This is a genomic window from Sphingomonas zeicaulis (assembly GCF_050433225.1).
Lineage (GTDB): Bacteria > Pseudomonadota > Alphaproteobacteria > Sphingomonadales > Sphingomonadaceae > Sphingomonas_D > Sphingomonas_D zeicaulis.
In genome coordinates, this window is record NZ_JBNPXQ010000013.1 from 1 (window position 1) to 91,328 (window position 91,328).

A 91,328-nucleotide genomic window follows, 5' to 3' on the forward strand; every position below is an offset into this window, starting at 1 on the left:
GCGCTCGCCCATCATCGCTTGGCGTCCTTCTGCATCTCGATGCTGAATCAGACACTCACCCCGAGTGCAAGGCCGACTTTTTCAACGGCATCGACAGAAACCCGCCGTTCGACATATCGCTGGCGAACGGCAGAAATGTCCCACGATAAGACGGCCCTTTCCGGCGGCAGTCGGACCAGGATGCGCCGTTCAAACACAACTGGTTTAACGGCCGCCCATGCCAAAACCTGGCGTTCACCTAAAGCCCGCTCCGCCCAACAAACCCGGGGGCGCCTCTAGAACCGGTGAAGCCCTTCATCCGTCTGGCGCCGGAGATGTTCACCTTACATCTGAACGATGGCTGCTATGGTTGCCTTAGCGCTTCGCATCGGCCAGCACCGGGGCATGGATCGAGCTTACTTATCTCTTCCCGCTTCGGCGGTTCGCAGCGCCTCAGATGCCGAACTGTTCGGTCAGTTGGCCAAAAAATTGCCCTTCGCCCTCGAGCCAACGCAGTCAGCAGCCTGGGAATACCAGATCATGCATCTTCGTTCGCTCGCCACGGCGCTGTCCAACGCTCACTTCTGTATGGAATTCCTAATCCCGCGCATGGGTCGACGCGCCGACTTGATAGTTCTCAACGCCGGGATCGTCTTCGTGGTGGAGTATAAGGTAGGCGCTCGCCAGTTCGACAGATCAAGCTTGGACCAGGTTTATGGCTACGGCCTCGACCTCAAGCATTTCCACGAGGAGAGTCACAACGCGCCGATTGTGCCGATCTTGATCGCCACCCACGCCGGAATCGCCATCGACGCGCCGCAGTGGGATCATGATCGTCTGGCCCGACCGATGAAGAGCTCAACTGATGGTCTTGCCACCCTTATTCAGCAGGTATCAGATCGCTATGCGTCCACGGAGATTGCCCCCGCTGATTGGCTGGCAGGCCGCTATCGGCCCACACCTACCATCGTGGAAGCCGCTCAGGCACTTTATCGCGGCCATAATGTCGAAGAAATCTCGCGCTCCGAGGCCGGCGCACAGAACCTAACGCGCACAGCCGATTACGTTGCTCAGGCGATCGAGACCGCCAAGCACGATCATCAGAAGATCATCTGCTTCATCACCGGCGTGCCGGGATCAGGCAAAACGCTCGCTGGCCTCAATCTCGCCACCGCCCGCCAGCGTGCGCACTCCGACGAACATGCGGTTTTTCTCTCAGGCAACGGTCCGTTGGTGGAGGTCTTGCGCGAGGCGCTGACTCTCGATGCGATCGCCAAGAAAAAGGATACGGGCAACCGCGCCGCTCGCGCCGAGGAATACCGGCAAGCCTGCGCGTTCATCCAAAACATCCATCACTTCCGCGACGATGCGCTGGCAACGACCCGCGCCCCCATCGAAAAGGTCGCGGTGTTCGATGAAGCCCAGCGCGCTTGGAACCATGAGCAGACCTCAAAGTTCATGCAGCAGAAAAAGGGCCAGATCGGCTTTTCGATGTCCGAGCCCGAATTTCTGCTCAGCGCGATGGACCGGCATGCGGACTGGTGCGCCATCGTGTGCTTGGTCGGCGGAGGCCAGGAAATCAATACCGGCGAGGCAGGTATCGAGGAATGGCTACGCGCGCTCGAAAAATCCTTTCCGCATTGGCAGGCACACGTCCCGGAGACGCTACAGCATACATGCCAGCTTGCCGATGAGGTCCTTGCGCCCGACCTGCATCTCGCAACCTCCATCCGCTCGTTCCGCGCCGAAAAGCTCTCCGATTTCATTGGACATGTGATCGACGGCAACGTTGAAGCCGCCAAGCAGATCACAGCGGACCTTCCAAGCTATCCGCTTCTCATTACCCGCGACCTGGCGGCGGCACGCGGTTGGCTGCGCTCACAACGCCGAGGGGCGGAAAGCGCGGGTCTTCTCGCATCGTCCAACGCTGCGCGGCTCAAACCGCATGGCGTGTTCGTGAAGGCCAAGATCGAGCCCGCCAGATGGTTTCTCGCGCCGCCTGATGATGTCCGGTCCGCCGATGCCCTTGAGGATGTTGCTACCGAATTCGACGTGCAGGGTTTGGAGCTCGATTGGGCATGCGTGTGCTGGGATGGCAACCTGCGCCGCGGTGATGGATGGGAAAAGCTGCGTTTTCGGGGCACGCGCTGGGAATCGGTGAGCGACCCGACCAGCCAAGCGTATCTGGCGAACGCTTATCGTGTGCTGCTGACGCGAGCGCGGCAAGGGCTCGTTATCTTTGTCCCAGATGGCGACGTGACCGACGCAACACGCCCTCCCGCCGTATACGACGCGATCTATGCGTTCTTGCGCTCCTGCGGGTTCTCAGAGCTGCCTACCGTCTAGCAGCTAAAGGGGGCGTAACGCGGGATGGCATGGCCACCTTCGACCTGTGCGCAAGACAGATCGACCTCGCCAACCGAACACCGCGCCACAGTCCGTCCGTAACGGTCAGTATCGGTCTTGCGGCAGTTCACCTTGCTCCATCGCACAAGCCGACGCAGGTTGGCGGTGCTTGCGCATGGGTCGCTAGGAGCGGAATCCCGCCCGGGACGCCTCCGCGCTTGGCTGCAGTTCGTCTCTTATGCCTTGGTCGCCTTTGGAATTTGCGCACGGTGCCCATGAGCCACTTCATTTCACGGACACGACTGCGAAAAAAGTCGGGTGCCGCGTTCCTTACCCTTTCCCCTTGTTGTGCCTCCGCCCGCTGTCGGGCAATCCGGCATGACCATGATCGCGTTTCACGCCCCAGCCGCCGACGCTCCGGAATTGGCACTGTCGCCTTTGCATCGCGCCGCCATGCTGGACGCTGCCGGTGGCCGCAGGTGCTCCGTCCGGTTTCGGGCAGCGCCTCGGGCCGTCGAGAGGACTGGATTTGGCGCAAAGCGGACGCGAGGCGTGTGCCGAACGGCTCTCCAGCGCCGGAGTGAGGTCACCACCCACGCAGTGGTGATTTTTACCGTTCTACAGACCGGGGAAGTCTGCGCGTATTGGCACGATGATGTTTTCCATCAGATCGAATATCGTTGCACCGGGTCGCTATTTTTACGCTCCGATCTTCATCAGCGATGAATGGGATTAGCCTTGCCAATTCACTGGCCGCCTTATCGGCCGTCACAACGATCTCAAAAGCAATCGCCCTGTCCATCAGTTCACCCCCACAAGACAGCTACATTTATAATCAACCGCGCACTATTACGACGGTGGTGCGCGGGCCATAGCGCTCGGGCAAATCGCGCGTCGGCGCTCCCGACCAAAGCACCAAAAGATGCCGTCAGCACGCGGCGATCATCAACGCGTGGCACGCCTCTTGGTTTGTTGGGCAAGAGCAGTTCGATCACGCGACATTCGAGGTCGGTCAGGCATATCGGCTCATGTGCAGCGTCACCCATAAATTGACGCCGGAGCGAAACTGTCAACTGCTGTGCATACGCAAAGCCACTTGCCATTGGCGTGGGCCCTTCAACGTCCTACAAGGTCAATAGACCGAGTTCCGCGATCATCTAGGACCGCGTGACCGATAGAAAGCGAGGGTGGAGCGCTTGCGATTCCCGATGACTATGAAAATCATGGCTGCGGTCCTTGTTCTGACCGTCACTTCCATGAGTTTATACGAGACATATAATGTTTCCCAAGTGTTTGATGCCATGCCGCTTTTGAGCGGTGCGCGATTGACTGTCGAAGCGAGAATTTACCAAGGGATCTGCGGCCTGCTTGCCGCGGCGTCGGCAATCTATCTGATGCGGGCCATCTTAGGCATTTGGCGTAGCCACCGCTTGTGACGTTGGCCTAGCATTGGGCCAATGGTGAAGTTTCACCCTATCTCAACCGTGCCGAATTATGAGGTAACAACCTCGTCGGATGTGAACCGCCCCGGGATTGCCGGAGGCCATTCGGCTTAAATTATGCGGCCATGGAGGTATCGTCCAGCATAGCGTAATAGCGCTCCTCCGCTTCGGCAGGTGGAATATTGCCAATGGGCGCGAGGAGCCGGCGGTTGTTGAACCAGTTCACCCATTCGAGCGTGGCGTATTCAACGGCCTCGACGGATCGCCACGGACCTCGCCGGTGGATCACCTCGGCCTTGTAAAGGCCGTTTATCGTCTCAGCCAAAGCGTTATCATAGCTGTCGCCTACGCTGCCCACCGATGGCTCGATCCCAGCTTCGGCAAGGCGCTCGGTATACTTGATCGAGACGTATTGGCTGCCACGATCGCTGTGGTGGATCAGGCCGCCGCGATGAGCAGGACGCCGATCATGGATCGCCTGCTCGAGGGCATCGAGCACGAAGCTGGCATGCGCCGTCCTGCTTACCCGCCAGCCCACGATATAGCGGGCATAGACGTCGATCACGAAGGCCACGTAGACGAACCCCGACCACGTCGCGACGTAGGTGAAGTCCGATACCCACAGCATGTTCGGCGCCGGCGCATGGAACTGCCCGTTCACCTGGTCGAGCGGGCAAGGCGCGGCCTTGTCGCTCATCGTCGTACGCACCGGCTTACCGCGGATCACGCCCTGCAAGCCAAGATCGCGCATCAGCCGTTCCACAGTGCACCGAGCTATATCAAAGCCTTCGCGCCGCATCTGTCGCCACACCTTTCGCACGCCATAGACGCCGAAGTTCTCGGCGAAGACGCGTACCACCTCCGGCTTCAACATCTGATCACGCTGAGCACGCGACGATAATCGCGAGGGATCGCGCCGCTGCCCCAGCTGCTCATGGTAGGTGGATGGGGCGATCGGCAGAACCCGGCAGATCGGCTCGACCCCATAGTATCCGCGATGCTCGTCGATAAACGCGATCATCGCTTGAACGGGCGGTCGAGCTCCGCCTGGGCAAAATATGCCGACGCCTTGCGCAGGATCTCGTTGGCCTGGCGCAGCTCGCGGTTCTCGCGCTCCAGCGCCTTGAGCTTGTCAGCCACATCGGTGGGCACGCCGGCTCGTTTGCCGCTGTTCACCTCGGCCTTCTTCACCCACTCCAGCAGCGTGTGCCCCGAACAGCCGATCTTCTCGGCAATGGATGTGATCGCCGCCCAGCGAGACGGATGGTCACCTTCGTGGTCCAGCACCATGCGGACCGCCCGCTCACGAACCTCCGGTGCAAACTTGTTCGTCGTCTTGCTCATCGTAGACCCTCACTCTCAGGAGTTAGGGCCTCCGACAATCCCGGGGCGGTTCAGTGATCCGGAATGGCGTGCCTTCGAGGCAGCGCTTCGGATACTCCGCAAATCGATCGGATTTCAGATTGCAGCACCGGCCACATCCTATAGCCTTCCCATTCAGGATGAATTTGCCGAATATCAGCCGATGATCCAGGATAACGCGGGACCTTTCGCCGTCTTGCCGCAGGAGTTCGGCGCTGGCGACGCCTCGGCGTACGCTAAGGATCGACAGACCATCGGCTTTCCACCTGAAATGCTCGATAGGCACATTATTGGTCGATAGGTCGTCCGGTGGGAGTGGTGAATGGGCACGTTCGCGCCACCCGCCTCATTGTAGCGTCACCACAACATGTGGCGCAGGAGTTCCTTCGTTTTTGGGAGTTGCTCTTGGGTCTGGAGATTGACGTCGTAAGCCGCGCTCACAAGAGCTGAGAGAAATTCGACAAGGACGATTTCGAAGGCGCCAGCACGCTCATCGCCCGGGGGCATGGCGGCCGGAGCACCGTCGTTACAGAAAGCCGTGATGCGGGGTGGCCCCTCTTCCCGATGGCCGAAGCCCACAAAGGTGACGGCTCGGTCTTGGAGATGAGGCTGGACAGTCGCCAATAGGCTTGGGCCTACCGAAGAAAGGCTGGTCGTCATTACGTCGAAGGCGGCCGGATTTCTCGCATAGGGCGCAATGAAATCACGGCTTACCCGCTCATCGCAGCCGGCAAGAAACGCGCTGAGGCAGAGCGCAACGTAGGTGGCTTCGACGCTTTCGTCGGCGGCTGAAATCGTGAACAGGAACATCTGTCCCGATCCAATTTCGAGCACCAACTGAACACCGAGGGTGGGTATCTCGCGGAGCCGGATTTGCTGGTCGCCCTCAAGACATAGCGTCGCGATCGTCAACATCTCGGCGCGCGTCAGTTCATAGGGGGCTGTGAAGGCCAAGAGGTTGAGCAGGAAAAGGGCACGGTTCTGGTGGCCTGCCGCAATCTTGCGGTCGGCAACGATGCGAAGGCAGCGATCAAGCGCTGCGCTGAGATAGGCCTTGGGGATCGCAGCGATCAGATGTCGGACCAGGATTGACGAGGTCGCCGCGGCAACGTCGGGCACTGCCTGTTCGAGCATCGCAGCAGCAGCTTCCGCCCACAAAGCCAATGGCGGAGATTGGCGGTCGACCGCTTTCCCCCGAGCGACGAGCATCACCCGCATGGCAAGGTCGAAGGGCAGCTCGAACGCACCATGGGCCAATTGCCGTTCGAGCTTGTGCGCGTTGTCGAGATCGCCGGCTGCCCGGAATAGCGCCACGCCTCGTGCTCGTGTCTCCCAGCCTTCACCTTCGCGTCCGAGGCTGATCAACGCCGTGCCGAGCTCGTCATAGGCGTCGGCATGGTCGTGCGACCCGAGGCTGTTTTCGAATATTGCGATGGCGCGGCGAGCCAGTTGGACGGCCTGCTCGGCATGTCCCTGAGCTTCGACACCTGTCGCGCTTTCGGCAAGCGAATTATGGCAAGCTGCGGCAAGGCGCGCAGCGCGCCCGTCGATTTCCGGTCGTGAGACCGCACGCCCCTCAACGCCTGCCGCCTCGTAGGCAATGAGGGCATCGACATATCGGCCGTCATCTCGAAGCGTGTTGCCGAGCGCCATCTGATTGATGGCGACAAGACGACGATCTCCGAGTGTCTCACCAATGGCGATGGCTTCCCGGGAAACCTCTTCCGCTTCCTTGTAGCGCCCTTCGTCGCGATAACGGCGATTGAGAATATTGCACATCCAGGCACGTTCTCGCGCCTGGCCTCGCTGGGGCCGAAGGGTAGCGAGAAGCTGCTCGCCTTCCGCAGCGGTTGCAGTGCTGGCGAGAAGCACACCGGCGAGATTGCGAATCGCAAGCTCCTGGCCATAGGCGTCTTCATGCGCCTCGAAGATTTCGAGGGCACGGCGAAAGCGGGGTTCGGCCTCATCTTGTCGGTTGACCGCTTGAAACGCGACGCCTTCTTCGACCAGCAACCGGGCTACGCTGTGCAGGTCGCCAGCCTCTTCGTGACGATTGCGAATGCGCTCCACTTCACCGAGAGTCTCGGGAGACATGGCAGTCTGAAGGGCATAGGTCGCGGCAAACTCCGCAACGAAGTCGATGAGAACCTCATCGCCAATCGTCTCGGCAACCGCCCGGGCTTCGGCCAAGAGAGGAGCGCAGTGCGCGGTATCATGAGAACTGCTCGCTATCTGCGCCAGCGATACGAGGGTTTGCACAAGCGAGGTCCGGTCTCCCGACGTCCGATAATGGTCGGCGAGGAACTGCTGCGCAGTTACAAAATGCGTGATCGAGCCCGAGTACAGGATTTCGCGCAGCGACCGCTCCGCCTGGATGACAGCAAGTTCGTCATTCGCGAGGTGTGCCATCTGAAACGCCAGCCATCCCCGGCCGGTCGAATCGAACAACCTGACGAGCTTGCGCGCGACTGCATCGAAGAACTGCGCTCGCTCCTGCGCGACGACCACCAATTCGGCAGCCCAAGCGTCGTGCAACAAGGAATAGCCGGATGCGTCCTCCACAACGAGGTCATCGAGAGATGCCATCTCATCGCTAAGCGAGGTTAGGTCCGTCGCACTGTCGGCAAGGAACGAGATGTCAGTCAGGGACAAAGGCGCACCGCTGAGCGCCAGACAGGCAATGATCTCTCGGCGCCGACCCTTGAGCGCCAGATACCGTTCCCTGAGCGTAACCGCGTTTCCAGCCTCGTCGCGGAGCGGTCGGATGGCAGAGCGCACCGCGAGTGGCAGCGTCGTCGTCGCAGCGGGCAGTTCCGCTATATGACGCTGGGCGTCCGCATCGACCACGGTCTCGAGCAGGGCAAGCTCCTCCTGGGTAAAGCCCTCGACTTGAAGGGAGCCGCCACGAAATCCCGCCGGCTGTTCACGCGATCCGATGACAACGACGCCCGAAGCCGTTTCCTGCATCATGGTAGCCAGTTCGGACCATAGCAGATCGCCGTCACTGGGGTCATCGATCACCAGGGGCCATGTGGTTGCGCCGCGCCACGCCTGGGCAAATGTATCTCGCGCTTCTTCGAACGTCTCAGGATTCGACGGATTGGCCGTATTGCCGATGAGAGCGTCTGCGGCTTTCGCGAGGAGAGCACGTGGATCAAGCCCGCGCCCGTTCACATAGGGCAAGCCAACATCCGCAGCATATTGAGCGAGTGCCACGGACTTTCCGACGCCTGCAACACCGGACACACTGACCGCGCGGTAGTGGGTGACGAGCCCTCGCAGTGCGGCGTCCAGTCCTGCACGCCGGATGTAGTAAGGAGCGGTCTTGAAGATGGCGTCCAGCGTGGCCTGCGGGGCGATGGCGCGCTGATCGGCAGCGATCCGGCGAAGGGTGAAGGTCTGCGCAAGCAGGGTCACGATATCGGCGTGAATGACGGAGGTAAGATCCTCATCCGCATCGAAGAAGTAGGCAGTTTGTTGACCGAGGATGTCATCAACGATCGCCGTCAGCCGCGGATCACGGTCGGCGCGCTTCTCGATATAGGCGAGCAACCCGAGGTTCAGCCGCCGAATTTCGACATATTCATCCTCAAGGCCCGAAAGCGTCTGCCCATTTGCCTCATCGACCCAGCCATAGCTCGCGCGATAGATGCCGATCGCAAGCTGGCTTCGCCGCAGACGTCCCAGATAGAGCGCTTGCGGGCGATAGGTCCGCGCGCCTTCGCGCTCGAATACGAATGGGTCGAAACCAAGGGACTGAATCGCCGCCCTGGCCTCGCGACGTTGCTTCGCGCACTCCTCGATCGTGGAGGAAACGAAGATCGAGAGTCGTTCCATCTGTCCCGCAAGGGCGTCGTCGCCGCGATCAGGCATAGCCTGCCTCCCGGATGGCGGCCTGGCCCGCCGCAAGCGCTTCCGTTACGGGGCAGCGACCAATCCGCCTCAACAGAAAGCGCGTGTCGCGCCGGATTTGGTCGAGAATGTCGTCGATGGTCATTGCTCCCAGATGGACGGTTTGGTCCGCAAGCTCGATATACCCGAGGCGCAGCGAATGCGTCTCCATCCAATGGGAATGCGGCGGCGCTTCACCGACCTCGGCAAGCGCCGCCAGGCGAAGGTTGGCTATCGCTTGCTCGACCTGCCAACGCGCGACACCGTCCGCCGTCAAGCGATCGACAAGCTGGCGACCGGATTCCGTGTGGCGAAGGACATGGATCGTCTTCGGCATGATGGAGGGCAGGCGCCAAGCGCGCTGCGCCGCGATCAAGGCCGGATCGACGCCCGACGGGATGGTGTCGTCCCCAGCGTCGCCACCAGCCAGGAACGATCCCGCAGGAATGTCTTCGGGCCGACGGTGGATCTGAATCGACGGCAGCAAGAGGCGCGGTACATCGTCCAGGTCACAAGCAAAGGGCTGGCCGTTGCTATCAGTCTGCGCAATTGCCGCGCCCAGGTAGACCGGCGCAAATGGGCTACGGCCATAGTCGGCGAGCGAATCCAGGAAATCGCTACGGGTGTCGATCGCCTTGACCCAAGCGAGATTGAACGTGTTGGGGCGCGACACATTACCAAATCCGCAGCATCTCCATCGCAGTGAGCGGGCGTCCGGAAGCACGGCAATGCGGAACCCCGGACCGTCGAAGGCGATTTCGATTTGGATGGCGCCGGGACCGCTCAGCAACTGCCAGCGCGCGAATAGGTCGAAAACCTCGCGTAGTGGTTCTTCATGCGCACCCGTCAGAAGTAGCATTGGCGTCGTGCCGCCATCCGGGCCGCGAACCAGCGCATACCCGATGGCTTTCACGTCCGCGCGCATCAGCAAATCGCTAAACAGAGGATCGGCGAGCGCGACATTCGCGTCGGACCAGCCATAGTCGAAGCCGCCTTCATCGTCGGCGATGTCTTCGGCGGTCATCTGGCTCGCGACACGCGGCGTGACCGAACCGGCTGCGGGTGCATCGCTGGTCATCGCATCAGGCACGGGACTAGAGGGATTTTGACAGCCATCCGTGCATAATGGACAAGCTCGGTATCGCACTCAAGTGACCGGCGATCTGGCGATTTCATGTTGGTGAAACTTTGGCAAAAGTGGCGGCCGAACCGTCATTGAATCCCGGGCATCAAAAGCGAAAGAGATGCCCGTCTTCCGAAGCCAGGAGCCTTTGGAGAATCTCTGCCCATTCGCCTGATATCGGCACATCCAGGCGAGCGGCTTCTCGCTCCTCATAGCGTGTATGAATTTCGAAATGCTGGCCGAACAGCGCGTCGCAATGGAAGCACCCGTTGCTCATATAAGCTTGTGCGAGCGCCTTGCTGAACCGTGGTTTGACCGCGCCAACATTTTTCTGGTCGGAGACGGCGCGGTTCACGACGTTGATCAGTAACGGATACTCTGAGAAATCCCCGACCGCGCATTCGGCGTCATCCTCCGCGCCTGTCAGAAGCAGGGACGAGACAATCGTTGTTTCGGCTCCGCATGACCAGCAGGTCGTTGGCGCGGTCCGGATGATGACAGTCAGATCGCTCATATCGGCTCAAATATTGCGCGAGCTTTGTCGAATTGCGAAGCAATAATCGGGTAGAGGGGTCGCGCTAGAGGAGGGCACGCAATGCTGTTGATGGTGGAAGATACGAGCGAGAAGCGGGCCGTGCAGAAGGCGTTGGAGGCATCTGTTCGCGAGCATCTGACGGATCAAGGCGTGCGGAATATCGGTTTTCCGAGCGGGAATGTCGATGAACGCCTCTATGCCAATGGCCTCGGTGAGTTATGGGCAGCCTTCGGAAAGGTGGATGATGCCGCTATTCCCCGGCGGTGGAATGCCTTTGGCGTCTTCGATCCTAAGCGGCACGCGCAAATCATCACAGTTGAAGTCAATATCCCGACGACCTCCAATTCCGAGCGGGTGGCCGGTTTCTTCGCGCGGGAACCGGCCACCGGCGACGTCTATCTCATGCACGACGGCAGCATCGGCGGCGGCAAAGCCGGGGTCGGGCGCAGCGCCTTTCTTTCATGGTCGAAGGCAACGCTTGAGGATGTCGGCCGCGAGGATGGTAACGATAGGGCGGGCATCATCATCGGCCGGGTCAACTCGGACGATATTGCTGGCCGCCTCTGGCGTTTTGTCCAACTCGTCAAAGGCTTCAAGGACGCCGTCGCCCGAGGGGAACTGGATGACCCCGACGTACGGCGGGCGATCGCGGAATGGGAGACGTTCAACAGCGAAAGCTCCGGCCGCCGACGGGGGCAACGAAGCTCCGAGATCGATTACATCTCCTATCATGGCGATGTCGTCCAACGGCTGTTCGAGGAACGGCAAGCTCGCTGTGTCAGTGACGAGCGCGTCCTGAACAACAAGCTGATCGACCTCTATGTCCGCAAGGGGGCGTCGATGACGGAAATCTACGAAATCAAGACAAGCGTTGATCGGCAGTCGATCTACACCGCTATTGGCCAGCTTATCAGCCATTCCGCCGATGCGTCTTCGCAGGTCAAGCGAACGCTGGTTCTGCCGGAAGGGCCGATGCCGCCGGATCTCGAAAAATCCCTGGCATCGCTGTCCATCGCAGTGCGCCGTTTTTCGATTTCTTCGGGCAAAACGCCGAAGATTACCCTCTCCTGAGCGCGAGTGGCAGGCCCGATGACCGACGGTGAGCAGCCGACGAAGGCGAATCTGGATCGCTCCGCAAAGGCGTTACTGGCCTTTTTGGCACGAAATCTCCAGGAACCGCTATTCGACTATCCTTTTGCGAGCTTGTACCCAAAGAATAGTTGTGAGAGCGTATCGCTCATCCTCACCTACCTGCTGGAAGAAAAATATCGGCTCGGAAACGTCAGGATCATCAAGGACACCAATCGCCGGCATGAACATCATCTGTGGGTCATGGCAGGCGATCTGATTTATGATCTGACCGCCCATCAGTTTCCAGGCCGCGAGCCTGTCGTTGGCGCGCTAGCCGACGAATTCCTGCTCGATGAATATCCTGATTGGTCGGTCTACACCAGACGGGATTTCGTGGACCGCGCTGAAGTGATCGCACTCTACAGGGCCGGCGTTATTCCATTCTGACCGGGCAGTTTGAGCTGACAGCGATAGCGACTGATCGTTCCCAGAGGCGCTCGAAGCAATCCAGGCCTTCGCCATGGCGTGAGAGGATATCGGGCGACCAATAAGCTCACTTAATCCAATCCTCTTTTGGCTTGGAAAGGGCGTCGCCCCGCGACCCAGGAACCGTACTGATGAGAAGCGTGCACCGGCCGCTTTTGGCGAACCCTGCCGCTGCGCGGATGACCTGGGAACGGCAGAAAAGTCCCACAAAGGGCCGGCATCAGTCGACCAAAATGCGCCGCTTGCGGATCGGGCTTCGAACGGCAGTTCCGACCAATTGCGGACGCTCAGGACCAGATGCGTGCTTCCTGGACGCGGAAACCTGAATGGGCATCCATCAAACCTGACGGTAGAGGCTCAACTGAGCGATGGTGACGGGAAAATGTTTGCATGTCGATACGATCTGGATAGTATTTATACCTTAAGATGGTTGTTACGGGGGCGAGGATGACAAGAATGTTCATCATTCTTTGTGCACTGGTCACTTCGGCTTGCACAAGTACGCTAAAGCCAATTGGTGCGGCTGGAAATTACAGCGCATTTGCGCCCGAGGCGACGGTTGATGGAGATGGCAAACGCAAAGGCATAAACTCTGGACCAATCACTGCCTGCACGACAAGCCCGATGTCTTTGAATACTCTGATCTCGCCCGACACAAGCGGAACGACCACCCGGCTAGAATGGCTTAATTGCGAAATGCTGGCCAAGTCGATGAGTAACATGGAGCAGGCGGGTTGGACACGGAACCGCAACGAGTGGCGAGACGTACCGATCTTTGGTTCAGCTATTACCGCGGCCGCGTTAGTTTTATTTGGTAATCGTGGTAGCGATGGAAGCCTTACGGCCGGCGAAGTAGATGTTCTGGAAGGACTTGCGCTCGGCACAGCGGCATTCATCACTCTCGCCGACTATCTCTCCCCGGAGGAGGCTGCACAGCTGCTTTACGTGTCTGCCCAGGGTCATCGATGTATCGCTGAGCATGGGCAAACTATCGCAGCTTATGCCAACCTGGTGGAGAATAAGAATAACGACTACGACGATGTCGTGAACGGCCGCAATGCGCTCATTGGCCTGATGGATACGAAGGTTACTGACGCGCAGAAGCAAAGTGCCCGTGCCGAAGTCGAGCGTGCGGATCGTACGATCGCGTTCTACCTCAAGCAGAAGACCGCGCTGGAGATGGCGCCGGCGCGTAGCTATCTCACCGCCTATGATTTCGGGCTCGAGCTCTCCAAACGCGCGAGGAGGCAGCCGCAATCCCTAGGGGACATCCAGAAGGCGATCGAAGAGCATGTGCGCCTGCAGCAGCAGGCCTCCGGAATTACCGCACGGGAGGTCCCAGTATCTGCCGCTGCCGCCTTTGCTCCAGGAGGAATCGTGGACACCACGCAGAAACTGGCGGTAAGCACGAACAAGTTAGCGGCAACCCTGCCCAACATCGCGCTGCTAGTGAGCGGCTTTACGCTTTGCAAGACAAACGCGCTTGCCGGTGCGCCGTTGCCGGTCCCTGTCGTAGACTATGTCGGGATAGACGATAAGGATTGATTTCATCTCCCGATGCGGTTGCACGCCACCATTTGGGCACTTTAAACCGGGCGGGCACACCGGACGGCGGGTTCGGGATCGGTGTGCCACCAGTCGGACGATCGAGATGAGGCCGCGTAGCTGACAATGCGGACCGCATAAATAACGTCCGCTTGTGCGAGTCTAGGTGCGCGAAAGCGGACCGATTCATGGACCGTCGCTCCTAGGAGCTCCCAGCCGAGTAGGCGCTCGCCACGAGCACGGCCAACAAGTTTCACCCGGTAAGACAGAACCGCCGCCCCCTGCGTCGGCATTATGGGTGCCCTTTGCCCCCGTGGCCTACTACGTTACCCGGACGCAGACTGTTCGATCGCAAAGCCGACCAGCACGCCATCGTCGTCAAACGGCTCCCTAAGCTCGTTGGTATGCTCGTCGTGGAGGGACACCACTTCTTCTCGCGCAAGCCCGACGCTCTCCGGCGCACGCAGGAAATATTCGGTCGCGGTCTTGGCGCTGCTCATCCTGCCGGCCTTCTTTCCACTTGCGGTGCGATGGTGACGCTTCCCTTCGACTTGGTTGTCGGCGATCAGCATCAGATCGCGGTTGATTCGTTCGACGACCAGGTAGACGTGATCAGCTCCTGGGCGGCTCGGGTCTTTGTCGAAGGTGACACCAACGTCCCCCGCACGCTGATCGCCGACTTCGACGCGCTCCCAATCGCGCTTCGTCTTAAGTCGGCGGGCCAACTCACCAGCACCAACCGTCTTAGCGATCGGGATTCCGGCTTCGTTCATGAAGCAGCTGAGCGTAGCGGCGCAAGCAAGCCGCAAGGTGTAGCCGTTGCCCGTCTCTTTCATCAGCTCGCGTGCTAAGGTCTGGACGCGTGCGATGCTCCCAGGGTTCGTTCCGAGCGCGATGAGTTCGTCAGCCTGATCCTTGTCCATCTTTTATATCCCCTTACAGGTGCGGCAAGCTAACAGGACGGAGCCTTCTCTTATACACCGTGCGGGTCTGTTGAGAAAGGCAGAAGGCTATTCCGGCGCGCCGCCGGACAATAGCTCAGCATCGCGCCGCTCACTGCCGCGGGTCGGCACCACGGTCAAGCTCGGCCTCGCCATCCGCGCGCTGCTCGACACCAAGACGCGCTGGTACGCGCTGACCTGCCGTTCGGCACATAGCTTTGGAACGCATTAAAGTCCCGCAGGCCCGAGATCGGCACCTCGCCTAACTAGGACCCGATTACATCAAAATTGCGGTGTAATCGGTTTGAGTGAGAGAAACTATGCCAGATCCTTCCAACCGATCTGCGATCGACCTCCTTCCAAACCGACTCTGCTCACACTCGCAGTTGAGCGATGAAGAATGGTCGGAAATACTTCAGTTGCGATCACGCCTGCCTGGTTCGGAAGGGTTGATCGGCTGATTTGGACAGACCGAGGACGGAGCCCGGCAGTTCGTCTCAGTGCATGTTCCCGGCGAGATGGTCGATCTTCCCTCCCTCATGATGCCTCAGTCGGTAATGGCGCTGCATGCGCTGCCTTCGCCAACAGGGTAGCGCAGTCGGTGAACTCGGCATCGACGCGATGGAGCTGCCCATCAACGTCGATGATGTGGCAAAGATCGTTGTCCTAGAATGCCATCTGCGTTCTCCTCGATTATTGCCAGGGAATATCTCATGCACGGGTGGCAGAACCTGTCACCCATGTTCGGGCACGAGGGGGAACGTCTTCAGGCCGCCTTCCATATGATCAGCAGAGAGCCGCCCATCAGAGCAGGAATGACCTTTTCAACGTCGTCCATCTCGATAGCCGGGCAGCCGAGGCTTCGACCGATGCGGCCGCTCTTCGCGATCATACTCTGCGACACGTACTCGGCCCCGTGAATGACAATGTGCCTGCGGCGGGCGTTCGAGTTCGTCGCTTCGAGGCCGTCGAGGTAGAGCGACTTTCCGTGGCCGCCGAAGTAGGTCACGTCGCAGTTGTAGATGCCAAGCGACGAGCAGTTCGAGCCGTCGACGTTCGAGAAGACCTCCGCGTAGCCGTCGTCAGCCGGTCCTTCCGACCCGCGTCCATGGGCGCAGAGGTGCGCCGATATGACGCCGGCCACGCAGTCGAACAGACACAGCCTCGGCTTGGCCGAATGCAGATCGAAGTTGGCGATTGCCCAGTAGCGCGGATTGCTGGTGGGTCGATAGCGGTCTCGGTAGGAAATGAGCCGTTCCGCCGCCGCCTGCACGCCTGCCTCGGCGGCAAGCCGCCTTAGGGTCTCGGTGCGGTCGGTGGCCGGTCCATCCCCAAGCGCGGCGAGGAACTTGTGCGTGAAGTCCGCGTCGTGGCCGCTGGCGCCGGGTAGAGGCAGATCGTCAAAATCAGCCAGGAAGGGGACGGATGCGTCGAGTTCCCTGGCCGGGATGTCCTTCACCTTCGGGTTCGGCTTCGCCGAGCGATCGTCGACCGGCGTGCCGTTGGCGTCGATCGGCAGAACAGCCAAGTCCCAGTTGCCGCTCCGTACTTCCCGCAGGAGATCCTTCGTTCGGTATGCCGACGCGCGAACGTCGGGATTTCCGTGACCCCTGAGCCACTTGTCCCGAACCTCGACGTAACGCTCGATCCAGACCTTCTCCGAGCCGTGGTTGGCTGGCGTAGGCTCACGGAAGCGCGAGCGCAGTTCGTCGCGGATCCGCCCGCTGTGGATGAAGGAGTCGTAGATCACCAGCATGGAGAGCGGGAGTGTGAAGCCGTTGGCGTCGGCCCACTTTGTAGCCGGCTGGAAGTAGGCGAGGTCGAAGAATTTGTCCTGCGTGGCCCACATGACGGGGTCTGTGTCCCCCGCCTTGCGCAGCAGCGCCTTGAAGTTCTCGTCGTCGACGAGCGGAACGTTGCCGACGAGCTTCACGTAAGGCTTCAGATCGTCCGAGAGAGTGCCACCGGCCTCGGCGTACATCTTAATCAGCCGACCCAGGTTCCCATATTCGGTGGTCTGCGACCGACCGTAGGTGATCTGACGTATCCGGTGCGGCCCGTCGTTGTAGATGCTGATCGCGCCGTACTTGCCCTTTATCGTTCCGGTCTCGAACACGTTGATCACGCGCTCGCAGACCAGGCGCTGCCCATCGGTTAGCTTCATGCTGACGCCCCCTTGCTATGAAATCCGCTCGTCTCCCGCTGGCCCGGGTCTGGCCCGGTCCAGCTTCCATCCGTTGCGACGCGCTGCAGGCGACTCCTCACATCCTGCCGGGCGTAGACCCAGCCTTGCACTGCCGCTCACCCGCTGGAACGGCCGGGCCCCGCGGCGGCACGTTCACTTGGACCTCGTAAGGACCTCCGTTCTTTACCCCGTCCTGCAGGAGAAGGAGATCAACCGTGTTGCGGTCCTCTCGAAGAACGACAAGGCCCTCCTGCTTCTGCGCGGGATCGTGCTGCCGCAGGGTAGCTATTGCGACGGCCGTTCCGTTTCGCGGGTCAAAGACGTAAATTGCGTAGTCGATGCCGCCGCCGATCCTCGGCCCGGCGAGGATCAGGATGCGCCCATCGCCAAGTGCCGCGAGGTCTCGCACACCGCGCTCAGGCCCCAGCCCGACCGAGTACAGTCGCGCCTGTAGGGGCTTGTCGACGATGAACGGCGCGTCTGCGTCCAAAGAGATAATGAACGCCTCGTCGCTCGGGGAACCTTCGCGTCGCAGCACCGGTCCCCTCAGGCCGATCCACATCCTGCCGCCTGTTATTGCGAGCCCCTCGATGTTCAGCCCGTTGTCATCAGCGCGTGGCTTGCCGTCCTTGCCCGTGAAGTCCTGCAGCCACTTCCCGTAGCGTCCGCCTATGTCCGGGCACCCCTGCAGGGCCTCGGAAACTCGGTAGGTGACCGCAGGAGTTCCAACCAAGGGGATGCGCGCCAGCAGGAACGAGGAGCTTCGAAAGGCTCCCTTGTTCCGCCCGCAACCATGGGAGCCGATCACGTAGAAGGATCCCTCCGACTCTGCGACAGCCTCGCCATCCAGGTCGTTGGGCTTCTTAACGTCGTCGCATGGGATCACCGGCGCCGTTCCAACCGGTGTCGACGCGGTCACGAGTTCAATTGGGGCGTCCGGTTCAATTTTGCGACCGCGTACATTGACGCGTTCAGCAAACGTGAGCTCATCGTCAATAATTACGCAAATGCGCGAAGATTTGTCGCTCAAACTGCATGCCATGCCGCTGACATTGTATTCTGGGATGCTGTTGTCGACTTTGAATTTGAGGTCCTTGGTTACCTCCCACTGCGCCCCGATCACTGCCACGGGCGGGGGTGATTCCGCATGACAAGGCGATATACCCTGAAACGACGCAGATAGAACGACCGCAATGGCGCCATTCATAAAGGTCTGCATGATGAGGCCCCGCTATTCTCGGTATCAATTTACGACTATACTTGACGATTCGCCAGAGGTTATTTCAGTTGACCTGGCGCTTGAGCTCTTTTCCGATCACCTGAAATATCGCCTCCGTGCTGACCGGTCGATGACCCGGGACTCGTCGGAGGAATGAGGCGATCCAGGCCGCCATCAGTCGATGCTCCTGCGGCGGGAAGCCTGCCCGCCAGGTTGGTGACGATCTGAAGGGACTCGTCCGGTTCAACTTCGGAGGCCGCCGTCGCCTAATCGCCTCTGCCGGAAGGGCGGCAGCACCATCACCGCCGGGATACACCCTCTAACTGCTATGTCTGCCTCAGCGGCATTGCCATCCGTCAATGCGGATGACCATCCGACTTGAATTGCGCAACAAAGTAGGACGGTACGCAGACACCACTGGTGTCACCATGACCTCCGTTTTGTTCTGCCTAGGCCTGTTCCGGTTTCATCTGGCCCCAAGTGCCCTCGGTCTTGTATCGCTTGTCGCGGTAGGTCAAGCGCTTGCGATACCCGCCCTCCCACTGCTGCTCGTTAAATTCTACCGGGCAAAGCACCAGGGTCGGCGGAGCGCTGAATCGGTCGCCCAGCTTGCTCCACCTCTGAACATCGGTGGGTATGCAGGTATAGGAACTGCCTACGCCATTGTCGATGTCGTAGAATCTGCTGAAAAGCGGACGCTACCCAGATAGCCAGCGGCGATGTCTGCTTCTTCCAAGACTGGTCGTTCACGACCGCGTCGGCAAATGGCAGAAAAGTCCCAACAATCGCCACAGGCTCAAGAGGCGGTACCTGAGCGAAAAAAGCTCGGCGGGCCGGCCGACCAGCCCGCCTCTACTCAGGTAGTTCAAGCGACCCGGCTAATTCAAACGATTGCCGCGCAAGGGCAATGGCTCCCAAAGGTCCGGACCGGTCGCCCAGTGCCGGGTTGACCAAATAATCGGACGGCGGGATCGCGATATAGGCGTTGAGACTGGCCGCCAACGCCCCGGCCACTCGCGGCAGCAAGTGCGGCTGGCGCTCGATCACGCCGCCGCCGATCGCAATGCGACGCGGCGCGGTTCCGCAGACAAGTGCATGGCAGAGCATGGCGAGCGCGTGCGTCACGCGCTCCCAAAGCGGATCGTCGGCCGCGACCGTGCCGATCTCCCTGCCGCGGAGTGCAGCGGCGATGCCGACACCGGCGGCAAGCCCTTCGACGCAATCGGGATGAAATGGGCAACCGCTGGGGGCGGTATCGGTCACGAGACGGGGCACGCGTAGATGCCCCATTTCGCTGTGACCGAGCCCCCGCGTCGGGCGGCCATGCACGATCAGCCCGACCCCGACGCCCGTGCCCACCGTGACATAGGCGAAATCGTCGAGCCCCCGGCCAGCCCCCCACGCACATTCGGCGAGTGCGGCGCCGTTGACGTCGGTATCGAAGCCGACGGACACGGCGAAGGGCGCTGCCAGCCGGCCGGCGACATCGGTCATCGCCCAGCCCGGTTTGGTCGTCGCCAGGATATGACCATAGACGGGCGATGCGGGATCGAGGTCGAGTGGGCCGAAGCTGGCGATGCCGAGCGCGGCGAAGCGCCGCGACTGCCACCAGCGCCCAAGGATCGCGGCGATCGCCGACAGCGTCTCGTCCGGCGTGGTGGTGGCGACCATTTCCTGCGCGAGGATCGCCCCTGGGCCGTGGCCGAGCGTGCAGATGCATTTGGTGCCGCCGAGCTCGACCCCGGCCAGCGGCCATGCGCCATCGACATCGCTCACCTCAATGATCGGCCAGCTTCAGCAGTTCGGAACTCGCGAGCAAGAAGCCACCGACGCCATAATCATGCGTATCGTCATAGGTGACCGCGGCGGGGCGATCGCTGATCGACTGCACCCATCCCAGCCGCCCGTTGGGATGGACCGAGCGCACCAGCGCCGCCCACCCGCGGCGAATATTGGGTTCATAGGCGGCGCGATCGAGCAGGCCGTGGTTCACGCCCCAGGCGAGACCATAGACGTAGAAAGCGGTGCCGCTGGATTCCGCGACTGATGCACCGGGATCGTCGAGCAGGGAGGGCGACCAGTAGCCATCGAGCTTCTGCAACCCCTGCAGCCGCCCCGCCATCTTCTTGTAGAGCGCGACCAGCTTCGCGCGATCCGGATCCCGCTCGTCAAGCAGCGGGATCATCCGGGTTAGGCCCGCGAACACCCAGCCATTGCCGCGGCTCCAGAATAGCTTGCGGCCGGCGGCGTTGCGCTCCGCGAAGAAGGAGCTGTCGCGGAAATAGAGGCTCTCGCTCTCGTCGAACAGATAGGCAGTCGCCGCCCAGAATTCCTTCATCGCGAAATCGCGATAGCGGCGGTCGCCGGTCACCCGGCTCATCTCCAGCCACGCCGCGGGCGCCATGAACAGCGCGTCACACCAGCACCAGCGATCAACACAGCGCGGCGCATCCCGCTCAAATTTGAGGTCGACGCGTGAGGGGTTGGCGAGGATGCGATCGAAGCGGGCGCGCATGTCGGCGATAGCGGCATCGCCCATGCCGTGGCTGCGCGTCCAGAAATAGGTCTGGCCGATCATATGGTCGTCGGCATGATAGAGCCGGTCCCCCAGCGTCCAGTCATTGGCGGCGCCGCGCTCGAGGATCATCTGGCGATAACGCGGCGCGCCCGAGGCATCGGCAAAGGTGGCGAGGCCGATCAGGAAGGCGCCCTGTTCCCACCCCTTCGGATCGATCGGATTGCGATTGCCGATCGGCACCTTGGGATAGGCGCTGCCGCCGGCGAGCTGCGCGACGTGATAGTCGGCGACGCGTTCGCCGATCGCGAGGATTTCGGCGCGGCCGGGCGTGGCGACGAGGCGTTCGGCGGGGGCCTGTGCCGGCAGCGGCGCGCGCAGCCCCGCCGATCCCGCCATGATCGCCAACGCCAAGCCTCCGGACCGCAGCCACCCCGATCTCATCGCCTCTCCCTTTCGACTTCCAATGATCATTCGCTTGGCCGCGCATCGATCGCGGCGAGATAGGGGTTGGGCGGCGCGGTAAAGCGGTTCGCCCAGTCGCCCGGCTTTTCGGCCATGCGCAGTTCGAGCAGCCCGCCTGCGGCGACCTCTTCATGCGTCAGCCAGGCGCGGTCGATCGGCTTGCCGTTGAGCATTGCCCCGACGACATAGCGCGCGGCGGCGCTGGCGCCGGGCGCGCGGACTTTGAAGCGGCGGCCCTTTTCAAGCTGGATGGTGCTGCCGGAGAAGATCGGCGTGCCAATATAGTAGAAAGGCTGGCCGGCGTTCGGGAACAGCCCGATCGCGCTCCAGACATACCAGGACGACATCGCGCCGGCATCGTCATTGCCCGGCAGCCCGTCGCGCGCCGGCCGGTAATGGCTGGCCATGATGTGGCGCACACGCTCCGCCGCGCGGTCGGGCCGGCCGGCATGGATATAGAGATAGGCGGCGAGGAAATCGGGCTCATTGCCCTGATCGTAACCGCCACTGTCGAATAGCCGGTCTAGCCAGGAGACGAACCCCGCCTCCCCGCCCAGCTTGCCGATCAGGCCGGCGACATCGTGCGGCACATAGGTGGAATATTGCGCGCTCGACCCTTCGTAGAAGGGCGCATCCCACCAGGCGGTGCGATTGTCCGGATAGAGATGGTCGCAATCGAAATTGTCGATCCAGCCGCCATCGGCATAGCGCGGCCGGATACATTTCAGCCCATCATCCCAGAGGTTGCGCCAGTTGCGCGAGCGCTTAAGATAGCGCGCCGCCTCGGGCGTGCGGCCGAGCGCCGAGGCGACCTCGGCGATCGCGAAGTCGTTATAGGCATATTCCAATGTGCGGGAGGCCGAGCGCGTCTCATTGAGCGACATATAGCCAAGCGCGAGATAATCCTTGAGCGCGCGACCCTGGTTGATCGGATCATCGGACTCCGCATCGCCATTCTTCAGCAGCGCCTCGAGGGCGAGCGCGCTGTCGAAGCCGCCCAGTTTCTTGACCACCGCATCGGCGATCAGCACGTCCGCATTGCTGCCGCCCTGCGTCATGCCGTTGGCGCCTGCGATGCGCGCATCGGGCAGCCAGCCGGTGTGGCGATAGGTTTCGAGCAGCGAGACGATCATGTCGCGCTGCCGCTGCGGCTGGATCAGGGTCATCAGCGGATGCAGCGTGCGGAACGTATCCCACAGGGTGTAATAATCCTCATAATGCGGCGCGGGCGATGACCACCACACATTCTCGCCGCTCACGTCGTGCGGCATGGTGTGGCTGCGGTAGAGCGCGCTGTAGAAATTGCGCCGCTCGTCCGTGCTGCCACCGCGCACCTCGATCTTCGCCAGCGCATCGCGCCACGCCGTTTCCGCGCGCCCCCGCGCCGCGCCGAAATCCCAATCCGGCAGTTCCTCCACCAGCGTGCGGCGTGCCTGTTCGGCGCTGACGAAGGAGACCGCAAGCTTCATCTGCACGATGCGCTCGCCGCCGCTCGTATCGAAGGTCGCGTAACCGCCAAGCTGGACGGAAGCGTCGGTGCGCTGGTCGCCACCCTCGCTGCGTACCGGGCCCGGCTGCAGCGCGAGCGTGCCGCGCGTCGCCTTGAAGGTGCCGAAGCCGGTGGGCGCGCGATCGAAGGTGGCAGCGAAATAGAGCGTCAGCGGTGCCTCGTTCCAGCCGCCGGTGAAGCTGGCGCGGCCGAGCAAGGTGCGATCGTCGACGAACCAGGCCTCCGCCCCGGTCGCATGCGGGCCATTGCCCATCAACTGGACCGCGGAGGTCACATCGATCAGCAGATTGGCGTCGCGCGCCGCCGGAAAGGTGAAGCGTGCCAGCGCTGCGCGGCGCGTGGCGGTGAGCTCGGTGCGGATCGGCCCCGCCTGCCCCTTGAGATCGACCGCATAGAAGCCGGGACTGCCCTGCTCGTTCGATCGCGCGAAGACGAGGTTGCGCGGATCGACGGCACCGACGGTGGGCGTGACGCGGAAATTGCCATATTTGCTGTTGCCGCCAGTGCCGCTGACATGGGTGAAACTGAAGCCGGTGATCGGCGTCTTGCCATCATAGCCGTTGGTCGAGCCGCCGGTGGTGTCCGGGCTGGCGTTGACGAAGCCGAACGGCACCGCTGCCCCCGGTACGGTGTTGCCGCCATCATCGCTGCCGACGAACACATCGACCGCGGCGACCGGAGCGGCGGGGGCAGGCTGCTCAGCCCCCGCCCGCCCCGCCAGCGCCAGCGCCAGCGCCAGCGCCAGCGCCAGCATCAGCACCAATCCCGCTGTTCGCACCATTCGCATCCTCGCCCCCGCCCTGTTCTTTCCTATCGCTCAGTAACGATAGGCCACGCCGAGCGTGTAGGTCCGCCCGAAATGCGAGTCATAGAGCGTGTCGCGCCGGACGGAGTCGACATAAAGCACCTGATGCTCGTCGGTCAGGTTGGTCGCCTCCAGCGAGATGCGGAAGCGATCGTTGATCGCATAGGAGGCCGAGAAATCGACATAGAGCGTCGACTTGCCGAGATCGATGTCGCTGCCCGTACCGATCGAAGGCACCGCGCGGACGAATTTGGAGCGATAATTCGCCGAGCCGCGGACGCTGAACTTGTCATCCTCATAGTAGAGCGTCGCATTGACCTGGTTCTTCGACATGCCGACCAGCGGTTCGCGCGTCGTCACCCCAGTCGTCGCGTTGAGGATATATTCGATCTCCGAGGTGACATGGGTGTAGTTCAGCAGCACGCCGGTGTTGGCGAGGAAGCTCGGCAGGAAGCGGAACTGCTGCTGGAAATTGACCTCGACGCCCTTGATCGGCCCGCCCCTGGTGTTGGACAGGTTGGTGACGGTGAACAGATCCTGCGGCGTCGCCTGCGAGCCGGCGAGCAACTCCACCGGAAGCCCGGTTTCAGTGAACGGGATGATCCGCTGCAGGCTCTGGATGTAGGTCTTTATGTCCTTGTAGAAATAGCCGACCGACAACAGGCTTCCCTGCCCAAAATACCATTCTGCCGAGAGATCGAGCGTGTTGGCGCGGATCGGATCGAGCAGCGCGTTGCCTACCGAGATCGTGCGGATCGTGGGGTTGAAGCCGCCGCTGGGTGAGAGCTGGCCGAGATCGGGGCGTGCCATGACCTTGGCGGCCGATACGCGCAACAGCAATTTTTCAGTGACATCGGCGGTGAGGTTCAGCGAGGGCAGCCAGTCATCATAGCTGCGCTCGACCGTCACCGGCGTGAACCCCTGGCCGTTGACCGGGCTCGCCAACGTCACATAGCCGAACGAGCGCTGCCTAGTGTGGACATAGCGCAGGCCGATATTGCCGCGCACGCGGAACGGCAGCGCGTCGCTATCGAATTCGGCCTGGCCATAGGCGCCCTTCACCTCCTCGCGGATTGCATAATTGCCGCCCAGCGAGGTGCCGGTGTCCGCGCCGCTGAATGTAAAGCCCCCCGTATTGCTGTCGAAATCGAACAGATTGTTGAATTTGTCGTAGTCGGGCTTCACCCAGCCATTGGGCAGATCCCCCGGCATACCCTTGCCGAAGCCGCCGACCACCGTGGTGAGGCTGGCAAGCGTGGTGCCCGCGGGCAGCGCCGGCACGAAGGCGGAGATCGGGCCGGCCCGCCCCAGTTCGGTGCTGTCGAACGCGCTGCGGCGATACTCGCCGCCCAGCCGGATGCGAAGCGCCTCGAGCGGCTTGAACAACAGGTTGAGCGCGAACTGCCGGTTGTCGAACTGGGTGAAAACCTTGCGGCCACTGAACGATCCCTGGACGGTGCCGTCGGCCAGCGCCGGGCCGAACACGAAATTGCCGGGATCGGTGATGTCGATGCCATAGTTGATCAGCGGGATGTTGCCCCGATCGCGGAAGTCAAACGAGAAGCCATTCACATTGTTGGCATCCATGCGGACGTCGTTGCGAGTCGGTTCCTTGAAGTCAGTTCGGCCGAAGCCGATCAGCGTATCCGCCTCGAACCATTCGTTGAACTCATGCTTGGCGGTGAGCGTCGCCTGCTTGAACGTCGTGGTATAGATGTCCTGCGTGGTCACCGAGGCGATATCGACACCATTGAACAGGCCATATTGCACCGTGCCGTCGTCCGACACTTCGGCGTCGAGGATCGAGGTGTGCGGCTTGCCGTTGTTGCCGACGCCGCGCCCGAACGACAGCCCCATGAAGAAATCGTCGACCCGGTTGACCTTGTAGCGGGCGTAGAGGCCGTCGAGCGAGATCAGCGTGCGGTCGCTCGGCTGCCATTGCAGCGATCCGGTGAGGCCCAGCCGCTTGTAATTCTGGTCGCTGCGGAAATAGCGCGGCAGGCGCGGCATATGCGCGTCAGCGCCGACGACCGCGTCATAGGCATCGGGATCGGAAGTGCGCGGGATACCGGTCGCGCAATTGAGCGCATCGGTGCCCTTCACCGCATTGCTCGCCGGGTTCTGCGGCACATAGCCGATCGGGCTGCAGAAGCCGCCATCGGAGGCAGCGTTCAGCACATTGGCGGGAGAATAGCCTTCCTCGCGCGTGCGCCGCTGCGTGTAGGCCGCGGAAAACAGGATGCCGATCGTGCCGTCGGCCAGCTTGGTGGAAACGAGGCCGGCGAGCCGCGGGCCGGCATCCTCGTTGAGATCGTTATAGCTGACCTTCGCCGATCCCACTAGGACGAAGTCGTCCTTATAGTCGAGCGGATGCGGCGCGTTGAGATCGACCGTCGCGCCCAGCGACCCTTCCTGCGTGTCCGCAGAATAGGTCTTGCGGACGGTGAGGTTCTGGAAAATCTCGGACGCGAACACGTTGAAGTCGAAGCCGCGGCTGCGGCCACTGGTGCCCTGCACGTCGCTGCCGCCGACGCCGCTGTTCGCCTCCATGCCGTTGACGCGGGTGCGGGTGAAGATCGGGCCGAGACCACGCACGGTGATCGCGCGCCCCTCACCGCCATCGCCGCGCTGGAGCGCGACGCCGGGTACGCGTTGCATCGATTCCGCGAGATTGGCGTCGGGGAATTTGCCGATATCCTCGGCGACGATCGTGTCGGTGACGCCGCTTTGCTCGCGCTTGAGGCGCAGCGACTCAGCAAGGCTGCTGCGGAAGCCGGTGACGACGATCGCTTCCATCTCGTCCACGGCTGGCGCAGACGCGGCCCCGGCATCGTCTGGCGTTACCTGCGTCTGGCCAAATGCCGGCGCGGCGCCGATCCCGCAGATCATCGCCCATGCCGATACGGATGCTGCAAAGCTGTTGCGCATGTCCACGCTCCCCTCCCTCATGGCGATGCCAGCCAGGAGCCGCGCGCGTCGCGACCGCCTCGTACCGACATCCCTCCCACAAACTGACAGTTCTTTCGTCCCGCGAGCACGAGACGAAGCGCCTTCGGATGTTGAGTAACGCACCTCAAAGCGACTTGCAATGGATATGATAAATTTATTTTATTTAATCGGGCGGAGGAATTTCGCCATCGCCCGACGCTCTCGACAAATGGAAGATCACGAAGGGATATATGGGGTTTTCGAGGCTCTATGCTTCTCCGATGAGGCGATCGACAAGGAGCCTTGCTTGTCATACAGAATGAAACGGTCGTTATGATGTCCCCTGCCTCACCGCGTTTCACTCGCGCTGGCGACGGATGACATGGGCTTGCCGCCGGCGCCTTCACGCCGATTGATCGCCGGGTCGCGCATGCCCGGCATTCCCACTCCGTCTCATCGCGCCGTTTGGGCGGCGGCGCGGCACGGATCGCAGGAGACCCACGCATGCCGCCATCATTGACCGACCGCCTGTTCAGCATGCTCGAAGCGCGCATCCGATCAGGCGAGATCCAGCCGGGCTCGCGCCTGCCGACACAGCGCGAACTGTGCGTGCACGAGCGGGTGAGCCGCACCGTCGTGCGTGAGGCATTCGCGCGCCTCACCGCGCAGGGCCTGACCACCTCGCGACAGGGATCGGGTGTATTCGTCGCACGCCAGTTGCCGCTACAGGCCTTCCAGGTGACCGCGGACGAGCTTTGCGACATCGAAGATGTCATCAAGCTGATCGAGATCCGCCTCGCAATCGAGAGCGAGATGGCCGCCCTGGCCGCGGCGCGACGCAGCTTCGCCGATATCGCCGCACTGCGCGATGCGCTCGAGCGCATGTCGGGGGCGGGTGACGACACGGCGGAATCGGCGCGTGCCGACACGGCGTTTCATCTCGCCATCGCGCGGGCGACGCAGAATGAGCATTATGTGCAGATGATCGGGTTTCTGGGCGAGCGCCTGGTTCCGCCCCGCGCGCTCTACCTCCGCGACCAGTCCCTGCAGACGCGAGAGGACTATGCCACGCTGATCGACCATGAGCATGATATGATCCTCGATGCGATCATCCGGATGGAACCCGACCGGGCGCGTGAAGCGGCGCGGGAGCACATGCAAGAGAGCCTCAGCCGCCACTCGCGCCTCGGCACCAGCGGCAGGCATGGCGATTGACCCCACTATCGCGCGACGTTCATCAGGATCGCGTCGGAGGGGAGCAACTGGTCCGCGAACGGCAGCAATGCCGCGCCCACCGCAGGCGCGATCGACGGGGTGACCGCACGCGCGATCGGCGGCACCGACGGGATCTCGCCGGCATAGGGCGCGAGGGCCGCCGAGAGGCGGGTCGCGAGCGCGTCGATCAGGGTGGCCGGCAGCCGGCCGCCGATCAACACGGCCTGTGGGTCGATCAGGCAACTCATCGCAATCATCGGATCGACGAGCAGGCTCGCGGCCTCGTCGAGCCAGTCGTCGATCGTTGAGCGTGCGATGGGATCCCCGCCCTGAAGCGCCGACAGCGTATCCGAGGCACAGCCCGCCTCGATCAGCCGTTCGTAGAGCGCCGACAGCGACACGCGCGTCTCGATCGACCGTCCGGCCGCCTTTCCGGTTCGACCGACAATATATCCCAGTTCGCCGCTGCGCCCCGTCGCACCGCGATAGAAACTGCCATCGAGGACGAGGCCTCCGCCGAGACCTATGCTGATCAGCAGGTAGAAGAAGCTGGCGGACTGCCTGCCTGCGCCGAAATGAAGCTCGCACAGCGCCGCGGCCGCCGCGTCATTGTCCCGGTGGATCGGCCAGGGCAGAAGGTCTGCAAGCAGCACGGCCGGGTCGATATCGGTCCAAAGCGAGAAGTCGTCCGGCCGTCCGCGCAACGCGCGTTCCGCCATGCGATCGGGCATCGCCAGCCCGACCCCGATCACCCTGTCGCGGGGTATGGACGCCGATGCAGACATTTCGGCGAGGCCCTCCTTGACGAAGGCGCGCACCGCCTTGGGTGACGGATAGAGGATCTCCTGCGTCACACTGGCGCGCACGCTGCCGGCCAGGTCGAGGCAAGCAAGGCTGAGATGATCCCGGTCGATGTTGAGGCCGATCGCGAAGGCGCCGTCTGGATCGATCGCAATCCGCAGCGCCGGCTGCCCGCGGCCAAGCTGGATCTTGCCAGCCTTGCGGATCAGCCCGTCTTCTTCCAGCCGACGGGTGATGTTGGCGATCGTCGGCCCGGTCAGCCCTGTCAGGGCCGCCAGTTCGGTCCGGGTCGTAAATGTCCGCCCGCGGATCGCCTGAAGCACCACCCGCTGATTATAGTCGCCCGCGCGCTCCAGATTGGTGCCCGACAGGCTGATCGCCAGGCGCGTGGCGCGCGCGTCGGACGGGGAAGCTGGGATATCGGACATGGAAGCACACCAGAGTCTGGCGGCCGCGCCCGTAATGGCGTGACCGGAGCCACACAAGTAGATGCTCAAGCGGTTTTTGTCGAAGGCCGTCAGGCCGCGGGGCAAACCGGCCTTTTGCCCGACGCGCGCGCCGTTGCCGTGGACGATCGGTGCCAAGCGGGATCACATGAAGCAGCCCGACGGGACATCGCAAAACGACCTTGATCGGATTAGCCTGACTGGGATCAAGGACAGCAGTCACCTGCACCTGCAGGCTCGCCCAAGCAGCGCGCCCCCCGCCTGCCGCCTGCGCCTTTTTCGTCGAGGCGGCGCGCCGTTCGATCGTCATTCAACTGAAGCAGCCCGATCGCCATCGCGCGAAGCTCCTCTTCGGCCTAACGCCCGAATCCGGCTTCGTCGCGCGCTCAGGTGGAATTGCGCCGATCCAGAAGCATAGCCACTAGCCGAACTGACATGGAAGGCAGTCGTCGGCAGACTTGCTAGGCCCAGATGTCTTTTACGACTTTGCCACTCGGGGGTAGGTCCTCGAACGTGTTCAGGCCGTCAAAATGATCGATGGCGAGGTTGGCAACTTTATCTAAGGGTGCAAGGCGAATATTTACCGCCATGCAGGTCCGACCATCACTTTCCGTTCGCAGGCCGCGCCAAGCGAGTACCACGGCGCAGCATGGGCAAAACAGGATTTCCAAGGCCGGATCCTCCTTTCCCAACCTGCGATAGGCCCGGGTTTCGCCGCTGACCGCGACCCCCTCGCCCTCGAAGTCATAGGCCCAGAGAGCGCCGTAACGACGGCAAAGCGCGCAGTTGCAAGCAGTGACAGGTCCTGGGTCACCGGTGAGGGTCCAACTTGCACCGCCGCAATGACACGAACCTGTCAGCACTGAGCCATCCAACCACTCCTCGCCACCAAGCTGTCATGAACCTTCGATGGCTGCAACGGCGTCGTTCCCTGCGCGACTTTAAAGGTGAGCTTAAGCCTGCCATCTCGCTCACCGCTTGTTTTCTATCATCCGACCGCGCGGGGGAACACTTGACGTCTGCTCTCGGCGAAATCCGGCGGCCGACATGAGACTTGGTCGTTCATCGAGGCGAGAGGCCGCACGTTCCGCTCTGTTCCAGCTATATGCCGGTCCATTCGCTAATGGCGAATATTCAGAGGGATAAGCACTTGCTCCCCTGCAGCTGCACTGCATAATGACCGCTCAGCGAACACATGTGCGCATCGTGAACGATCTGACAGGGAGGGTATATGCTGATCTCATTGCTGGCTGCGACGCTTGCCGCCGGCACGCCGGTTGCGTCTTCGCGACCCGCCGAGCTTGCCATGCCGGCAATCCTGCCGCTCGAGCGTCGTGCCGAAACGGAAGACCGGTGGCTGAAGCTTAGACTGGAACAGCTGCTGCCGACGCTGATGCGGCGCGACAAGGTGCAGATGTGGGTGCTCGTTGCCGGTGAGTATAACGAGGATCCGGTAATGGAGACGATGCTGCCGGCGACCTGGCTGCATGCCCGTCGCCGGACCATCCTGGTCTTCTTCGATCCCGGCGATGGCAAGCCCATCGAGAAGCTTGCTTTGGCGCGCTATCCGGTCGGTGATTTTGCGCCGGCGTGGAACCCGGACGAGCAGCCGGACCAATGGGCGGAACTTGCGAAGATCATCGCCGCGCGCAATCCCGCGACGATCGCGCTCAATCGGTCCGAAGGCTTTCCGCTCGCCGACGGACTCAGCTCGACCCACTATGAGGCGATCGTCCGCGCCATCGGGCCGGATTATGCCAAGCGGCTCGTCAGCCACGAGCGTCTGGCGCTGGGCTGGCTCGAGACGCGCATCCCCGAGGAAATGGCGACCTATCCGACCATTGCACGCATCTCGCACGCCATCATCGAGGAGGGTTTTTCCGAGCGCGTCATCACGCCCGGCGTCACGACATCCGATGATGTGGTGTGGTGGTTCCGCAATCGGATCAAGGAGCTGAAACTCGATACCTGGTTCCAGCCAAGTGTCGCTATCCAGCGTGCCGACGGCGGAAAGTTCAGCGTCCAGGAAATGGGGTACCGGGGCGACACGATCATCATGCCCGGCGATATGCTCCACGTCGATTTCGGGATCAGCTATCTTGGTCTCAACACCGATATCCAGCGCCTTGCCTATGTTCTGAAACCAGGGGAGACCCAGGCGCCCCGCGGGCTGAGGGACGGCATGGCGGCGATGAACCGGGTGCGTGCGGCAACGATCGCGGCCTTGAAGCCGGGACGCAGCGGCAATCAGGTGCTCGCCGCCGCGCGCCGCCAGATCGAGGCGGAAAAGATCGATGGCACGATCTACTCGCATCCGATCGGCCATCATGGTCATGGTGCCGGCACATGGATCGGCGCGTGGGAAAACCAGAAGCCCGCGCCCGGTCGCGGCGATTATCGCATCGACCCCAACACCGCCTGGTCGATCGAACTCAATGCCCAGCACGACGTTCCGGAATGGGGCGGGCAGAAGGTTCGCTTCATGCATGAAGAGAACGGTTTTCTCTCAGCCGATGGCGGCTTCCGGTTCCTCGATGGCGGCCAGGAAGAGTTCATCCTCCTGCCGCGCCCGTGAACGGGGAGGCTCGGCAGACCCTCTGCCGAGCCTCGCTCAGCGTGCTCCGATCAGGTGGAACCGGGTTTGCCGGCCATCGATGTAGCGGACGGTCTTGCCGTCGAAGAAGGCGTCTTCCTCGCTTTTGAAGTCGACCATCTGGCCGTCCCATTCGGGTACCTGGCGGGAAGCCATGAGTTCGATCGACCAGGCGATATTGGGGCGCAGCTTGTACTCGCCGGTCGGCACGAAGCTCTGCTCTTCAGAGAGACCGATCGAACTGCCGGCGCCATGCCCGTGATAACCGATCGGGTGCGAGTAGATGCGCGGCTTCAGCCCTGCCGCAATCGCGGCAGCACGCGCGCGATTGAGCACCTGATTGCCGGTGACGCCGATGCCGAATTCGCGGGTGACGGCATCCTGCACCAGGTTGTTGTCCCGCATTCCCGCCTTCAGCCCGGCAGGCGCATCGCGCTCGCCGTCACGCAGCACATAGGCCATGTGCTGGGTGTCGGTGCTGAAGCCGAGATAATGGATCCCGAAATCGACCCGCAGCATGTCGCCCTTCTGAATGACGCTGGCCTGCTCGCGCAGGACACCGGGCGTTCCTCGGCGCGTCACTTCTACCGACGGATGGAACCAGGATGCCAGTCCAAGGTCGGCGACGCGCTGGCGATACCACCAGACGAGATCCTCGTTGGTCGTCACGTCGGGCTTTACGACTGCGGTCGAGAAGCCTTCGCCGATAATGGCGTGGGCGACGCGGACGATTTCGGGATAGACCTGCATTTCTTCAGGCGTGCGGGTCTCCAACCAGCCGATCGCCAGCGGATAGCCCGGAACGATGCGGCTCCGCATCTCCGGCGTGAGCGCTGCGGTCAGGTCCGTATATTGGCTGTGCGTGAGACCATCGGCGAAGGCGGTGAGCGAGGAGATGTTGAGCGCGATCTTTTTCGGACTGCGTTCGGCGATCAGTTCGCGAACCCGCGCAAACTGATCGGGCTGCTTCTCCATGTCCCAGACCGGCTGGTAGAGCGTGCCCATGCCATGCTTGCTGACCACCAGCCGTTCGATCGGCTTGCCGTCGCCAGGATCGAAGAAGATCAGGATCGTCCGCCGCCGCGCGCGCAGATTGGTGGCGTTGAGCATCGTCGTGACCACCGGGTCTTCGAGATACTCCCGCGCGACGAGCACCCACATGTCGATGCCCTGTTCGCGCATCAGTGCCGGCAGCACGGTCTGAAAACGGCGCTCCAGCCAGCCGTCACGCAGCTTCGCCTGGTCTCGCAGGGACATGATGGCCGGCATCGCCGGCGACATCGTTTGTTCCTCCTGCGCCGCGACCGGCGTTGCGAGCGACGCCAGCGTTACGGCCAGCGCAGTGGCGCAGCCGAGCAGGCTCTTCGAACGTGACATGAGACCCCCTTATCCGAACGGCTTGTCGAGCGAAGACGGCGGCTGCGTGAAGAAATGCGGGCCACCGTCGGTCATGTAGAAGCAATCCTCGATGCGGACGCCGAACCGGCCAGGCAGATAGAGCCCCGGCTCGTTGGAGAAGCACATGCCAGGGGCAAGCGCCGTGGTTTCGCCGTGCACGAGATTGACCGGCTCATGGACGTCCAGCCCGATGCCGTGACCGGTGCGGTGCGAGAGCCCGGGCAGCGCATAGCGGGGGCCGTAGCCGAGCTTCTCATAGTAGGCGCGCACCGCATCATCGACACTGCCTGCGGGCGCGCCGACCTTCGCCGCGTCCATCGCCACATTCATGCCCTGGCGCATCGCCTTGAAGGTCCGCCGCTGCTCTGCGGTTGGTTCACCGAAGACGAACGTCCGCGAAACGTCGGCGTGATAGCCCTGAACCGTGCAGACGCAGTCCATCAGCACGAGGCTGCCGTCGGCGAGCCGCAATCTTTCCTTCGAACCATGTGGCAGGGCGCTGCCGGGCCCGACCTGCGCGCTGCTCGAGCCCCGCTGACCGCCATTGGCTGCGATCTCACGCAGCATGATGAGGTTGATGTCATCGCCCGTCATCCCGGCGCGTACCTGCGCGTGGGTCGCGCGATAGGCGGCGATCATGATGTCGTTGGCGCGCTGCATCAGCGCGATCTCCGACGGGCTCTTGATCATGCGCAGGGCGTTGACCGGCGCGGCACCCGAGACGGTCACGAGGTCCGGCAGCAATCTGCGCAGGCCGTCGACGATGAAGAAACGCGTGGTGTCCTCGACCGCCAGCGTTCCCCCGTCGAGCTTACGCGCCTTGAGCCAGTCGGCGACAAGACGGAACGGGCTTTCATCCTCCTGCCAGACGCGAACTTCGCCGGGCACGTCGAGCATTTCGCGGATCGAGGGTTCCTCGAAGAACGGCGTCACGACCAGGACGGGCCCGTCAGCGGGGATAAGCGCCGCCGTCGTCCGTTCGCTGCGCCACCAGTCGATTCCCGTGAAATAGACCAGCGAGGAACCGGCCTCGACGAGAAGCGCCGCGAGATTGCGACGCCGCAGTTCCGCCTGCAGGCGGAGCAGCCGGCCCTCGCGCTCGGCGCGCCTGATCGCCGGTGGCGCAGCCGGAGGGTTCGTGGCCGCTGCGGCCAGCATCGATGGAATGGTCGCCATCGCGCCCGTCGCGATCGCGCCGCGCAGAATTTCACGCCGCGCGACGGCGATGCTCATTTCCGGCCGCCCAGGTCGCGCAGCAGCGCATCCCAATAGTCGAGCTGCTTCAGATAAGCCGCGATCGGCACGCGCTCATCGGTCCCGTGCGCCCGGCTGTCCTCTGCTCGGAGTGCGAGCGCGCCGGCGCCATAGGTCGGAATACCGGCGTTGCGGAACTCACGTCCGTCGGTGCCGCCAGAAGACATGCTCGGCTTGAGCTTGACCCCGGGATAGGTCGCGTCCATTGCCTTTTGCAGTCGTGCGAAGAGCGGCTTGTCGACCGGCGACACCGGGCTCGCGACGCCCTGGCCGACCAGCTTGACCTCAAGCGTGTCGCCGACCAGCGTCGCAAGCTTGGCCTGTACCGCCTCGACCGTGGTTCCGGGGAAGATGCGGCAATTCACCGTGGCCGTGGCGTTCTGCGCAAGGGCATTCGGCGCGTTGCCCGCCTGGAGCATGGTCGCAACGCAGGTCGTCCAGAGGATATTGGATTGCTGCGGATATTTCTCGGCGATCGCACGTGCCGCCGCATCGTCCGGCTTGGCGAGCAACGCGGTCAGCGCATCGCCCAGTTCGCCGGGCTGCTCCTCGGCCAGGTCTGCCACCATGATCCGCGTGATCTCGTTGAACTCGACCGGGAAACGGAATGCCTCGAGCGCCTTCAGCGCACCCGCGAGCGCGTAGATCGCGTTGTCCGCGCGCGGTGCCGAACTGTGGCCACCGGCGTTGCGCGCCGAGATGGTGAAATTGGCGTAGGTTTTCTCGGCGGCCTGAATGTTGAAGCGATAGCGTCCGTCCACGCCCTGCAGGCCGGATCCAGCGTCCGAGTTGAGCGCGAATTCGGCGCGCGACACCAGCGGATGTTTCGTAAGCGCGCGCGTCGACATCATGCCGGTTTCCTCGTCACCCGAAAAGGCGAGCAGCAAATCCCGCTCGGGGACGAAGCCGGCCGCCTTCAACCGGATGAAGGTCGCGATCAACGCGGTGACGCCGGCCTTGTTGTCGGTCGAACCGCGGCCATAGATGTAGCCGTCCTTTTCCGTCGGCACATAGGGATCGGTCCCCCAATTTTCCTTAAGGGCATCCACCACGTCCATGTGGCCCAGCAACGCGATCGGCTTCGCACCGGGGTTCCGCCCCGGATAGCGCACGACCAGGCCAGCGGTCTTTTCTCCGTCGATGTCGACCGGCACCACCTGGATATCCTCGGCCCTGAAACCGGCCTTGCGCAGGCGGGCAGAGAATTTTTCGATCAACGCGGGCACCTGGCCACGGCCCTTGGCAGTGGGCGTCGCGATCGCCTCCTCCAGGATCTCGCGCGCGAGGACGCGATCCGCTTCTGTTACCGGTGCCGCCATCGCCATCGATCCGGCCGAGGAAAGGAGAAGCACGGCAGCGGTACCGGCACACCAACGCAGAACCATTGAATATTCCTTCGTAACGAGGCCGCCGAAGACTTTTGCAGGTCTCCGGCGGCCAGCAGCGCCTTAGAAGCCGACTGACGCGCTCAGGAACAGGTAACGTCCAGTCGCATCATAGAATTGCGGATAGCTGTTGCCGTTGCCGCCGTCCTCAATCGCCGCCGTGGTGGTGAGCGGCGGATCCTTGTCGAAGAGGTTGTTGACGCCAAGCCGGAACACGAGGTCCTTGCGAACCTCATAGGATGCCGCGAGATCGAAATAGCTGCGGGCGCCAAGCTTGCGGTTCACCTCGGAGAAGCTGCCGGTCAGCGCCGGCTGATCGCTCGTCTGCGCGATCTTGACCGAGGAGACGTAGCGCCAGGTGGGGGCCAGGCTGAAGCTTCTGGTCGGCGACCAGGTCATCATCAACTTGTGACGCCATTCCGGACGCGGCCGGCCGCACAGCCCGGCGTAGAGACCGGCGCATTCATAGATGTCGCTTTCCGGCGAATTGGGAAGCGGAACCGTCCGGTACGAGTCGAGATAGGTGCCGACGAGATTGAAGTTCAGTCGCCCTCCGCCGATGCCCATGTCGTCCAGGCTCATCCGGTAATCGACGACCACGTCGACGCCCTTGGTCTGCAGCGACCCGGTGTTGACGTTGAAGCGACGGAAGAAGCCATTCTCGCTCTGCCACAGCGATCCCGAAGCGCTTCGCTGGATAAGGCCGCAGAAATAGGGATCGCCGCTCGACAGGCAGTTCGCGATCGAGAGGTTGGGATTGACGCTTCCCACGAGGTCTTCGACCTTGATGTCGAAATAATCGAGCGACAGGGTAAGGCCCGGCACGAACCTCGGTTCGAAGACCGCGCCCAGCGACAGCGTCTTTGCGGTTTCCGGCTGCAGATTCTCGTTGCCGCCGATCAGCGAGTTGAACTGGCCTGCAGGATTGTCGACGATGTTGCCATATTGCGCAGCAGTCACGCCGGTGCGTGCACATTGCTCGGCAGTGGCGACCGGTGTGGGGCCCGAGCACGGATCATAGGAGCCATCGGCATTTTCAGTGAGTTCGACCTCGAACAACTGCTGGCTGGAGAACAGCTCGATCACGTTGGGCGCACGCACCGCGCGCTGATACGAGCCACGCAGGCGGAAGTCCCGTATCGGTGACCAGTTCAGGCCGAGTTTGAACGTGTCGGTCTTGAAGCCGGTATCATAATCGGAATAGCGATAGGCACCTTCGAACGACAGGCTGTAGAGACCAGGCAGATTTTCGGCGAGCGGAACGACGACCTCACCGAAGAACTCCTTGGCGACGACCGAGCCGCTGATCGGAAGCTCGGGGCTTGCTGCGGCCTGGTAGACCTCGTCCGGCAGATAGTCGACCGAGTTCTTCCGGAATTCATAACCGAACGCCACCGAGACGCCGCTGCTCGCGAAAGGCGACTGGATGCCCCATTCGCCCAGATTGCCGTCGATCGCGGCAACGACGTTCACGAGGTTCGTGTCGCCGGTGATGCCCTTGACTTCGGCGACATAGTCGACGGATTCGGCGCTGGCCTGCGGACCGAAATAGTCGAGCGGCGCGCAGTTATCGTCATTGTTGTTCGGATTGGCGTCCGCATTGATCGCGCAGACGATCTGTCCCGCGGAATTGCGGACGGCGTTGAACGCGTTGGCCGTCCGTTGGCGATTGGCATCGCCATAGAAGCGGCTGCGGTAGCTCACCTTCGAATAGATGCCGTAGACATCATAGCGGAAGGGCCCGGCAATCTCGCCGCGGGCGCCCAGTACGATGCGATAGCTCTGGTGCTGGATGTCGTCCTGACGGTTGCCGCCTTCGACGTTGCGGCGCGCGACCAGTACGCCCTGGGCGATCGAGGCCGGGCCCGTGTAATTCCCGGCGGCGTCATAGGTGCTGGCGGTGGAAAGTCCGCGGCTGGTGCAGAGATAGCTGGCCTGTTGTGCGCTGAGGAACGGGTTGTCGCAGTTGATGCCGCTGATGCTGCCGGCGCCCACGGTGATGCCGGCGCTGTTGGTGCCGGGCGCGATCTGCGCGACCGAGCGGTCCTCCATGAACGACATTTCCAGATAGGGCGTGAAGTTCTCGTTGACCTCGTAATGGGCCATGGCGCCCAGCGCGTAGCGCTCGTCGGGCCGCTGATAATAGTTATAGGGCGCGAAGTTGTACGTCAGCGAGCCGGGCACGAACTGGCCGTCCGCGGTCGCGCGGAACGATGTCGGCAGGCCGGGAATGCCGCCGGCGTTCGTGAAGTTGGCGGGCGCATTGGTCGCTGACCCGCTGCACGAGAACTCGCCGCCATTCGGGCCCGTCGCGCCCAACGCGCAGGCGCTGTAGTCATAGTCCGCCTGCAGGATCGGGTTGACCTTGCGATAGGTCGCATAGGCGGTGACATTGCCGCGATTGTCCCCGATGTTGCCGCCTGCCACGGCGGAAACCTCGGTGGTGAACCCGTTCCAGACTGTCTTGTCCGGCTTCAGATAGGCACCGGGGACGCGTTCGTTGTTGCGGTCGAGCAAGTCGCGCAGTTCGTCGCGGTCATTGGTGTGCTGAAAGCCGGCGATGCTGCCGGTAAAGCGGATACCGCTGAAATTGTTCATCAGCTTGAAGTTGACGACCCCGGCGATCGCGTCGGAGCCGTAGACCGCCGAGGCACCACCGGTCAGAACCTCGACCGACTGGATCAACGGCGTCGGCACCTGGTTGATATCGGAGGGAATGTTCTTCGGCGAACCGTAGGGCAGGCGCCTGCCGTTCACGAGCACCAGCGTGCGCGACGGACTGAGGCCGCGAAGGTCGACCTGGGCGGTGCCGGTCGCCTCGTTGGAGTTGGCTGCGCCCTGCGCCGCGAACACCTGCGGCAACTGGTTCACCAGATCTTCGGTGCGAACCGTGCCGCGGACCGCGAACTCCTCCGAGGACACGGTGGTTACGGGGCTGACGCTTTCCAGGTTCGGTGAGCGGATGCGCGAGCCGGTGACCACGATATCGTCCGCGTCGGCGACACCCGCAGAAGTGTCGGCTGTGGCATCCTGCCCGAAGGCGGACGAACCGGCGCTCCCCAGCAGCACGGCGGAACACAGCAGGGCCGTGCGCACTCTTGTCCTCGTCATCATATATAGCTCCCTGTTTGCTTGTCGCGGCGCACCGATCCCGGGCGCCGTTCTCGTCCCCCTGCGGCGTCGGATTATCTGTATCGCCAGCTCTTGAGGTCGGCGCCCTTGGGGGCCGATTCCTCGATACGCTTCAGGATCTTGGGCACGTACATGCTGTTGTAACGTAGCCGAGAGATAGAATTGGGCAATGATGGATCGCCGTTCCAGCAATGTTCGGCGCGATCCCCATAGGTGACTTCGCCGCCATAGGCCGGCTTTGCCTTATTCAGGAAATCTTCCATCAGATAGACGGCGTTGTTCAGGTAGAAATTGTCCATATCTCCGACGTAGATATTGATCTTTCCCTGCAGCTTTGGAGCGAGCTTCTGCCAGTCGCGCTCGAGAATGTGCCGAAGGTCATAGTTCTCGCGCCAGTACGCGGCCACGCCGGAATCGATCACGCCGGTCGCCTTGTCCCAGATCCGCTTGGGATAGCCGTCCGGCCCCATCGGCGAATAGACCGCCTCCCAGATATCCCACTGGCCGCCCGACCGGGTCTTGTCGCCCAGTACGAGTTCGAGCCGGTTCTCGTCCTCGATCGTCAGCGAGACATGGCCGAGATAATCGCGCTTGCCGGGCTTCGCGACGCGGCCGAAGGGCCCTTCGCGCCAGTAGGCGTTCTTGTCGTCATAGATGTTGGTTACCATGACCTGGCGGAAATCGATCGGATCCGGGCAGGCGGCAAAGGCGCCATTATACTGATCCGGATAGAAGACCTGCACGGCAAGAGCCTCCCAGCCGCCGGTCGAGCCGCCATAAAGGAAGCGCGACCAGCCTGCACCGAGACCGCGGAACTGTTTCTCCAATGCCGGTATGAAGTCATAGGTTATGGCGTCGCCATACGGCCCGATACTTGCCGAGTTCACTGCATAGCTGTCGTCATAATAGGGGTTGGAGTGATCGATCTCGACGATCAGCATGCGTGGGAAGTCGGCCGACACCCATTGCTTGTAGAAATCGAACGCTTCCTGCTGCTCGGTGCGGTTATAGCAGGGTTCGTTGCTGAAGCGCTTGCTCGGTTCGCACTTGATGTCGGCGTCGGGCGGCGTCGTCCGGAATCCCCCGAAATCATCGGGGAAATGACCGTGAAAGACAGCCAGCGGATACCGCGCCTCGGGATGTTTATCGAAATCCTTGGGCACAAGCACATGCCCACGGATATAAACGTCTCTGCCCCAGAATTTCGAAAGCCTGTCGGATTTGAACTTGAAATGACGGACAAACTCCGTGTCCTTCGGCTCCTCGATCGGCGGAAGCACCTCCGTCAAAGCAAGCTTGATTTCGCCTGCGCGCTTGGGGTCGAAGTTCACCTTGACGGGCTTGCTGATCAGGTTGCCTGGTTCCTTGCGCCAGTTCTGGCCGGCCCCGCGCGCCGCGGGCAGCTTCACGACCTTGCCATTGCTCAGCTTGAAGCTGTCATATTTATGAAGAACCGCCTGGACGGTGTAGGTGCCCGCCGGAACGTCCGTGAGACTGCGTCCGGGAAATCCCGGCACGCTCGTGCCGATCGTTCGGGTCTGACCTTTGCGGAAATCGGTGATCGGGACGCCGAAGACCTGTGCACCGTCATAACTCGCCTCCACCTGGAAGCGCGGCTCACTCTTGTCGTCGGCAGCGATGATCAGGATCAGGCGCCCCTCATAGCCGGAAGCTTCGGCATCAGGCGCCGAAAGCTCGATCCGGAACTGCTCGGCGTGAAGCGCGGAGGTGCTGATCGTCGACGCCGCGAGTGCAGCGCAGACGGCAAACGTCTTTCGCATGTCCATCCCCTTGTCCGGCAAGCGCCCCGCTTTGCCGCACCTGAAACGTGCATCCAATAAAGCGTGAAAGTCAACGCAATTTTGATCGCATAGCGCACGGACGTTGCGATAGCGAACAATCTGTCTCAGGGTGGACGCCCTGCGCGACCGCGCTACGATGGCCTTTTGGATTGATGTTTCAAAATGTTTCTGGGTCCAGCCAGGCCAATGGAATACCGGTGCCGCCGGGGAGAAGGATAAGCATGTCTGATGTTTTGCGCGCACCGCGCTCGGCTGGCGATGACGAGGCGCCGGAGCTGGAGCAGGAGGATAGCGACCGCGACTATGTCGCGTCCCTTGCCCGGGGGCTGGAAGTGATCTGCGCCTTCACGCGCGACACACCGGCGATGACGCTCAGCGACGTCGCGAAGGTGACCGGAATGTCGCGGGCGACGACGCGGCGGCTGCTGCTCACGCTGGTGCGCGAAGGCTATGCGGAAAAGCGCGACCGCCACTTCTCGCTGCGGCCAAAGGTCCTGCAGCTTGGTTACTCGGCATTGTCGTCCGTCGGCATTCTCGACATCGTGCAGCCCGTCATGAATGCGCTTTCGCAGCGGACGCAGGAATCGATCTACACGGCTGTCCTGACGGGAGACGATGTGACGTATCTCGCACGCTCGACGCCGGATCGTGTGATTTCGGTCAGCATCAACATCGGCAACCGGCTTCCGGCTTACGCAGTCTCGACCGGACGGGTGCTGCTCGCGGGCGAAAGCGACGAGGCGCTGGCGCGCTACTATGACCGCGTCAAGATCGAGCGCCACACGGTGAACACCGTCAGTTCAAAGAAGCAACTGCGTGCGATCGTCGACGAGACCCGCCGCTTGGGCTACTCGCTCGTCGATGAAGAACTGGAGGTCGGCGTTCGCTCGCTCTCCGTACCGATCTATGACGCCGCGGGACAGGTCGTGGCGGCGCTCAACGCGTGCTGCCCTTCGATGCGGTTTGCCGTGGATGAGATGCGAGAGAAACTGGTTCCTGAGCTTCGCGCAGCCGCGGCGAGCATAAATGAGCGTTTCCAGCAGACATAGACACCCAGATCGAAGCAATGAGCAGACTCACTGCCGAAGTCTTCCGCACGCTAGGGGGATGTGGCTGAGCCGGCAGCTTCCGCCCCGGCCGCGCATCACGACTTCCTTTGCTGCGGAGGACGATGCCCACGACCGCTTCTGCCGAGTCCGGTCGTCCGGCACGGCATGGGTCAATGGCCGCTCCGCCCCAAGAACTCCACATGTGGTCAGCGTGCAGCGTTGGTGCTTCAACTCCGCCGTCACACGGCGCGGAGCCGGATCCTGATCAATGCCCTTCATCGCGCAGAATGTGCCACCGGTAACGATCGTTGCTGCAACGGTCTGAAAGCGCCGCCAGCGATCAATCCCGCCGTGGGCCTCAAGCGTCCGAGAGAGCAACTCGCTCATCATCCCGGTTCCGAAAGAGGAATGTGTCCGCCTGTGGCTTCGATGCTCATAGCCGTCACCAGCCCCGCCCGAAGCCAAACCGGGACCAGCCGCCGCCCCACGGGGCCCCACAGCGCCCAGCCCCAGCGCGCATCTGCATGGTCGCGCGCGGTCGCCCGCTCGGTCTCGGCAATCCGTTCAGACTTCCACTCGCTCGTGAATGATGCACCATCAAAGCCCGGGATCAAACATCTAGGCGGTGCTCAGCGCGGCTTCTAGGGCCACCCTCTCGGTCGCAATGGCATAGCTCACGATGTGGCTGGCTGCGCCGCCGTTCAGGATATCGTCGCCCAGACCGCCGACCGGCACCTCGTTGCTGCTATTGCCGACCAGGCTGTTGTTGGCGTCGTCCTCCGTAACCTGACTGCCCGTCCAGCCGTGCGTCATGGGGCGGCGACCGCCAGCGAGCCGTGCACAGGTTTTCCCTTGAACAGGGTCAGCAACACCTGTGTCTTGTGGATGTCCATCGGCTTGATGCGGAACAGATCCTGGTCGAGCACAATCAAATCGGCGCTCTTGCCTACGGTGATTGAGCCCGTGACGCTTTCCAGATGGCTCGTATAGGCAACGTCGATCGTGTAGCTGCGCAATGCGGCTGCCAGCGATACCGCCTGCTCGGGGAGCAATGGCGGTAGCGAACCGCCCGGCGCGGCGCGCGTGATGGCGACCTCGATCCCCTCCAGCGGATTGGCCGAGGCGACCGGCCAATCGGCGCCATAGGCGATGCGGCCGCCGCCCTTGGCGACGCCCGCCTCGGGATAGATATAGGTCGCGCGAACCGGCCCGATCGTCTTGATCGTCAGATCCATATAGGGCTCATGGCACGCCCAGAGCGGTTGGAAGACCGCGGTGACGCCGAGCTGGCCGAAGCGCGGCTGGTCGGCGGGATCGATCACGTTGAGATGCGAGATCATCGGCCGCGTGTCGCGCTTGCCGCCATGCGCCTGCGCCGCAGCGACCGCATCCAGCGCCTGCCGGACGCCGGCATCGCCGATCGCATGGAGGTGGACCTGCATGCCGCGTGCCGCCACCTGCGATACCGCATCCGCCAGTGCGGCGGGAGCGATCTGGGGCGCGCCCTTCTCGCTGCTGCCCTCATAGGGCGCCAGCATCGCCGCCGTGCGCTGCGGGATCACACCGTCGACGAAGAATTTGACGCCGTTCGCGGTCAGCCCCTTCTTCCGCGCTGTTTCGGTGATGCGTGCGATATCAGCGATCTGGTCACTGCCGCGGTCATTGTTCCAGTGTATGTCCATCACGGTATGCGCGGTCAGCGCACCTCGATCGCGGACCGCGGCATAGGCGTCCAGCGCGCGGCTCGTGCCGCCGTTCTCCCATTCCAGCGCGGCATCGTGCCAGGACGTGATGCCGATGCTGTTGAACAGCCTGGCCGTATAGATGATCGCTTCCTGCAGGTCGCGGTCGGTGGGCGGTGGCACCAGCTTGTCGACCAACGCCATCGCTGATTCTTCCAGTCCGCCGATCGGCTCGCCAGCCGCGTCCCGATCGATCTTGCCGTTGGCCGGATCCGGCGTGTCGCGCGTGATGCCGGCCAGTTCAAGCGCCTTGGAATTGACCCAGAGCGTGTGCCCGTCTGATTCAAAAATCAGCGCGCGGTCGCGCGAAACCGAGTCGAGCACGTCCTTGCGCGGAATGCCGCTGGGCGGGAACAAGGTCTGGTCCCAGCCCGAGCCGAAGATCGTGCCGGTGCCCGGTGTCCGCGCAATGCAGTCGGCGATGATGCGCCGATAATCGTCGAGCGTCTTGCCGGCGTGGAGCGAGCAGCGCGCATAGCTCATGCCCCCGAAGATCGGGTGGGCATGCGCATCGCCGAAGGCAGGCATCACGAACCGCCCCTTGAGATCGACGACGCGTGTTCCGCTGCCCCGGCGCTTTGCGACCTCTTTTGCGCTGCCGACGGCGACGATGCGACCACCGCGGATCGCCACTGCCTCCGCCCACGGCTTCCCGTCGTCCACGGTGTAGACGCGGGCGTTGGTCAGGATGACATCGGGGGTATCTTCCCGCGTCTCGGCGGGTGCCGCTGCCGCCATGGCGATGGCGGCCGCCCCGGCCATGAACAATCGAGCCCCGCGGGGAAAGGCGCCAGTACGCAAGAACATGCTCCTTCCAGATTCAGACAGCATCAGAACCGCCGCGTGACGCCAGCGATCAGGGTGCGATCCTTGGCGGCGACGCAATAGGCGTTGGTGGGCGCGGCCACCGTGCAGCTATCATAATAGCGCTTGTTCAGGATGTTGCTGCCCGTCACCGACAGCGTCCATGGTCCAGTGGACAGCCGCAGCGCGGCATCGACCAGCGTCACGTCGGGCGTATCGAGGATCTGCGCGGTATCGATCTTGCTGCCGATATAGCGGACGCCGCCGGCTGCGTTCACTTCCCAGTCCTCGCCGAACATCAGCGTCTTGGAGCCCCAGATCGAGGCGTTGTGACGCGGCACGCCGGCGACGCGATCGCCGGCGGCTGACACGGTGTTCGCGGTGATCACCTCCGCATCGACATAGCTGTAGGATGCGGTGATGTCGAAATTACGCGGCCGGCGAAGCGCTGCTTCCAGTTCCAGGCCCTTTGCGCCGACGCTGCCGCCTTGCAGGAAGTTCTGGATGTTCGAGGGATCCTGCGACAGGCGGTTATCCTCGACGATGTCGAAATAGGCCGCGCTCAGCAGCGCGCCTGAGAATGGTTCCCACTTGATGCCACCTTCATATTGGCGGGCACGCTGTGGCTGATAGGGATTGCCGTAGAAGTCGCCACCCGAGACCGGCACGAAGCTTTCAGCATAGTTGAAATAGGGCGATACGCCCTCGATCAGCTCGACAATGATGCCGCCGCGGAACGACCAGGCAACCTTTGCCGTCTCACCCTGGCCCGTGGCGCGGTCTCGCCGGAGGCCGAGCACGACATGAACCCGGTCTGCATAGCTCATCTGGTCCTGAAAATAGAGGCCGAGCTGCGTATTCTTGAATTCTTCGGTATAGAAGGGCGCATATGCGAACCGACCGGTCGGCTGCTCGGTGTAGATGTTGATCGGCGGCGGCGATGTGAAACAGCCTTCGAAGGGGCAGGAATAGCCCTGATCCTTCGTTTGCTTGAAATAGAGATAGTCGATGCCCCATAGAAGCTTGTGGGTGATCGGACCGGTGGTCAGCTCCGCCGTAAAGTTATTGTCGGTGTTGAAGACCTTGCTCTTCTCATAATTCACATACCATTCGCGGTTGGCTAGGGTCTGCGCCGCGTCGGCCCAGGGCGTATCGGTGTAGTTCAGATACACCTCGCGATAGTCGGTATCCATGTCGCTGTAGCGCGTGATGCTGCGGAAGGAGAGATTGTCGTTGATCCGCTGCGACAGGATTGCTGCGACCGACTTGAACTCGGTCTCGGTGCCGTTGAAGTCGGGCTCACCCTGATAGAAGTTGAAGCGGACCCGCTTCGACCGATCGTCACCTAGGCGGGAATTCTGATAGGGCGTGTAGCCCAGCGATCCCTGGCTGTCTTTCTGGTAGAGGCCGATGACCGAGATGTCCGTATCGGTGGACGGCTGGAACCGCAGCGACGGGTTAACCAGAACGCGATCGTCAGGCGTGCCCCATTGCGTTTTGGCGTCGCGCGCCAGTGCGACGAAGCGCGCCGCGACACCGTCCGCGAGTGGGCCGGTGAGATCGATCTGCCCCTGGATGCGATCGTCGGTGCCGCCATAGGCCCCGACGAGCCCGCCGAATTCGAAGTGTGGCAGCTTGCTGGTCGCGTTGAGCACGCCGCCCGGCCCGCTGGCGCCGTAAAGCACCGATGATGGCCCACGCAGCACCTCGGCACGCTCCAGCGTGAACGGATCGAGGCGGGCCCCATAAATGAAGTTCGGCATGCGCTTGAGGCCGTCGAGATATTGCGTTGCGTCAAAGCCGCGAACCGAGACGAAATCGCCGCGGCCATCGACGCTGGCGGCTGCCGACACGCCGGCGCTGTAGCGATAGACGTCCTGGAAATCGACGACGGTGCGATCGCGCATCTCCTCCGCCGTGATTACGCTGATCGCCTGCGGTACTTCGGTGAGCAGCGTATCGGTCTTGGTCGCTGCGACCGCACGGCCCGCAATCACCGTGATATCGGGCGCCGTCTCCGGTTCGGAGATTTGTGCTGCAGCTGTCGATGCCAATCCGCAGCTTGCAAACGCCGCGAGCCACAGCGCCTTTCGCTGCAGCCTGCATGCCATTCCGTGCATGGCTTCCATGTCCATCGTCGCCACCCCCTTTTCGTTGACCAGACAGCGAATGCCCGACGCTTTCCCGGTGCTTTCCGCTGCACTGCATTCAACAACAGCGCGCGGCGACTGCCACGTTCCGCGAAGGGTAAGCCTTGGTGAAAACGGGTAAGCGCCGCTCAGCGGACCGCCGGCGGCTGGGCATATCCGCGCTCGTGCGACACGCGAACCGCGTCGCGGCGCGTGTGTACGCCGATTTTGCGAAAGATTGATTTCAGCCGATATTTTACCGTGTCGGGGGACATGCCGATCTGCCGCGCGATTTCCTTGTTCGAAAGTCCCTGACTGAGATGGACGAGGATCGCCGTCTCACCCTCGCTCAGCACGCTTTGGCTGATGCGATTATCGCGATGCGGGCCGATCGCGCGCATCAGGCCGCGAAGGAACTGGGCGCGAAAGCGATCGCGACCGTCGCCCGTCCGCGCCGCGGCATCCAACAGAGGCTGGCGCGTGTAGCGATGCAGATCGACGAAGGGGCGCGTCAGCCCGTGGAACATCGCCGTGCCAACCGCTTCGTCGAAGAGTCGCTGCGCTCGCGGTGCTTCATCGCGTCGGACCAGTGCCTCGGCGAGCAGCAAATTGACATCGACAAGCAGCCGCCCCGCGCCATGCTGGTTCGCCCAGCGGCGCAACAATGTGAGATCGGCCTCGGCCGCCGCCGCGTCATTGCGCGCGAGCGACAGCTTGGCCCGCGTCAGCATGGCCGCGACCGCGACCGGCCGATAGCGCGGCGATTCCTCCGCCATTGTCCTGGCAAAGCCGTCCATGCCGCACGCCTCAGCAAGCGCCGCCGCCCGTGAGGGGTTATCCTCATGATCGAGAGCGATCGTCACCTCGCACAGGCGCGCAAGCAGTTCGAGTTGCGGCAGGCGGCGCCGGATCGACACGCCGCGTGCGCGGGCTAGGATCAGATAGGCCGCCTCGAAATCGCCGGCCGCAGCGGTAGCGCGCGCGGCCGTATGATAGGCGGCATGATAGACGTCCACCCATCCGTCCGACTGCTCCATGTGGGGCAGCGCCCATTCGAGCAACTTCAGCGCCTCGCCATCCCGGTTCTGTTCGAACAGCATTTCCGCTTCGAACGCGGCGCAGTTCGCCGCCAGATCGGACTGCGGGCCGAAATGCGCATCGATTTCCGCGCGGGTGATCGCCAATATCTGAACGGCGTCGATCAGCCGCCCCTGTGCACGCCGGATTCGCGCTTCCTGGAAGTGGGTGAAAAGCTCGGAGTAGAGCAACCCTTGTGCGCGATAATGCGCGCGCGCCGCGACCGTCGGCTCAAGCGCGCGCTCCAGCCAGCCGCCCTCCATATACTTGGCGCCAAGCGCCTCGGTGACGTTGGCGAGCACGAGATGATCGTCCGCCGGCAAGGTCCTCAGCAACGCTTCGCGTTCGAGCAGATCCTCCAGGGTCAGCGGCAGATTTTCATAGTCGGCAAGCGTATCGCCCACCACGCGCACCTCGATCCGGGCATCTGCGGACAGATCGTTCGATGCCATGTCGGCCGACAGCGAGTCATAATCGGCGCGTGCCGACGCCATCTCGCCGATCTTGATCTGCAGATAGATCCGGGCGAGGCGCAGCCGCCAGCGGCCATCCACCGTGGCGCGCGGTAGCGCATTCAGCGCACGTTCCACCACCGATTGCAGCCCGTGCGGGATCAGTCGCCACGCCCCCGCCTGTTCAAGGATGTCTGCCATCAGATCGGCATCGGCGGCGCTGGATGCGTGCCCGACCGCCTCCGCGACCTCACCCCGGTCGAGCTTATACAGCGCCGCGCGGTGATGCATCGCGCGGAAGGTGGCACGGTCGTGCCGACTGAGCCGCCCGCGCAGGAATTCGGCGAAGAGCTGATGATAGCGAAACGCGTTGCGGCCGGCATCGAGCGGGGTCAGCACGACGCCCTGCTGCTCGAGTTGTTCGATCACCAGCCAGCCATCCTGACGGTCGCACAGATGGTCGATCGCTTCCCCCGTGATCCGATCGAGTACAGCGGTGCGCAGCAGCACCTCTTGCGTCGCGGCGGGCAGCGCGGTCAGCACCTGTTCGGAGAGGTAGCGCGCCAGTTCCGGGCTTGGTCCGCCGACATGCGCGGCCAGCGTATCGCGGTTGACGCCGCGCCTGATCGAGAGCGCCGTCAGTTGAAGCGCGATCGGCCAGCCTTCGGTACGCGCCATGATCCTGTCGAGATCACCCTCGGCGAGCTGGACCTGGGGATCGAGCAGCGCGGACGCCTCAGCGCTCGAGAAGCGGAGGTCGTCGGTGCTGATTTCCAGCACCTGTTCCGCCGCGACCAGCACCGACTGATCGAGCCGCGGATAATCGCGTGACGCGGTAACGAAGTGGCAGTTGGCCGGGGCCAGGCGGATCAGCGAGCGGAGGAAATCCGAGACTGCGGCATCATGCGCCCGATCATGATCATCGAGGATCAGAACGGTGGTCTCGCTATCCCGAGCGAGCCGGCTGATGATCGCGGAAAGCGCTGCACGCGTCGGCAGATCGACGGGCCCGCGCTCATTCTCCGGGTCCAGCGCGAGCGCGATGTAACGCGCAAGACTTGCGGCGTCGGTATCCGCATCCTCCAGCGACAACCATGCCGTGCGGATGCCTCTGGCATAAAGCGTATCGCGCCACTGGGAGAGCAGGCTCGTCTTGCCATAGCCGGCAGGTGCGTGAAGCAACGTCAGCCGTTTGCCCAGCGCCTGATCGAGCCGGGCGAGCAGGGCATCGCGTCGCACGCTGTTCCCGAGCCACGCGGGCGGTGCGATTCGGGTATGGATAAGCTCGTTCACGCGCCTCCCGACGAAAAGAATATGATGGCAAGCCGACGTGCTCACGCAAGCGGCCTGGGCGGTGATTACCCGCCCCGCCACACCGTTTACCCGAACCAGCACCGATGCAACCCGTCAACATGGTTGCGCGGGGTGCACCGGGATCGCAAGCCAGGGCCAAGGGCGGGAGGTTCAAGGTTGCGCATCGGAGTTGACGTAGGCGGCACCAACACGGACGCGGTCCTGATGGACGGTCGGGATGTAGTGGCCTGGACCAAGCAGCCGACATCGCCGGATGTCGCCCGCGGCGTCGCCGCGGCGGTCGCGGCGGTGCTGGCGGACGGCAAGACGGACGGCGGCGCGGTACAGGCGCTGATGATCGGCACCACCCATTTCACCAATGCGCTGGTGGAGCGTGTGCGGCTGGACCGCGTCGGCATCCTCCGGCTCGCCAGCCCGTCGGGCGAGGCTTTGCCGCCGATGACCGGCTGGCCAGGCGAACTGGTCGATCGGGTCGGCGGCCCCATCCATCTGCTGCCAGGCGGCTATGAGGTGGACGGCCGCGAGATCGCGCCGTTCGACGAAGCGCGCGTGCGCGCCGCCGCCGCCGACCTCTTCCGGCAGGGCTTTAAGGCGTTCGCGATCACGAGCGCCTTCGCGCCGCTCGACGCCCGGATGGAGGAACGCGCCGCCGCGATCATCCGCGAGGTGGCGCCGGACGCGCACATCAGCCAGTCGCATCAGGTTGGCCGCCTCGGACTGGTCGAGCGCGAGAACGCCGCGATCCTCAATGCCGCGCTGTCCGGATTGGCGCGGCAGGTCGTCGACGCCTTCGGGCAAGCGGCGGAAGCGATCGGCATCACCGCCCCGCTTTATATCTCGCAGAATGATGGCACGCTGATTTCGGCCGAGCGTGCCGCGGCCTATCCGGTGCTGACGATCGGATCGGGGCCGACCAACAGCATGCGCGGCGCTGCCTTCCTGACCGGCATTACCGACGCGATCGTGCTCGATGTAGGCGGCACCACCACCGACATCGGCGTGCTGGTCGGCGGCTTCCCGCGCGAATCGGCGGTGTCGGTGGACATTGGCGGGGTGCGGACCAATTTCCGCATGCCCGATACGCTCGCGCTCGGCCTCGGCGGTGGTACCCGCATTCATCAGGGTGACGCGTTGCGGATCGGCCCCGATTCCGCCGGATATCGCATCGGCAGCGAAGCCTTTCTGTTCGGCGGCGATACGCTGACCGCGAGCGACGTCGCGGTGGCCGCAGGCCGCGCGCAGTTCGGCGACGTGGCGCGCGTCGCGTCGCTTGCCCCGGCTATGATCGCGGTGATTATGGGCCAGATCGACCGAATGGTGGAGGACGGAATCGACCGGATGAAGACCGCACGGGGTGACGCGACGGTGATCGCGGTCGGCGGCGGCGCCTTTCTGGTCCCGGATGCGGTGCGGGGCGCCGCCCGCGTGATCCGCCCGCCCCACGCCGGCGTCGCCAACGCCGTGGGCGCGGCGATCGCGCAGGTCGGAGCCGTGGTCGAACAGATCGTCGACTACCAGATTGAACCGCGCGACGCCGCGCTGGATCGGCTGCGGCAGGTCGCGGTCACCCGGATCGTCGCGGGCGGCGGCATCGAAGAAAGCGCGGAGATCGTCGAGATAGAAGAGAATGCCCTGGGCTATCTCCCCGGCCGGGCGATGCAGGTGCGCATCCGCGCCGCGGGTGACCTGATGCCATCGCCGGAAGCGATCAAGGATCGGAAGCCGAGTTATGCCTGACATGACCATCGACCGCCTCGCGCTGGGAGACCTCGCGCGTGGCGCCGCCTTTCTTGGATCGGGCGGTGGCGGCGATCCCTATTACAACCTGTTGTTGGGCGAAGCGGAGATCGAGCGGAGCGGCGGCTTTCGGATGATCGACGCGCATGCGCTGCCCGAAGATGCGCTGGTGGCACCATGCGGCTGGATCGGCGCGCCGACGGTGAGCCTCGAAAAGCTGCCCTCTGGCGACGAAGCCGTCGCCGGCCTCAGGCGTCTCGAAGAAATGATGGGTCGGCCGATCGCCGCGCTGATGCCGATCGAGATCGGTGGCGCCAACGGCCTTGCGCCACTGCTCGCCGCCTCCCGCCTCGGCCTGCCGGTGCTCGATGCGGACGGCATGGGCCGCGCCTTTCCCGAATCGCAGATGGCAGTGCTAAACATCCAGGGCCTTTCGGCGTGCCCTGCGATCGTCACCGCGGCGGGCGGCGCATTGTCAGTCATCGAGACACCCGACAATCTGGAGCATGAGCGCCTCGCACGCGGGCTGTCGATCGCATTCGGCGGGATCGCGCACATGGTGGAATATCCGCTGACCGCCGGCGACGTGATCCGCAGCGCGATCCCAGGCAGCGTCTCCGCTGCGGTCGCGGTTGGCGCCGCGATCCGGCAGGCGCGCGGGGCCGGTGATGATCCGTTCGCGGCGATGTTCGACGCGCTGCGCGCAACGGGACTTTATGCGCATGCCGGGGCGCTGTTCGACGGCAAGATCGTCGACCTCGAACGGCGCACTGAAGGCGGCTTTTCGATCGGGCAGCTGGCGATCGAGACGTTCGACGGTGCACGGCGGATGACGATCGGCTTCCAGAACGAGAATCTGTACGCACGGGAAGGCGATACCGTCCGCGCGATGACTCCAGACCTCGTCACCGTTATGGATCTGGAGACTGCGGAGAGCATCACCACCGAGCGGCTGAAATATGGCCAGCGCGTGCGGATCGTTGCGGCGGCGGCACCTGCGGCCCTGCGCACCGATCATGCGCTAAGCTATGTCGGCCCGGGCGCATTCGGCCTCGACATGGCGTTCGTGCCGGTCGAACAGCTGAACGGCTGGACGCGATGAGCGGCGGCGAGGCCGCCGAGCAATATGCGCATGCGCCGGTGCCGGAGGGGGTCACCATTTCGGGCTGGCGCGTCGGACTGATCGTCGCGAGTTTCTCGATCGGGGTGCCCGATTTCTTCAATGGCGCAACCAACGCGCTGGCGCTGGGCATGCTGCCCGCGATCGCGGTCGCGGTGATCGCCGGACTGCTGCTGTGCGTGGGCGGCTTCCTGACCTCGCTTGTCAGCATCCGGTCTCGCCTTTCGACCTATCTTCTGACCCGGCGCTCGTTCGGGATCGGCGGCGCAGCGGTGATCAATCTCGTTGTCGCGTTCATCCATTTCTGCTGGTTCGGCGTGAACGCCACCTTCGTCGGCGAAGCGCTGCAGACGGCGACGCGCGCGATCGGCCTGGAGATCCCGTTGCCCGCGCTGATTGTGCTCGGGGGCGCCCTGATGACGGCATCCACCATCTTCGGCTTCCGCGCGCTCGAACGCCTCGCGCTGATCGCGGTGCCCGTGCTTGCGCTAGTGTTGCTGACCGTCGTGGTGACGAGCGTGAGCGCCTACGGCATCGAAACCGCGCCGTCCGCATCCGCGGCGCCGATGCCGTTCGGCATCGCGCTCTCGGCGGTGATCGGCGCCTACATGCTCGCTGTCGCGACAATGCCCGATCTTTCTCGCTTCATCAGCCGCCCCGGCGGCGGCGCGGCGGCGATGGCAATCTCCTTCCCCGTCGCGATGCCGCTGACGATGGCGGCGGCGGCAGTGCCGGCGCTCGCGACAGGGCAGACCAGCCTGATGGCGCTGGTGCCGATGCTTGGGCTGGGAACGCCGACATTGTTCCTGCTGCTGCTGCCGACCTGGACGCTGAACGCCGCGAACCTCTATTCCGCCAGCCTGTCGCTGGGCACCACCTTCCCGCGGCTCCGCCAGTGGTTGGTCATCGTTGCGGGTGGCGTGATCGGGACGCTGTTGGCGCTGGGCGGCATTCTCGAGGCGTTCGTACCGTTTGTGCTGTTTCTGAGCGTGATCATCCCGCCGATCGCCGCGATCTACGTCATCGATGCGCTCACCCGCTTCCGCGGCGTCGACGCGGCAGCCTCGATTGCCGACCTGCCGGCGGTGCGATGGCGGGCGATGTTCGTCTGGCTCGGTGCTGCGGCGATCGCGACGCTCGGTGCCCATGCTGGCTGGACGGTGACTCAGGTGCCCGCGCTCGATGCGACCATAGCGGCGGCGCTTGCGTACGTGCTGCTCCAGCGTAGGGCAAAGCGCGACCCCGGCAATGGAGCGGAAATGGGCTGACATTCGCGCCGGGTCGGCCAAGGAGGGGCATGTGATCGCATCCGATTTCATCTTGCCAGCGCGCTGGCGGCGCTCGTCCTGTCGCGGCCGGCGGTATAATCGCCCCGATCGCTCCTCGGGGAGGGTTACGCGGTGGCAAGGCGTGCTGCCCACAGTCGATGGCAGAACACCGCGGGGGTGATGGTCATTTTCTTCCCGCTTCGGGCAATATAGCGTCACCAGACTCCCCGTAATCGATGCTGATCGTCGACGCCGGGTCGCACCTGCCGCCCTAACCGATGGGATCCAGGTTTTTACGCGCCCTTTGTTGCACATGGTCCGCGACCAGACGGAAGGCGACGTCCATCGATGATTGCTTGCGCCAGGCATTGCGTTCGATCGGCGCCGATGCCAGCCGCGGACAATAAGAACCTTGAGTCCGACAGAGCCTGCGCCGAATTACAGGCCGTGTCAGCGGCAGGGACTCGAACCCTGCACCCGGTTGCCTTTCGCGGCTTGACTTACGACCCGCGTTCGCGGCTGCACCAGGCCAAGACGGTTGAGGCCGTAGACATGGATAAAAAGGCTAGGCGAAGATCAGCCTCGGCGGCCCCGGGAAAACGTAAAATCCCGGTCTAGGGCTGCGCGGTCCAGGCGCTGGACAGCGTCGGCAGGGTTGCGCTCAACTGCGCGAAGAGATTGGTCGCGGTCCTTGACGTTTTCAAATTGCCGATTGCTTGATTGATCAAATCTGGGCTCGCCGCCGAGGATTTACCGGCGCCACCCGAGGAAGCGAGTTGCCGACGGCTCTTTCGAAATGCCGCTTCCGACATCCGCCGTTGTAGTTCCGGACCCGGTAAGCAGCCATTCGCAGCGGCCGGTCCGCCGGCAAGGTGCCGGCGGACCTTCGCGATCACCAGGGGAAGGTTTCGTTGACCGACGCCGTAAACGTGCCAGTCGGACCGTCGCTGCCGAGGAGAGCAACGCGGACCGCTTCGGCGGCGCCCTGCTCGACGGTCTCGGTGCCCTCGTAATTGTTGAGCGCGGTGGCCGTGAAGCCGGGCGTCACCGCGTTGACCTTGATACCTTCGGCTTCGAGATCGATGGCCAGGGCGAGCGTGATAGCGTTGAGCGCGGTCTTGGAGGCACCATAGCCGGGGTTGAACGTCGCCCGGTGGGGGTGCGGTGCGGCGTTGATAGTGAGCGAGCCGAGGCCGCTCGAAACGTTCACGATGCGAGCAGCTGTCGACCTGCGCAGCAGTGGCACGAAGGCCTGGGTGACAGCGAGAACGCCAAAGACATTGGTCTCCCAGATGGTACGCACCTCATCGATTGAGATCAGCGTCGCTCGCGAGCGCCGGATATAGTCCTGCATAGTCTCGCTATCCTGGCCGTTGGCGCGGGAAATGGCGGCATTGTTGACAAGAATGTCAAGACGGCCGAACCGTTCCTCGACCCGCGCGACTGCGGCACGGATCGAAGCCTCGTCGGTGACGTCGAGCTGGATGGGATGAACATCACCGTCTACCGCTTGCGCTGCTGCCTTGCCGCGGTCGAGGTTGCGTGAGGCGAGCAGCACGGTGAGGCCGCTGGCGGCGAGATCGGTCGCGATCTGAAGCCCGATGCCCTGATTGGCGCCGGTGACGAGTGCGATGCGTGGGTTGTCGGTCATGCAATGATCCTGTTCCTAATTGCCGAACAGGAGATGGTCATTGAGCACTGGACGTTCTATGCCTGATCGTCCAGCATTTTTTCGAAAGAGTCCAAATTGGCTGACCCCCTCGCCCAAATCGTCGGCCTGCTGCAGCCGGGCGCGCCATTTTCCAAATGCGTCACCGGCTCGGGGCCTTGGCGGGTCAGGCGGACACAATCACCCAATCCCTACTATGTCGCCGTGTTGAAGGGGAGGTTGCGTTACAGTGATCGCCACAGTGGCGAGGTCGTTATCAATGCAGGCGATTTCATCCTCATCCCGTCCGCGCAGGACTTCATGATGTGGAGTGATGTGCCCAGCGCAGAGCATGACATGGTGATCGATCCCGTGATCCTGCCCTCTGGCGGCTATCGGGTCGGCAGCATCGACGGTCCGATCGACATGCGGGCCATGGTCGGCTACTGCATCTTCCAGTCCGACGACGCGACCTTGCTGTCATCGCTGTTGCCCGAACTGGTCGTGGTGAGGGGCGAACATCGCCTCGCCATGCTGATGCAGTTGCTCGGCGACGAAGCGGTAGGCAGCAAGCCCGGGCGTGAGGTGGTGTTGCAGCATTTGCTGGAAGTCCTGCTGATCGAGGCGTTGCGATCGACGGCCGAGCTGGGCGAGACACCCGGATTGCTGCGCGGCCTCTCGGACGAGCGGCTGGCCGCGGCGATCAGGGCCATGCATGCCAGGCCCGAGCGTGGCTGGACCGTGGCCGACCTGGCGCGGGAGGCGGCGCTGTCGCGATCAGGTTTCCATGAGCGATTCCAGAGCGCTGTGGGCATGGCACCGATGGAGTATCTGAAGGCTTGGCGATTGGCCTTGGCCAAGGACCTGCTGCGCAGACGAGAGGCGAGCGTGGGCCAGATCGCCATGCAGGTCGGCTATCGATCTGCGAGCGCCTTCAGCGTCGCGTTCACGCGGGACGTCGGAGCGTCGCCGGCACGCTATGCACGGGAATCCGGCGGCGCATCGGCCGGCATGGCGTCAGGGGAATTCGAAGGCGCCATCGCCTGATCGGGGCGCCTGCGTCGCGAACATCCGCTTTGGCCGCGTCCGCTGCACGATTCCAAGCATCGCGAATGACCAAATGGCGACAGGCCCGTCCAGCCACTTCGGGTGCGCTGGAGCGGAAAGCGGACGTCTCCCTGAGAGCCAGCGGCGATGTCTGACTTTACCGTTCTACGACGTTCCCACCGTCTTTACCGATTGATGCCGGGATCCTGGCGCCACCATTGCCGCACGAACCGGGCAGGAGAGGTCAACGACCGTTTGCATCCATGCAATTAAGTCCTGTGTGACCGCCGCATCGAGCGCGCCGGTCGAGCCACCGTCGCGGGCCTGGATGGAAAGGCCGACGAGCACGCCCTCGAATAGCGTCGCCAACCCGACGGAATCGGCCCCGTTCCGCAGCGTGCCATCAGCTATTGCAGCGTCGACGCAGGCCTGGATCCCCGCGCGGTTCGTCGCTCGCTCGGCGGCCGCCAGCGCCTGGACCGACCCACAATCCGAAGAGCAGATCTTGCTTGAGAGCGTAACCATGCAGCCGGTCGGATGGGCCGGTGTGCGCTAGCCGCCTTCCTTTATCCGCTTCTGGCCATGCAGCGGTGCCAGAGCCCTCGCCCCGCCCGATATGGCATTGGGCGCGCGCACCCCCGCGGGCGCGCCGCGACGCTTGATGGTGCGCGCCTGTTATCCTGCCGATCTGGTGGCACGGGGCAAGGTCAAGCGCCATGACGACAAATGGGGAGAATGGACCCGCCAGCTACCCCATGCTGGCGATAAGTCCGCAACTGCCAATGGCCCGCATCGCGACGCGATCGGCTGTGACGGCAGGATCACCCACCAACGCGGCCCGCACGGTGCGAGCAGTTCGCGCTGCCGGCCAACGGATCGGTCAACGCCTCTACCTCAACCAGCTATTTCATCGAACATCAGTGCGTGCGCATCGTCCCGTTCGCGGCACGGCCGCGCTCGAACATGGCGAGCTCGCCTCGCAGGCGGCGCGGCTGGACCGGGGGGCCGGGGGAACGGGGCGACCGCTTCGCGGTCATCGCACTGCACAGCCGCTGTTCACCCGGAGAACGGGCTTTCCGCACTCGACAGAGTGAATCCGAGTGTGAGCCCTCCGGAATGGCGTTGTCGAATATCAAAAGCTGGCGAATCCCATCCGCGCTGCTGCGATGACCCCATCGGCCTTGTTCCCACGCACGAGGTCGATCGGTCGCTTATTGTTGAGCAGAGGATCCGCCTGGACAAGGTTCAAGACGCATATCGCGATGCGCGTTTCGAACCAGCGCCAAGGAAGCGGAGAAAAAGCTCGTTCATGGCTGCCAGTGTGGGCGGCGAGACGGGTCAAGCTGCCGATCGATGAAGTGGGCGGCGCTAATGAAGGCGAGATGTGTCAAGGCCTGGGGGAAATTGCCGAGGGCTTCGCCCCGAAGATCCAGTTCCTCGGAAAAGAGGCCGAGCTCGTTGGCATAGCTCATGGCCTGAGCGAGGACCAGTTGAGCCTGCTCGAGGCGACCGGCACGCGCCAGGCATTCGGCATACCAGAATATGCAGGTCGTGAACGCGCCTTCGCCGCCCTCCAGACCATCGGCGTTGCGATAGCGGTAGATCATGCCGTCGTCGCGCAGCACGTCGCTTATTGCGTCGAGCGTGCTTAGCCAGACCGGATCAGTGGCGGATACGAAACGCACCAGGGGCATCATAAGCAGCGCCGCGTCGAGTTCGCTGCCGCCACGCGACTGGACGAAATAGCCATGATCGGGATGACGAAAGTTGGTCCAGATGTCGGATGCAACGCGGTCACGGTTTTCGATCCAACTCGCGAGCGGGGCAGGCAAGGATCGCTTGTTGGCCAGACGCACGGCTCGGTCCAGCGCAACCCAGCACATCAATCTCGAATGAAGGAAATGGCGGGGTTCGTCGCGAATTTCCCAGATCCCGGCGTCTGCCTCCTCCCAATGCTCAATTACATGTTCGACAATGCTGCAGACGTGCAACCACCCCTCATGACTGATGGAAGAGCTGTACTTGTTGAACAGGTAGATGCTGTCGAGCAATTCACCGTAGATGTCGAGTTGGGTCTGGGCGTGTGCCGCATTGCCGATCCTTACCGGACGGCTTCCGGCATAGCCCGCAAGGTGAGGTAACTCGCTTTCCTCCCGGGCCTCGGACCCATCGATGGCGTACATGATCCGCAGCGTGTTGCCGTCGGCTGCCTTCGACATGCGCTTGCTCATCCAGCCGTAGAAAGCCTTGGCCTCGTCGAAGAAGCCGAGGCGCATCAGCGCGTAGCTGGTGAAAGAGGCGTCGCGGATCCATACGGCGCGATAATCCCAATTGCGCCCGGCACCTGTCGCTTCGGGTAGGGAGAAGGTAGCTGCTGCTGCGATCGAGCCGTGCCGGACGGAGGTCAGAAGCTTGAGGGTCAGTGCGGATCGATGGACCTCGTCGCGCCAGCGGCCCGTATAGGTCGATTGATCGAGCCACCGACGCCACGCCAGCACGGCCGCTGCGATCTCCTTGTCGACAATCTCTGAACTGAGCCGGGCCTGGGGCTCTTCACCCAGCATGAACCAGGCGCTTTCTCCTTGAGACAGAGTGAAATGCGCAAAGGCCGCTCCCGCCCGTTGTTCCAGCGGCACCGATGTGGACAGGCAGAGCCTGATCTCACCGCCATCGAACGTCACGACTCCATTCCTCGCGGAGGCGCTCGGAGCGACGCGGGCATAATCGAACAGCGGTCGGCACAGTACAGCAAACCGAATGGCGCCACGTGTCGCCGTCACCTTGCGAATCAGGCATCGTTCGGTCCGATCAGGATGGCTACGCGCTCCGGGCAGCGGCATCATGTCGAGGATTTCGGCGCTGCCATCCTCGGCCATGAAGCGCGTGATTAGGACATTGGTGCCGGGAACATAGAGTTGGCTTGTGCGCGGATCGGTGAGGTCAGGCGTGATTGAAAAGGAACCGCCCTCGTCTGCGTGGAGCAAATCAGCGAAGATGGTCGGACTGTCGAGCGATGGCCAGCAGAGATAATCGATGGTGCCATCCTTGGCCACCAGTGCGGCAGTCTCGAGATCGCCGATAATCCCGTGATCGCCAATCCGGCGAGGAGGCTTAGCCATTATCGCGGAATTCAGGATAGAGAGACATGCCGCCGTCAACGAACAGCGTCGTTCCGGTCACATAGTCAGCTTCGTCCGACGCCAGCCAAAGAGCGGCGCGGGCGACGTCCTCGGGTTCACCGATACGACCATACCCGTCGCGACACAATTGGCGTCTAGAATGTGGAGGTCAGCCTGAGCGGGCGGATCGACCGCGTCCCATCCGTATGGTTGGCGCGCCGCACCGACGCACATTGGCCGGCCCGGAGCGGACAGGCTCACCCAATGGCAATCGGACCTTGGGGGCCGCGCCCCGGTGGTGAAGGCCGCGCTTGCTCACGTCGAGCCAAGCCGTGATGATCCGCGACGACTGTTCCCTATCGATGTGAGTGCCGCGAGCCTTTCCCTGGAGCCAATGGAACGCCGCTGGGCACACATCGCTTTCCCGACATGTAGCGAAACGCGGTTCACTGCTTGAGCAATGCGATCATGTTGAATTTCCAACACGATCGATCTCAGCCGTTGCGCTGAGCGCAACGTTTCCGCCGTTTCGGCTGCATTGAAGCGGCCTGGGACACGTGTGACCTTCAAACCATCCGGTGAGAGCGGGGATTTGCTGATGCGCCGGCCACGACAAAAAGGGTGAAAGGGGTTCCATGAAAACTTGCCAGCACGCGTCGCTGAGGCTCTTCCTCTCTGGCATGATGGCCGGCACAGCGCTCTGCGCGGTACCGGCGCAGGCGCAGGAAGCCGCATCTCCGAGCGCCGAATCCGGCGCCGATATCGTCGTCACCGCCTCCAAGCGCACGGCATCGACGATCCAGGACACGCCTATTACCGTCCAGGCACTCGGGGGCGACGCGCTGAAGGACAAGGGGGCGCTCGATTTCGCCGATTTCTACCGCGCGATCCCGGCGCTCTCGGTTCAGGACGAAGGTCCCGGCGATAAGCGCTACGTGATCCGTGGCATCAATGCATCCGGCGCCGGGACCGTGGGCCTCTACCTCGACGAAATCGTCATTACCGGGGAGAACTCGCAGGATGGCGGCGGCCAGGCGCCCGACGTGAAGCTGTTCGATATCGACCGCGTCGAAGTGCTCAAGGGGCCTCAGGGGACCACCTTCGGCGCAAGCTCGATGGCCGGAACGATCCGGTACATCACGAACAAGGCCGACCCCGACGCCGGGGTGACGGGCTATGTTCAGTCCGCGCTGCGCGCCACAAAGGATGCCGCGCTCGGGCTGCAGACCGACGGGGCCGTCAATCTTCCCATCATCCCCGGCGTTCTCGCGGTTCGCGCCTCCGGCTTCTACGCGGACCTGCCAGGCTGGATCGACAATCGCTTCGACGATGGCGCCAATGCAGAGAAGAGCAAGGCCGGTCGTATTACCGCCCGCCTTCAGGCTACGCCGGATCTGACGGTGGACGTCACGGCAATGTATCAGGACGTCCATCAGGACGCGAAGAACTACTATAATCTCGAAGATTTCGGCGGCAATCCGCTTCCGAAGAATTTCCAGGCGGACGAGGTTCGCTCTCCCTATGACGACGAGAGCGAACTGTATAATGCGACCGTCAATTATAAACAGTCTTTCGGCACCTTCACCGGCACGCTTTCGCGTTTCGTGCGCGATACCAAGTTCGTGCGTGATGCGAGCCTCGCGGCGCAGGCGTTTTTCGGTCTCGACTACGACGGCGATGGGCGTAGCGCGCTTGTTCAGACCAAGCATCGGCGGGTCGACAGCGGCGAACTCCGCTTCGCCTCGGATTTCGACGGCCCGATCCAGGTGCTGGTCGGAGGCTTCTTCCAGAACGAGAACCGGTTCTTCAACAGTGCCTGGCCGCTCGCTGATGCCACCGGGAACTTCGCTCCTGATGCCGACCTCCTGTTGAACCGCGATGTGACGACCAGGATCAAGGAAAAGGCGCTGTTCGGCGAGATCAGCTACGAATTCCTTCCCAGCCTCACCTTCACCGCAGGCGGCCGCCTGTTCGATTTCAAGCTGGAGCAACAGTCGGTTGCGCTGGTTGCGGCGGGCGGTGCCCCCGGCGCCGGCCCGGGGCCGCGGCTGGAAACGAAGGACGACGGCCTGATCGGTCGCTTCAACCTGGCATGGAAGGTCAACGAGCAGGTCAACACCTATGTCCAAGTGGCGCAGGGCTATCGCTCGGGCGGCACCAACGACCAGACCGCCGCAGAGATCGCAGGCGTCGTCATTCCTGACGGCTATGGCTCGGACTCGCTGTGGAGCTACGAGTGGGGCGTGAAGACCACATTGATGGACCGCAAGCTGTTCCTGAACGGCGCGCTCTATTACATCGACTGGTCGGATATTCAGGTGTCCCAGCAGGCGAGCAACGGCACTGTTTCATTCGGCTACACGGGCAACGGGGGCAAGGCTGAGGTCAAGGGCATCGAGATGACGCTCGAAGCCCGCCCGGTCACGGGTCTCAGCGTCAACCTCTCCGGCAACTACAACACCGCCAAGCTCGCCGAGGACAATCCGGTTCCCGCCACCGGCCGCAAGGGCAATCGCGTTCCCTACGTGCCCGAGTTCACCGGCTCCGCGAGCATAAATTACACGACTTTCGTCGATGCCCTGGGCGCCGATGCATCGTTCGGCGCAGACGCAAGCTATCAGGGCGGGATGGCGACCAAGTTCAATCCAACCATCGCCAACTACCAGACGCTCGAATCCTATTGGCTGGTCGGTCTCCGCGCGGGCGTAAACAAGGGGCCGTGGGCGCTCAACCTCAACGTGACCAATCTGTTCAACGACCGCACGACGATCAACTACAATGAGATCGTACCGGGCGTTTATCCGCTGGGCTATTACATGAATCGTCCACGGACGGTCAGCCTGTCGGGCGTGGTGAAGTTCTGATCGTCATGACTTCGTCGAAGCTCGCCCTCACGGCACGCCGAATGGCGTCCGCTTCCCGGAGGGCCTTGCTCTCCGGGATCGCGCTTTGCGGCATGTGGACCGGCTCCGCATCGGCAGACGAGGGCGAGCGCCCGTGGCTGGATCGCAGCAGGCCGCCAGAACAGCGCGCCGATCTGATTGTCGCGGCGATGACTGACGAGGAGAAGCTGAAGCTCCTCCAGGGCGATACCGAACTCGATGCGAACGGCACCGGCGTGAACGCCTGCGTCGGGCATATCAGCGGTATCGCCCGCCTGGGCCTGCCACGGTTGTGCATGGGCGATGGGCCGGCAGGTGTCGGCAACGGCATGAAGGGCGTAACGCAATTCCCGGCGCCCGTCATGGGTGCTGCGACGTTCGATCGCGATCTGATGACCGCCTATGGGAAGGCGCTAGGTGCCGAGCACGCGGGAAAAGGGCGCAATGTGGTACTCGCCCCCACCATCAATATCATCCGCACGCCCAAGTGGGGCCGCCTTGCGGAAACGCTGAGCGAGGATCCCTATCTGACCGCGCAACTGGGGGCGTCGATCACCGGCGGCATCCAGTCGCTCGGCCTGATCGCCACGCCAAAGCATTTCGCGGCGAACAATCAGGAATGGCTCCGTCTAGGCGATGGGCCAGCCTATGAAGCAACCGACGCGATCGTCGCTGAGCGCACCTTGCGCGAAATCTACTATCCCGCGTTCGAGGCGGTCGTGAAGGATGCAAAGGCAGGCTCCATCATGTGCGCCTACAACCGCATCAACGGCCGCTACGCCTGCGAGAATCCCGAGACGCTGGGCGCGTTGAAGCGCTGGGGCTTCGATGGATTCGTCGTCGCTGACTGGTATTTCGCGCATCGCTCGACGGCGCCTTCGGTGAAGGCCGGGCTCGACATTTCGATGCCGGGAGGATCAAGCCCATTCGGCTTTGCCGAGTTTTACGGGCCGAACGAACTCAGGGCCGCGCGCGCGAAGGGGGCAATCACGCAGGCCGACATCGATGGAATGGTGAAGCGTATCGTCACGCCGATGTTCCGCCTCGGCCTCGTGGACAAGCCGATCGCTGCCGCCGACGCCGCTGCCAATGTGCGCAATCCAGCGCACCTCGTGCTGTCGCGCAAGATCGCCGAGCAGGGCACCGTGCTCTTGCGCAACCAGCGTGGCGTGCTGCCGCTGAAGGCGAGGTCCGTTGCCGTGATCGGCGATGATGCAGGCTCGAATGTGCAGACATCCGAGCGATATGGCGGCTTCGTCAAGACCGAGGATGTCGGCGTGCTCAAGGCGCCCGTCGATGCAATCAGGACCGCGCTCGGCGACGGGGTTACGGTGACCTACGCCCGCGGTACGCTGGGGATCGCGCCGCTGCCGGCCATGCCGGCGTCCGCTTTCGACGGGCTGACCGCGCGCTACTATGCGTCGCCAGACTGGTCGGGTGAACCAGTCGTGACGCGCGGCGAAGCGCAGATCGATTATGCCGAAGCCGGGCCCAAGGCAGGCGTCCATGGTTTGGCGGCGCTCTGGTCGGCGCGCTGGACGGCTGGTTTCATTCCTTCAAAAACCGGCAATTACCGTTTCTCGCTCAACGGTGGCGGCGAAATCGAGCTGAACATCGATGGCCGGCGTGTGGCTTATGTCCCGAAGCAGAGCTTTCGTCTCGCCACCCACGGCACGATCCGCCTCGAAGCGGGCAAGCGCGTCTCCCTTGAACTGACCTATTCAAATGCACCGACGCTGTCCGCCAACGAGCTGCGGCTCGGGTGGCAAGAACCAGACGATCGACTCGTCGACGAGGCCGTAGCTGCCGCCAGGAAGGCTGACGTCGCAGTGGTTTTCGTTGCCGATCACGTCTCGGAAGGCGCAGATCGTACCGATCTGAAGCTGCCCGGCGACCAGGATGCGCTGATCGAGGCCGTAGCGGCGGCGAACCCCAACACCGTGGTCGTGCTTCACACCGTGGGGCCCGTCCTGATGCCGTGGCGTGACAAGGTCGCAGGCATCCTCGAAGCCTGGTATCCCGGAGAGCAGGCGGCTGACTCGATTGCAGCCTTGCTGACCGGTAAGGCGAACCCATCGGGCAAATTGCCGGTCACGTTTCCGGCCGACGAAATCAATGGCCCCGTCGATCGGCAAGTCCGCTATCCCGGCATCGGCACCACGGCACGCTATGACGAGGGCATGTTGGTGGGTTACCGCTGGTACGACGCCAAAGGCGTCGCGCCGCTCTATCCGTTCGGCCACGGGCTCTCCTATACGCGCTTCGCGTACAGTGACATCAAGGTCACGAAGCGTGGCGGCGGATGGACCGTGCAGGCGACCGTGCGCAATGTCGGCAGCGTGGCAGGCGACGAGGTCGCTCAGCTCTATGTTTCCATGCCGGCGGCCGCAGCCGAACCGCCGCGTCAGTTGAAGGGATTCGCCCGGATCTCGCTGCAGCCAGGCAGATCGCAGACCGTCTCGTTTCCGCTCGATACGCGGTCGCTGTCCTACTGGGACGAGAGCACCCGCGACTGGCGCATGGCGCAAGGCACCTATCGCATCCATGTCGGCACGAGTTCGCGCGATCTGCCGCTGGCCAAGGACTTCGATCCCTCGCGCTGACCTGCTAGGACGGCGTGATAGCTCCGAGAGAGCCCTGAGGATCACGCCTTGTCCGAAGCCGGAATGCGATACTTGCTAGAAGCCCTCAATGCCGGTTCGATGCGCGCGGCTGGCGATCGGCTCAATGTCGCACCGTCCTCGATCAGCCGGCAAATTGGACAATTGGAGAGCCAATACGGACTGGCATTGATCGAGAAGGGGCGACGCGGCGTACGCCTGACGCACGCAGGCGAGATCGTCATCGCCCATTATCGCAACCAGATTGCCGACCGCGAAGCGCTTCACGCGAAACTGGAGGAACTGCGTTCCGTTCGCACCGGCCAGATCACGGCCGCGATCGGCGAGGGATTTGCCGGCAAGAGCTTCACGTCGCTCGTCAGCAAATTCGCAGAGGCCAATCCGCAGATCCGGCTGGAGATCCTAACGGGTTCGACCCAGGAAATCCTCCGGATGATCGCGGATGACGAGGCGCATTTCGGGCTCGTCTTCTCGACGCCCAACGACATGAAGATACACGTTCGCTCGGTCATCGCCCAACCCCTCATGGCGATCATGCTGCCCGACCACCCGCTTGCCGCCAAGGCCAGCGTGAGCATTGCCGAACTCGCCGGTGAGGCGCTCGTCCTCCCACCCGCGCATTTCCGCATCCGGCAGATCTTGAGCGTGGCCGAGGCGAACTCGAAAACCTTCTTCCAGCCGGCGATCACGTCGAATTCGATCCATATCCTGCAGGATGCCGTGCGCTCCGGGATCGCTGTCGCGATCCTGCCGCAGATATCGGTCTGGTCGGAACTAAGCGAGGGCACGATGGTGAGCGTGCCGATCGCCGATGACGCGATCGAGGAGACGACGACCAGCCTGGTGCTGCGCTCAGGCCGCCAGCTGGAAGGGGCGCCGCTGCGCCTGCTCAAGCGGATCGAAGCGCAACTGCGGCAATGGAACAAGCCGATCCGCCGTTAGCGGCGATGCCCCCCGCCGATCGACCGCAGCATATGCGCCGTCGGCACGCATCATCATGCGCCTGTTCTGTTTGGCGCAACATTCGCGACGCTTTTGGTCATTGAACGCAACGGGTCATGCGGTCACGCTCCCGTGTCCCAAGCCAGAGAGCGATCCATGACAGAACCCTCCGACAATGCCGATGTCGTGCAGCGCCTCAGGCGCGCCGACATCCTGCTTCTGCTTCCATTCGTCTGGCAACTCGGCCTCGCACCCTGGGCGAATGGCGTGAGCTGGGAACCGCTGGGCCTGCCGTTCGGCATGGTATGGCAGATGGCCGGAATCCTGTTCGCCACTGTCGTCCTGGGCATTCGCTTCGCCCTGGATTCGTCGGAGCGCGCGAAATGATCCTTGGATTGATCCTCTTGATCGTCGGCGGAACCACCGCCGGGTCCATCCTCTACGGGCGCCTGAAGCAGAAGCGTGCCCAGAGCATGGAAGAATGGGCGCTGGGCGGCCGGAAGCTCGGGACCCTGGTCTTCTGGTTCCTCAACGCGGGCGAAATCTACACCACCTTCGCCGTACTTGGCATTTCGGGTTTTGCGTGGGCCTATGGTGCGCCAGCCTATCTCGCATTTTGTTCGGTATCGCTGTCGGCGTCGGTCGGCTACTGGCTGACGCCTCTGATCCAGTCTTATGGCCGCCGGCATGCGCTGGTGACGCAAGCGGACTTCTTTGCGCATCGCTACGGTGCACCCTGGTTGGGTGTGTGCGTCGCCGCGGCTGGCCTCGTCGCGCTCGTTGTCTACGTTCAGATTCAGGTGACGGCGCTGACGCTGGTGGTACGGCTGGCGGCAGGGCCCGGCATAAGTGCGGGAGTTGCGGCCTGCGTCGCTGTCGCCCTGATGGTCCTTTTCGTCTTTCTCGCCGGCCTGCGCGCCGCAGCCTTCGCCGCCGGGGTGAAGGATATCCTCATGCTGGTCGTGGTTGTGGCGTTGGCCTGGAGCATCGCGGGGATCGTGGGCGAGGCCTCGGTGCTGGACGTGTTTCGCGCCGTGGGCGAGCGCTTCCCGGAAGCGACGCGCTTCCCGGGTCTCAAACCGGAACTCGGGCTGGACACGACCTGGCTGGTGACCTCCGCGATCAACGTCGCGCTCGGCACCTACATCTTCCCGCACATGTTCCAGCTCTGCTATTCGGCCGACAGCACGGAAACCATCCGGCGTAATGCCGTCTTCCAGCCGATCTATTCGCTGTCCTACTTCTTCATCATCCTTCTCGGCTTCGCAGCACTTCTCGCAGGAACGCAAGCGCCCGGAGCGGACCCGAACGCGCTGCTGCTGGCGTTCGTCGGGGAACGCTATCCCGCCTGGATGCTGGGTGTGCTGGCCGGCACCGCCTCCTTGCTGGCGCTCGTGCCGGGATCGGTGCTGCTGCTCACCTGTGGCTCGATCTTCAGTCGCAACATCCTGCGTCCATTGATCCCATCGATCGATGGCCGGACCGAACTGCTGGTCTCGCGCATCGCCATGGTCGGCTTCGCAGCGATCGCGCTCTACCTGACACTGGGAGCCAGTGGATCGCTGGTGGAGATCGGCCTGTCCGCCTACGCTGCGATCGGCATGCTTGCGCCGGGCGTGTACTGCGCGTTCCTGCTACGCCGCACGAGCGCGCCAGCGGTGCTGGCGGGGCTGCTTGCCGGCTACGCCGTGCTTTGGCTACCGGCATTTTCGCTGCTCGCCTCGACCTGGTTTCCGCATTGGGAGCGGGGACTGGTGGCACTCATCGCAAATGCCGTCGTCACGGTCGGTCTTTCGCTGCTGCTCCCGCGGAGGTCATATGCCGCAGTGCAGCCTGCATGAGCAATGATGCCGCATTCCCGGTGAATATCCCAACATTTGGGAGCGGCTTTTCTGTCGAATAAGCGATGCTTCAGCAGCGCTTCTTGTTCGCCAACCGTAGCGGCGCATGCCCGGGCGAGCCCGTTGCTGCCGTAATCCTCCGCCGCGCAAGCGACAAGCAATGCAAAGTTACGTTCTGCTTCGCCGCGTCCGTTGCGGCAAGCGCAACGTTTTGACCCCGCGCACGCCATTGCTGCGGACATGCTGCACTGGCATCGACCTCCGTGTGGCGGAACGCGCATCGCAGAGTGCGCTGCCGCAGCAGGACATCCGCAGGTCAGGAACAGGGATACATCATGGCAGTGAGCAAGCGGTCGCGGGTGGACTGGCGGGGCTATATCCCTGCCATCACGACACCATTCGTCGATGAGGACACGCTGGACGAGCAAGGGCTCGGCCTGCTGCTTGAATGGCTGATCGATCAGGGCATGCACGGCCTGGTTCTGGCGGGCACAACCGGCGAGTGGACGAGCATGCGCCCTGAAGAGCGCAAGCGCCTCTTCGAACTGGCCGGCGCCCAGGTCGGCAGGCGCCTGCCGCTGATCGCAGGTTGCTCCAGCTTCACGGCTCGCGAGACCATCGCCTACGCACAGGCCGCCTCCGACGCTGGCTTCGAAGGCGTGCTCATCACCCCCCCGCCCTACGTGCGCCCGCTGGCGGACGAGATCGTAGCGTTCTACGAAGAAGTCGGTGCCGCCATCGACCTGCCGATCTGCGTCTATAACTGGCCGCCGGGTACCGGTATCGACATGCCGCTCGAGTTGCTTCGCCGCCTCGCCGACATCGATGCGATCGTCGCCATCAAGCAGTCCACGCCGCGCTTCACGGCCTTCGCCGAAACCGTCTTCGCGCTGGGCGAGCAGGTCCGCGTCTTCGGCTATCCGATGGACGAACTGGGTTTGACGATGCTGCGCGTCCATGGCGGCGACGGCACGATGGGCGCGGGCGGCGTGCTCGGCCGCAACCAGCCGGGCTTCTACGACAAGTTCTGGGCCGGCGACATCGATGGCGCGCGCGCGTGCGGCCGCAAGGACCGCGTGTTGATGGAAGAGTGGTACACACCGGACCTGGTCGGGAAATTCGGCTCCGGCCCAGCCATTCTCAAGGCAGGCTTCGATGCAATGGGACTACCCGGTGGCCCGGTGCGCAAGCCGCTGCGGACCGTGAGCGAAGCCGATCGCGAAAGCATTGCCGCAACGCTGCGGAAGCTCGATATGCTGTGATGATGGCCAACGGGACCACCAACTGCGACATCCTCATTGTCGGTGGCGGTCTCGTCGGCTGCGCTACGGCCTGGCATCTTGCGCGCAAGGGGCTGAACGTGCTGCTGGCCGAACGCGGCCATCTGAACGCCGGCGCGTCGGGCCAGAATGCCGGCTCGCTGCACTTCCAGATCGAGCGTCGGTTCCTCGAACAGGGAGAGAAAGCCGCGGCAGACGGGGCGCGGATCGTGTCGCTCAATCGCGTGGCGGTCGACGAATGGCGTGGCCTTGAGGAGATGCTGGCCCGCCCTCTCGACGTTGCCATGCACGGCGGCCTTATGGTGGCCGAAACGGAAGCCGAACTGGAACTGCTGGCCTTCAAGGTCGCACGCGAGAACGAACTTGGCCTGGCGACCCGGGTTCTGGACGGGGCGGAGGTGCGACATCTCGCGCCCTGCCTGTCCACAAGACTCGCGGGTGCCGCTTGGCTGGCTGACGAGGGGCACGCCAACCCGCGCATTCTCGTCGACGCCTTTGCACAGGGCGCGCACGAACGGGGCGCAACGATCCAGACGGGCACGACGCTGACCGCCCTTTCCATGGCACGAGACGGCACTTACCAGGCGATATTGCAAATGCCGGCCGGAGAATGCCGCGTGCAGACGCCGCGTATCCTGCTGGCCGCTGGACATTGGGTGCCGCATCTCGCCGCATTGCTCGGCCTCAACGTTCCGCTCTACGCCGCACCGCTTATGATGAGCGTCACCGATCGCACCGATCCCGTGCTGCCGTTCCTGATCCAGCATGTCGGCCGCCGCCTGTCGATGAAGCAAACCGAAGACGGAAACATGCTGATCGGCGGCGGGTGGCCCGCGCGCCTTGCACGCCGGCCGGACGGCCGGCCTGACCATGACAGGCCGGCGATCGTCGAACCGGCCAACCTGCGCGCCAACCTCGAGGTTGCGACGCGGGTGATGCCGGTGCTTGCACAACGTTCACTCCTGAGGACATGGACCGGCACAACCTGCATTTCGGCCGACCAGCTTCCCATAGTTGGCGAGGTCGCCGCGGCGCCGGGCTTTTTTGTGGCAGCAGGCGGGTCGCTGTTCACTCTGGGACCGGTGCTGGCGCGGCTGCTCGCGCGCGCGATCGTCGAAGGCTCTGTGCCGGAGGCACTTGAGCTGTTTACGCCGCGACGCTTCGCTCACCTTGACGCGTTTGCGGTTCTGCCATGAGGCGGATCGAGAACGACGTCACCCGCCCCCAGGCGGTCACGGTCGAAGTGGACGGCCAGCGCATTGCCGCGCATCCCGGCGAGATGATCGCCGTGGCGGTTTTCGCTGTCTCGCCCCGCTTCCGCGCCGACCGCTCCGGCCGCGCGCGCGGGATGTTTTGCAACATGGGAACGTGCAGCGAATGCACTGTCTGGGTCGACCGCCAGGATATCGGCTGGCGGCGACTGCGGAGCTGTCTGGTCCCTGTCGCGGACGGACTGCGGATCCGCACCGACGACCCGGATCGCACGGCATGAGCGCATTCGATGTGGCCATCGTCGGCGGCGGCCCTGCGGGCATGGCGGCGGCCGAACGCACCATGGCCGCGGGCCTCTCGACCTGCATCATCGACGAGCAGCAGCGTCCCGGCGGGCAGATCCTGCGTCAGCCGCCCGCGGGCTTTTCGGTGCGGGGCTGGTTGAACGGCAGACCATATCGCAAGGCGCGCGCGCTGCTCACACGGGTAAGCGGCGACACGCGTCTGCACTGGCTGGGCGGCCGCTCTGTTCTGGGCCTTGCGACCGGTCCCGGGCCGGCTGCCGGCATCGCGCTGACGCTCGCAGGCACGGCGGGGGGTGTCGAGCGGATCGAGGCAGCACGGGTTGTCATTGCCGGAGGCTGTTACGACATGCCCGTGGCTCTTCCGGGTTGGACCCTTCCGGGCGTGATGAGCGCGGGTGCCGTGCAGACTCTGTTAAAGGCCCAGCAGGTTCTGCCCGGCCAGCGCATCCTGCTGTTCGGGACCCATCCGCTCATGATCGTGCTGGCGCGGCAAATTGCCGAGGCGGGTGGCACGGTGGTCGCCGTCTGCTTCGCACAATCCTTCGCGGCAATGGCGAGGACGGCGCTGCGCCATCTGCCACGTGCCCTGTCAGCACCAGGCCCATTGCTCGAGGCGCTGTCGGGCATGGCTGCGCTCCGCCGGGCGCGCGTGACGGTCCGCTTCGACACGATGGTGCAGCGCTGCGAGGGCAGCGACGTCCTCGAGCGGGCGATACTGGCCCGCGACGAACCCATCGCTTGCGATGTCGCGGCGATGTGCTTCGGCTTTCTGCCTCAAACGGATCTGGTCCGCCAGGCGGGCGCCGCGGTCCGCTGGAGCGAGCCTGCGGGCGGCTGGGAAGCCGTTCACGACGGGGCGATGCGGGCCACCGCCCCGAACCTTTACGTCGCGGGCGAGACGACGGGCGTGGCCGGCAGCGACGTCGCGATGGCCGAGGGCGCCATCGCCGGGCTTGCCGTCGCACTCGATGCAGGCGCCTTGACAGCGCAGGAGGCGACCGCCGCGATGCGCAAACCCCGGGGGCGACGAAGCGCGCTGAACGGTTTTGTGGCGTTGTTGAGGGCCGTGGCCGATCCAACACCCTGGATCCCGCAACCGGCGGACGGGACGATAATGTGCCGCTGCGAAGACGTTTCAGCAGCCGAAGTGGATCAGGCGATCGCGGATGCCATCGCCGTTGGCGAATCCTTCGGCGCGAGTGCGGTCAAGCTGCGATGCCGGGCGGGGATGGGCCTGTGCCAGGGGCGTGGCTGCGAACATGCGCTTGTGCGTCGCATCGCGCATGCACGGGGATGCCCCGAAAGCGAGATAGAAAGCTTTCGGGCTCGCTTCCCGGCACGCGCTGTGTCGGTCGGCGACCTGTTGGCGGCCGGCGACTGATGTCAGCTGCGGACCCGGAACGTCCGCCCTTGCGACCGTGATCGATGCGCTGCGCATGCTCGATGGAAGTCGTGCTGCGCGGCTGATGTTGCGCCCATCGCAACATCTTCGTTCGATGGACGCCATTGCCCGAGCCAAGGTCCGGCGTAGGCTGATGAACGTCCAGCCGGAGCTTCTCGCATGACCGATGCCGCCAACGACCGTCCCATTTTCATCGAGGCCGATCACGTCTCCTGGACTGTGCCGGATGCCGACGCCGTTGCGCGATGGTATTGCGAGGTGATGGGCGCAACCGAACTGTTCCGCATGGGGCCGCTGGATGCGGCTGATATTCCGCTGGGAGAGGACGGCCGCGACTGGATGGCCAGCCATGTCAACGTACCCGGCGCGCGTCTGAAGCTGATCATGCTCAAGCTGACAGCCAATCTCAATTTCCAGCTCGTCCAGTACGACAAACCAGCCGATCGCAGTCAAACCCTGCCGCGTAACTGCGACCGCGGCGGTCATCACCTCGGCATCAAGGTCGATGACGTAAGCAAGGCCGCCCGCTATCTTGCAGCCCATGGCTGCACCCCGATGGACGTCATCGACATCACGGAGGGGCCGCTTGCTGGAAAGAGGAACCTCTACATCCTCGATCCGTGGGGCCACCAGCTCGAGATCGTCGACTGATCGTTTCGCCTTCAATCCCGACCGGAGCCTTCGATGACCAGCACACGCATCAATCCCGAGATGCTCTATCCAAGCGTTCAGTACGGCTTCTCACACGCGACACTCGATGACGCGACCGGTACGGTCCATCTTTCGGGCCAGGTGGCCTGGGATAAGGACTATAACGTGGTCGGCGGGTCGGACGTCGGGCTTCAGGCGCGGCAGGCCCTCGCGAACATCAAGGCAGTGCTGAACGAACTGGGCGTAGGTCCTGAGGCAGTGCTCCGCCTGCGGACCTTCATCGTCAATTATGACGTCTCGATGCTGGGCGCCATCGGTCCAGAACTGGCAGCATTCTATGGCGATGCGGTGCCCGCATCGAACACCGTGGTCGGCGTTCAGGCGCTGGCGATGCCCGATTTCCTGATCGAGATCGAGGCCGTCGCAACGATCAGATAGATCGCACGGCGCGGCCGATGATCCTCAAAGGCCATCGATTTCCGCGCCGGTTTGCCTGCGCTTCGTGCCGCCTGCATCCGGCAGGGCATCAACCGCAAGCCGCCGATCCCGCACGATGCCGCGCTCTGCCAAGGCGGCGATAGGATCGCGACCATATTCGGAAAATTCAAGGAGGGGCGGCGCATCCCACCCGCAACGACGGCTCCCGGCGCCACTTCATGTCAGCCATCGGCATCGCTGCTACCGTCCTTTTTTGGCTTGATCGGCAGGACCTGAGGCTGCCGTCTAGTTGCGGCCGATGCAATCAAGTTTCCCGCTGATGGCGCATCGCCCCCTTACAACCTTGCCGAGGCGGATGTCCCGCCGCGGCACTCAAGGGGATGGTCTTGGCCTGCAAGCGGAATCGTGTCGGGTGGAGGGGCTATTTTTCATCTGTCACAACTCCGTTCGACACCCACCTCGATCTGGATTTCCAGGCGCTTGGCGATCTGCTGGAGTGGCAGCACGCCCAAGGCATGCACGGCCTGATCATCGCCGGAACCGCCGGCGAATGGTTCAGTCTTGACGTTGCCGAGCGGCATGCCCTGTTTGACGCGGCCGGGTCGCAGATGGCGAGCCGGCTTCCGCTGATCGCCGGGTGCAGTGCGCACACGCCGGAAGAAGTGATCGTCCATATCGAGAAAGCTTATGTCGCCGGCTTTGCGGGCGCGCTCGTCACCCCTCCGCCGCGCGCCCGGCCGGTCGAGGGAGATATCCTCGCATTCTACACGACCGTTGCGAGGCACAGCCGCCTGCCGATCTGCGTCCATAACTGGCCACCGGGCACCGGGATAGACATGTCCCTTTCCCTGCTTGAACGGCTGGCCGCGCTCGACATGGTCGTGGCGGTCAAGCATGCGACCGGCGATATCGGTCATTTCATGAAGACCTTCCTAGCCCTCCGTGACACGGTTCGCGTCTTCGGCCTGCCGCTCGACGAGGCCGGCTTGATGATGGTGAGGCTGCACGACGCCGACGGTACGATGGGCGCCGGCGGGGTACTCGGCTGCCATCAACCGGATTTCTTCAACCTGGCGTGGAAAGGCGATTTCGATGGCGCCCTGGCCTGCGGTGCCGGGGATCGCATCATCATGCGCGAATGGTTCACGCCTTCCCTGGTCGGACGCTTCGGGTCCGCCGCGGCAACCCTCAAGGCGGCGCTCGATGCGCGTGGTGTCCCAGGTGGACGCGTTCGGCCACCGTTTCAGGACCTGAGCACGGCCAGCGCCTCGCTCGTCGCAGCAACGATGGCCAGGCTCGGCTGCCAAGGAGATGCTGTTGGCCACGCCGGACGAAGCGCACGGTGGGCTGAAAGGCAGCCGACCTGCCACGCTATTTTGCGCCAGCGACAATGAAACCGCAGTGGCGATCTCATTGATCGCGGCGTGACGAAATGGAAGCATCTCAGGCGACCGCAAGGCCGGAAAGATACACGAGCTGAACGCGTCGGGACGAGCGCGGCATGCAGTCGGACTTCAGGGGGAAGACAGTGGCGCGCCTTCGCAATCGCGGCGGCGCCCTGCCTATGGCGCGAAAGGGTTGGACGGATGAAAAAACGATACATAACCGCTACTTCGATTAGGGCACTGATCCGTGGGGGATTAGTTTCCGGAGCCCTCCTTGCTTCGGCACAGTCGGCGTACGCCCAGACCGCGGACGACCCGGACGCGTCCAATGACATCACGGTCACCGCCCGCAAGCGGACCGAGACCGCGCAGACGATCGCTGATCCGATCAGCGTCGTGACCGAGGCGAAGATCGCGGGCGCTGATCTGCGCACCCTACAGGACGCGGTGCGATTGACACCAAACCTCGTCGTGCTCGACGGCCTCTATCCTGGCTACAAGACCATCTCGTTCCGCGGCTTCACGACGCTGGGCCGGGATGGCGAGTTTCCCTTCGCGACCGTGGTCGATGGCGTGGTCCAGCCCGGCCAGATGTTCTTCCAGCAGGACCTCGTCAACGTCCAGCAGATCGAGATCCTGCGCGGTCCCCAGGGGACGCTGTACGGCGGCGGTGCGATCGCGGGCGCGATCAACATCGTCACCCGGACCCCGACCGACGACTTCGGCGGCAACGCGTCATTCCAGTACCTTAACGGCGACGAGAAGCGCGCCGTGGTCGGCCTCTCCGGTCCGATCATCAAGGACAAGCTCTACTTTTCGACCGGTGCGAGCGCGTACAAGACCGATGGTCTGATCCAGAATCTCGCCAATGAAACGAACGCCGACTTCGGCAAGGGCCTGACCACGCGCAGTTCGCTGATCTTCACGCCGATCGAGGATATCAGGTTTGCGCTCAGCGCTTCGACTACCGATGCCAAGAATGGCGGTCTCTGGCTGGCACCTGTCCCGGACGAGGACTTCAAGGATGTCATTCCGCTTCCCAGCGAAAATCAGGCCGGCATCGTCCGCAGCAAGCTGCGCGCCTACTCGCTCAAGACGGATTGGGACATCCCTGGTCTCGCGACGCTGACGTCCGTTACCGCCTATTCGCGGGGCCGCGAATATACCACCGCCGACGCCGACTTTACCGCTGCCGATATCGCGTCCCAGACGGTCCGCTTCGTCGACACCACCTGGTCTCAGGAACTCCGCCTCACCTCCGCCGGCAGCGGCCCGCTCAAGTGGAACGTGGGCGGTTATTACCAGGACGAGAAGCGGGACTATCAGAGCAGCTACGATCCGGTCGGTGGGATCTCGAGCCTCAACGACAATCTTCGCCACTACGAGACGTTCGCGGTCTTCGGCCAGCTCTCCTACGAACTGACCGATCGGCTGGAGGTGACTGGCGGCTTCCGCTACGACTGGGAGGACCAGTCCTATCTGGACCGTTTGACCGGCCAGATCCTGAAGCAGAAGTTCAGCGAGCCGCAAGGCAAGGCCTCGGTGTCCTACAAATGGAGTCCGGACCTGTTCACCTATGCCACTTATTCCCGTGGCTATCGCAAGGGCGGCTTCAATCCGAGCAGCAGCGCGGAAACCCTGCTGTTTTATGATCCCGAAACGGCAGACAATTATGAAGTCGGCTTCAAGAGTAACTTCGGTGGCAGCCTGATCACGCTCAACGGCGCTGCCTTCTACACCGACTTCAAGGGCCAGCAATTCTCAACCTCGCGCGTGATCGAGAATGTCGGCATCTTCACCGCGATCTCGAATATCGGCAAGACCAAGGTGCTCGGCGCCGAGGCGGAACTTTCAATCCGTCCCGCACGCGGTCTCAGCATTTCGGGATCGCTCGGCTACTCGGACGTCAAGATCAAGGACTTCGTCCCTGAAAATCCCGACCTCTATCGCAACAATGTGATCCCGCAGATCTATCGCCTGACCGCCCAGGCCGGGATCGACTATGAGGCGTCGCTCGCCGACGACACGTCGCTTGTCTTCCATGGCGACGTTGCGCATCGCGGCAACGTCTACTGGGACGTGCAGAACGAACTTGAGACCGGCCCCAAAACCTTCTTCAACGCCAAGCTGACGGTGCGAAAGGGACCATGGTCGATTTCTGCAATCGGACGCAACCTCAGCAATGAGCGTACGCCAATGGCGGTTGGGCCCCATGCGCTCGGCAATGCGACGCTTGCGAGCTACAACACGCCCCGCCAGTACGGCGTCGAGGTCGGCATGAAGTTCTGACCGTTCGGGCCGGTCGCCGGCATCGCGCGACCGGCCCTTCGATCGACGGGCAAGGCATTGAACCGCAGAGATATCCTCAGATGGATCGCCGCCGCTGCGTTCAGCGCGCCGGCGATCGCGCGCAACCGGGAAGGTCACGCGGGACATGAGAGTGCAGGCCCGGCGCCTACCCTCCCCCCGCCCCCGTCCCACACGCCTTTTCCATCGGCGCGACGTGCAGCGCTGGAGCGCCTGATCGACCTCATTATTCCCGCGGACGAGACCCCCGGCGCAAAAGCAGCTGGCGTGGTCGACTTCGTCGAACTGATACACGAGCACTGGATGAATGACGGCGAACGGCAGCGCTGCGACGCCGAGCTTTCCCTGGTTCTTGCGGCTTTCGCTGTGGGCGGCGATGCGGTGCGCCTGCTGTATGATGGGCAACGTTTCAAAGCGCCGACGCTGCGCAAGCTGACGATCTATGGTTATTACACGAGCGAAGCGGGCGCCAGCCAGGAGCTTGACCTGAACCTCGCGCCAGGAGCGTATGACGCCTGCGCAAAATGGAGCGTGGAGCAGCGCGCACCGTCGCTCTACATATGGGGCATCCCGATGAACCTTTCGACCGGCACCGGCGCCTGATGGACGCCGACGTCATTGTCGTCGGCTCCGGTATCTCCGGCGGCTGGGCGGCCAAGGAACTGACCGAGCGCGGCTTCTCGGTCCTGCTGCTGGAGCGCGGCCGCCAGATCGATCCCGCCAGCGACTATGTCACCGAGCACCTCCCGCCCCACGACCTGCCGTTTCGCGGCTTCGGCGACCGCCAGCGATATGCGCGCGACTACCAGGTCCAGTCGCTCATGGCCGGACTGTCCGAGGCAAACGCGCACTGGTTCGTGAACGATACGCAAAATCCCTATGAAAGCCCCACTGACGCGCCGTTCGCGTGGATCCGGGGCTATCACCTCGGCGGGCGGTCGATCACCTGGGGTCGTGCCTCCTTCCGGCTCGCCCCGCTCAATTTCGCTGAGGCCGGCAGGGATGGCCACGGCATTGCGTGGCCGATCGGCTACGAGGATCTCGCGCCCTGGTACGCGCATGTCGAGCGCTTCATCGGGGTAAATGGCGATGCCGATGGCATCCCCTCGCTGCCCGATGGCGAGTTCATGCCGCCGCACGGCATGAACTGCGTCGAGGAACATCTGAAAGCTGCGGTTTCAGCGCGGTTCAGCGGCCGCCCGGTGATCAACGAACGCAGCGCCGTCCTGACCCGTCCGATCGGCGACCGGCAGCCATGCCATTATTGCGGTCCCTGCATCCGGGGCTGCTCGACCGGGTCCTATTTCAGCAGCGAGAGTTCGACCCTACCGGCAGCAAGGGCAACCGGCCGGCTCAAGGTGATGACGGATGTCATCGTCGATTCGCTCGTCTACGATCCGGCAGCGAAGCGCGCATCCGGCGTCCGGATCATAGACGCCGGGCGACGGACGTCCGCCACAGTCTCGGCTCGCGTCATATTCCTCAACGCGTCCACCCTCGGAACCACCCAGATCCTGCTGAACTCGCTCGACCGTGAGAGCGGGCGCAGCTTCGCCAACCGGTCGGACGCGCTGGGCCGCTACCTGATGGACCATGTCATGGGACCATTCGGCATCGGCACCATAGCCGGCTTCACTGATCGCCTGCCGATGGGCAACCGGCCCAGCGGCATCTACATCCCGCGCTTCCAGAACCTGTCCGGGTCGGACCGCCCGTTCCGGCGCGGCTATGGCTATCAGGGCAGCGCGTCGCGGCAGATGTGGAGCCGCGCCGGCGATGACAACGATATCGGTCTTGCACTCAAGCGTCGGCTGCGTCAGCCGGGACCATGGCAGCTGTTCATCGGGGCTATGGGCGAATGCATGCCCTATGCCGACAATCGCGTGACATTGTCGTCCCGGACGGACAGCTGGGGTCGCCGGCAGCTTCACGTGGCCTTCTCATGGCGCGCCAACGAACTCGCGATGGCCGCCGATATGGCGAAGGAGGCCAAGGCAATGCTGGAGGCCGCCGGCGCGCATGATGTCGTTGTCGGCGATGCTCTCGGGCCAGGCGGTCTCGCCATCCATGAGATGGGCACGGCGCGGATGGGCAGCGATCCGGCGCAGGCGGTACTCAACGCGCGGAACCAATGTCATGACGCTGCCAATGTATTTGTCACCGACGGTGCCTGCATGCCGGCATCGGCGGCGCAGAACCCCTCGCTGACCTATATGGCGCTGACCGCGCGCGCTGCCGCATTCGCTGCCGACCAGATGAAAACAGGAGTTCTGTGATGATCGACCTCGCCCTTTCCCGCCGCGGGCTGTTGGGGCGCGCGGCTGCACTGGCCACAGGCGCGATGCTCAACGGAGCATCCGCCCTCGCCCGCTCCCCGCACCGGCCTCTCGGCATTCAGCTCTACACGCTGATGTCGCTGCTCGACGCCGACTTCGAAGGGACGGTCGCAGCGGTTGCGGAGATGGGTTATCGCGAGGTGGAAACGCTCGGAAGCTTCGGACGGGATCCCGCCTTCGTCCGCGAGATTCTCGATAAGAACGGGCTTGTTTCCCCCTCGCAGCACATCATGCCCCCTGGCCTGTACGAAGTCTTCGACGATGGCGTCGCCGGTCGTATCGACCGAGCGACCTTCGAGCGCAGATTCATCGAGGCGTTCGACTTCGATCACGTCGAGGGCCTGATCGATGCCTGCGCGAGGCAGGCGGGACCGCTCGGCCAGAAGTACATCGTGTGGCAGATCAGCTGGCCATCCCAACTGCAGACGTTGGCGCAGATCAAGCAGCTGATCGCGGCACTGAACCATGCGGCAGATGCCGCACATGCGCGCGGTTTCCAGCTCGCCTATCACAATCATGACCAGGAGTTCAAAAAGGTCGGGACCGACACGCCCTATGACCTGATCCTTCAGGGCACCGATCCGAACAAGCTCAAGTTCGAGCTTGATCTCGCCTGGTCGACGAAGGCCGGGGTCGATCCGATCGCCTACTTCAAGCGCTACCCTGGCCGCTTTCGGATGCTCCACATGAAGGACGTCGCCGCCGACGGCAGCGTGCGCGATCCTGGCACCGGCCTTGTCGACTTCCGCCGCATCATCCCGGCGGCGAAGAAGGCAGGGATAGAGCATTTCTTCGTTGAGTATGACGTGCCGACGGACCCGTTGCGCACGGCGGCGGATGCGCAGAAATATCTATCACCCCTGATGTGATCCGGACCTGCCAGTACAGGGCTCTGCGATGTCGCTTCGGCCCTGTGACGTCGGTCAGTTGGCCTCCTGCCGGCCGATCACTTCGAAGCGCGCGATCCTGCCGTCGCGAAAGCGGGCGTGAGCCATGCAGACTTCGGATCCGGCCGTGCCATCCGCTGCAAAGTCGCAGCGATAGTGCACGAATCCCTGTTCGTGGTCGCTCAGTGTCGCAATGACCGGCGTCACCAGCTCCACCGCTTCGCATTTGGCGCGGATACGGACAAAATGCGTGCAGATGCCGTCCGGCCCGGTGCCCCGCACGCCGCCATCGACGATGAAGTCCGCGTCATCAGTGAAATGTTGTGCGAATGCTTCGGGAGTGAAGCCGTCCTTGCGGAAGGCGCGGTTCCACCAGTCGAACATGCGGGTGATGGCGTTTGCGGGTGCGGACATGGAAACTCCGTTCAGTTCGAAGCGGTGGCGCGGCGGGCACCGCCCAATCTCTCGGCGGCAAAGAGAAAGAGCATCGCCGCAAGCAGCGCGTCCACCGTCGGGGCGCGGGTGATCTCGAAAAGACCAAGGCCGACATTGGCGCGCGGCAATGTGGCGATGCCGACGATGATGCCGAACACCCATGCAAGGAGCGGCGCGACGCGAAACGCGGGTATTGCGGCATCCGCATTGGTGTAGCGGTCACGGTCCATCAGGAAATCCGCCACATAGGCGCCTGACATGGGCGCGATGAGGAGGCCCATGAAGGTCAGCCACACGATGAAATGGCCGAGGATGTCTGCAGCCGCGAGACAGGTGCCGAGGACGCCGGCGATCACGGCCAGCTGCCAGCGCTCAACCTTGGGAAACAGCGCCGACAGGGCCAGGCCGGATGCGTAGAGGTTCTTGTCGTTGCTCGTCCATGTGGCAAGAATGATGATGAGGGTTCCCGGCAGCGCGATGCCGGCGGCAAGCATCGTCGCCACAAGGTCCGCGTTGCCGTAGAGCGTACCGAGCGCGGCCGCCAGGATCAGCAACAGCGGAAACGCGATGGCGTAGTTTATCGTCATCGCCGTGGCATTATCCCTGCCCGTCTTGAGGAACCGGCTGAGATCCGGGTTGATCGAGCAGCCGAACACCTCCGCGCCGACGACGACCGAAACGATCATGCCGAGCCCCATCGGCTCGGCGATCATCCGCGGTGAGACGAGACCGGCAAGGCCGTGCCGGTCAAGCCCGATCGCCAGCGGAACCAGCGTCGCCATGAGCAGCAGCGGCACGCTGACCACCGCGACCTTGCCCATTGCCTTGACGCCAATGACGGCCGTGGACGCGATCAGCGCTCCTACGAGAACGATGCCGATCCTCTCGTCCAGCTCATAGGCAAGCTGTGTCCGGAGGATCGCTGCCAGGCTCTTGACCAGGATCTGCGTCTGCAACCCGAACCAGCAGAGTGACGTCAGCACCATGATCGTCACGATCGCCATCGAACCGCGCTGCCCGAACGTCCGCTGGATGATCATTGCGGTCGGCAGCCTCGCGACGAGCCCGACATGACCGGTGATCACGCCCCAGAGGCCCAACAGCGCGCTTCCCAGAAGGACCCCGATCGCAACGGTGGTGAAATCCGCGCGCTGGCCCAGTTGACCCCCGAACGCGAAGAAGGGAACGGAGATCGAGACACCGATCAGCACCATCGTCAGAAACGGCCAGCGACGCAGCTGGGCCGCTTCGGGCGGACGCTCGGGATTGCGTTCGACGATTTGGGCAATCTTTCGCAGCAGCTTCATTATCGAAAGGGTCTCCAATGCCGCGGCACACTCAAGCGCGGCTGACGTTCGGTAATGATGGTGTCAGACGCAGCGCGGACCGCAAGCGGGGACGCTGGGTCTTGCGCCTGATGCAATGACTTCGCGACGACTTGTGCCGTTTGCACAATATCATCCGCGGCGAACTCACGGGATCCATATTCAATCCGGGAACGCAGTGCATGAAGAGATTTCGCGTCGCCGTCGACATTGGCGGGACATTTGTGGACTCGATCCTGTTCGATTCCGAAATGGGAACGACCCGTCTTGCCAAAGCATCGACGACGCCCGATGAGCCGGTGCGCGGGGTTCTCGCAGCGCTTGACCGCCTCGGAGTGTCGCTGGGCGACACCGAGCTCTTCGTCCACGGGACGACGCTTGGGTTGAATGCGGTGATCGAGCGCCGCGGTGTCGAAACCGGCATCATCGGCAACGCCGGTTTCCGCGACATCTTCGAAATCGGCCGTGCGGACGTGCCTGCCGCCTCGATGTACGACTATCGCTATCAGCGCGAGGCCAGCCTGGTGAAACGTCGCCACCGCTTCGGCGTCGGCGGCCGCATCGATGCCGATGGGAACGAGGTCACGCCGCTCGACGAAGCGGCAGTGCTCGATGCCGCGGGCAGGCTCGTCGATGCCGGCATCCGCTCGGTCGCAATCTGCTTCCTTCACAGCTACCGCAATCCGGTCCACGAAGAGCGCGCAGCGGAAATCATCCGTGCCGCCTATCCGCAGCTTGCGGTCTCGGCATCGAGCGCGATCACGCGCGAATATCGCGAGTATGAGCGCACCGCCACCGCCGTGGTCGACGCCTACATCAATCCGATCTTCAACGACTATGTCGGCCGCCTGGAAAAGGGTCTCGTCGATGCCGGGTTCAGCGGCAAATTGCTGATCATGCGCTCGGCGGGAGGCGCGATGACCTCCGCCACGGCACGACAGGCGCCGATCTATACCGTGCTGTCGGGCCCCGCCGGCGGGCTCATCGGAGCCGGACAGCTGGCCAAGGCCATCGGTCGCGACCGCGTGCTGACGCTCGATTATGGCGGCACCAGCCTCGACGCGGCAGTGATCGAGAACGGCGAGCCTCTTGTCATGCATGAAGCGCCGCTCGCGGATCTCCCGGCGCTGATCCCGATCTTCGATATCCGTTGCATCGGCGCGGGAGGCGGATCGATCGCGTGGGTCCAGGAAGGCCTGCTCCAGGTGGGTCCGCAAAGCGCCGGATCACAGCCCGGCCCTATCGCCTATGGCCGTGGCGGCACCGAGCCGACGACGACCGATGCCGCGCTGATCCTTGGCTTCCTTGATCCCTCGACATTCCTGGGCGGAACCGTCGAGCTGGACGTCCCTGCCGCGCGGCAGGGCATGGAGGATCGCGTCGCCAAACCGCTCGGCACGGACATCGATCGAGCCGCTGCAGGGATCTTCGACGTTCTCGTCGCCCGCACCGCTGGTGCCATCCGCGAGATCACCGTCGAGCGCGGTCGCGATCCGCGAGACTTTTCGATGCTCGCTTTCGGGGGTGCGGGCCCGTTGATCGCGCCACTGATCGCGCGCGAGGTGATGAACGCGGAGTTGATCATACCTTGCTCCCCCGCCGTCTTCTCGGCGTGGGGCATGCTCATGTCGGATATCGTGACCGACGTAGCGCTGACCCAACTTCGCCTGCTCGAACCGGCAGCGCAGGAGCCAGTGGAGACGGCGTTCGCAAACTTGCTCGAACAGGCGCGGACACAGCTTGCAGGACAGAGCGGCAGCGAAACGGAGCGCCGCTTCGTTCGGCTCGTGGAATGCCGCTATGCCGGCCAGGAACATGCGCTCGAGATTGAGCTGGCCGAAGGGGAAACGCTCACCGGTCTTCGCGACCGCTTCGATGAACTGCATCGCGAGCGATACGGCCATGCCATCGACGCTCCTGTCCAGATCGTGACGCTGCGCGTGCGCGCGAGCGCCGTGATGCCCAAGCCGACGTTGCCGGTCCTGCCCGAGGCTCTGGGCCCCGCGGCCGACGCGCGGATCGGTGCGCGCGAGGCATTCTGCTTCGCCCGCCGGACGCGTGCGCCCTTTGCGGTCTATGATCGCCGGCTGCTGGGTGCCGGCCACGCCTTCGACGGGCCGGCGATCGTGGAGGAAGGCACCACGACCACAGTGATCCACTCCGACCAGACTGTTTCCGTCGACCAGTACGGACACCTCATCATCCGCAGGACATTCGCATGATGCTCCAGACCAAACTCGACGGCGCAACCGTCGAAGTCATCCGCAGCTACCTCGTTTCCGCCGCAGAGGAGATGCGCCGCACGCTCATCCGCACCGCGTTCAACCCTGTCATCTACGAAGTGCTCGATTTCGGCATCTCGATCTATGATGCAGAACTGGAACTCATCGCCGACGCGCCCGGCCTCGCCTTCTTCCTCGGTGCCAACGACCATGCGATCCGCAAGGGCGTGGCCTTTGCCGGCGCGGAGACGATGCGGCCTGGCGACATCTTCATCATGAACTACCCTTACTGGAACTCGGCGCACGCGCTCGACGCCACGCTTTTCGCACCCGTCTTTGCGCCAGGTGCGCAGACGCCGTTCGCCTACACCTGCATCCGCGCGCACTGGATGGACCTTGGCGCGAAGGATCCGGGATATGTGCTGGATTCGACCGACATGCACCAGGAAGGCCTGATCTTCCCGGGGACGCGCATCTACAGGGATGGCGCGCCCGTAAAGGACATCATCGACATCATCCGGTTCAACTCGCGCATGCCCGGGCCGGTGATGGGCGACCTCGATGCACAGGTGGCCGCGACCCGGACCGGGGTGGAGCGCCTGAATGCGATCCTCGACAAGTTCGGCAGCAGCGCGTTCGACGAGGCGGTCGAGCGCATCAAGCTGGCGAGCGATGCGCTGGTCCGCCGCGCGCTGGCTGAGCTGCCGCATGGCACATGGGAAGCCAGCGACGTCGTCGACGACGACGGTATTACCGATGATCCGGTTCCGATCCACGTCAAGGTCACCATCGATCAAGACGGCCTCACCTGCGACTTTTCCGGCTCCTCTCCAGCCGTGCGCGGCCCGATCAATATCCCGATCGGCTTGACGGAGACGATCTGCAAGTTCGTGCTCAAGTCGTTGACCTCGGCGGCGCAGCGCAACAATGCCGGTTCTTTCCGTGCGCTCAAGGTGATCGCGCCGGAGGGAAATCTGTTTCACGCCGTCTATCCCGCGGCCACGTTCACGCAATGGCCCGCCCATCTTGCTCTCGAACTGGTCTACAAGGCGCTGGCGCAGGGCATGCCAGAACGTATCGCCGCCTGTTCGGGCGGAGACACGCTCGGTTTCATGATGATCGGCACGGATCCGCAGACGAAGCAGATGTATGCCGTATCGAATAACGAGCCGGTCGGGTGGGGCGGCAGCGCCGACTTCGACGGCATCAATGCCACCAACCACATCTCCGGCAGCCTCGTGCGCAATACGCCGATCGAGGTCATCGAGATGAAGACGGGCATGATGATGGAGCAGTTCGAGATCAGGCCCGATTCCGGCGGGGCGGGCAAGCGCCGCGGTGGCGTAGGCACGGAGCGCGTGATCCGCTTCATCCAGGATGGCGAGTTTCTCTCGATCACGAAGCGCTCGAAGGAGAAGCCGTGGTCGCTTGGCGGTGGCGAACAACCGGAGGCGAACGAGTTGATCGTTCGGCTGGATACGCCTCAGGAGCAGCGTGTCGGAACCTATCGCATGCCGGTGGCGATTGGCGACCGCGCGATCGCCCGGGGAGCGGGGGGCGCCGGCTATGGCCGACCCGAAGACCGTGATCCGGCTTCCGTACTCGCGGACGTTCTCGACGGATATGTTTCCGCGGAATCGGCGCGAAACGTCTACCTGGTGGTCGTCGAGAACGGCGCCGTCGATGAAGCCGCGACGATGGCGCTTCGTGCCGGCTGAAGCCCGCCGAGGGTCATTCACGCCCCGCCGGACCAGTTCCGGCGGGGCGTGCGCCAAAGACCACTCGCAGGTCAGCTCAGGCTGCGCGCCACGGGATAGAGCATGTGCCGTTCATCCCGATAAGGGGAGCGCAGGTAAAACCATCTGAGACGCGCCATCGGGTCGGCCGCGAAGCTGTTGTCGGACGCCAGCTTTGCGGCGAACGCAGCCCGGAGGGCGGGATCCGTCGCCAGCATCTCGTCGGCCATGGGCGCGATGACATAGGCCTCGAGATATTCGACCGGATCGAGCATGCCGGACACATATCCCTGCGCGAACAGTGAATCGGCGCAGATCGGCTCAAGCATGTGGATGACGAGGTCGCCGAGCCGTTGATCGGTCGATACGAAGGCGGAGCCTGGCGCGAACCGTTCCGATCGCCGTTCGACCCCTGCCAGCTCGGCACGCAGGACGATGCGCCGCTCGGCAACCCCGGTGGCAACCTCCAGATCGCGCAGGCGCAGCATATCGACGTCGGCCTCGGTCCAGTCTGCTGCGATTGCCATGTCGATGCCATGAGCCCGCAGCCGGTCGAGTACCTCGAACTCGCTTGCCGGCACCCAGTAGCCGCGGGGGCGGGCGATCCGCCGGCCAGGTGTCGAACCGAGCACCGGTGTCTCGACCGCCGGCAGCGGTGTCCCGAGCCAGCGCACCTCGCGCGTGCCGCTGGCGGGCGAGTCATAGAACTCGCAGGCGATCGGGTGAAAGGTCACCATCTGCACCGGCTCGGTCGCCATCTCCCAGGTCAGGACGGCCTCCGCCGCGCGACATGTTCTGTCGGCGAGCGAGGCGGCGCGGAGCGCCGCGCCGCCTTCGGCAGCCGCACGCAGCGATGCCTCGAGCAACGCATAGGTTCCCAGGACCCGCTGGCGCACTGGCTTGAGCGAGTGATTCTCCACCAGAACAGTCGCGAGGTGGCAGATATCGCCATAGCCGTGAGAGAAGCGCGGCGGGAATGCCGGTAGCATCAGCCCGTCCTCCGGCCGCCGATCGTCAGCAGCCAGAATGAGCGGACCGGGCATATGGCCAAGGGTCTGCATGAACGTGTCGACATAGGGTCGATAGGTCTCTTCGAGCCAGCCGCTGAGTTGCGGGGAGGCTGAATAGCGCCTGTCCTGGAAACCATAGGTGATGTCGTACTGGTAATCGAGGCCGTCGGTGACGTGCAGATCGATGAACAGGTCGGGATCGATCTGCCGGAGCAATTTTAGGATCGCGCGGGTTTCCGGCGCATGCGCCTTGACGAAATCGCGATTGAGATTGAGTCCCTGGGCAGAGGTGCGCCAACCCTGCTCGTGCGGGCCGCGCTGATTTGGACGACTGAAGGGCGAGCGGCGCTCATGCCCGTCGGGGTTGAGCACGGGAACGAAATACCAGTCGCAGCCGGCAAGCAGGTCTGCCTTGGCGCCCAGCGCGATATCGCGCAGCAGCATGAGGCCTGCATCCTTGCCGTCGATCTCGCCGGGATGGATGCCGCACTCGGCGAAGACCCGGATCGGTCCCGACGCCGCGGCTGTTGCAGTGGCGCCCGCCAGGTCATTGCTGGCGATCACGAGGGTCAGCGGCCGGCCTTCAGCGGACATGCCATATTCGCAAAGCCGGATCAGCGGGGAGGCTTCGACCAGGCGGCGGAGGAAGGTCAGTGTCTCGTCATAGGTCGGCGTGGTTTCCAGGTCGTCCACCTCGGCGGGGGTGACCCAGGGGTCCGTGGGCGCGCAGATCAGCGCTTCGCTGAGCCCGCTCCAGGGCTGCGCGGGCGGCAGGGGGGCGCGCCGTTCGGGCGGCCAATAGGCGGGCGTCATGTTGGTCCTTTCCGATCAGGCGGAGCCGATGGTCGGAGGGCAGGCTAGGGTGCGTAGGTTGCGCATGCAGTTCAAAGACGTTGCGCGCCGGAGCGTCAGTGCGTCCAGCTTCGCATCTTTGCTTCGAGCACGCTCAGCAGCTTCGACGGCGCGCCTTCGAGCTGGCGGCCAAGACGGGTGATGAGGTGAACCGAAACCGGCTCGGGTTCGGTTTCAGCGAAGGGAATTGCGATGAGGCGTCGGCTGGCCAGCTCCCCGGTAGCGGCGATCTGCGGAAGCACCGTGGCAAAGCGGCCTTCGCAGGCAAGATCACGCATCATCACAATCGAAGTCGTGGTCTGCGCTGGTTCCAAGTGCGTGCCGGCCGCCGCCTCCATCTGACAGAGGATCTGGCGAATCCGGAAGCTCTTGGGCGGAAGACACAGGTCGTGCTGCGCCAGGTCGGCGAGCGAGACCTGGTTCTTGCGGGTGAGCGGGTGCGAGGGATGCACGAGGATCATCAGCGGCTGGGCGACGGAGAGGCGCACGCGCACCTTCGGTTCCGGCTCGATCTGCAGCACAAGCCCGATGTGGACTTCGTCCTCCTCGACCATGCGCACAATCTCGCTCGTTGAGCCGACATGGGTATCGATGCTCAGCCCCGGGTTCTTCTTGTGAAAGGCATCGATCGCCTGGAAGAATGCGCTCGTCAGAAATCCCTCGCCAACAGCCAGCCGGATCGACCCTTTGCGTACGCCGCGCAGATCCTGGATGCGGGATCGCAGGGCATCGAGCTCCGCGATGTGGCTGCGGTGGAAATCATAGGTCAGCCGCCCCGCCTCGGTCAGCTTGACGGAGCGGCGCCCCTTTTCGATCAAATTGACCCCGAGATAGCCTTCCAGCTGAACGATCTGACGGCTGATCGAGGAAACGGCGACGCCCAGCTTCTCGCTGGCGAGCCGCATCGAGCCTTGGCTCGCCGCCTCGTAGAAATATCGCATCGCAACGTCCATCAGCATCGTCCACAGCCCTTCCACCGCCCCCGGAGACCGTTGCCGAGAATAGCCAGCGCGCGCCGCCTGACACGGGAGAGAAATGGACAAGATCGTGCAGATTCGGCCAGTGGCGGGTTGGCAGCCGCTTGCATGCGGGTGATGATGAGGGATAGCGTTTCGCCCATGCGAAGCACCGTGCGCTCCCTGCCATGCTGCGAACGGCGACAATCTGCCTCGCTGCGCAGGCTTGCGGCAGCATGACCCGACGGCCACCGCCCGGCCTGCTACCGGGAGTCTATGACGTTCTCGCGACATCCCCGGCATCCTCAGGTCGAAACCCGGCTTTCTGCGGACTCGTCCTCACCGCCCCACCCCAGCCGGTAGCAGAGGATGTGCGTATCGAACGATTGGGTCGCCTGATCGAACCCGAGGGCACGCAACGCATCCTGCAGATTTACGGTCCCGCTGGCATGGGCAAGACGACCTTGCTCGCCAACCATGCCGTGGCCTCCCATGCTCCGGCAAGACGGTTTCGCTGGCTCAGCCTCCAAACCTCCAACCTGCGCCTGGGGGCCGGGTTCGGCGAGGCACTCGAAGGCGCCCTTTTAACTTGGGATGCCCGCTCGGACGCGGGCCGCAGCGAGGTGCTCGTGGTCGATGCCGGCGCACTCGATCCAGAACCTGTTGCCGGTGCCCTTGCTGACCTGGTGCTTCGCATGGGCCCCGATCTTCAGTTGTGGGTGGTCTCGCGCCGTCCGTCGCAGACAATGCTCGCGAGGCTTGGCTCGCCGCATCTCGTGCGCACTCTGGATCCCGAAGCCCTGCTGTTCGACCCTGACGAGGCGAAGAGGCATTTCTCCGCCGCACGGACAGGAGATATCACACGCGGCTGGCCGCTGGCCGAGGCGGTCGCGGCAGCCATATCGGCTGGAGACGTCAGCACGGACCGGCTGCTCGATCATGCCGGCGGCCTTCTGGAAGCAACGATCCGCGACAGCATCTGGGATGGGCTCTCGCCCGCCACGCGCGCACTTCTCGCCGAAACGGCGATGATCGAGCAGGTCGAGCAGCGGTTCATATCGCGCATCACCGCCCCTCTCCCCGCTACGCCGGTGCTAGAGGAAATCGCGGCAATGGCACCACTCTCCCGCGTGCGCCGAGGCGCTGGTGGTGGCTTCTCGCTCCACCCGGTGCTTCGCGCCTTTGCCTTGCGCCAGCTCGAGCGCGGCGAGCTTCCCCGCCGGCATCAGGCCTATCGGCAGGCGCTCCTCCATCATGCGGAAAGGCGTGCGCCAGAAGCAGCGATTGCGATCGTCCAGAACACGGGCGACGAGAGCCTTGCACGCATGGCATTTGAGGCGTTCACCAGCACCGAGCTTCTCCGAGCGTCGGGTTACAACCGCCTGCGCAACGCGTTAGCGCAGCTGGCGCCGGATTCAGCCGAGCGGTCCGGGCAGATCTGCATCACCCAGGCGGTTGTGGCGATGAAGGAAGGCCAGTTCGCGGAAGCCCGGCGGCTGCTCGAATCTGCGCGAAAGATGCTGAGCGAAGACATGGCCTATCAGTCGCCATCTCTCTCGCGCGTTTATGCCGATTTCATCATCGCGCAGCATGTCCTCGCTTTCCATGCGCACACAGAGCTGAGCGAAGCCCAGTTATCGGAGGGTTATTTCTGGTCGATCTATACCAACGACCTTACCAATGCGGCCTTTGTCTATGCCCTGCGCAGCTTGCACTATCTGCGACGGGGGGATCTTGCTCTAGCGCAGGAGCAGATCGTGATTTCGCGCGAGAAGTATGAACGCGCGACGAGCTATTACGGTCTCGGCTCCGCCATCCTCGTCGATGGCATGATCGCGCTCGCCGGTGGACGGCTTGAGCGCGCCGCAGCCCTGGCAACCGAAGCCCGCATGCTGATCGCGCGAGCGATGCCCGACGATGCCGGCCTGATGGCGGTTGCCGAGTGCGTGTTGTGCGAGGTCGAATTCGAGCGCGGACGGCTCGATGGCCTTTTCGAACGGATCGATGCTGCGCTGCGTGATCTGGAGGCCTGCGACGGATGGCCCGACGCGTTCGTGATCGGCTATCGCGTCGGCGCACGCGCCGCGGCGGCGACCGGGGGCGGCGATCGCGCGCTCGGCCTCCTCGATCGCGCTATCCGCCTGATGCGGGGCCGCGGGCTCAGCGATATCGAGCGCTACTGTCGCATCTTGCGCGCGGGCGTCTTGTCGAAGGGCGCTAGTGGCGCCCAGGGCTGGCGGAGCCGGGACGTCGCAATCAGTCTTTTCGCACCTGCATGGATCGGCTGGCGCGAGAGCGATGAGGCGACATTCCTCGACGGGCAGGAAGCACTTGAGACAGGCGAGGATGATCGCGTTCAGGGCATCGCCACCACGTTGGCGGACAGCGCGGCACTATCAGGACGGCGTATAACGGTGATCCGCGCCCTGGTTCTGTTCGCTGGGAGCGCGTTCCAAGCCGAGCGCCCGGACGAAGCGGTGGCAAGTCTCGAGCGGGCCATTGGCCTTGCGGAAGCCGAGGCAGTCATGCAGCCGTTCATCGAGCATGGCCCAGCGCTCCTCCTCGTCCTGGAAGCGATGAAGGCGGCACCCGCCTATCGGACGATGGCTCGCGGGACGCGGTCGTTCTGCGCAAGCCTTGCTCGAACGATCACCGCCCGCAGCCAGGCCATCGAGGGTGGCCCCACCTTCGTGCCGCGCGAACTGCAAATCATCCGTTGCCTGGTGCAGCGTCAGGCAAACAAGGCAATTGCCCGCGAACTTGGCCTGTCCGCCAGCGCAGTCAAATTCCACCTGGCCAACATCTACCGCAAGCTGGGCGTCAACAAGCGCAACGAGGCGGCTGTCGAAGCGCAGCGCCGTGGGTTGGGACTGAGACGGGGGTTAGGACCGAATTCGTCCGCCGGATGATGGCGACGACGAGTGACATCTAGGGCAAAATCCTATCATTCCGGTTCATATCCGGTAGCAGAGAGGTAGTTTGCGCATTCGTCAAAAGTGAACCGCGGGAGGCGTCGCGAATGACGTTCCAGAGGTTGGGAACGGTACGGGCGGCAGCTTCTCGGAGAATGGCTTTCAGTTTGGAGAAGGCGTTTTCGATGGGGTTGAGGTCCGGCCGTAAGGCGGAAGGAAGAGCATCCGTGCGCCGGAGGCCTCGATAGCGTTTCGAGCGGCGACCGCATTGTGTGCCGGCAGGTCGTCGAGGATAACTATGTCGTCGGACCGCAAGGTTGGTCGAGGACTTGTTCGACATAGGCGACGAACCATTCGTCGGTCATGGGGCCTTCCAAGACCATCGGTGCCGTCATCCCGGTCAGGCGCAGGGCATCATTAGGCCGTAAACCCATTAACCGGCTTGAGCTTTGGCCGTGTGCGTGATTCAGCCTCCTCGTTGACGAGGAGGTTGAATGGCGCGGCGACGGTA

61 protein-coding genes, 2 pseudogenes and 1 other annotated feature are annotated in these 91,328 nt (G+C 63.5%); of the genes and pseudogenes, 32 read left to right on the forward strand and 31 right to left on the reverse strand.

Annotation, left to right across the window (positions count from 1 at the left end):
• Positions 1–345 precede the first annotated feature (345 nt).
• A complete protein-coding gene (locus FHS96_RS27155) occupies positions 346–2,325 on the forward strand; it encodes a DUF2075 domain-containing protein (RefSeq protein WP_429599377.1) in 1,980 nt (659 codons plus the stop codon).
• A gap of 856 nt (positions 2,326–3,181) precedes the next feature.
• On the opposite strand, the pseudogene FHS96_RS27160 reads toward FHS96_RS27155, so the two are convergent.
• Positions 3,182–3,371: pseudogene (locus FHS96_RS27160) on the reverse strand (transposase); the annotation flags it as partial.
• A gap of 162 nt (positions 3,372–3,533) precedes the next feature.
• On the opposite strand from FHS96_RS27160, the gene FHS96_RS27165 reads away from it, so the two are divergent.
• On the forward strand, positions 3,534–3,761 hold the full coding sequence (locus tag FHS96_RS27165) for a hypothetical protein (RefSeq protein WP_429599379.1): 228 nt from the start codon (positions 3,534–3,536) through the stop codon (positions 3,759–3,761).
• A 121-nt stretch (positions 3,762–3,882) separates the two neighbouring features.
• Here the strand turns inward: FHS96_RS27165 and FHS96_RS27170 are convergent.
• The 4 genes from FHS96_RS27170 to FHS96_RS27185 form a co-directional block, all read right to left on the reverse strand.
• A protein-coding gene (locus tag FHS96_RS27170; RefSeq protein ID WP_429599381.1) for an IS3 family transposase occupies positions 3,883–5,111 on the reverse strand; the annotation gives its coding sequence in 2 pieces (ribosomal slippage) (positions 3,883–4,823 and positions 4,823–5,111; 1,230 coding nt in all).
• Positions 4,714–4,830, reverse strand: a sequence feature (AL1L pseudoknot). (Overlaps the previous gene by 117 nt.)
• 375 nt (positions 5,112–5,486) lie before the next feature.
• Positions 5,487–9,002: a DUF4062 domain-containing protein gene (locus FHS96_RS27175; RefSeq protein WP_429599383.1), complete on the reverse strand. Its 3,516-nt coding sequence runs from the start codon at positions 9,000–9,002 to the stop codon at positions 5,487–5,489.
• Positions 8,995–10,098 carry a hypothetical protein gene (locus tag FHS96_RS27180; protein WP_429599385.1) on the reverse strand — a complete coding sequence of 368 codons (1,104 nt, stop codon included), beginning with the start codon at positions 10,096–10,098 and terminating at the stop codon, positions 8,995–8,997. The genes FHS96_RS27175 and FHS96_RS27180 overlap by 8 nt, the downstream gene beginning before the upstream one ends.
• Positions 10,099–10,249: 151 nt before the next feature.
• A complete protein-coding gene (locus tag FHS96_RS27185; protein ID WP_429599388.1) occupies positions 10,250–10,657 on the reverse strand; it encodes a hypothetical protein in 408 nt (135 codons plus the stop codon).
• An 81-nt stretch (positions 10,658–10,738) separates the two neighbouring features.
• Between FHS96_RS27185 and FHS96_RS27190 the strand changes: the two genes are divergently transcribed.
• The 3 genes from FHS96_RS27190 to FHS96_RS27200 all read left to right on the forward strand — a co-directional run bounded on the left by FHS96_RS27190 (position 10,739) and on the right by FHS96_RS27200 (position 13,780).
• A complete protein-coding gene (locus tag FHS96_RS27190; RefSeq protein WP_429599391.1) occupies positions 10,739–11,749 on the forward strand; it encodes a hypothetical protein in 1,011 nt (336 codons plus the stop codon).
• Between the two features lie 18 nt (positions 11,750–11,767).
• Positions 11,768–12,196: a hypothetical protein gene (locus FHS96_RS27195; protein WP_429599393.1), complete on the forward strand. Its 429-nt coding sequence runs from the start codon at positions 11,768–11,770 to the stop codon at positions 12,194–12,196.
• Between the two features lie 495 nt (positions 12,197–12,691).
• Positions 12,692–13,780: a hypothetical protein gene (locus FHS96_RS27200; RefSeq protein ID WP_429599396.1), complete on the forward strand. Its 1,089-nt coding sequence runs from the start codon at positions 12,692–12,694 to the stop codon at positions 13,778–13,780.
• Positions 13,781–14,106: 326 nt separating this feature from the next.
• On the opposite strand, the gene FHS96_RS27205 is transcribed toward FHS96_RS27200, so the two are convergent.
• Positions 14,107–14,703, reverse strand: a complete 597-nt coding sequence (locus FHS96_RS27205) for a hypothetical protein (RefSeq protein ID WP_429599398.1) — start codon at positions 14,701–14,703, stop codon at positions 14,107–14,109.
• Between the two features lie 70 nt (positions 14,704–14,773).
• Between FHS96_RS27205 and FHS96_RS27210 the strand changes: the two genes are divergently transcribed.
• Positions 14,774–14,953 carry a hypothetical protein gene (locus tag FHS96_RS27210; protein ID WP_429599400.1) on the forward strand — a complete coding sequence of 60 codons (180 nt, stop codon included), beginning with the start codon at positions 14,774–14,776 and terminating at the stop codon, positions 14,951–14,953.
• 534 nt (positions 14,954–15,487) lie between these two features.
• Here the strand turns inward: FHS96_RS27210 and FHS96_RS27215 are convergent.
• From FHS96_RS27215 to FHS96_RS27240, 6 genes are all read right to left on the reverse strand, one after another.
• Complete coding sequence (locus FHS96_RS27215; RefSeq protein WP_429599403.1) at positions 15,488–16,885, reverse strand: murein L,D-transpeptidase catalytic domain-containing protein; 1,398 nt, start codon at positions 16,883–16,885, stop codon at positions 15,488–15,490.
• A gap of 97 nt (positions 16,886–16,982) precedes the next feature.
• Positions 16,983–18,125 (reverse strand): DUF3616 domain-containing protein, encoded by a 1,143-nt coding sequence (locus FHS96_RS27220; protein WP_429599405.1) that lies wholly within the window; start codon positions 18,123–18,125, stop codon positions 16,983–16,985.
• Positions 18,126–18,977: 852 nt separating this feature from the next.
• The gene (locus tag FHS96_RS27225) at positions 18,978–19,901 is read right to left on the reverse strand and encodes an ROK family protein (RefSeq protein WP_429599408.1); all 924 of its coding nucleotides are present in this window, start codon (positions 19,899–19,901) and stop codon (positions 18,978–18,980) included.
• A 1-nt stretch (position 19,902) separates the two neighbouring features.
• Positions 19,903–21,084 (reverse strand): glycoside hydrolase family 88/105 protein, encoded by a 1,182-nt coding sequence (locus FHS96_RS27230; protein WP_429599410.1) that lies wholly within the window; start codon positions 21,082–21,084, stop codon positions 19,903–19,905.
• A 26-nt stretch (positions 21,085–21,110) separates the two neighbouring features.
• Positions 21,111–23,396: a GH92 family glycosyl hydrolase gene (locus FHS96_RS27235; RefSeq protein WP_429599413.1), complete on the reverse strand. Its 2,286-nt coding sequence runs from the start codon at positions 23,394–23,396 to the stop codon at positions 21,111–21,113.
• Positions 23,397–23,432: 36 nt separating this feature from the next.
• Positions 23,433–26,348 carry a TonB-dependent receptor gene (locus FHS96_RS27240; protein WP_429599415.1) on the reverse strand — a complete coding sequence of 972 codons (2,916 nt, stop codon included), beginning with the start codon at positions 26,346–26,348 and terminating at the stop codon, positions 23,433–23,435.
• 504 nt (positions 26,349–26,852) lie between these two features.
• Between FHS96_RS27240 and FHS96_RS27245 the strand changes: the two genes are divergently transcribed.
• Positions 26,853–27,563, forward strand: a complete 711-nt coding sequence (locus FHS96_RS27245; protein WP_429599417.1) for a FadR/GntR family transcriptional regulator — start codon at positions 26,853–26,855, stop codon at positions 27,561–27,563.
• A 5-nt stretch (positions 27,564–27,568) separates the two neighbouring features.
• Here FHS96_RS27245 and FHS96_RS27250 read toward each other — a convergent pair whose 3' ends face one another.
• Positions 27,569–28,792 (reverse strand): ROK family transcriptional regulator, encoded by a 1,224-nt coding sequence (locus tag FHS96_RS27250; RefSeq protein WP_429599419.1) that lies wholly within the window; start codon positions 28,790–28,792, stop codon positions 27,569–27,571.
• Between the two features lie 479 nt (positions 28,793–29,271).
• Positions 29,272–29,673 carry a GFA family protein gene (locus FHS96_RS29385; protein ID WP_488168734.1) on the reverse strand — a complete coding sequence of 134 codons (402 nt, stop codon included), beginning with the start codon at positions 29,671–29,673 and terminating at the stop codon, positions 29,272–29,274.
• Between the two features lie 368 nt (positions 29,674–30,041).
• On the opposite strand from FHS96_RS29385, the gene FHS96_RS27255 reads away from it, so the two are divergent.
• Complete coding sequence (locus FHS96_RS27255) at positions 30,042–31,385, forward strand: M24 family metallopeptidase (protein ID WP_429599421.1); 1,344 nt, start codon at positions 30,042–30,044, stop codon at positions 31,383–31,385.
• Between the two features lie 36 nt (positions 31,386–31,421).
• Here the strand turns inward: FHS96_RS27255 and FHS96_RS27260 are convergent, their stop codons facing one another.
• The 5 genes from FHS96_RS27260 to FHS96_RS27280 all read right to left on the reverse strand — a co-directional run bounded on the left by FHS96_RS27260 (position 31,422) and on the right by FHS96_RS27280 (position 40,617).
• The gene (locus FHS96_RS27260; protein ID WP_429599423.1) at positions 31,422–32,780 is read right to left on the reverse strand and encodes a M24 family metallopeptidase; all 1,359 of its coding nucleotides are present in this window, start codon (positions 32,778–32,780) and stop codon (positions 31,422–31,424) included.
• 9 nt (positions 32,781–32,789) lie between these two features.
• Positions 32,790–34,034 carry a M24 family metallopeptidase gene (locus tag FHS96_RS27265; RefSeq protein ID WP_429599425.1) on the reverse strand — a complete coding sequence of 415 codons (1,245 nt, stop codon included), beginning with the start codon at positions 34,032–34,034 and terminating at the stop codon, positions 32,790–32,792.
• The gene (locus tag FHS96_RS27270; RefSeq protein ID WP_429599428.1) at positions 34,031–35,440 is read right to left on the reverse strand and encodes a M20/M25/M40 family metallo-hydrolase; all 1,410 of its coding nucleotides are present in this window, start codon (positions 35,438–35,440) and stop codon (positions 34,031–34,033) included. The genes FHS96_RS27265 and FHS96_RS27270 overlap by 4 nt, the downstream gene beginning before the upstream one ends.
• A gap of 63 nt (positions 35,441–35,503) precedes the next feature.
• Positions 35,504–38,551, reverse strand: coding sequence for a TonB-dependent receptor domain-containing protein (locus FHS96_RS27275; protein WP_429599430.1), 3,048 nt, complete (start codon positions 38,549–38,551; stop codon positions 35,504–35,506).
• Between the two features lie 74 nt (positions 38,552–38,625).
• The gene (locus FHS96_RS27280) at positions 38,626–40,617 is read right to left on the reverse strand and encodes an alpha/beta hydrolase (protein ID WP_429599432.1); all 1,992 of its coding nucleotides are present in this window, start codon (positions 40,615–40,617) and stop codon (positions 38,626–38,628) included.
• On the opposite strand from FHS96_RS27280, the gene FHS96_RS27285 reads away from it, so the two are divergent.
• Positions 40,596–41,423: an IclR family transcriptional regulator domain-containing protein gene (locus FHS96_RS27285; protein ID WP_429599434.1), complete on the forward strand. Its 828-nt coding sequence runs from the start codon at positions 40,596–40,598 to the stop codon at positions 41,421–41,423. The two genes, FHS96_RS27280 and FHS96_RS27285, sit on opposite strands and share 22 nt — an antisense overlap.
• Positions 41,424–42,041: 618 nt before the next feature.
• Here the strand turns inward: FHS96_RS27285 and FHS96_RS27290 are convergent.
• The 4 genes from FHS96_RS27290 to FHS96_RS27305 form a co-directional block, all read right to left on the reverse strand.
• Positions 42,042–42,236, reverse strand: a complete 195-nt coding sequence (locus FHS96_RS27290) for a hypothetical protein (protein ID WP_429599436.1) — start codon at positions 42,234–42,236, stop codon at positions 42,042–42,044.
• The gene (locus tag FHS96_RS27295; RefSeq protein ID WP_429599439.1) at positions 42,233–43,966 is read right to left on the reverse strand and encodes an amidohydrolase; all 1,734 of its coding nucleotides are present in this window, start codon (positions 43,964–43,966) and stop codon (positions 42,233–42,235) included. Before FHS96_RS27295 ends, FHS96_RS27290 begins: the two co-directional genes overlap by 4 nt.
• A 29-nt stretch (positions 43,967–43,995) precedes the next feature.
• Entirely contained in the window at positions 43,996–46,104 is a 2,109-nt protein-coding gene (locus tag FHS96_RS27300) for a TonB-dependent siderophore receptor (RefSeq protein ID WP_429599442.1), read from the reverse strand.
• 143 nt (positions 46,105–46,247) lie between these two features.
• Positions 46,248–48,866 carry a helix-turn-helix transcriptional regulator gene (locus tag FHS96_RS27305; RefSeq protein ID WP_429599445.1) on the reverse strand — a complete coding sequence of 873 codons (2,619 nt, stop codon included), beginning with the start codon at positions 48,864–48,866 and terminating at the stop codon, positions 46,248–46,250.
• 231 nt (positions 48,867–49,097) lie between these two features.
• Between FHS96_RS27305 and FHS96_RS27310 the strand changes: the two genes are divergently transcribed.
• Genes FHS96_RS27310 through FHS96_RS27320 form a run of 3 tightly spaced genes read left to right on the forward strand, consistent with a single transcriptional unit; the run spans position 49,098 to position 53,066 of the window.
• Positions 49,098–50,678: a hydantoinase/oxoprolinase N-terminal domain-containing protein gene (locus FHS96_RS27310; RefSeq protein ID WP_429599447.1), complete on the forward strand. Its 1,581-nt coding sequence runs from the start codon at positions 49,098–49,100 to the stop codon at positions 50,676–50,678.
• Positions 50,671–51,780, forward strand: coding sequence for an S-methyl thiohydantoin desulfurase family protein (locus tag FHS96_RS27315; protein WP_429599449.1), 1,110 nt, complete (start codon positions 50,671–50,673; stop codon positions 51,778–51,780). The genes FHS96_RS27310 and FHS96_RS27315 overlap by 8 nt, the downstream gene beginning before the upstream one ends.
• A complete protein-coding gene (locus tag FHS96_RS27320) occupies positions 51,777–53,066 on the forward strand; it encodes a purine-cytosine permease family protein (RefSeq protein WP_429599451.1) in 1,290 nt (429 codons plus the stop codon). The genes FHS96_RS27315 and FHS96_RS27320 overlap by 4 nt, the downstream gene beginning before the upstream one ends.
• An 892-nt stretch (positions 53,067–53,958) precedes the next feature.
• On the opposite strand, the gene FHS96_RS27325 is transcribed toward FHS96_RS27320, so the two are convergent.
• On the reverse strand, positions 53,959–54,717 hold the full coding sequence (locus FHS96_RS27325; protein ID WP_429599453.1) for an SDR family oxidoreductase: 759 nt from the start codon (positions 54,715–54,717) through the stop codon (positions 53,959–53,961).
• A 96-nt stretch (positions 54,718–54,813) separates the two neighbouring features.
• On the opposite strand from FHS96_RS27325, the gene FHS96_RS27330 reads away from it, so the two are divergent.
• A complete protein-coding gene (locus FHS96_RS27330) occupies positions 54,814–55,761 on the forward strand; it encodes a helix-turn-helix transcriptional regulator (RefSeq protein ID WP_429599455.1) in 948 nt (315 codons plus the stop codon).
• 165 nt (positions 55,762–55,926) lie between these two features.
• Here FHS96_RS27330 and FHS96_RS27335 read toward each other — a convergent pair.
• The 3 genes and pseudogenes from FHS96_RS27335 to FHS96_RS27345 all read right to left on the reverse strand — a co-directional run.
• Positions 55,927–56,298, reverse strand: a pseudogene (locus FHS96_RS27335) (hypothetical protein); the annotation flags it as partial.
• Between the two features lie 770 nt (positions 56,299–57,068).
• Positions 57,069–58,880 carry a glycoside hydrolase family 15 protein gene (locus FHS96_RS27340; RefSeq protein WP_429599460.1) on the reverse strand — a complete coding sequence of 604 codons (1,812 nt, stop codon included), beginning with the start codon at positions 58,878–58,880 and terminating at the stop codon, positions 57,069–57,071.
• Complete coding sequence (locus FHS96_RS27345) at positions 58,873–59,028, reverse strand: SDR family oxidoreductase (RefSeq protein ID WP_429599462.1); 156 nt, start codon at positions 59,026–59,028, stop codon at positions 58,873–58,875. Before FHS96_RS27345 ends, FHS96_RS27340 begins: the two co-directional genes overlap by 8 nt.
• A gap of 487 nt (positions 59,029–59,515) precedes the next feature.
• On the opposite strand from FHS96_RS27345, the gene FHS96_RS27350 reads away from it, so the two are divergent.
• The 16 genes from FHS96_RS27350 (at position 59,516) to FHS96_RS27425 (ending at position 79,351) form a co-directional block, all read left to right on the forward strand.
• Complete coding sequence (locus tag FHS96_RS27350; RefSeq protein ID WP_429599465.1) at positions 59,516–61,744, forward strand: TonB-dependent receptor; 2,229 nt, start codon at positions 59,516–59,518, stop codon at positions 61,742–61,744.
• 92 nt (positions 61,745–61,836) lie between these two features.
• Positions 61,837–64,365: a glycoside hydrolase family 3 protein gene (locus FHS96_RS27355; RefSeq protein ID WP_429599468.1), complete on the forward strand. Its 2,529-nt coding sequence runs from the start codon at positions 61,837–61,839 to the stop codon at positions 64,363–64,365.
• A 63-nt stretch (positions 64,366–64,428) separates the two neighbouring features.
• Positions 64,429–65,325 carry a LysR family transcriptional regulator gene (locus FHS96_RS27360; RefSeq protein ID WP_429599517.1) on the forward strand — a complete coding sequence of 299 codons (897 nt, stop codon included), beginning with the start codon at positions 64,429–64,431 and terminating at the stop codon, positions 65,323–65,325.
• A 156-nt stretch (positions 65,326–65,481) separates the two neighbouring features.
• The gene (locus FHS96_RS27365) at positions 65,482–65,712 is read left to right on the forward strand and encodes a DUF3311 domain-containing protein (RefSeq protein WP_429599470.1); all 231 of its coding nucleotides are present in this window, start codon (positions 65,482–65,484) and stop codon (positions 65,710–65,712) included.
• Positions 65,709–67,166 (forward strand): sodium:solute symporter family protein, encoded by a 1,458-nt coding sequence (locus tag FHS96_RS27370; RefSeq protein ID WP_429599472.1) that lies wholly within the window; start codon positions 65,709–65,711, stop codon positions 67,164–67,166. Before FHS96_RS27365 ends, FHS96_RS27370 begins: the two co-directional genes overlap by 4 nt.
• Before the next feature lie 335 nt (positions 67,167–67,501).
• Positions 67,502–68,428, forward strand: coding sequence for a dihydrodipicolinate synthase family protein (locus FHS96_RS27375; protein ID WP_429599474.1), 927 nt, complete (start codon positions 67,502–67,504; stop codon positions 68,426–68,428).
• Between the two features lie 2 nt (positions 68,429–68,430).
• Entirely contained in the window at positions 68,431–69,642 is a 1,212-nt protein-coding gene (locus FHS96_RS27380; RefSeq protein ID WP_429599476.1) for an NAD(P)/FAD-dependent oxidoreductase, read from the forward strand.
• The gene (locus FHS96_RS27385) at positions 69,639–69,938 is read left to right on the forward strand and encodes a (2Fe-2S)-binding protein (RefSeq protein ID WP_429599478.1); all 300 of its coding nucleotides are present in this window, start codon (positions 69,639–69,641) and stop codon (positions 69,936–69,938) included. The genes FHS96_RS27380 and FHS96_RS27385 overlap by 4 nt, the downstream gene beginning before the upstream one ends.
• On the forward strand, positions 69,935–71,344 hold the full coding sequence (locus FHS96_RS27390; RefSeq protein WP_429599480.1) for an FAD/NAD(P)-dependent oxidoreductase: 1,410 nt from the start codon (positions 69,935–69,937) through the stop codon (positions 71,342–71,344). The genes FHS96_RS27385 and FHS96_RS27390 overlap by 4 nt, the downstream gene beginning before the upstream one ends.
• A 180-nt stretch (positions 71,345–71,524) precedes the next feature.
• Positions 71,525–72,016, forward strand: coding sequence for a VOC family protein (locus tag FHS96_RS27395; protein ID WP_429599483.1), 492 nt, complete (start codon positions 71,525–71,527; stop codon positions 72,014–72,016).
• A 33-nt stretch (positions 72,017–72,049) separates the two neighbouring features.
• The gene (locus FHS96_RS27400) at positions 72,050–72,454 is read left to right on the forward strand and encodes a RidA family protein (RefSeq protein ID WP_429599485.1); all 405 of its coding nucleotides are present in this window, start codon (positions 72,050–72,052) and stop codon (positions 72,452–72,454) included.
• A 386-nt stretch (positions 72,455–72,840) separates the two neighbouring features.
• Positions 72,841–73,848 (forward strand): dihydrodipicolinate synthase family protein, encoded by a 1,008-nt coding sequence (locus FHS96_RS27405; protein ID WP_429599487.1) that lies wholly within the window; start codon positions 72,841–72,843, stop codon positions 73,846–73,848.
• A gap of 192 nt (positions 73,849–74,040) precedes the next feature.
• Positions 74,041–76,128: a TonB-dependent receptor gene (locus tag FHS96_RS27410; protein ID WP_429599490.1), complete on the forward strand. Its 2,088-nt coding sequence runs from the start codon at positions 74,041–74,043 to the stop codon at positions 76,126–76,128.
• A 57-nt stretch (positions 76,129–76,185) separates the two neighbouring features.
• A complete protein-coding gene (locus FHS96_RS27415) occupies positions 76,186–76,749 on the forward strand; it encodes a gluconate 2-dehydrogenase subunit 3 family protein (protein ID WP_429599493.1) in 564 nt (187 codons plus the stop codon).
• The gene (locus FHS96_RS27420) at positions 76,749–78,422 is read left to right on the forward strand and encodes an FAD-dependent oxidoreductase (protein WP_429599495.1); all 1,674 of its coding nucleotides are present in this window, start codon (positions 76,749–76,751) and stop codon (positions 78,420–78,422) included. The genes FHS96_RS27415 and FHS96_RS27420 overlap by 1 nt, the downstream gene beginning before the upstream one ends.
• A complete protein-coding gene (locus FHS96_RS27425) occupies positions 78,422–79,351 on the forward strand; it encodes a sugar phosphate isomerase/epimerase family protein (RefSeq protein ID WP_429599498.1) in 930 nt (309 codons plus the stop codon). The genes FHS96_RS27420 and FHS96_RS27425 overlap by 1 nt, the downstream gene beginning before the upstream one ends.
• Positions 79,352–79,405: 54 nt before the next feature.
• Here FHS96_RS27425 and FHS96_RS27430 read toward each other — a convergent pair whose 3' ends face one another.
• Positions 79,406–79,753, reverse strand: a complete 348-nt coding sequence (locus tag FHS96_RS27430; RefSeq protein ID WP_429599500.1) for a nuclear transport factor 2 family protein — start codon at positions 79,751–79,753, stop codon at positions 79,406–79,408.
• Positions 79,754–79,794: 41 nt separating this feature from the next.
• The gene (locus FHS96_RS27435; protein ID WP_429599502.1) at positions 79,795–81,111 is read right to left on the reverse strand and encodes a purine-cytosine permease family protein; all 1,317 of its coding nucleotides are present in this window, start codon (positions 81,109–81,111) and stop codon (positions 79,795–79,797) included.
• 200 nt (positions 81,112–81,311) lie between these two features.
• Between FHS96_RS27435 and FHS96_RS27440 the strand changes: the two genes are divergently transcribed.
• Together FHS96_RS27440 and FHS96_RS27445 are read left to right on the forward strand one after the other, a co-directional pair.
• Positions 81,312–83,351, forward strand: a complete 2,040-nt coding sequence (locus tag FHS96_RS27440; RefSeq protein ID WP_429599504.1) for a hydantoinase/oxoprolinase family protein — start codon at positions 81,312–81,314, stop codon at positions 83,349–83,351.
• Positions 83,348–85,069 (forward strand): hydantoinase B/oxoprolinase family protein, encoded by a 1,722-nt coding sequence (locus tag FHS96_RS27445; RefSeq protein WP_429599507.1) that lies wholly within the window; start codon positions 83,348–83,350, stop codon positions 85,067–85,069. The genes FHS96_RS27440 and FHS96_RS27445 overlap by 4 nt, the downstream gene beginning before the upstream one ends.
• Positions 85,070–85,140: 71 nt before the next feature.
• Here the strand turns inward: FHS96_RS27445 and FHS96_RS27450 are convergent, their stop codons facing one another.
• Complete coding sequence (locus tag FHS96_RS27450; protein WP_429599509.1) at positions 85,141–86,910, reverse strand: M14 family metallopeptidase; 1,770 nt, start codon at positions 86,908–86,910, stop codon at positions 85,141–85,143.
• Between the two features lie 95 nt (positions 86,911–87,005).
• The gene (locus FHS96_RS27455) at positions 87,006–87,908 is read right to left on the reverse strand and encodes a LysR family transcriptional regulator (RefSeq protein ID WP_429599512.1); all 903 of its coding nucleotides are present in this window, start codon (positions 87,906–87,908) and stop codon (positions 87,006–87,008) included.
• A gap of 368 nt (positions 87,909–88,276) precedes the next feature.
• Here FHS96_RS27455 and FHS96_RS27460 point away from each other — a divergent pair, with 368 nt between their 5' ends.
• Entirely contained in the window at positions 88,277–90,814 is a 2,538-nt protein-coding gene (locus tag FHS96_RS27460; protein ID WP_429599514.1) for a LuxR C-terminal-related transcriptional regulator, read from the forward strand.
• Positions 90,815–91,328: the final 514 nt, after the last annotated feature.

What these genes read in the sequence shown, in the direction of transcription:
- FHS96_RS27155 (WP_429599377.1), top strand. Translation starts at nt 346, where the DNA reads ATGGTTGCCTTAGCGCTTCGCATCGGCCAGCACCGGGGCATGGATCGA.
- FHS96_RS27165 (WP_429599379.1), top strand. Translation starts at nt 3,534, where the DNA reads ATGACTATGAAAATCATGGCTGCGGTCCTTGTTCTGACCGTCACTTCC.
- FHS96_RS27175 (WP_429599383.1), bottom strand. Translation starts at nt 9,002, where the DNA reads ATGCCTGATCGCGGCGACGACGCCCTTGCGGGACAGATGGAACGACTC.
- FHS96_RS27180 (WP_429599385.1), bottom strand. Translation starts at nt 10,098, where the DNA reads ATGACCAGCGATGCACCCGCAGCCGGTTCGGTCACGCCGCGTGTCGCG.
- FHS96_RS27185 (WP_429599388.1), bottom strand. Translation starts at nt 10,657, where the DNA reads ATGAGCGATCTGACTGTCATCATCCGGACCGCGCCAACGACCTGCTGG.
- FHS96_RS27190 (WP_429599391.1), top strand. Translation starts at nt 10,739, where the DNA reads ATGCTGTTGATGGTGGAAGATACGAGCGAGAAGCGGGCCGTGCAGAAG.
- FHS96_RS27195 (WP_429599393.1), top strand. Translation starts at nt 11,768, where the DNA reads ATGACCGACGGTGAGCAGCCGACGAAGGCGAATCTGGATCGCTCCGCA.
- FHS96_RS27200 (WP_429599396.1), top strand. Translation starts at nt 12,692, where the DNA reads ATGTTCATCATTCTTTGTGCACTGGTCACTTCGGCTTGCACAAGTACG.
- FHS96_RS27205 (WP_429599398.1), bottom strand. Translation starts at nt 14,703, where the DNA reads ATGGACAAGGATCAGGCTGACGAACTCATCGCGCTCGGAACGAACCCT.
- FHS96_RS27215 (WP_429599403.1), bottom strand. Translation starts at nt 16,885, where the DNA reads ATGAAGCTAACCGATGGGCAGCGCCTGGTCTGCGAGCGCGTGATCAAC.
- FHS96_RS27220 (WP_429599405.1), bottom strand. Translation starts at nt 18,125, where the DNA reads ATGCAGACCTTTATGAATGGCGCCATTGCGGTCGTTCTATCTGCGTCG.
- FHS96_RS27230 (WP_429599410.1), bottom strand. Translation starts at nt 21,084, where the DNA reads ATGAGATCGGGGTGGCTGCGGTCCGGAGGCTTGGCGTTGGCGATCATG.
- FHS96_RS27235 (WP_429599413.1), bottom strand. Translation starts at nt 23,396, where the DNA reads ATGGTGCGAACAGCGGGATTGGTGCTGATGCTGGCGCTGGCGCTGGCG.
- FHS96_RS27240 (WP_429599415.1), bottom strand. Translation starts at nt 26,348, where the DNA reads ATGCGCAACAGCTTTGCAGCATCCGTATCGGCATGGGCGATGATCTGC.
- FHS96_RS27245 (WP_429599417.1), top strand. Translation starts at nt 26,853, where the DNA reads ATGCCGCCATCATTGACCGACCGCCTGTTCAGCATGCTCGAAGCGCGC.
- FHS96_RS27250 (WP_429599419.1), bottom strand. Translation starts at nt 28,792, where the DNA reads ATGTCCGATATCCCAGCTTCCCCGTCCGACGCGCGCGCCACGCGCCTG.
- FHS96_RS27255 (WP_429599421.1), top strand. Translation starts at nt 30,042, where the DNA reads ATGCTGATCTCATTGCTGGCTGCGACGCTTGCCGCCGGCACGCCGGTT.
- FHS96_RS27260 (WP_429599423.1), bottom strand. Translation starts at nt 32,780, where the DNA reads ATGTCACGTTCGAAGAGCCTGCTCGGCTGCGCCACTGCGCTGGCCGTA.
- FHS96_RS27265 (WP_429599425.1), bottom strand. Translation starts at nt 34,034, where the DNA reads ATGAGCATCGCCGTCGCGCGGCGTGAAATTCTGCGCGGCGCGATCGCG.
- FHS96_RS27270 (WP_429599428.1), bottom strand. Translation starts at nt 35,440, where the DNA reads ATGGTTCTGCGTTGGTGTGCCGGTACCGCTGCCGTGCTTCTCCTTTCC.
- FHS96_RS27275 (WP_429599430.1), bottom strand. Translation starts at nt 38,551, where the DNA reads ATGACGAGGACAAGAGTGCGCACGGCCCTGCTGTGTTCCGCCGTGCTG.
- FHS96_RS27285 (WP_429599434.1), top strand. Translation starts at nt 40,596, where the DNA reads ATGTCTGATGTTTTGCGCGCACCGCGCTCGGCTGGCGATGACGAGGCG.
- FHS96_RS27290 (WP_429599436.1), bottom strand. Translation starts at nt 42,236, where the DNA reads ATGACGCACGGCTGGACGGGCAGTCAGGTTACGGAGGACGACGCCAAC.
- FHS96_RS27300 (WP_429599442.1), bottom strand. Translation starts at nt 46,104, where the DNA reads ATGGACATGGAAGCCATGCACGGAATGGCATGCAGGCTGCAGCGAAAG.
- FHS96_RS27315 (WP_429599449.1), top strand. Translation starts at nt 50,671, where the DNA reads ATGCCTGACATGACCATCGACCGCCTCGCGCTGGGAGACCTCGCGCGT.
- FHS96_RS27320 (WP_429599451.1), top strand. Translation starts at nt 51,777, where the DNA reads ATGAGCGGCGGCGAGGCCGCCGAGCAATATGCGCATGCGCCGGTGCCG.
- FHS96_RS27325 (WP_429599453.1), bottom strand. Translation starts at nt 54,717, where the DNA reads ATGACCGACAACCCACGCATCGCACTCGTCACCGGCGCCAATCAGGGC.
- FHS96_RS27340 (WP_429599460.1), bottom strand. Translation starts at nt 58,880, where the DNA reads ATGGCTAAGCCTCCTCGCCGGATTGGCGATCACGGGATTATCGGCGAT.
- FHS96_RS27350 (WP_429599465.1), top strand. Translation starts at nt 59,516, where the DNA reads ATGAAAACTTGCCAGCACGCGTCGCTGAGGCTCTTCCTCTCTGGCATG.
- FHS96_RS27355 (WP_429599468.1), top strand. Translation starts at nt 61,837, where the DNA reads ATGTGGACCGGCTCCGCATCGGCAGACGAGGGCGAGCGCCCGTGGCTG.
- FHS96_RS27360 (WP_429599517.1), top strand. Translation starts at nt 64,429, where the DNA reads ATGCGATACTTGCTAGAAGCCCTCAATGCCGGTTCGATGCGCGCGGCT.
- FHS96_RS27365 (WP_429599470.1), top strand. Translation starts at nt 65,482, where the DNA reads ATGACAGAACCCTCCGACAATGCCGATGTCGTGCAGCGCCTCAGGCGC.
- FHS96_RS27370 (WP_429599472.1), top strand. Translation starts at nt 65,709, where the DNA reads ATGATCCTTGGATTGATCCTCTTGATCGTCGGCGGAACCACCGCCGGG.
- FHS96_RS27375 (WP_429599474.1), top strand. Translation starts at nt 67,502, where the DNA reads ATGGCAGTGAGCAAGCGGTCGCGGGTGGACTGGCGGGGCTATATCCCT.
- FHS96_RS27380 (WP_429599476.1), top strand. Translation starts at nt 68,431, where the DNA reads ATGGCCAACGGGACCACCAACTGCGACATCCTCATTGTCGGTGGCGGT.
- FHS96_RS27385 (WP_429599478.1), top strand. Translation starts at nt 69,639, where the DNA reads ATGAGGCGGATCGAGAACGACGTCACCCGCCCCCAGGCGGTCACGGTC.
- FHS96_RS27390 (WP_429599480.1), top strand. Translation starts at nt 69,935, where the DNA reads ATGAGCGCATTCGATGTGGCCATCGTCGGCGGCGGCCCTGCGGGCATG.
- FHS96_RS27395 (WP_429599483.1), top strand. Translation starts at nt 71,525, where the DNA reads ATGACCGATGCCGCCAACGACCGTCCCATTTTCATCGAGGCCGATCAC.
- FHS96_RS27400 (WP_429599485.1), top strand. Translation starts at nt 72,050, where the DNA reads ATGACCAGCACACGCATCAATCCCGAGATGCTCTATCCAAGCGTTCAG.
- FHS96_RS27410 (WP_429599490.1), top strand. Translation starts at nt 74,041, where the DNA reads ATGAAAAAACGATACATAACCGCTACTTCGATTAGGGCACTGATCCGT.
- FHS96_RS27420 (WP_429599495.1), top strand. Translation starts at nt 76,749, where the DNA reads ATGGACGCCGACGTCATTGTCGTCGGCTCCGGTATCTCCGGCGGCTGG.
- FHS96_RS27425 (WP_429599498.1), top strand. Translation starts at nt 78,422, where the DNA reads ATGATCGACCTCGCCCTTTCCCGCCGCGGGCTGTTGGGGCGCGCGGCT.
- FHS96_RS27430 (WP_429599500.1), bottom strand. Translation starts at nt 79,753, where the DNA reads ATGTTCGACTGGTGGAACCGCGCCTTCCGCAAGGACGGCTTCACTCCC.
- FHS96_RS27435 (WP_429599502.1), bottom strand. Translation starts at nt 81,111, where the DNA reads ATGAAGCTGCTGCGAAAGATTGCCCAAATCGTCGAACGCAATCCCGAG.
- FHS96_RS27440 (WP_429599504.1), top strand. Translation starts at nt 81,312, where the DNA reads ATGAAGAGATTTCGCGTCGCCGTCGACATTGGCGGGACATTTGTGGAC.
- FHS96_RS27445 (WP_429599507.1), top strand. Translation starts at nt 83,348, where the DNA reads ATGATGCTCCAGACCAAACTCGACGGCGCAACCGTCGAAGTCATCCGC.
- FHS96_RS27450 (WP_429599509.1), bottom strand. Translation starts at nt 86,910, where the DNA reads ATGACGCCCGCCTATTGGCCGCCCGAACGGCGCGCCCCCCTGCCGCCC.
- FHS96_RS27455 (WP_429599512.1), bottom strand. Translation starts at nt 87,908, where the DNA reads ATGCTGATGGACGTTGCGATGCGATATTTCTACGAGGCGGCGAGCCAA.